Raw genomic sequence first — 115,343 nt, forward strand, 5'->3', positions numbered from 1 at the left:
CGCTCGCACGCGCATGGTCGGAAAGCCTCTCGAAGCACGATTTCGTCGCCGGACAAATTCTGCTGACGCTGTCCGACACGGAAGAGCGTCGCCGTTATCTCAACGCGCGCGCGACCATCAACCAGTTGCTGAAGATAGGCGCTATTCCGATCATCAACGAAAACGACACGGTTGCGACAACGGAAATCCGTTATGGCGACAATGACCGTCTCGCAGCACGCGTGGCCACCATGACGGGCGCAGACCTTCTGATACTGCTGTCTGATATCGATGGGCTTTACACCGCTCCGCCGCATCTCGATCCCGACGCGCAGTTTCTGGAAACCATTGCGGAGATTACCCCTGAGATCGAGGCCATGGCCGGTGGTGCAGCGTCGGAACTGTCGCGTGGCGGCATGCGCACCAAGATCGATGCGGGCAAGATTTCGACAGCAGCCGGTTGCGGCATGATCATCGCATCGGGCAAAACACTCAAGCCGCTGACGGCCATTGAACATGGCGCGCGCTCCTCGTGGTTTGCGCCGTCAGGCACGCCCGTCACCGCCCGCAAGACCTGGATTGCCGGGCAGCTTCAGCCTGCCGGTGAGTTGCATGTGGATGCAGGTGCCGAAAAGGCGCTTCACGCCGGGAAAAGCCTCTTACCCGCCGGTGTGACGCTGGTGAAAGGCAATTTCGGACGCGGTGATGCGGTTGCCATCATGGGCGCACAGGCGCGCGAAATTGCCCGTGGGCTTGCCGGTTACGACGCCGAAGAGGCAAGGCAGATCAACGGACACAAGTCGAACGAGATCGAGGCGATCCTCGGTTATGTCGGTCGCGCCGCGATGATCCATCGCGACGATCTCGTCATGACGGGCGTGTCCGTCAAAGTAAACAATACGAAGAAGGATGAGGTCGATGCCTGAACAGGCCGTGAAGCAGAGCCATGATTTGGAAACGCTGATGATGTCCATCGGCGCTCAGGCAAAGGCTGCTTCGCGACCGTTATCCATCGCTTCTGCCGACCAGAAGAACCGCGCCCTGCTGGCCATGGCCTCTGCCATCGAAGCGTCACGCGACCGTATTATGAATGCCAACGCCAAGGACGTGGCGGCAGCGACGGAAGCGGGTGTTGCGGCATCTTTCATCGATCGCCTTAAACTGGACGAGACGCGCATTGCAGGCATTGCAGAGGGCATCCGCTCCATCGCGGCGCTCGCCGATCCCGTGGGCGAAGTAATCGCCGCCTGGGATCGTCCCAATGGCCTGAAGATCGAACGTGTTCGCACCCCGCTTGGCGTCATCGGCGTGATCTATGAAAGCCGTCCGAACGTGACAGCGGATGCAGGTGCTTTGTGCCTCAAGGCAGGCAACGCCGTGATCCTGCGTGGCGGCTCCGATTCGCAATACTCATCGCGCGCTATCCATGCCTGCCTCGTGGAAGGTCTGAAGATTGCTGGACTTCCAGAGCATGCGATTCAACTCGTGCCGGTGACGGATCGCGCGGCAGTCGGCAGTCTTCTGGGCGGTCTGGGCGGCACGGTGGATGTGATCGTTCCACGCGGCGGCAAAAGCCTCGTCGCTCGCGTGCAGTCCGAAGCCCGCGTTCCCGTATTTGCGCATCTGGAAGGCATCTGCCACGTCTATGTCGATCAATCTGCTGATCTCGACATGGCCAAGCGCATCGTGCTGAACGCCAAGATGCGCCGCACCGGCGTTTGCGGTTCGGCAGAAACACTGCTGGTCGATACCGCTGCCGTATCGACGCATCTGGAACCATTGGTCAGCATTTTGCTCGATGCCGGATGCGAAGTGCGTGGCTCCGAGATCGTGCAGCAAGCCGTCGAAGGCGTGAAAGCGGCAACTGAAGAAGACTGGCGCACGGAATATCTAGACGCCATTATTTCGGTCAACGTCGTGGACGGCATTTCCGGCGCCATCGCACATATCGGTGCATACTCTTCCAACCATACGGAAGCTGTGATTGCCGAAGATGCCGAAGTCGTTGCGCGCTTCTTCAACGAGATCGACTCGGCAATTCTTCTGCACAATGCCTCGACACAGTTTGCCGATGGCGGCGAATTCGGCATGGGCGCAGAAATCGGTATCGCAACCGGCAAGATGCATGCGCGCGGCCCGGTGGGTGTCGAGCAGCTCACGTCCTTCAAGTACCGTGTGCATGGCACCGGCCAGACGCGAGCCTAATCATTGGAAGACAATGCCGGTCTGGACAAGCGCTATCTGACCATGCCGCACACGGAGCGCGGCATGGTGATCGGCCTGTTCGGCGGGTCGTTCAACCCGCCACATGCGGGCCACGCACTTGTTGCCGAAATCGCCCTACGGCGGCTTGGGCTCGACCAGCTCTGGTGGATGGTCACGCCCGGTAATCCATTGAAGAACAAGGCCGATCTCGCGCCGCTAAAGAACCGTATCGAAGCCTGTGAAACGCTGATCAGCGATCCGCGCGTCAAGGTCACGGGGTTCGAGCAATCTCTCGGCGTCAGCTATACCGCTCATACGCTGGCCAAGATCAAGGCGCGAAACCCGCATGTCCGCTTCATTTGGATCATGGGGGCAGACAATCTGCGCACATTCCATCGCTGGCAGAAGTGGCGCAAGATCGCTGAAACATTCCCCATCGCCGTGATCGACAGGCCCGGCGCCACCTTGGCCTACCTCTCATCCACCATGGCGCAGGCGTTCAGCCACGCCCGGATCGATGAAGACGACGCGGGCGTTTTATGGACGAAGACCGCGCCCGCCTGGGTTTTCATCCACGGCCCTCGCTCCACGTTGAGTTCCACGGCCCTGCGCAACGACAAAGTATGCAGCCTACAGTCCGATGCCACATCTTGAAAAGTTAAGACTTTGATGCCAACTTTAGTCTGTGGCGTAAAGAATCGCTGCACAGTATCTGGTTTGTCATTTTCGGAAGGGAAAAACACTGACAACAGTACACACCAAGGGAAGAGCTTTCAGCGTTCTCCCAAAAGGCCAGGAGAGTGGCGATTATGCCGCCCGCCGCGCCCTTGACACCGTTCTCGCCAGCGTCGAGGACTCCAAGGCAGAAGACATCGTTTCATTGAACATTGCCGGTAAGTCGGCGCTTGCAGATTACATGGTCGTAGTCTCCGGGCGGTCGAACAGGCATGTTTCCGCGATCTGCGAACACCTGATCTCCGACATGAAAGATGATGGTTTCGGCCATTCCCGTGTCGAAGGCCTTGAGGCCGGAGACTGGGTCGTGATCGACGCCGGCGATGTCATCATTCACGTGTTCCGTCCCGAGGTCAGAGCCTTCTACAACATCGAGAAGATGTGGGCTGCGCCTGATATCGAGGAAGAAACGCTTCACTGATACAGCTTCCAGGGCCGACACCATCTGTCGGCCACATGGAAATCTGTTACCTGTCCTGATAGAAGCGCGCCTGACAAGGTTAGCGATAGGGATGGATGTGTGAATGCGGATTTCAATCTTTGCTGTGGGACGACTCAAATCCGGCCCTGAGAAAGACCTTGCATCGCGTTATCTCGACCGTTTTGCAAAAACCGGCCCGGCCATCGGGCTGGAATTCTCACGTGTGATCGAAGTGGCCGAAAGCAGGGCCTCGAACGCAGAAACACGCAAACGCGAAGAAGCGGCGATGCTGGAAAAGCATTTGGCCGACGGTGCCGCTCTTATTCTGCTGGATGAGCGGGGCAAGGCATTGGACAGCCCAGGCTTTGCAGACCTTTTCGGAACGATGCGCGACAGCGGCAAGCGCGACCTCGTGATAGCCATAGGCGGAGCCGACGGGCTCGACCCATCCCTTTACGACAAGGCATCGGCGGTGCTGTGCCTTGGCAAACTCACTTGGCCGCATCAACTCGTGCGCATACTGATTGCCGAACAGATGTACCGTGCTGTCACGATTTTGTCGGGCCATCCGTATCATCGGGTATGACGGCCATCATCTCGACATGCTGAAAGTCCCTATTGGCGCAAATCGGCGAAGCAGCGTATGGTCGCCAATCCCGTCGATTGCGAAGACCCGGTTGCGATGATCCAGACATGCAGAAAATACAAATGGGCAGCTCTTTCGAGCCTGATCCTCACTGCATGCACGGTTGCTTTTCAGCCGTCCGTCACCTTGGCGCGCGACCCGGATGATCTCAGCGCTCCATCGGCCACACAGGAAAACCTGGCGCCAGACGAACTGGACGCGCTTGAAAAGCGCCGCGACCAGAACCGGCAGGATTTGCAGGAGCTGGTCGACAGCATCGGCCTTTCCGAGGACAAGACCCGCCAGTTGCAGGAAAGCATCGCCGCCCTTAATCAGGACACCGTCCGCATCAAGGATGAATTGATCGCGTCCGCGCAGCGTCGAAAAGACCTCGAAGACAAGATCAATGATGGCGAGGACCGTCTGGCCAAGCTGAACATCCGCGAGGATGGCGTGAAAGCATCCTTACGCGAACGGCGCGGCGTGCTGGCTGAAGTGCTGGCCGCGTTGCAACGCATGGGCCGCAACCCTCCCCCCGCTTTGCTCGTCTCGCCGGAAGATGCGTTGGCATCCGTGCGCAGCGCCATTCTTCTCGGCGCCGTCGTTCCGGGCATCCGGTCGGAGACCGAGAAGCTCGTCTCCGCTCTCAAAGAGTTGACCGACCTGCGACAGGCCATCGCCGGTGAGAAAGAACAGTTGACCACCACCATGACCGCGAGCCTTGAAGAGGAAAAAAGGCTCGATCTTTTGCGTCTGGAAAACGAGAAGCGCAACACCCAGACCGCAAGCGAACTGGAAGCAGAACGCAAGCGTTCTGAAGAACTTGCGAGCAAGGCGACCAGTCTGGAAGGGCTGGTGTCATCGCTTGAAAACGAGATATCCTCGGTGCGCGAAGCCAAGGAAAAGGAGCGTCTGGAACAGGAAAGACTAGCCGCCTTATCCCAGTCTGAACGCGATAAAGTGCAAGCCCAGACCGACGCCGGAATGCCCGATAAAAACCGCATTGCGCCCGCATATCCGTTTTCGACTCTGAAGGGTAAATTGGCTTTGCCGGTTTCTGGAGATGTGCTTCGACGGTTCGGCGATGCCGACGGTACGGGACACTTTTCAAAGGGAATGGTGGTGGCGACAGGCCCTGAAGCTCTGGTAACGGCGCCCGCGGACGGCTTCGTGGTTTTTGCCGGAGAGTTTCGCAGTTACGGCCGCATGATTATTCTCAATGCCGGTGACGGCTACCATTTGGTTCTGACGGGCATGGACAATGTGAGGACGAGGCAGGGCATGTTTGTGTTCTCTGGCGAACCCATCGCATCCATGGGCGCAAAAAGAGTGGCAAGTGCTGCTGCATTGGCGCTGGAAACTGACAGGCCGACGCTTTACATTGAATTCAGGAAAGACGGCGTACCGGTTGATTCTCAGCCATGGTGGACCGCAAAAAATACCGGAAGGGCGCGTAATGATTCGTAAGGCTTCACTTCTCCTCATCGGTGGACTTATGGGTGCCACAGCGATGAGCGTCATCTATTCGGCAAGCATGCCGGCACAGGCTGCCGGTCCTTCGACTTACAAGGAACTGTCGATTTTCGGTGACGTATTCGAGCGCGTTCGCGCCCAGTATGTGACGCCCCCGGACGATAAGAAGCTTGTCGAAAACGCCATCAATGGCATGTTGAGCTCGCTCGATCCGCATTCCAGCTTTTTGAACGCGCAGGACGCCAATGACATGCGCACCCAGACGAAGGGTGAATTCGGTGGTCTCGGCATCGAAGTCACCATGGAAAACGAGCTAGTCAAGGTCATCTCGCCAATGGATGACACGCCTGCTGCGAAAGCGGGCATTCTCGCTGGTGACTTCATTTCCGAAATCGACGGCCAGCCAGTCCGCGGGCTGAAGCTCGAAGAAGCCGTCGAAAAGATGCGCGGCGCGGTCAAGACACCGATCAAGCTGACGATCATTCGTCAGGGTGCCGACAAGCCGCTCGACATCAGCGTGATGCGCGAAATCATCGCTGTGCGCGCCGTCAAGTCGCGTGTCGAAGGCGGCGACGTCGGTTATCTGCGCGTCATTTCCTTTACGGAAAAGACCTATGACGATCTCGAAAAGGCGATCAAGAAGATCAAGGAAGACGTACCCGCCGACAAGCTCAAGGGCTACGTCCTCGATCTGCGTCTCAACCCGGGTGGTCTGCTCGATCAGGCGATCAACGTCTCCGACGCCTTCCTGGAACGTGGCGAGGTTGTCTCGACCCGCGGTCGTAACCCGGAAGAAACCCGCCGCTTCAACGCGACGGCTGGTGATCTGACCGATGGCAAGCCGGTGATCGTTCTCGTCAATGGTGGTTCGGCCTCTGCGTCCGAAATCGTGGCGGGTGCGCTCCAGGATCTTCGTCGTGCGACGGTTCTCGGAACGCGGTCCTTCGGCAAGGGCTCCGTGCAGACGATCATCCCGCTCGGTGATACCGGTGCGCTGCGTCTGACGACGGCGCTCTATTACACGCCATCGGGCAAGTCCATTCAGGGCACAGGCATTACGCCTGACATCAAGGTCGATCAGCCTCTGCCGGAAGAGCTTCAGGGCCGTGTTCGCGCCGAGGGCGAATCGAGCCTGCGCGGCCATATTCAGGGCCAGAGCGAAACGGACGAAGGTTCAGGTTCTGCAGCCTATGTGCCGCCGGAAGCCAAGGATGATATCCAGCTCAACTACGCGCTGGACCTCTTCCACGGCATGAAGACCGACCCTTCCTTCCCGCCGAACCCAGACAAGGCCGTGGTCAACAAGCAGTAAGGACAGGAGGCATGGAGAACGCTCCATGCCGTTCGCCCCGCGATAACGTCAGCCACGGATAGTTCATTGCCTTCAGACCTGCGCAAACCGCTTATGGGTCGACAGAGAAAGAAAAGCGCCGGATCGTTCTGGCGCTTTTCTGCGCTCAGTGCTTTAGTCGTGATCGCAATTGGTGGAATTGGCGCTTTGTCGGTCTATAGCGCGCTATCTCCCGGCAATCTCCAGAAAGCTTCGACCGCACCCGATGTCGCGCTGGACGGCGGTAAGACCGATACATCTGCCCAAGCCCAGCCCGACAAAGGCTCGGTGGACCCGCTTGCACCTCAAAGCGGGCAGTCTGGAGCGAATGTTCAAAGACAGACGATGCCTGACGGCAACGTGGTTTCGACGTTTTCACCACGGCAGCGTGAGGGCGACGGACCCGTTCTGATGACCGGACAGACCTATGGGCAAGACCCCAGACTTGCTGCGCAGCCCAACGAAGATTTATTGGAAGACACGGCTTTCGGCAGGCTGCCTAAGGTGAGCGCAGACGGTCTGCGTCCCATGGAGCAGTATGCAAGACCATGGTCCGGGGCCAGAGGAACGCGCATCGCTATCATCGTGGGTGGATTGGGTCTCAGCCAGACGGGAACCCAGAAGGCGATCCGCGATCTGCCGCCTGAAGTAACCCTCGGCTTTGCTGCGAGCGGAAACAGCCTGCAACGCTGGATGCAGGAAGGCCGCCGCGAAGGTCATGAAATTCTGCTTCAGGTGCCGTTTGAGCCCTTCGGCTATCCCGGCACCAATCCGGGACCCGATACGTTGCTCGTCGCCGGGCCAGCCAAGCTCAATCTGGAACGTCTGCACCGCGCCATGGGTAAGATCACCAATTACACCGGCATCATGAATTATCTCGGCGGGCGGTTCATGGCAGATGAAAAGGCTCTGGAACCTGTTATCAAAGACATCGGCCAACGGGGTCTCCTGTTCATTGACGATGGTTCTTCCGCGCAGTCGAAAAGCGGACCCGTGACCAAGGCGCTCTCCACTGCCGCTGGATTTGCCGACCTGCAACTTGACGACCAGGTCAACGAAAATGCCATCCTGCGCAAGCTCGATGATCTGGAGCGAATCGCTCGACGCAACGGCACCGCCATTGGCGTTGCCTCCGCCTTTGACGAAAGCATTGGTGCCATTTCGAAATGGTCAGTCGAGGCCGCAGCCCGAGGCATCGAAATCGTCGGCGTTTCCGCGCTTGTCTCAGAGAAGACCGAACAGTAAGTCTCTGACACTCTCAATCTCAGAAAAGGCCGATACGATGATCAAAGCAGACGATCTTCCCTACCGTCCCTGTGCCGGTATCATGGTGCTCAACGCGCAAGGTTTGGTCTGGGCCGGACGGCGTATTTCCCAAGGCAATTCAGAGTTCGATGGTTCTCCGCAACTGTGGCAGATGCCACAGGGTGGCATTGATGAAGGCGAGAAGCCTCTGCTCGCTGCCATCAGAGAACTCTATGAGGAAACGGGTATGAAGACCGTCTCGCTCCTCGCAGAAGCACGTGACTGGATTCATTACGACCTGCCACCGCAGCTGATCGGTGTTGGCCTTCGAGGAAAGTATCGCGGACAGGCACAGCGCTGGTTTGCGTTCCGCTTCGAGGGCGATGAAAGCGAAATTCAGATAAACCCACCACCGACAGGCCATGAGCCTGAATTCGATGCCTGGGCGTGGAAACCAATGGAAAGCCTGCCCGACCTGATCGTCCCCTTCAAACGCGGGGTCTATGAGCAGGTGGTGGCCGAGTTCAGACATCTCGCAGACTGATGATACAAAAAAGGCGGCTCGAATGCCGCCTTTTTCATTTTAACGATGACAGTCTTATTCGGATTCTGCAGCGTCGGCAGAGTCAGCGTTGAGCTGACCATACTTGCTCTCACCAATCTTGTTCAGGAGGTCGAGCTGTGTCTCGAGGAAGTCGATATGGCCTTCTTCATCGATGAGCAGCGTTTCGAAAAGCTTCATCGAAACATAATCACCCGCATCGTGACAGATATCGCGTGACTTCTTGTAGGCCGTGCGGGCGTCGTATTCGCCAGCGAGATCGGCTTCCAGCACTTCCTTCACATTCTGACCGATGCGCAGTGGCGCGACGGTCTGAAGGTTGGGATGGCCTTCGAGGAATATGATACGATCGATGATCTTGTCGGCGTGCTGCATCTCTTCGATGGATTCGGCACGCTCTTTCTTGGCGAGCTTTGTGTAGCCCCAATCGTTCAGCAGCCGGTAGTGCAGCCAGTACTGGTTGACTGCGCCGAGCTCGAGGAACAAAGCCTCGTTAAGCTGCTCGATGACTCTTGTGTCGCCTTTCAATGTCCGCTCTCCTGTTGTCTTCATGCAATTGTCTCAGGCGGGACATAAAATCAAAAACATCGGCTTCCGTCGAGTGGCGACGTGCATGATATTCTTCTGTGGTCTTGATAATTAGATCGACGACAGTGGGAAAGCAGCCGCAGCAACGGCCACGCTTGGCCATAGCGTGATACACTTTGGCGGGCACGATCAACTGCCAACAGTCCTCATCGAGCATCTCGTTGATGACGTCATGAATATCGTTATCGGTGATGTAATTGCAGCTGCAAACGAGCATGGATCATTGCCTGTGTGACGCAACACTTTGTTTTCACTCTTAAACCAAAACAGGACACTGAGTGTCAAGTAAAACCTCTAATATTAAGAAATACGATATATTAGACTCGTTCTAAACTTTACAAAAACCCTCTTATTTTCATTTATTTAGCTGTCATTGATCTGCAAAAAATCACGATCAAATTTATATGAGCTGATGCATACCAAGCCTTCGCGATCACGGAAAGTTTACTGGATCAAGCCTGTCGGCTGGCTACCTCATGCAAAATACTGCCCGCCATTGGCGGTGAGCGTCGACCCCGTAATGAAGCCCGCTTCGTCTGAAGCGAGAAACAGCACGCAGCGGGCAATCTCTTCCGGCTCACCCAACCGCCCAACCGGTATCTGCGGCAGAATGCGATCGTTCAGCACGTTCTCAGGGATGGCGCGCACCATTTCTGTTCCGATATAGCCGGGGCAGATCGCGTTGACGGTGATGTTGCGCGCTGCGCCTTCCTGCGCCAGAGCCTTCGTCAGGCCAATGTCTCCAGCCTTTGCCGCAGAGTAATTCGCCTGTCCCGCCTGCCCTTTTTGGCCGTTGATGGAGGATATGTTGACGATACGTCCAAAGCCACGCTCACGCATTCCGGGCCAGACAGGATGCGTCATATTGAATGCGCCGGTCAGGTTCGTGTCGATCACATCCCGCCACTGCTGCGGCGTGATCTTATGGAACATGGCATCGCGGGTTATACCGGCATTGTTCACCAGAACCTCCACAGGGCCAATATCGCTCTCGACCTTGGCAATGCCCGCCACGCAGGCATCGTAATCTCTAATATCCCAGCAATAGGCCGGAATGCCGGTATCGCGACGAAACTGCTCGGCGCGATCTTCAGTGAAAGCGTAGTTGACGGCAACCCTGTAGCCAGCGGCATGAAGTGCCTTCGCTATGGCTGCGCCAATGCCGCTGGTTCCGCCCGTTATCAATGCAACCCGGCTCATATTAAGGCCTCCTGTCATTCACTGTGTCAGCCTTTAGCGCATGTCGCCTCAAAACCTGTTGCTGTCTTGCGATAACGGCGTGCGTCACATTGGAGGCCATCATGGCATTTCGATGATCGGGGGCGCTCACATGCCCTCGATACACATCGCAACACCCATGCCGCCGCCGATGCAAAGGGTAACCAGCCCCTTCTTGGCACTGCGTCGCTTCATCTCGAACAGCAAGGTGTTGAGAACGCGCGCGCCGGATGCGCCGATGGGGTGACCGATGGCGATGGCCCCGCCATTGACGTTGACGATTTCGGGGTCAAGACCCAGATCACGCACGACGGCGCAGGACTGCGCCGCAAAAGCCTCGTTTGCCTCAATCAGATCAAGATCGGAAACAGACCAGCCAGCCTTGGCAAGCGCCTTGCGAGACGCAGGTATTGGACCCGTCCCCATGATTTGTGGGTCAACCCCGGCGGTGGCCCACGAGGCGATGCGACCCAAAGGCTGAAGACCACGCTTTTGCGCTTCGGCTTCGCTCATCAGAAGAACGGCGGCGGCGCCATCGTTGAGGCCTGATGCATTGCCAGCCGTAACCGTGCCTTCCTTGTCGAAAGCAGGCCGCAGTTTCGTCAGCGTATCGAGTGATGCACCCGCACGAATATATTCGTCTGCATCAATGGTAACGTCGCTTTTCCGACCCTTGATGATGAAGGGTACGATCTCGTCTGCAAACCGCCCGGCGGTCTGCGCCGCCTCCGCACGGTTCTGGGAGGTGACGGCGAACTGGTCCTGATCGTCTCTTGAAAGCTGCCACTGCCGGGCGATGTTTTCAGCCGTTATCCCCATGTGGTAGCCGTAGAAGGCATCGGTCAGGCCATCTTTCAGCATGGTATCGACCATTTTGAAATCGCCCATTTTGACGCCGCCGCGCAAATGCGCGCAGTGCGGCGCCATCGACATGGATTCCTGACCACCTGCTACAATGATCGACGCGTCACCGGTGGCGATCTGCTGCATACCAAGAGCAACCGCACGCAGACCGGAACCGCAGAGCTGGTTGATGCCGAATGCCGTCGCCTCCTGTGGCACGCCTGCCTTCATCGCCGCCTGACGGGCCGGGTTCTGGCCCTCGCCCGCCGCCAGCACCTGACCCAGAATGACCTCATCGACCTCGTTGGGTCCAACGCCTGCTCTTTCCAGCACCGACTGGATGACCGCGGCACCAAGCTCATGCGCAGGCGTGATGGCAAAGCTGCCGTTGAACGAGCCAACTGCCGTGCGTGCTGCACTGACAATGACGATTGAAGTCGAGGTCATAACTGTATCTCCCATTTTGCGCCGCGAGATTGGCAAAGCTTTGCACGCAAGTCAAACCGCCATGAATGTCCCTGTCGACCATACTTTCAGGGACCGTAGAACACGAATGCTGCGCAAAAAAAGTGACTGCTGCATCGCACAAACCGTTTGTCAGAACGGTTGATTTCAGCATAGTCTTAAAGATGGGAAGAGCAAAAACACCTGATAAAAAGAATATACCGGCATCGCGAGGAGGCGAGCATGGCAAAACACACTGGCGAGACCATCATCAAGAAATATGCCAACCGCCGACTCTATAACACCGGCACGAGCACCTATGTGACGCTGGAAGACCTGGCGAAGATGGTCAAACGCGGCGAAGAGTTCAAGGTTCAGGACGCCAAGACATCTGAGGACATCACCCATGCGGTGCTGACGCAGATCATCGTCGAGCAGGAAGGCAAGACCGGAAACACCCTGCTACCGACGGCTTTCCTGCGACAACTCATTTCCTATTACGGCGACCAGATGCAGATGGTCGTGCCGACCTTTCTCGAACATTCGATGAAGACATTTTCCGAGCAGCAAAGCCAGATGCAGGACCAGATGGCGAAAGCTTTCGGTGACACATCGGCGTCGAAAAACTTTGCGACACCCTTTGGCTTCATGGAAGAACAGGTCAAGCGCAACACGGAGCTCTTCCGACAGGCCATGCAGGTCTTCACGCCATTCCCGGTGCCGCCTGTGCCCAAGGAAACCAAGAAGCCTGATGCGTCCGAAATCGATGAACTGAAGTCCCAGTTGCGCACGCTCCAGACCAAGCTCGATCAACTCTGACGCGCCTCGGCCCTCTCTGGCACGCGAAGCAGAAGAAGAAAACCAGCGCCGAGAAAAATGGTGAGCATAGCCATGCCCAGATGGGCCGAGCCGGTGGCGTAGGTCACGATGGAGAAGGATAGCGTTGCCATGAAACTGGTTGCCCGACCGGAAAGCGCGTAGATTCCGAAGTAACGGCCCGCTTCCGCTATCGTCACGTTGCGGGCGAGATAAGAGCGCGACGATGCCTGCACGGGCCCGAAGGCAATGCCGATCAGCATGCCGTAGACCAGATAGGCTTTCTCCGCTCCGCTGGAAAACAGTCCTTCATGAGCGCCGACGGGAAGCGCCAGCAGCCCGAACAATGTGGAATCGGTCTGGGTGGAGACGATGCCGAGGGTCGCTGCCAGGAGCAGCGTCAGAGCGATCAGCACCGTGTTTCGCGAGCCGAGCCGCTGGTCCACACGGCCAGCGGCAAGGCAACTGCCGATAGCGACGATGTTGAGGATGATGCCATATATGCCGATTTCCATCGTGCCCCATCCAAACAGGCCAGCGGCAAAAGCACCACCAAGGATCAAAACGCCGTTGACGCCGTCTTGATACAGCATTCGGGCGATGAGAAACCGCATGATGGTTGGCCGTCCCTTGAGCTCCCTAACGGTCGCCTTCAGTTCCGTGAGGCCGGAATGAACGGCTTTTGCCAGAGGCAAACCCTTCTTCACATCTGGCGTGAAGAAAAACATGGGCAGGATAAAAACCAGATACCAGAGCGCAGAAATCGGGCCGGTGATGCGCGCATCTTCTCCTGCTGCGGGATCGAGCCCGAAGAGAGGCGGAATTCCAAGAATGGTCACGCCCGTGCCTGGAGACGCCGCCAGAAACAGCACGACAAAAATCAGCACCACCATACCGCCGAGATAACCAAGTCCCCAGGCCGTATTGGAAATGCGCCCGACATTTTGCGGTGTCGTCAGCCTCGGCATCATGGAATCGTTGAAAACGATCGAAAACTCCGCCGCAATCGACGCCAGTATCATGAACGTAACAGGCCAGATGATCGCAGAGCCGGGTGCGGCAAACCACAGCATCGACAGGCTGGCGATCTTGAAGGTCGCGAAGAATGCGATCCACGGCTTTCTCGAGCCGGACTGGTCGGCAATGGAACCGAGTATGGGAGAGAAAATGGCTATGACCACAGACGATATGGTCGCCATATTGCTCCAGGTCGTCTGCGCGGAAATTGGATCAGCCGTCAGCCGGGCAACGAAATAGGGCCCAAAAATGAAGGTAGTCACGACAGTGAAAAAGGGTTGGGCCGCCCAGTCGAAGAGCATCCAGCCCCAGATACCGCGTTTCGTCACGGTCTCTTCGGTCGCAGGGGAAGATGAGGCCATGCGTCACCCTTTCGGCCGCTTTGGTATTCGTAAAACTGCCCGGCATTTTCGCCGGGCAGCCAACGTCTGATATCAGACGTTTCGCGCCTGGACTATATCCGAAAGCAGACCGGCGGCAACAGTCAGACGTGCAAGGTTCGTGTCACCGCTGTCGCTCAAGGCCGCAAGCTCGGAGACGATGCGATTGACCCTGACACGGTCGGCTGCATACCAGGCCTGCACCGGGTTCTTCTCCTTGGCATGTTCCGTCAGCGCAGAGATGACGATGCGGCGACGTGATGCGGAAATCTGGTCCTGACTGCGCAGCAGAGCAAGACTTTCATAATGATCCGCCGGCGTGACGCGCTGACCGGCATCAAGAAGCCGTGCAACACGGAAGGTAACCGAAACAGCTCCATAGCTATCCGCCGCACGGGCAAGGGTCGTATTGGCCTGTTCGGCAATCAGCATGATCTCCGGCACGTAGACGAGAAGGGAAAGCGTTTCCAATTCCCGCACCAGTTCCGGTGCAACGCCATCAATCTGCGTAAAGCCAACCTCTTCCTTGTACTTGGCGGCACCGGGCGAGAGCGACTTTATCGCCGTCTTCAACTTGCCGATCTCATCTGTCATGGAGCCCGAAACGGTATTTGCCGTCTGCAAATAAAGCCGCGTCGCGTCCGTGTAGATGCGCGCAACCATGGCATAGAGCCCGTTCTGCACATCGCCGGATATCAGGCCGTCGAGCTGGTCGATCTCGCTCCAAAGCCGTTTGAGACCAAAACCATCCTCAACGATCATTGCCGCTTTGACGACGGCCGGGGCCAGCATGCCGCTGGCATCCACAAGCTTCTGTACGAAGCCCGGACCACCCCTGTTGACGACCTGGTTGGCCAGCGATGTCGCGACGATTTCCCGGTGCAGGCGATGGCTGGTGATGTCAGCCGCATAGGTCTTTTGCATCTTGCTCGGGAAATAATCCGTCAGCAGATGTTGCAGATAGGGCTCGTCCGGCAGCGAGCTCGCCACCAGCGTATCGAACAGCGTCAGCTTGGCATATGACAGGAGAACGCCGATCTCGGGCCGGGTCAGAGGCTTTGCCGCCGCGTAGCGTTCGGCAAACTCTGCATCATTTGGCAGCGTTTCCACCTTGCGGTTCAACTGACCGACCGCCTCTAAGGCGCTCATTAAGCGACCAAGCTCCTCGCGGTTTTCCGTTCCCCGGCGCTCCGTCAGCGATATCGCCAGCGACTGAAGGTAGTTGTTGCGCAGCACGAGCTGTGCGACCTCCGTCGTCATCGAGGACAGCAACTGGTTGCGCTTGGCCAGGGTCAGACGACCATCATTGACGGGCGATGCAAGGGCGATCTTGATATTGACCTCAACGTCAGAGGAATTCACGCCCGCCGAGTTGTCGATAGCGTCCGAATTGCATCGGCCACCGGCAAGCGCATAGGCAATGCGTGCCTTTTGCGTAATGCCCAGATTGGCCCCTTCACCAATGACCTTGGCGCGCACCTCGGTCGCATTGACACGGATCGGGTCGTTGGCGCGATCACCCACCTCGGCATTGGTTTCCACCGCAGCCTTGACGTAGGTGCCGATGCCGCCAAACCAGAGCAGGTCGACTGGTGCTTTGAGGATTGCCGTCATGATCTCGAACGGTGTTGCCACCAGCTTGTCAAGACCGATGGCACCAGCCGCTTCCTGCGTGAGCGTCACGGATTTTTCCGACCGGGAAATAATCATTGCGCCTTGAGACAGGGTCGAACGATCGTAATCCTGCCAGCTGGACCGGGGCAGATCGAACAGGCGCTTGCGCTCCGCAAAGGATTTGGCGGTGTCGGGTGTCGGATCGATGACGATATCGCGGTGGTCGAAGGCTGCAATCAGCTCGATTTTTTCAGACAGCAACATGCCATTGCCGAAAACGTCGCCAGACATGTCACCGACACCGACGACCTTGAACGGCGTCGTCTGGATATCGGTGTCCATCTCGCGGAAGTGCCGCTTCACGGTTTCCCAGGCACCACGCGCAGTAATGCCCATCTTCTTGTGGTCATAACCGGCAGATCCGCCGGATGCGAAAGCATCATCCAGCCAGAACCCTGCCTCCCGCGCCAGACCGTTGGCTGTATCCGAAAATGTCGCCGTTCCCTTATCTGCTGCGACGACGAAATAGGGATCGTCCCCATCCAGTCTCAGCGTGTCGGCAGGCGGCACGATATCATCGCCGACGATGTTGTCAGTGATCGACAGCAGCGTGCGAATGTAGGTCTGGTAGGCGTCCTTACCGGCAGTGAATATTTCATCACGGCTACCGCCAACCGGCAAGGTCTTCGGGAAAAAGCCGCCCTTTGCACCGACCGGCACGATCACGGCATTTTTTACCTGCTGCGCCTTGACCAGTCCCAGCACTTCCGTGCGGTAGTCCTGACCGCGATCCGACCAGCGAAGTCCGCCACGGGCAACCTTGCCGAAGCGCAGATGAACGCCTTCGACCTCTGTGCCGTAAACGAAGATTTCCCGGAACGGGCGCGGGTCCGGTAGGCCGTCCAGCAGCTTCGGATCGAATTTGAACGCCAGCATCGCCTTCGGCGACCCATCTGCATTGCGCTGGAAATAATTGGTGCGCAAGGTGGAGTCGACAGCGTTGACATAGCGGCGAAGCGTGCGGTCCTCATCGAGATTTGGCACGCCGGATAGCGCCGCTTCGATTGCCTTGTGCACATCGGACAGTTTGCGCAGACGTGGCTTTTCGCCCAGCTTGGGGTCGAAGCCATGGGAAAAGAGTTCGAATATCTGCGCGGCGATGGCGGGATATTTGAACAGGGTTTCGGAAATATGCTCCTGAGAATAGACGATCCCCGTCTGGCGCAGATAGCGGGCGTAGGCACGCAAGACAGAAATTTCGCGCACATCGAGACCGGCTGCGAGGATCAGGCGATTGAAGTTGTCATTATCGACGCGGCCATCGAATGCGGCGAGAAACGCCTCTTCCAGCCGTGGTCCATAGATCGCCAGATCGAGCTTGACGCCCGGCTGGGCCTTCAACTCCATATCGTGCAGTACGATGGTGCGCGTCTCATCGCCAGAGACGACACCCACATCGAAGGTACGCTCGCTGATGACACTGAAACCAAGATTTTCGAGCAGCGGCACACGCCGGGAAAGCGGCAGATGGCCATCCCGATGGAAAATCTTCAGGGACAGCACGCCATCTGCTTGGTCTTCACGGCGATAGAATTCGATATGAACGGGCTCGCCGCCAGCGGTGGCCAGGATATCGGCCATGTCACCGATGGCTTCATCTGGGGTGAAGGCTTCCTGATACGCCTGATCGACATCCAGCACCGGCGCACCGGCTGGCGAAAGTGCCACGAAGTGATCGATCCAGCGCGCCGCGATATCACCGACAGCATCCTCGAGCTTGTCCTGAGCGATCCGCGGCGTCTTGTCGTTGGTGCGCCCGACGATGAAATGCACGCGCGCGACTGCCCCTTCCGGGAAGGCCGGATAATAGGCCGAGATGTGGCCATCATAGACATCAGCCAGATACTCGCCGATCTTCTCGCGGACGTAGGAATTATATTCCTCACGCGGCACGAAGATGATGACCGAGACAAAGCGGTCGAAACGGTCGATACGCGGCAGGACGCGGACGCGTGGACGGTCGCTCAGCTCCATGATCTGCTCGATAAAGCGGATCAGGAGATCCGTGTCGATCTGGAAGAGGTCGTCACGTGGATAGGATTGCAGCGTGTTGTGCAGAATGCGGCCGGAGTGGCTGTTGGGGTCAAAGCCGAAATGGTGCTCCACCTCTGCGACCTTGGCACGCAGAAGCGGGATCTGGCGGACGGAGTGGGTATAGGCCGTCGCCGTGAAAAGACCCACGATGCGCAACTCGCCAACGACATTGCCATCCTCGTCGAACCGCTTGATGCCGATATAGTCCATATAGGCACGACGGTGGACGATGGATTTGACATTGGCCTTGGTGACGATCAGGAAATCGGGGCCATCGAGGAAAGCGAGGATTTCGGGCGTCGTGGTGACCGCATCCTTGCCAAGCCGCAACACGCGAACATTCGGGTCGGTTAGCGTGCCCAAGCCACTGCCTTCGCCGCGCTCGACGCGGGCATTCTTGCCGGTGCCGGAATAGCTGTAGTCGCGCATGCCGAGGAATGTGAAGTTATCGTTCCGCAACCACTCCAGAAAGGCGACGGCTTCGTTCCGCTCCGGCTTGCGGCGACTGGAGCCACGGGCTTTCAGTTCTTCAAGCGCTTCATCGAGTTTTGCCAGCATCGGCTTCCAGTCGCTGTAGGCCGACTGAACCTGCGACAAAACGAAGCGTATTTTTTCTTCGAGAATGTCGGCAGCCTGCGCGGTCGCAGGTGCAATGTGAAGCTGGATGACACTGATATTATCTTCTGGCGCATCCATCTCTGGGTCAGCCAGACGATATCCCCCCGGCGCCGAGGCATCGGAAACCATGATCGGATGGACTGCCAAATACAGGTTACGATAGCTGCTGGTGACTTCGCCCATGACGGAATCATACAGGAAGGGCATGTTGAGACCGATCACGGTCAGAACAGAAACCTGAACATCACGCGGATTGACGCCTTCTACTTGCGAAATTCCAATATAAGGCTCGTTCTTTTTCCAGTGCGCCAGTTGCGCTGCTGTATGCGCCGCTGCGGCTGCCAGCATCTCTGGGGAATAATATTGAATATCATCTCCACTTGCCCGACCGAAGACAACGGTCGGGTCGATGAAGGGCTTGCCGGATGCTTCCGCCAGTTTTCTGGATTTTTGGAGTTGTTTGTCGCGTTTTGGATTGTTCCGGTAGCCCATTTTACCTTTTTCCTCCCGAAGAGTGAGGGTTTATGAAAGAAAATCAAAAAATCCTGTCATTTCCATCAAATTCGAATCGGATATTGGCGCGGAATTATGAATAGTTTAAGTGGGCAGCAATGCTTTAAACGACATCTGCAAATTTTATTCGATTGAAAGAGTGGCTCACGGGCCGCGACTGCATTTCAAAAGTATCAATTGAGCATTTTCTGTTAATGTCCGGGCGACCCTATTGTGACGCCATAGTCACGGTTGAAGCAAATTATTGATTTCCACGTATTTTTGTGGTAGACCTATGAAACTGATCCACAGCGTGGCATTTGCGTGCCCAAAAACACCACGAAAGCAACTCATCACTTGCACGCGGTTTCCGTGACATATCGAACGTTTGTGTTGTCAACCTGCCGGTTGCAAGGTGATTTATTTTTGAGCGCACGTCTGTACCAGTACGAAGTCACCTGACGGTTTCCCCCGTCTCATCCGGGCCTGACCGACCCGACCCCCGGAAACACCGGGTGTATGTAACAGGGAGTTTTTAGAACGAATGACAATCCAGCAGAAAAAATCTCCAGCGCGTCACGGTTTCAAGACCGGCGAAGCGATCGTTTATCCCGCTCATGGTGTCGGTACTATCTCGACGATTGAAGAACAAGAAGTCGCGGGCATGAAGCTCGAACTTTTCGTCATCGATTTCGAAAAAGACAAGATGCGCCTGAAAGTTCCGGTGGCAAAGGCTGTCAGCATTGGCATGCGCAAGCTTTCCGAAGGGGATTTCGTCGAGCGCGCACTGAAGGTTGTTCAGGGCAAGGCTCGCGTCAAGCGTACCATGTGGTCGCGCCGCGCGCAGGAATATGATGCCAAGATCAATTCCGGCGATCTGATTGCCATCGCTGAAGTCGTTCGCGATCTCTATCGCGCCGAAAATCAGCCTGAGCAGTCTTACTCCGAGCGTCAGCTTTATGAAGCTGCTCTTGATCGTATGGCCCGTGAAATCGCGGCTGTGAACAAGATGTCTGAAACCGAGGCCGTTCGTCTCGTTGAAGTGAACCTCAACAAGGGTCCGAAGCGCGGCAAGACCGTGGAAGAAGACGACGCACAGGAAGAAGAAGCCGCGTAAGCGATTTCTATCCGCTCCATCAACCCGGCCTTTGAATTATCTCTCGTGGCGACCTCGCGAGACATAATTCAAAGGCCGGGTTTTTTTATTCTGAAATGATTTTGACCCGCTCACCCGGCTGAATGACCGATGTCGCACTCATCGCGTTCAACACACGGAAAAGCTCGACCTTGCGGTCTGTGCCCATCACTCGCGCCGCCAGTGAAGCAACGGTGTCCCCCGGCTTGGTGTTGACGACACGCACCCGCAGCGGTTTGAGGGCGGTTATCTCAGCCGGTGTCATCTTGCGGAAGCTGGTGCGCAGGACATTGGCCACGCTGTCGAGCTGCGCACTGCCTTTCGGCACTGCCGTCAGGAACCGGAATATCTGCTGGCCGACGCGAATGACCGTGACATCGAAATCCCATTTGTCCGCAGTCGCACGGGCGGTCGCGGCAGGAAGTCCGTTGATCTCCGTCTCGCGCACCGTTTCCGGCACCAGTCCGGCAACCCAGCCACTCGTCAGATAATTGGCAAGGCTCGTCTGCTTGGGATCGGCGACACCATCGAAACGGATGGCCATTTCGCCTGGTCCTGTCGCGAGAACGGCCTCGACCTTGTTGTCGATCTGAAAGCCTTCAGGCACATCGAACCGGATACCCAGAGTGCCGTGCAGGAACGTATTGCCGCGCACATAGCCTTCCTGCGGACTATCCCCGTAAAGAAGACCGTCGATACCATTGAGGAACCAGTCGCGTCCCTTGTCACCAACCTGCCCTTCCTGACCGAAGGCGCGCGCATGGCGTTTTGCAAGCTCGATGCGCTGCGGCGTGTTCGGGTGGCTGGACAGGAAGTCGAGGCTTTGGTCGCTGTCGGGGTCCGCGGATGTAAAGCGCGCATAGGCTGCCATGGAATCGAGGAAGCGCGGTGACGCATAGGGGTCGTAACCCGCTTCGCCGAGCATGCGTACGCCGATGACATCGGCTTGCAGCTCCTGCTGACGCGAGAAGGCGGCGAGACGCAGCTTGCCACGGGCCAAGGCCTGTTTTCCAGCCAGATCGCTCGAAAGCACCTCGGCAACGACGCGGCTGGCGATCACTTCGGCCTCTTCGCGACGCTGACGTTCGATGCCGTGATTGGCCGTGACGTGGCCCATTTCGTGAGACAGCACCGCCGCCACTTCCGACGCATCATTGGCAAGCGCCAGGAGACCGCGCGTGACGTAGAGATAACCACCGGGCAACGCAAAAGCGTTGATGGCAGGGGAGTTCAAAATCGTGATGCGATAGGACTGCTGCGGATTTTCCGATACCGCCGTCAGCGCGCCAGCAATGCGAGCGACCAGGCGTTCCGTCTTGTCGTCGTGATATTCGCCGCCGTAGCTGGCAACGATGCGGGGATGCTCGCGGGCACCCATTTGCGCGCGCGGATCGTTCTTCTGCACCTGCTCCACCGTCTGCGGATTATCCGACGGCTTGAGTGTGGATTGATAGGAAGGGCTGAAGAGAGACTGGCACGACGACAGGATAAGGCCAGCGGTTGCAAGCGCCAGAATGCGCTTCGCCATCTTGCCTTTATGCCACACATTCTGACCGGAGGTGTGGCTCTGTAGAGCCTTCACACACGTCATCATCCTGCTCGTCTGCTCCTAACGTTCCTGATCATCCGTTATCTGCAGACCAGTGTACCATATAACCCCTAGGGGCATGTGAATGCGCAAACAACGAAAACGATCCTTCACGCGGAAATATTTCGTATGGATCGATTGTTTGCATCGTTTTTCAAGCAGTTGTTAATAATGCGCAAGTGCAAAAATGACGGGTCGCCTGTGTGATTTCGCAGACTTGACAGCAGGCCGCGTCCAAATTGTGACGCGTACTGTCCCGCGCCCTCGTCGTGAACCCGTTACGCCGCCAGAAACGCCCTGATGTCATCCAGATGCGTTGCTGCGAAGAATGCCTCGGTGCTTCCTTCAAACAGGACGCGGCCCTGCGCGAGAAACACCACGGCATCTGCCAGACGACGGATATCGTCGGGGTGGTGCGTCACGACAAGAACGGTATTTTCCAGTTCTGCATGGAGGTCTTCCAGCAGCTTCGCCATGCCCACGCGCAAACCGGGATCGAGCGCCGCAAACGGCTCGTCCAGCAACATCACTGCGCGGCGGCGCACCAGCGCCCTTGCCAAAGCCGCTCTTTGCCGCTCACCGCCGGACATCGTGGATGGCAACCGCTTTTCAAAACCGCCCAGCCCCACGCGCTCAAGTGCGTGAGCGATGGTGACTTTGTCGTCTGCCGACAGTTTTAGCGATGGGCTGATACCGAGCCCGACATTGGTGATGATATCCAGATGCGCGAAGAGATTATTGTCCTGAAAGACAACGGAGACAGGCCGTTGCGATGGATCGAGCCCCCTCATATCACGCCCTTCGATCATCACTCGGCCAGCATCCGGCGCTTCGAAACCTGCGACCAGATTGAGAAGCGTGGACTTTCCAGACCCGGAGGGACCGACGACCGCCGTTACCTTGCCGCGCTGGAAGCTGCAATCCAGTGCAAAATCCTGCTGACCGAGTTTCAAAGTCACGTTCTCAAGGCTCAAGCCCTTATCCTGAGCGTTCATGTCATGGCTTTCGATGGCTGACGCGAAACGCCGCCTGCTGCAAGGAGAAGGCAGATAACGCCGAGAATGAAGGCGTAACCCGCTGCATCATTGGTTCTGTAACTGCCCATATTGCTATAGACCAACCACGGCAACGTCACGAAGCTTTCCGAGCCGAACAAAGCGACGGCACCAAGGTCACCTAGCGATGGTGCCATGGCAAAGGACAATGCCATCGCCACGGGCCGCCACAAAACCGGCCAGTCCACGAGACGAAGTCTGGAAAAGCCTGATATTCCGAGACTGGCCGAGAGGCGTCCGCTGCGGGCCTGATGGGTGATGAAGGCAGGCTCAAGCACGCGCATCACAAAGGGGAGAGCCATCAGCGTGTTGATGGCGCAGACAAGCGCCGGTGCAAATATCGACACGTCGCCGAAGGGTCGCAGCAGCAAAAACCAGCCGCTGCCCAGCACCACAGGCGGCACCAGCAAGACGAGTGACGAGCCTGCTCCCATGGCGGTAAACAGCGCCCGCAGTGTCAGCGATGCGTTTCTTCGCGCAGCAATGGCCTGACGGGCGCGGATGAGCGCAACCGACACCAGAATGGAGAGTGAGGCCGAGACGACGGCGATCAACAAGCTCGTCATCGCCGCTTTGTGAAACGTGGCTGCGGTCAGCAGGCGCGATAAATCCGCTGTCAGCCCCGATGATGCAACGGCAATCAGCGGAAGACCCACGAGCAACAGCATCAGCAAAATGACAAACCCGTCCCATAGCCGCGCGACACCGCCTTCGCCATCGAAACGGCGCACTCGCCTGCCCTCTGTCGATGCCTCAGCATTCGCAGATGGAAGGCTGGCCAGCAGTGCCAGAAGAATGCCGGTCATGGTGATCTGCATCAGCGAGAGCGCAATGGCGCGCGGTGGATCGAAATCGAAACGAAGCGCTTGATAGATCGCCACCTCGATCGTCGTTGCCGCAGGTCCTCCGCCCAAAAGCAGAACCAGCGTGAAGCTCGTGGCACAGAGCATGAAGATAAGCCCGGCGACACCGGGAATGAGCCTTGCCACCGCAGGCCATTCGATAAAGCGGAAGGTGGAGACGGGACCGAAATTGAGACTTGCGCCCATGCGCCAATATTCGCCCGGCACCCGTTCCAGACCCGCCAGAAAAAACCTGACAGCGAGCGGCAGATTGAAAAACACGTGGGCGATGAGAATGCCTGAAAGGCCGTAAATACTGAAAGGCTGCTCGGCGCCTGCCGCCAGAAAGATCGTGTTGACGATGCCCTGCCGTCCCCAGATGGCGATGATTCCCAGTGCTCCCACGATGACCGGAAGTCCCATCGGGACCGCCATCAAACGGATGATCCATATGCGACCAGGAAATTCCTGCTGGCGCGCAAGAGCGAGTGCCACCGGCAATCCAAGGCCCACGGAAAGGGCGGTAGAAAGGGTTGCCTGCCACAGCGTGAACCGCAAGATACGCAGGGTATAGGCGTCGAAGAGTGACCCGGAAGTTACGCCCGCGTCAAAGGACAGAAGTGCGGTGACAGCAAGCCCCATGAAGAGCAGAATGGCTGCACTTGCCATCACTCCGCCAACTATGAACCTGCTGATGTCGCGACGATCCATCACCAAGGGTAACGCCCGCCGTTACTTCACGCTCATGGCCGACAGCCATTCATCGATCCAGGCCTTACGATTCTTTGCCACCTCTTCCGGCGACATCAGGAATGTTTTTGTGGGCTGAACGAGCTTGGAAAACGCCTCCGGCAACGGTGTCGATGTCTGGGAAACAGGCATCATCCAGTTGTTTTCGGGGATGGCATCCTGAAAACCAGACGTCAGGGAAAATGCCAGAAATTGCTTTGCCAGTTCCTTCTCCGGTGCATTCTTCAGCACACCGGCAACCTCGATCTGGATATAATGTCCCTCTTCGAAGGCTGCCGCCTGATACCGTTCACTGTGTTCCGCAACCATGTGATAAGCGGGCGATGTCGTATAGGACAGCACCATCGGAACCTCACCCTTGGTAAAGAGCCCGTAGGATTCCGACCAGCCGGGCGTTACCGTCAGAACGCGGTTCTTCAACTTCGCCCATGCTTCCGGGGCCTTGTCACCGTAAACGGATTTCACCCACAAAAGCAGACCGAGACCCGGCGTTGATGTGCGAGGATCCTGAATGGCGATCTTTTGCGACGGATCACCCTCGACCAATTCCTTCAGGCTTTTCGGCGGGTTCTTGATTGTCTGGGTGTCATAGATGACGGCGAAATGACCGTAGTCATAGGGCACGAAGACATCGTCCTTGAAGCCACCCGGCACCTTCACCGCTGCGGTATCGATACCCGATGCTTCAAAAAGCCCTGTCTGTTTGGCTTCCGCAATCAGGTTGGTATCGAGACCGACGACGACATCGGCCTTCGAACTTGGTCCTTCCAGCTTCAACCGGTTGAGCAAGGCCACGCCATCTGCCACGCCCACGAAATTGACGACGCAGTTGCAGGTCTGCTCGAAGGCGGCCTTGACCTTGGGCCCCGGACCCCACTCGGAAACGAAGCTTTCATAGGTATAGACCGTCAGCGTCTTCTTATCCTGTGCGTGGGCAAGGCCCGGCAGAAGAAGGGACACGGCAATCAGAGCGCGGGTTAGGACATGACGATGCATCAGACGACCTCCTCGAATGGACAAACGGGAATAGGCGTCTGGATGGAAGCCGTCTAATCCCTCCGCCGGTGTTAACCGGATCAGGTTCTTCGGGTTGGCAAATGCCTCTCAGCCCTGTCCGTCAAGACAAAGCACCCCGTTAGAGCTGGCTAATGCTGTAATATGTCGTTGCCTGCTTGGCAAGGTGTCAGGCCGTCAAGCTTGCTCGGTCATATGAACCAGTTCCCAGACGTGACCATCCGGGTCCTGAAAGCTGCCGCCATACATGAAACCATGATCCTGCACCGGCTTCCATTCCCGACCGCCGGATGCGAGTGCCGTTGCCAGCATCTTGTCGATTTCTTCGCGGCTCCCGGCAGACAGGCAATTCAACACTTCCTTGGTGCTGGTCGCATCGGCGATATCGCCATTGATGAATTCGCGGAAGCGATCTTCCTGAAGCAACATCACGAAGATGTTCTTCTCAACGATCATGCACAAGGTGCGCTCGTCGGAATATTCCGGGTTGAAGCTGAAGCCCAGACCCGTGAAAAAGACCTTGGATGTCTCGATGTTCTTGACCGGCAGGTTGATGAAAATCATGCGCATATCTGAACTCCTCCATGGGCGGACAGGAGAACGCACTTTTGCTTCGCTGTCAAAGCGGCAGTCAAACGCGACTGCTCAGCTCTCCATTTCTTCGCGCAGCATTTCCAGCTCCAGCCATTCTTCTTCCATGGCTTCCAGCTTTTCGCGCAGCTTCGACATTTCATCTGCCAGCGTGTTGAAGGCCGTCGGGTTCTTGGCAAAAAGTTGCGGATCGGCCATGCGTTCTTCACGCTTGGCGATTTCGGCTTGAGCCTTTTCCATCTCCTTGGGCAGGTTCTCCAGAGCGAACTTCTGCTTGAAGGACAGCTTTACCTTACCCTTCGCGGGCTCCCCCCCGGATGACGTCGAGGTCTTCGCCTTGTCCTGCTTTTCCGCTCTCTTCTTTTCGTCGGACGCACCTTTGCGCTGCGCCATCATGTCGGAATAACCACCGGCATACTCGACCCAACGACCGTCAGGCGCATCCGGGTTTGCGGGCGCAATCGTCGATGTCACAGTGCGGTCGAGGAAGTCGCGGTCGTGGCTGACCAGAATGACGGTGCCAGAGAAGCCAGCGACGATCTCCTGCAACAGATCGAGCGTTTCGATGTCGAGATCGTTGGTCGGTTCGTCGAGGATCAGAAGATTGGTCGGCTTTGCCAGAATACGTGCCAGCATCAAGCGCGCGCGCTCGCCACCGGACAATTTGCGAATGGGCGTGCGGGCCTGCTCCGGCTGGAACAGGAAATCCTTCATGTAACCCGTGACATGCTTCACTTCGCCGTTGACGAGAAGGTTTTCGCCACGCCCGTCCGTCAAATAATGGGCGAGCGTGTCCTCGAGGTTCAGGTCTTCACGCTTCTGGTCGAGCGTTGCGATTTCCAGTTTGGTGCCGAGCTTGACCGTGCCGCTATCGGGCGCCAACTCGCCCGTCAGCATTTTCAGCAATGTCGTCTTGCCTGCACCGTTGGGACCTACGAAGCCGATGCAATCGCCCCGGTGGACCCGCAGCGAAAACGGCGCAACGATGGTCCGCTCGCCATAGGATTTGGTGATGGCCTCGGCCTCGATGACCAGCTTGCCGGATTCGCGCCCCTCGGCTGCCGTCGCCTGAACGGTGCCTTGCGGGCCGTTGTGACCACGGTAGGCAGCCCGCATATCGCGCAACTCACCCACACGGCGCATGTTGCGCTTGCGGCGGGCGGTGACACCATACCGCATCCAGTGTTCTTCGCGCTCGATGGCCTTGCCGAGCTTGTGCTGCTCCAGCTCTTCCTCTTCCAGCACCTTGTCGCGCCATTCCTCGAAATGGGCAAAGCCACGGCTGAGACGGCGCGACGTACCGCGATCGAGCCAGACGGTAGCGGTCGAGACTTTTTCGAGAAAACGACGGTCGTGCGAAATCAGAACCAGCGCGCTGCGTGTCTGCTGCAATTCTCCTTCCAGCCACTCAATGGTCGGCAGGTCGAGATGGTTGGTGGGCTCGTCGAGCATCAAAATATCGGGTTCGGGCGCCATGACGCGCACAAGCGCTGCCCGGCGCGCCTCTCCGCCCGAAAGGCTGGATGGATGCTCCTGCCCCGTCAGCCCCAGATGCTCAAGCAGATAGGTGACGCGATAAGCATCGTCGCCCGGTCCCAGACCCGCTTCCGCATAGGCTTGAACCGTCTCGAAACCGGCAAAATCCGGCGCCTGCTCCAGATACCGGATCGTCGCAGACGGATGGCGGAAAACCTCGCCCGATTGCGCTTCCACCAGACCGGCAGCAATTTTCATCAGCGTCGATTTGCCGGAACCATTGCGTCCGACAAGGCAGATGCGGTCGCCCGGTTCCACTTGCAGGTTTGCACCGTCGAGCAGCGGGGTCACGCCAAATGTCAGCTTGATGTCGTCGAGTTTCAGAATCGGGGGTGCCAAGGCATCAGGCTCCGGTCAAATCATAGGGACGGGCAAGGACGATGGCCTTGCCGCTTTTGAGGCGAAGGCGCAAAGGCCCTTCCGCCACGTTGGAAATAGTGCGCGACGAGCCAAAGGCAAGCGCAAATTCTGCAAGAGGGTATCGCGCATTTTCGATGTCGAGACCATCAAGAGCCGTGAAACCCGCAACGGAAAACAGCGATCCGACAGGCAGATCGAGCGCAAGCTCGGTAGCCAGAAGCGGATAGGCTTCTTCCGTGCCGGAGGTCAATACAACATCGAAACCGCGTTCCGCCAGCGAGACGGCGTAGAGCAGATGGAACAGGGCGTGATCGGATCTTTCGCCAGCCAAAGCGCCGACCAATGTCAGCCGCTTCGCACCACGCGACAGAGCTTCCGACACCGCAATTTCCCCATCCGTCACACCTTTTGCGGCTGGAAAGGGCTGTTGTGGCGTATCGGGCCATTGCGACATCAGGTCGGCATCCGAGGAGTCGAAGTCACCTACCCAAAGCTCAGGCGTCAGCCCCAGCACGGAGGCATGGCGCATGCCGCTATCGGCAGCGATCACACGCGTCCCAGCCACCGCCTTTTGCAGGCGATCCGTGACGGTAATGGTTCCGCCGAGCAAAATGGTGAAATGCGCCGAGGTCATGTCCTGCCATAGCCCGGAAAGGTACGACAAGGAAAGGCCGAAACGCAGCCAATGCGGCGATATTGATTTTCGCCGCAGACAGGATTATGACACCTGCCAGTGGTGATTTGCCGACCGGCTTGCAGCCACTTTAAAGAAGTTGCTAAATGGTCGAGGAAACAGGCAATTTCCGAGGACCGGCTGCGATTTCGCTGCCGGTTTTTTGTTTTCTGGGCCGGCGCTGCCAGGAAAGTGAGAGTTCGAGATGCCTATTAAGATACCCGATACGCTGCCTGCTTTCGAGACCCTCGTGAATGAGGGCGTGCGGGTCATGACGGAAACAGCGGCGATCCGGCAGGATATTCGCCCGCTGCAGATCGGGCTTCTCAATCTCATGCCCAACAAGATCAAAACCGAGATACAGATGGCCCGACTGGTCGGCGCATCGCCGCTTCAGGTGGAGCTGTCGCTGGTGCGCATCGGTGGTCACCGCGCCAAGAATACGCCGGAAGAACACCTTCTGTCCTTTTACGAAACCTGGGAAGAGGTGCGCCACCGCAAGTTCGATGGCTTCATCATCACCGGCGCACCGGTCGAAAAACTCACCTATGAAGACGTGACCTACTGGGACGAGATGCAGAAGATTTTCGACTGGACGCAGACCAACGTCCATTCGACGCTTAATGTCTGCTGGGGCGCGATGGCCGCGATCTACCATTTCCATGGCGTTCCCAAACACGAGTTGAAAGAGAAAGCGTTCGGCGTCTATCGCCACCGCAATCTTTCCCCGGCATCCATTTATCTCAACGGTTTCTCGGATGATTTTCAGGTGCCCGTTTCCCGCTGGACGGAGGTGCGCCGCGCCGACATCGAGAAGAACCCCGACCTCGAAATCCTGATGGAGTCAGAGGAGATGGGGGTTTGTCTCGTGCATGAGCGCATCGGCAAGCGGCTCTACATGTTCAACCATGTCGAATATGATTCCACATCGCTTTCCGAAGAATATTTCCGCGATGTGAAATCAGGCGTGCCGATCAAGGTGCCGCATGACTACTTCCCCCATAACGACCCGGACCTGACACCGTTGAACCGCTGGCGCAGCCACGCCCATCTCTTCTTCGGCAACTGGATCAACGAAATCTACCAGACAACGCCGTATGACCCACAGGACATCGGCAAGACCAAAGCCTAATTCAGCAATTGCGCGGGCGCGGAAAATAAAGCAACGTCCGGCCCTGTTTATTGATCGGGAGAGTGACACGATGAGCGAAGCTGGCGCACGGGAAAATTTCGGCATGACGTCAAATGGCGAAAAGGTGGAGCGTGTGACGATTTCCGCCGGTGGGCTGACGGCTCACGTCATCACCTGGGGTGCGGTCATTCAGGATCTCCGGCTCGAAGGACACCAGCCGCCGCTGGTTCTCGGCTTCGATAACTTCGATGATTACCCGAAATATTCGTCGTATTTCGGCGCGACACCCGGTCGTAACGCCAACCGCATTGGTGACGGCAAATTCAGCATCGATGGCAAAGCCTATCAGCTGGAACTGAACGAGAAGGGCGTCACGCATCTCCACGGCGGCAGCGACAATATCGGCAAACGCAACTGGATGATCATGGAACATGGCCCAAGCCATGTGGTGTTGCAGATCGTCGACCCGGATGGCCGCGCCGGTTATCCAGGAAATTGCACCGTACGAGCGACCTATACGATCCGCGAAGGCGGCGTGCTTTCCGTAGCCTATGAAACCACCACAGACGCGCAGACGATCGCCAACATCTGCCAGCACTCCTATTTCAATCTGGATGGCGCAGAAACGGCACTCGGTCATGAGATCGAAATTGCAGCCGACCATTATTTGCCAACAACCGAGCGGCAAATTCCGACCGGAGAAATTCGCCCCGTAGACGGCACCGTCTTCGACCTGCGCACATCCACCCCGATGCGGCGTGAAGAAAACGGCCAGCAGGTTTCCTACGACCACAATTTCTGCCTGTCGCCACAGCGCGTGGCAAAGCGCAAAGTGGCACGCGTCTATGCCCCCGCCTCAAACGTTACGCTAGAGGTCCACACCACCGAGCCGGGCGTGCAGTTCTACTCGGCCTTCAAGCTTAACGTAGCCGTACCGGGCCTCGATGGCCGCCACTACGGACCGTTCGCAGGCTTTTGCCTGGAAACGCAGATTTGGCCGGATGCCGTCAATCACGAAGGCTTTCCGGACGCCGTTCTACGACCCGATCAGACACTCCGTCAGGAAACGGATTACATCTTCAAGAAGGGCTGATTTTCAGTCCAGCACGCAACCGACATAGGCACCGGAACCGCGGGCTCGTCTTTCGATGAGCCCGGCCAGCCGCTGCATGCCGCGTCCGGGTTTGCTGGCGACACGGTCGATGGGGTTTGGGAGTGCTACGGCCAGAAGTGCCGCCTGCCTGGAACTCAGTTTCGAAGCCGGAATTTTGAAATGGTGCTGAGCAGCCGCCTCGATGCCGTAAATGCCCGGGCCCCATTCCGCGACGTTGAGATAGATTTCCATCATCCGTCTTTTCGACCAGATGAAATCGGAAACGACTGCGAGCGGCAATTCCAGACCCTTTCGCAGGAAAGAGCGTCCGTTCCATAAGAACAGGTTTTTTGCCGTCTGCATCGGAATGGTGCTGGCGCCGCGCGTGGATTCACCTTCCAACGCGCTGTTGACGACGGTTTGCATCTGGTTCCAGTCCACGCCGCCGTGCGAACAGAACTGTCCGTCCTCCGACATCATCACCGATTGCACGAGGCGTGGTGAGATGTTCTCCAGCGGCACCCAGCGGCGATCATAACCCTGAAACGTCACCAGATCGGCCAGCATCAGCGTGGAAACAGGGCGCATGAAAGGCAGCGCATAGACCGGTATCAGCAGATAGGGCAGGACAAGCAACGCAATGACGATCACTAAAGCGCGTTTCAGAAGACTTCTAACATCCACTTTGGGTCTGCTTTCCCCGCGAGCAAGCGCTTCGTCGTCCGTCTCGCTGTCCGGCATACTGCTCAAAAACCCTGTCCCCACTTGGCCACCGCTCAGAACCTTTCATATTCCGCGTGCGTCATCAAGGCGAGTCCTGATCATCAAGTTCCCCAACCGCTTCACAAAAACGATTGCCAGCCATTTTTCCCCATGCCAAACAGCCACAATATCGAGGAACTGGCGCTATGACATTCGAGACACGGCTGCGAGACAATGCGGCGCAAACCGAGGCCTTGCTGACTGAATTGCTGTCAGGCGAAAGCCGCGCCGATGAGATCACCCGCCCCCGCAATCTGCTGGACGCCATGCGACACGGCGTTTTGAATGGCGGCAAGCGGCTGCGGCCCTTTCTGGTCATCGAGTCAGCAGCGATTTTGGGCGGAGACGCAACGGCAGCCCTGAGAGTGGGTGCGGCGCTTGAGTGTCTGCACTGCTATTCGCTGGTGCATGACGACCTTCCCGCCATGGACGACGACGACCTGCGCAGGGGCCAACCCACCGTTCACAAAAAGTTCGATGAAGCGACCGCGATCCTCGCTGGCGACAGCCTGCTGACCCTGGCATTCGACATCATCGCCGCCCCGGAAACAGAACTGTCGGATGACCGCAAGGCCGCACTCGTCTTGGCATTGGCAAGGGCTGCGGGCATAGGCGGCATGGCTGGCGGGCAGGCCCTCGATCTGGCAGCCGAAAAGCATGCCCCGGACGAACCAGGCATCGTAACGCTACAGTCCATGAAAACAGGCGCGCTGATCCGCTTCGCCTGCGAAGCCGGAGCAATCATCGCCGGAAGCACGCCGTCGGAAAGGCAGCGCCTGCGTCAATTCGGAGAAAAAATCGGTCTCGCCTTCCAGCTCGCTGATGACCTTCTGGATCTCACATCCAACGCCGTTGCCATGGGCAAGGCAACCGGCAAGGACGCCGCACGCGGCAAGGGGACGCTGGTAGCCCTACGCGGACCGGATTGGGCAACCACCCGCCTGCGTGAACTGGTGAAGGAAGCCACCGATTTGCTGGCACCTTATGGTGACCGTGCGGATATTTTGATCCAGACGGCAAAGTTCGTCGCGGAGCGAAAAAACTAAAGTTAGCGTTAAACATCACGGTTTTTCATCGCGCGCAGTCATCCGTCCCTATCGAGAGTGCCCCTAATCGCTTTCTAAAATCCATCTATATCCGCTTGAGAAAATACCTTCGCCGGGTTATGCGTGTTTATGCACGATTATTCCGATTGATTCCCGATGTCCAAAACCGATCATTTTGTCAGCGAGCGCCAGGCTCTGATTTACGCGCAATTGCAACGGCATGGCCGTGTGCTTGCGCAGGAGCTTGCGCAGACGTTCGACGTATCCGAAGACACGGTGCGTCGGGATTTGCGGGACATGGCGGCGCGAGGGGAGTGTGAGCGCGTCTATGGCGGGGCGCTACTGGCATCTGGCACCACCGTTCCGCTGAAAACCCGCATGGGCGAAATGCCGGATCGCAAGGCTGTACTCGGGCAAGCCGCCGCTTCGCTCGTGCAGAATGGTATGATCGTTTTTCTCGATGCTGGCTCTACCAATCTGGCCATCGCAAAATATCTCGCCATTGGCTTGAAGCTCACCGTCGTCACCAATACGCCTGCGATCGCTGCAGAACTTGCCGGTAACGCAGACATCGAACTCATTCTCATCGGCGGCAGGGTCGATCCTTCCGTGGGTGCCGCCATCGATACGACCGCCATTCGCCAACTTGAGCAAATCCGGCCCGATCTCTGCATTGTCGGTGTCTGCGGCCTGACGCTAGATCGGGGTCTGAGCGCCGATATCTATGAGGACGCCGTGTTCAAGCGGTTGGCCTGCGAGACCAGCGTAAAAACACTGGCCGCCGTGACCTCCGAAAAGCTGGGTGCCGCTGCCGCGTTTCAGGTCGCATCGCTGTCTTCCCCGCTCACCCTCGTGCTGGAACAGGATGCCGACAACGATATGATCGGCAGTCTGGCGGACACCGGCGTCACTATTCATCAGGCCGGATCGTCGTCCGGCATCTCATCTCCCATGCACTTATCGAAGGACCAGTCCCGATGACCGGCACTGCCACGCCAACGACCGCCCGCCTACCTTATATGACGAGAACACGCCTCGGTGTGTCCCTGCTGTTCCTGATGAACGGCTTCATGATGGGCTCATGGGCACCGATGATCCCGGAATTCGCCAGACGCTTCGCGCTCAGCGAAAGCACGCTGGGTCTCGTCATCCTTGTCTACGGCCTCGGCTCGCTGTCCTTCATGCCCATTGCAGGCTCACAGATCGGCCGTCTCGGGTCGCGAACCGTGACGCTGACCGTCGCCCTCATCATGGTGCCGACGCTGCTGTTGATCACGCTTGCAAATTCGCTCTGGGCGGGCGTCATCGCCGTCTTTCTCTTCGGCGGACTGACGGGGGCCATGGATGTTGCCATGAATGCCAACGCCGTTGTGGTGGAGCGCAGCATGCGCCGCGCCATCATGTCGTCCTGCCACGCATTCTGGAGCCTGGGCGGCCTGCTCGGTGCGGGTCTTGGCGGTCTGTTGATCACCAAAACCGGCATCTACGGCCACGCCATCACGCTCACTATCCTCGCAGCCGTCATGCTTGCTGTGGCATGGCCACGGGTGCAGGTGGATCGCCCCCACCCGGAAGAACAACGTCCCAAGGGTGGCCTTCCCATGACACCGCTGCCTTGGATCATCGGCATCATGGCGCTGTTTTCGATGATCCCGGAAGGTGCCATTCTCGATTGGGGCGCGCTTTATCTGCGCAATGAACTCAGCGCATCCGTCACACTGTCCGGCTTCGGCTTTGCCGCCTTCTCGCTCACCATGGCCATCATGCGCTTTGCAGGCGATTTGGTGCGTGACCGTTTTGGGGCCGTCCGCACGCTGCAATTTTGTTCGACTATATCGATCATCGGCCTGCTGATTGCCGGTTTCGCGCCCAATGCCTTCATTGCCATCGCGGGCTTTGCGATTGCCGGCATCGGCATTTCCAACATGGTGCCGATCGCTTTTTCGGCGGCGGGCAATATGCCGGGCATGGCACCGGGCATCGCTCTGTCGGTGGTCACGACCATGGGTTATTCCGGCATTCTCGTTGCACCGTCCGCCATCGGCTTCATTGCCGAGCATACGGGTCTGGCCGCCGTGTTCATCGGCCTGCCGCTTCTGCATGTAGTGGTTCTCATGCTGTCGAAACTGGCACGCCATGCGGATGGCGCAAGCGGGCACTGATATCCCAATTTCGCAAAAGTGAGATGCCTGTCGCCGACAAGTCTCGAATTTCGCCATGATTGCGATAAAAGTGGAGTTGATCGCTTCGATGTTGACAAGGCGCGCGCCTTGTTCCACCTGAATGATCAGATTGACCGCAATTGCCAGAGAAAACCATGACGTCACACGCCGATTATGATCCCAAGCCGCGCCGGTCCTCGGTTGCTGTCGATGTCGGTGGCGTGATTGTCGGTGGTGGCGCGCCCGTCGTTGTGCAATCCATGACGAATACCGATACCGCCGATATCGACGCGACCGTCCAGCAGGTCGCAGCCCTGTTCCGCGCAGGCTCCGAGATCGTGCGCATCACCGTGGACCGCGACGAAAGCGCCGCTGCTGTTCCGAAGATTCGTGATCGTCTCTTGCGGCTTGGCCTCGATGTGCCGCTGGTGGGTGACTTCCATTATATCGGCCACAAACTTCTGGCGGACCACCCCGCTTGCGCCGAAGCGCTTGCGAAGTATCGCATCAATCCCGGCAATGTCGGCTTCAAGGACAAGAAGGACAAGCAGTTCGGCGATATCGTCGAAATGGCGATCCGTTATGATAAGCCGGTGCGCATCGGCGTCAACTGGGGTTCGCTGGATCAGGAATTGCTGACGACCCTGATGGACAAGAACAAGGATCAAGGCTTTCCGCTGTCGGCCCGTCAGGTCACCCGCGAAGCCATCGTCCAGTCCGCACTGATTTCTGCTGAGCTTGCCGAAGACATCGGCCTGCCCCGCAACCGCATCATCCTGTCGGCAAAAGTCAGCCAGGTGCAGGATTTGATCGCCGTCTATTCCATGCTGTCGGAACGCTCCAACCATGCGCTCCATCTGGGCCTCACCGAGGCAGGCATGGGCTCGAAGGGCATCGTCGCCTCATCCGCCGCCATGGGTTACGTCCTGCAACATGGCATCGGCGATACCATCCGCGTGTCGCTGACCCCTGAGCCGAATGGTGATCGCACCCGCGAAGTGCAGGTGGCGCAGGAAATCCTCCAGGTCATGGGCTTTCGCCAGTTCATTCCCGTGGTTGCCGCCTGTCCCGGCTGCGGGCGCACCACCTCCACGGTGTTTCAGGAACTGGCACAAAACATCCAGAACGACCTTCGCAAGAACATGCCGGTCTGGCGCGACAAATATCCGGGCGTGGAAGCGCTGAACGTCGCGGTCATGGGCTGCATCGTCAATGGCCCGGGTGAAAGCAAGCATGCCGATATCGGCATCTCGCTGCCCGGCACCGGCGAAAACCCGGCTGCTCCCGTCTTCATCGATGGCGAGAAAGCCCTGACGCTGCGCGGCCCCGATATCGCCAAGGATTTCGAGGCACTGGTCATCGACTATATCGAAAAGCGTTTTGGCCAAAAGGATGCGGCGGAGTAGGTTTCGACCGTGAAAATGCCGAAATTCACCTGTCTTACCTTACGTGAACTCACGGAGCACTGGAATTCATGATCAAGAAGTTTATCGTTCTTGCGCTTGCCGCAACCTATCTTTCCGCCTGCACGACCACCGACCCCTACACAGGTGAGCAGAAGGTTTCCAATATGGCTGGCGGCGCCGGTATCGGTGCTCTCGCAGGTGCTGTCGGTGGTCTCGCCATCGGTGGCGGCAACAAGGGCCGCAACGCCTTGATCGGTGCTGGTATCGGCGCGCTGGCCGGTGGCGCTATCGGCGGATACATGGACAATCAGGAATCCGAGCTTCGCCAGCAGCTTCAGGGGACGGGCGTGTCCGTCACGCGTCGCGGCGACAGCATCGTTCTCAACATGCCGTCCAACGTCACATTCGCAACGGATCAGGATCAGGTCATTCCACCATTCTACCCGACGCTGAATTCGGTCGCCATCGTGCTCAACAAGTTCAACAAGACCTATATCGACATTAACGGCCACACAGACTCCACTGGCAGCCTTGCCCACAATCAGGGCCTATCGGAACGTCGTGCAGCATCCGTTGCAAACTATCTCGGTGATCGTGGCGGCGTCGACCAGCGACGCATCTCGACCATGGGCTTTGGCCCATCGCAGCCGATCGCCTCCAACGCAACGGCAGACGGCCGCGCCCAGAACCGCCGTGTCGAGGTGCTGATCTCGCCGCTGACACAGAATTGATCTGCGGCTTTCAAAGGAACTGTCATCCAGCAAAAAGCCCACCTTGCGGTGGGCTTTTTCGTCTGTGCAGTAATGCAGCTTACTCGCCGTAGGCAATCAGCAAATCCTTGGCGTCGATCTGGTCGCCCGGGCGCACCAGAACCTCGGCCACCTTGCCGTCGCGTTCCGCATGGAGCGCCGTCTCCATCTTCATGGCTTCGATGGAAACCAGCACGTCGCCTGCCTTCACATCCTGCCCCTGATTGACGAAGACGCGGGAGATGACGCCCGGCATCGGCGCGCCGACATGGGCGGCATTGCCCGGCTCGGCCTTACGGCGCACCGCAGAACCCGTCGCGCCATGGGCGCGGTCCGGTACCTTGATGCGGCGCGGCTGGCCATTGATCTCGAAGAACACCGTGACCATGCCCTTGTCATCAATGCCGGATGAGGCCTGATTGACGATGACAAGCGTCTTGCCGCGCTCGATATCGGCAAACAGTTCTTCGCCATCCTGCATGCCGTAGAAATAGGCGGGTGTCGGTAGAACGGAGACAGGGCCATAGGTTTCAGACGCCAGCGCAAAGTCGGTGAAGACCTTCGGATACATCAGGTAGGAGGCGAATTCGAAATCATTGACCGGACGCTCCAGCTTGGTTTCGATCTCCTTACGCTCCGCATCCAGATCGGCGTCCTCCAGAAGCGAACCGGGACGAACCGTATAGGGCTGCTCGCCCTTCAACGCCTTTTTCTGGATAGCCTGTGGCCAACCGCCCGGCGACTGACCCAGATCGCCCTTGAGCATCGAGACGACCGAATCGGGGAAGGAGACTTCCTTGTCCGGGTTTTCGACGTCCGCCACCGTCAGGTCCTGGGACACCATCATCAGCGCCATATCACCCACCACCTTGGAAGATGGTGTGACCTTGACGATATCGCCGAACATCTGGTTGACGTCGGCATAGGTCTGCGCGACCTCGTGCCAACGGCTTTCGAGACCCAGCGAGCGGGCCTGTTCCTTGAGGTTGGTAAACTGACCACCCGGCATTTCGTGGAGATAGACTTCTGAGGCCGGACCCTTGAGATCGCTCTCAAAGGCCGCATATTGGCCGCGTACCGCTTCCCAATAGAAGGAAATGCGGCGAATCCATTCCGTGTCGAGACCCGTATCGCGCTCGGTGCCTTTCAGCGCCTCCACGATAGAACCAAGGCATGGCTGCGAGGTGTTGCCCGAGAGCGCATCCATCGCCGCATCCACGGCATCCACACCCGCTTCCACTGCCGCAAGCACCGTGGCTGCGGAAATACCGGACGTATCATGCGTATGGAAATGGATCGGCAAACTGGTCGCTTCACGCAGAGCCTTGAAAAGGATCCGTGCGGCGGCTGGCTTCAGCAGACCCGCCATGTCCTTGACGGCGATGATATGCGCGCCCGCCTTTTCGAGTTCGGCAGCAAGAGTGGTGTAATATTTGAGGTCGTATTTCGGGCGAGCGGAGTTCAGGAGATCGCCCGTGTAGCAGATGGTTGCTTCGCAGAGCTTGTTCTCTTCCGCGATCGCATCCATCGACACGCGCATATTCTCCACCCAGTTCAGGCAGTCGAACACGCGGAACAGATCGACGCCGCCCTTGGCCGCCTGACGGACGAAATATTTGACGACATTGTCTGGGTAGTTCTTGTAGCCGACGCCGTTGGCGCCGCGCAGCAGCATTTGCAGCAGCAGGTTTGGCGCACCTTCGCGCACCAGCGCCAGACGCTCCCACGGGTCTTCGGTCAGGAAGCGCATGGACACGTCAAAGGTCGCGCCGCCCCAGCATTCTAGCGACAGAAGCTGCGGCAAGGCCTTGGCGTAGACGCTGGAAACGCGAGCGATATCATGGGTGCGGACGCGGGTTGCCAGCAGTGACTGGTGGCCGTCGCGCATGGTCGTATCCGTTACCAGCACACGCTTTTCATTGCGCATCCACTCGGCAAAGCCCTTCGGACCCAGCTTGTCGAGCAACTGCTTGGTGCCATCAGGCGTCGGCTGGTCGATGTAAGGCACGATGGGTGCCGGTGCATTGGCGGCAGGCTTCACGCGGCCCTTTGTTTCGGGATGGCCGTTGACGGTGACATCGGCCAGATAGGTCAAAAGCTTTGTCGCACGGTCCTGACGCTTGACCTGTTCGAACAACTCCGGCGTCGAATCGATGAAGCGAGTCGTGTAGGTGTTTCCGACAAAGCTCGGATGGCTGATGATCGCTTCGAGAAAGGTCAGGTTCGTTGCAACGCCGCGAATACGGAATTCGCGCAACGCACGGTGCATGCGGGCAATGGCTTCGTCCGGCTGCGGTGCCCAGGCCGTGACCTTGACCAGCAGCGGATCGTAATAACGGGTGATGATCGCGCCCGAATAGGACGTGCCGCCATCCAGACGAATGCCGAAACCGGATGCCGAGCGGTAGGCGGTGATGCGGCCATAATCGGGAATGAAATTATGTTCCGGGTCCTCAGTGGTGATGCGGCACTGAAGTGCGTGGCCGTTGAGACGAATGTCCTTCTGCGCAGGCACACCCGATTCCGGCGTGCCGATGGTTTCGCCTTCGAGGATGTGGATTTGCGCCTTGACGATATCGATGCCGGTGACGACTTCGGTGACCGTATGCTCCACCTGAATACGCGGATTGACTTCGATGAAATAGAATTTGCCGGTATCGGCATCCATCAGATACTCGACCGTGCCAGCACCGACGTAGTTGGTGGCACCGGCAATCTTCAGCGAGTAATTGGCCAGTTCCTGACGGCGCTCTTCCGACAGGTAAGGGGCAGGCGCACGCTCCACCACTTTCTGGTTGCGACGCTGAATGGAGCAGTCACGCTCGAACAGATGCACGACATTGCCATGGGTATCGCCGAGAATCTGGCTTTCAACGTGGCGCGCGCGCTCCACCAGCTTTTCCAGATAGACTTCGTCCTTGCCGAAGGCAGCCTTTGCCTCGCGCTTGGCTTCTGTCACCTCACGGGCAAGGTCTTCCTTCTTTCTGATAGCGCGCATGCCGCGACCGCCGCCGCCCCAGGATGCCTTGAGCATCACCGGATAGCCGATCTCCTCGGCCATGCGCTCGACCTCCGCCATATCGTCGGGCAGAGGCTCGGTCGCAGGAACGACCGGAACGCCAACCGAAATGGCGAGATTACGTGCGGCCACCTTGTTGCCGAGGCGGCGCATCGTATCGGCGGTCGGGCCGATGAAGATCAGACCCGCCTCGTTGCAGGCCTCCACAAATTCAGGGCTTTCCGACAACAGGCCGTAACCGGGGTGGATCGCATCGGCACCCGAAAGCTTGGCGACACGGATGACTTCCTCGATCGAAAGATAGCTTTCGATTGGTCCCATATCCTTTGCCAGATGCGGGCCGCGACCCACTTGATAACTTTCATCCGCCTTGAACCGATGCAGCGAAAGCTTGTCCTCTTCAGCCCAGATCGCGACCGTTTTTATGCCAAGCTCGTTGGCCGCACGGAACACACGGATCGCAATCTCCGAACGATTGGCGACAAGGATTTTCGATATTTTCAAGACGGCCTCCCAAACCTCGCGAGCACACATATATGCTGCACCGCGAAATTAAGCAGTAAATCTCACCGTTGGAAAGGGCGTTTTTGGCGATGGCCGTACTGTGTCACCCACCGGAAACGTTTCAGGCGATAAAGCCGTTACGAAGTGCGATGGCCACCACGTGCTGGCGATTTCTGGCCCCGAGCTTGCGCTGAATGCCGTTGATGTACCAATCCACCGTATGGCTGGAAATCGAGAGACTCTTGCCGATCTCAGGTGACGTGAAGCCCTGAGTCAGCAGGGTCAGCACGTCCAGCTCCCGTTTCGTGAACTGTGTACCGGCCAGATCGGGCATGGAGAGGACCTCTTCGGACTGGCCCGAAAAGTCTAGAAGACGCCAGAATGCCACGCGCATGGCCGTATCGATGATGAACAGTTCCGATGTCGATAACAGCCTGCCATCGCCGAAAATGAAAACGCCACCCAACAGTCCGCTGCGACCATGAATCGGGAACGCATAGCCTTCCCGCAGGCCGAACCGTGCCGCATCCTGAAACAGCTTGGCGGCGCGTTTGCGCTGCGTCGCCTGCGGCAGCATCGCCACCACGTCGCGACAGCGAAATGGCTGATGCAGCAAACCCAGCGTCCGCTTGACGGGATCGATGGCACCGTATTTCTTGGCGTGGTAAACTTCTTTCCAGCCGCTGGGCAGATGCTCCGCCAGAACGGTTCCGGTAAATGTCAAATCTTCCGCATCACGCTGCATGATGCGATAAAAATTGAAACCAAGACGACGTATCAGCTCATGGAATGAGGAAAGAAAATCGTCCTCGGTTTTTGCCTCGTAACACTGAGTCAAAAACTGAAAAACATTGTGCATAGAAGCGATTACCCTGCAAAAAATGAAACATGTGCCGACTTTTGCTGAAAGACGTTCCTCAAACCGGGAACGCGAACTGCCTGGATGAATCGCCTGCGTTAAATTCTACCTTATAAGGTAATCAATCCTTAAAACCATACCGCGAAATCTTGCATGGTCGTCATGGGTCGAATTTTCAACCAACTGGTCTTTTTTTGCATCAGCCGTCACGGAGCACCCTGCCGTTAAGCGCGCATTCATGTAGAAAGAGCGATAAAACAACAGCTTGCATAGTCGCTTACGCTTATATGCACCCACCTGACGCCTTGACCGGCGCTGCTTGACGGACATGAAGACGGGATTTGGGAATTGACACTGTTTCAGGTTTATACTCGCGCCCTGCGCTACCTCGCCAACAACAAGTGGCGTGTCACCATCGTCGTTGTCGCAAACATCATTCTTGCCGCGATCACCATTGCGGAACCGGTGCTGTTCGGCCGTATCATTGATGGGCTTTCATCGGGCTCCATCCCGGTCAACATCCTCATCATCTGGGGAGCTTTTGCGCTGTTCAACACGGTTGCCTATGTTGCCGTCGCGCGTGAGGCGGACCGGTTGGCGCATGGGCGCCGTGCGTCCTTGCTGACGGAAGCCTTCGGGCGGATCATCTCCATGCCGCTTTCATGGCACCACCAGCGTGGTACATCCAACGCACTGCATACGCTTTTGCGCGCCAGCGAAACGCTGTTCGGCCTGTGGCTGGAATTCATGCGGACCCACCTTGCGACATTCGTTGCGCTGATTCTTCTCATCCCGACAGCCATCTCCATGGACCTGCGCCTCAGTCTGGTTCTTATGGCGCTGGGCATCGTCTACTGGTTTATCGGCAAGTGGGTTATGGAGCGCACCAAGGAAGGTCAGGCATCCGTCGAAGAGCATTACCACACGGTCTTCGCCCACGTCAGCGATTCGATCAGCAACGTATCGGTCTTGCACAGCTACAACCGCATCGAAGCGGAAACAAAAGCTTTGAAGTCGTTTACTGAGCGGCTTCTCAGCGCGCAGTATCCGGTTCTGGACTGGTGGGCCTTTGCAAGTGCGTTGAACCGAACCGCCTCTTCGGTTTCGATGATGATCATTCTCATCGTCGGCGCGATCCTGGTGAAGAACGGCGAATTGCGGGTTGGTGACATCATCGCCTTTATCGGCTTTGCGAACCTGCTGATCGGCCGCCTGGATCAAGTGCGCGCTTTCGCCACCCAGATTTTCGAGGCACGCGCCAAGCTCGTCGACTTCTTCAAGCTCGAAGATTCCGTGCAGGAGCGTGAAGAGCCGACAGGCGCCATCGAACTCGGTCAGGTCTCGGGCAAGGTCGAATTCCGCAACGTCAATTTCGGCTTTGCCAACACCAAGCAGGGCGTTCACGACGTGTCGTTCACGGCCAATGCGGGTGAGACGATCGCTATCGTCGGCCCGACAGGTGCCGGTAAAACGACGCTGATCAACCTGCTGCAACGGGTCTATGATCCCAATGGCGGTCAGATTCTGGTCGACGGCACCGATATTTCGACGGTCACCCGTCAGTCTCTGCGCCATTCCATTGCCACCGTTTTCCAGGACGCCGGTCTTCTCAACCGCTCGATCCGCGATAACATCCGCCTTGGTCGAGATACGGCGACGGACGATGAAGTTGCGCAGGCAGCAGCGGCAGCGGCAGCCACTGACTTTATCGACAGCAGGCTGAACGGTTATATGACGCAGGTCGGTGAACGCGGAAACCGTCTCTCCGGCGGTGAGCGTCAGCGTATCGCCATCGCCCGCGCCGTCCTGAAAAACGCGCCGATCCTTGTCCTCGACGAAGCGACCAGCGCGCTCGACGTGGAAACGGAAGCACGCGTGAAAGATGCTGTCGATGCGCTGCGCAAGGACAGAACCACCTTCATCATCGCCCACCGCCTGTCCACCGTGCGCGATGCCGATCTGGTGCTGTTCATGGACAATGGACGCATCGTTGAAAAGGGCACGTTCGATGAGCTCAGCATGCGCGGCGGTCGCTTCTCGTCACTGCTGCGCGCCAGCGGCCTGCTGAACGACGACGAAAAGACCGGTGCGCCGGTGCTGTCCCTGCCTGCAAAGTCGGCCTGATCGCTGACCTCGTTAGCGGCATCAGCTCAAACAAAAGCCCCGGTCGATGCCGGGGCTTTTTCGTATCTCGATAAAGATTTAGATCAGTAGTTGTCTTCTTCCTCGTCGTCCTTGCGGGTCGACTTGAGCGAGCTGAGCTTGGCGAAAACGGCGTTTGCGTCGATTTCTTTTTCTTCTTCGCGCTCATAGTTGAAGCCGAGGCCTTCGGTCGCAGCGGCTGGCTGCAACGTTGCGTCCAGCTCTTCCTGCGTTGGCAGCGGACGACCGCGCGATGCGCGCTCGACTTCAAGGTCGAGATCGATCTGGCTGCAAAGGCCAAGTGTAACAGGGTCCATCGGTGTCAGGTTGGCAGAGTTCCAGTGTGTGCGGTCGCGAATCTGTTCGATGGTGGACTTGGTCGTGCCGACGAGGCGCGAAATCTGCGCGTCCTTCAGTTCGGCATGGTTACGCACCAGCCACAAAATGGCGTTCGGGCGATCCTGACGCTTGGAAACCGGCGTATAACGCGGGCCACGACGCTTGGATTCAGGCACGCGAACCTTTGGCTCGGACAGCTTAATCTTGTGGGCAGGGTTGGCTTCAGCCTTGGCGATCTCGTCGCGGGAAAGCTGGCCGGTGGAGATAGGGTCCAGACCCTTAATGCCCTGTGCAGCTTCGCCATCGGCGATTGCCTTGACTTCTAGCGGATGCAGCTTGCAAAACGTTGCGATCTGTTCGAACGACAGCGCAGTGTTGTCCACCAGCCAGACGGCCGTTGCTTTCGGCATAAGCAGTGTTTGAGCCATAGATACAGTCCTTCTGTCCGTCCGCTCCGGGGGCGCGGGCCGTGGAGGTTAACCACTAATTTCCGGGATATGAGCGGTCTATAGCCGCATTGCATCAGAATTGCAATTCTTTGCGAAACAAATGACCTTTGTCTAATTGCCTGAGGTCACTGAACTGCTATGAATCTGGCACATGACTGGAGATGAGGAGTCTCTGGTTCTTATAAAGACGCAAGCGGCCTTGAGGAGGAATTCATGTCTGCCAAAATCTATCCGGTTCTGAAATCTGCAAAAACACGCACGCTGATCGACAATGACCGCTACCTGAAATGGTACGAGCAGAGCGTGGAAGACCCCGATGCGTTCTGGGGCAAACACGGCAAACGGATAGACTGGTTCAAGCCTTACACCAAGGTCAAGAACACCTCTTTCAAGGGCAAGGTGCCGATCAAGTGGTTCGAGGACGGCCTGACGAACGTCTCCTACAACTGTATCGACCGCCATCTTAAAACCCATGGAGAGCGCACCGCGATCATCTGGGAAGGCGACAATCCCTATATCGACAAGAAGATCACCTATAACCAGCTCTATGACGCCGTTTGCCGCCTTGCCAATGTGATGAAGAAGCACGGCGTCAAGAAGGGCGACCGCGTCACCATCTATATGCCGATGATCCCCGAGGCGACCTATGCCATGCTGGCCTGCGCCCGCATCGGCGCGGTCCATTCGGTCGTGTTCGGTGGTTTCTCCCCGGATGCGCTGGCAGGCCGCATCGTCGATTGCGAATCGACCTTCGTCATCACCTGCGATGAGGGCGTGCGCGGCGGAAAGCCCATTCCGCTGAAGGAAAACACCGACAAGGCAATCCACATCGCTGCCAAACAGCACGTCATCGTCAACAAGGTTCTGGTGGTGCGCCGCACCGGCGGCAAGACGAACTGGGCGCCCGGTCGCGACCTCTGGTACCATCAGGAAGTCGCCAGCGTAAAACCCCATTGCGAGCCCGCCAAGATGAAGGCGGAAGACCCGCTCTTCATTCTCTACACCTCGGGCTCAACAGGCAAACCGAAGGGCGTGCTGCACACCACTGGCGGCTATCTGGTCTACGTCTCGATGACGCATGAATATGTGTTCGACTATCAGGATGGTGAAATCTACTGGTGCACCGCCGATGTCGGCTGGGTCACGGGTCACTCCTATATCGTCTACGGACCTCTCGCCAATGGTGCAACGACACTGATGTTCGAGGGCGTACCGAATTTTCCCGATCAGGGTCGCTTCTGGGAAGTCATCGACAAACATCAGGTCAATATCTTCTACACGGCACCGACCGCATTGCGCTCGCTGATGGGTGCAGGCGACGAATTCGTCAAACGCTCTTCGCGCTCCAGCCTGCGACTGCTGGGCACTGTGGGTGAGCCGATCAACCCCGAAGCATGGGAGTGGTATTACCATGTCGTCGGCGAGGATAAGAGCCCTATCGTCGATACATGGTGGCAGACGGAAACAGGCGGCATTCTGATTACGCCGCTTCCGGGCGCGACTGACTTGAAACCCGGTTCCGCAACCCGCCCCTTCTTCGGGGTCCAGCCGCAACTGGTCGATGCGGAAGGCAATGTTCTCGACGGTGCCGCAGATGGCAATCTGTGCATCGTCGATAGCTGGCCCGGCCAGTCCCGCACTGTCTATGGCGATCATCAGCGCTTCATCGAAACCTATTTCTCCACCTATAAGGGGAAATATTTCACCGGCGATGGCTGCCGTCGCGATGAGGATGGCTATTACTGGATCACCGGTCGCGTCGATGACGTATTGAACGTCTCGGGCCACCGACTGGGAACGGCTGAAGTGGAATCGGCGCTCGTATCTCACAATCTGGTCTCGGAGGCCGCCGTGGTAGGATATCCGCATTCCATCAAGGGTCAGGGCATCTATTGCTATGTCACCCTGATGGCGGGCCATGACGGGGACGATGCCCTTCGCAACGAGCTGATCAAGCATGTGCGCAACGAAATCGGCCCGGTGGCGACGCCGGACAAGATCCAGTTCTCTCCCGGCCTGCCGAAAACCCGCTCCGGCAAGATCATGCGTCGCATCCTGCGCAAGATCGCCGAAGACGATTTCGGCGCGCTCGGCGATACATCGACCCTTGCCGATCCAGCCGTTGTCGATGACCTCATCGAAAACAGACAGAACAAAGCTGCGTAAATCGCATTTTGATGTCTAGATAGTCACCCGGTCGTCTCGCGATGACCGGGTTTTTCTATCCATGCATGTCGCTTCGATTGCTGTTCGCAACACGACAGACCGGTTATGCCCTTATGCGCTCTTTCAGCGGCACCTGAAATGTGCACAGTGCGGCAACGGGAGGAAACCGACATGAATACAAAAGATCACAACATTTCTTTTATCGGCACCGGCCTGATGGGTGGTCCCATGGCGCGCAATCTGATGATGGCAGGCTTTGGTGTCCGCGTCTGGAACCGCAGCGTCGAAAAGGCGCAAGCCCTCGTCGCCGATGGCGCTGTCCTGGCAGCGTCACCGGCAGAAGCGGCAACGGGCGCCGATATCGTCATCACCATGCTCAGCGATGGCGCAGCCGTTGGCGACGTTCTGTTCGACCGGGGCGTTGCCCATGCGCTTGGAAAAGGCGCCGTGGTGATCGACAGCAGCTCCATCGCGCCGCCCATTGCCCGTGAGCACGCTGCGAAACTTGAAGCACTTGGCGTCCATCACATCGACGCCCCGGTTTCGGGCGGAGTCGTCGGGGCAAAAGCCGGAACTCTCGCCATCATGGCCGGTGGCGATGAAGCATTGATATCAAGCCTCTCCGAAGTCTTCGCAGCCATGGGCAGGCTGACCTATGTCGGCCCCTCCGGTGCAGGACAACTCTGCAAGCTCGCCAACCAGCAGATCGTCGCCATCACCATCGGCGCAGTGGCCGAAGCGATGATGCTGGTGGAAGCAGGTGGCGCCTCGCGTGAAGGCTTCCGCAACGCCATTCGCGGCGGCTTCGCCGAAAGCCGCATTCTGGAATTGCACGGAGAGCGCATGGTCAAGCGGGACTTCGAGCCCGGCGGCCCATCCAAATTCCAGCTAAAGGACCTGAACGGCGTTCTGGCGACGGCAAAGGACCTTTCCCTGACCCTGCCGCTCACGCAAAACATCACGCAGGCATTCGATGATTTCGTCAACGATGGCGGTGCCGATGTCGACCACAGCGGAATTCTTCTATATCTGGAAAAACTGAACAACCGCGAAAGATAGGCCGTCCACGCGGCAATCTCATCACCTGCATATTCGCGGTCTTATTTATTTGCCAATCTTGTCATATGGTGACTTTTATCAAGTTATATTATGACATATGGTCGCCGCCAGCTTCGAGGCACCTACCCGTGCCGCATCATCAATGACCTCTCGGTCGTCTCATAAACAGTGGGGTGGCGTGTTTAACGGCCCGTCCCAGCATCAAGGAGCAAATCAATGACCATCCATCAGAACCTTATCAACGGCGAGTGGATCGGCGCCGATACGTCGAAAAACATCAATCCATCCGATACCAACGAGGTCGTGGGCCTTTATGCGCAAGCGGGTGCCGAAGAGGCCAAGCAGGCCATTGATGCCGCCAAGGCCGCATTTCCGGCATGGTCGCGCTCCGGCATTCTCGAGCGTCACGCGATCCTGAAGAAGACTGCGGACGAAATTCTGGCCCGCAAGGAAGAGCTTGGTGCACTGCTGGCGCGTGAAGAAGGCAAGGTTCTGGCAGAAGGCATCGGCGAAACCATCCGTGCCGCCCAGATTTTCGACTTCTTCGCTGGCGAAGCCCTGCGTTTGGCCGGTGAAGTTATTCCTTCGGCACGCCCGAACATCGGCGTCGAAGTGACACGCGAACCGCTCGGCGTCATCGGCATCATCACGCCGTGGAACTTCCCGATTGCCATTCCGGCCTGGAAGATCGCACCGGCGCTCTGCTACGGCAACACCATCGTCTTCAAGCCCGCCGATCTCGTTCCCGGCTGCGCATGGGCCATCGTCGATATTCTCCACCGCGCCGGTCTGCCCAAGGGCGTTCTCAACCTCGTCATGGGTCGCGGTTCCGTCGTTGGTCAGGCCATGCTCGACAGCCCGCATCTGTCCGGCATCACATTCACGGGATCGACAGGCACGGGCCAGCGCGTCGCTGCATCCTCGCTGCCTTTCAACCGCAAATTCCAGCTGGAAATGGGCGGCAAAAACCCGTTCGTCGTGCTGGATGATGCCGATCTCGACGTGGCCGTAGAGGCAGCCGCCAATTCCGGCTTCTACTCAACCGGACAGCGCTGCACCGCATCGTCGCGCATCATCGTCACCGAAGGCATTCACGACAGGTTCGTGGCCGCCATGACCGAGCGCCTTGCCAAGATCAATGTCGGCAATGCCATGGACAAGAGCACCCATGTCGGTCCGGTGGTCGATGAAAAGCAGCTGAAGCAGGACACCGATTACATCGAAATCGGCAAGCAGGAAGGCGCGAAAGTCGCTTTCGGCGGCGAAATCGTCAAGCGCGACACGCCCGGCTTCTTTCTTCAGCCAACGCTTTTCACCGAAGCCACCAACAGCATGCGGATTTCGCAGGAGGAAATCTTTGGGCCTGTGGCCGCTGTCATCCGCGTCAAGAACTACGACGAAGCGCTGGCCACAGCAAACGACACGCCGTTTGGCCTCTCCTCCGGCATCGCCACCACCAGCCTCAAGCATGCGACGCACTTCAAGCGCAATGCAGAAGCGGGCATGGTCATGGTCAATCTGCCGACGGCAGGCGTGGATTTCCACGTGCCCTTCGGCGGTCGAAAGGCATCCTCCTTCGGCCCGCGTGAGCAGGGCCGATATGCCAGCGAGTTCTTCACCACAGTGAAGACGGCCTACACACTGGCCTGACCTAAGCTGTGCTTCCACGAAATCCCCGGCATCGTCCGGGGATTTTTTTTGCCCCTTTCCCAGCCTCGATTTTTGCCTATGGTGACGCCGACGAAATATCATCTGCGGGAAGAGCATGACAGACATCACGATGATTGAAGCGGCACGCCAGCGCATCGGTTCGCAGGCAATCCGCACACCACTCTTGTCATCGCATTTTCTGGATGAAATCGCAGGGCGCAGGATTTTCGTGAAAGCGGAATGCCTGCAACGTACGGGCTCCTTCAAGTTCCGTGGCGGCTGGTCGGCGGTATCGGGGCTGGAACCGGCAGTGCGTCAACGCGGGGTTATCGCCTTTTCATCCGGCAATCATGCCCAGGGCGTCGCACTCGCTGCGGCATTGCATGGCGTTCCCTCCGTCATCATCATGCCCCACGACGCGCCAAAAATTAAAATCGAGAACACCAAAGCCTATGGCGCGGAGGTCGTGCTGTTCGACCGCGCAAGGGATGATCGTGACGCAATCGGTGCCAGACTGTCACAGGAACGGGGTCTGACGCTGATCAAGCCTTTCGATGAACCCCTCGTCATCGCCGGTCAGGGAACGGTCGGTCTGGAAATTGCCGAGCAGGGACAGGAACTGGGAATAGAGACAGCCGATGTTCTCGTGCCCTGCGGCGGCGGCGGCCTGACATCGGGTATAGCGCTGGCGCTGGAAGCTAGGGCACCGCAATATAGGGTGAGAACGTGCGAGCCCGAAAAATTCGATGATGTCGCACGCTCTCTGGCATCCGGCAAAATCGAGCGGAACGACGCGCTGTCCGGTTCCGTTTGCGACGCCATCATTACACCTCAACCCGGCAACATTACCTTCCCGCTGATGGTGGAGCATTGCGGCAGAGGCATTGCGGTGACTGAAGATGAAGCGCTCCGCGCCATGGTGCTGGCCTTCCTGCGGCTGAAAGTGGTGGTCGAACCCGGTGGTGCGGTAGCCCTTGCTGCTGCGCTTTTTCATGGCAGGGACTTTAACACCGATACCGTGATAGCCGTGGCGTCGGGCGGCAATGTCGACCCAGACGTCATGGCGGTGGCACTGGAACGCTTCGCTGCCTAGCATGATCACGGCATCGCTATTTAAACGTTACTCTGGTGTTAACATTTGTGTTGAACCAGAGGCGGTGCTGCGCGTTACTTCCTCGAAATCGGGGAGATCGATGCGGGTTGGGAGGCTTTCAACGATCCATATTTTTCCCGATTGGCCCAACATATGGAAAATCATCTCTACAGAAATAGTCGGAAATAGCGATATTCTAGCATCCATAGTCGCAACGCCGTTCAATCGGCCAAGGTCAACGAGGGAGGGTTCGATGTCTTATTCCAAAGCCGGAAAAATCAGAGATTTCACGCCATCGTCTGCACCAACAAAGGGCTGGCAGGCGATCGTCCATACCGCCCTCATCGGCGTGTGCTTTGCCTTCGTTGGCGCTGTCATACTCGGCTTAGTGCCCTGAGCGTTCAATAATTTGAGACAAAACGGCTGGTTCTATGACCAGCCTTTTTTACGTTTCACGCCTTCAAATAATCTTCAGCAAGCTCGACCCAAAACTCCGTGCCGATAGGCAGAATGTCGTCGTTGAAATCGAATTTGGGGTGGTGCAGCGGCGGATCATTCTCCGTTCTCTGGGTGCCGAGGAAAAAGTACGCGCCGGGACGTTCCTCAAGCATATAGGCGAAATCTTCTGCACCCATGGTAGGGCGCGGCATTTCCATGACCTTGTCGGCTCCGGCAAAGCGGGTTGCCAGATCGACGATGTAGTCCGTCTCGGCCTTATGGTTGATCGTCGGGTTGTAACCGCGTTGGTAATCGAGCGTCACACTCATGCCATAGCTTGCCGCCTGTCCTTCGGCGATCTGGCGAATGCGCTTTTCAAGTTCATCTCGAGCAGCAGCATCGAAAGAGCGGATCGTCAGCAACATTTCCGCCGTTTCGGGAATGACATTGCTCGCCACCCCTGCATGAAAGGCCCCTACCGTCACGACCGTCGGCGTCAACGGATGGATATTGCGCGACACGATGGTTTGCAGCGCCATGATGATGCTGGCGCCAGCGACGATGGGATCGAGCGCGCTTTGCGGTTCAGCGCCATGCCCGCCGTAACCGTTGACCGTGACTTTGCATTCGTCCACTGCCGCCATGATAGGACCATCGCGCAACACGAAATGACCAAAGGGCAGACCGGGCTCATTGTGGAGCGCAAACACCGCATCACACGGAAAGCGCTCGAACAGCCCGTCCTCGATCATCATGCGCGCACCACCGAAATTTTCTTCGGCAGGCTGGAAGATCAGATGCAATGTGCCATCGAAATTGCGGCGCTCGGCGATGATCTTGGCGGCGCCCAGCAGCATGGCCGTATGTCCGTCATGCCCGCAGGCATGCATGACGCCCGGAGTTTGACTGGCGTAATCCGCACCTGTTTCCTCATGGATGGGGAGTGCATCCATATCGGCGCGAATGCCGACCGACCGATGACTACTGCCGTTGCGCAAAGTCGCGACCACACCGGTGCCAGCCAACCCACGCGTCACGGAATAGCCCATGGCCTCCAGCTTCGATGCTACGAAATCCGAGGTCTTGAATTCGGAAAGACCGATTTCCGGGTTGCGATGCAGGTGCTGGCGGATTTCAACGACACCAGGCATGTGATTGGCAATAGCTGCGGTGTGTTCTGGCTGTGTCGTCATTTCTGCATCCGGCATGTTTCGGCAAGGGTAAATTTTAACGATCTCTGCCTAGCAGTATTACCACCTCCTGATAAGACCGAAGGAGGGCTTGCAGCCACCAAACCGACTTTGACGATGTCAGCACATTTGTGAAAGCGGCAGCGGTTGCATGGAACCGAAATTGCCTGAAGTCATTCCTTGCGTAGGCCAGCCAATTGCCGTTCAGAAAGGCTGGACATCCGGGGGATTTCATGACGAGATGGGACAAAGCCAGCATGGGGTGTTTTCGCGTTTGGGGAGTGTGCGAAAATGGTTCATGAAGCGGCGGTGCGAGTGCGCGCCACACCACATCCAACTTCCCAAATGATTGATTTTCTTGGAGACGAAGTTGCCTCATGCAGAAAAATGCCATGATAGTTGGTAACAGACGTCATGCAATCATCGCTCGCTGGTTCGCGATGGTTCAGCAAAGGTTCAGGATCAGCACGAAATAAAGCGTCCAAAGTTGTTTCAATTTCCAAAAGCAATCTGAAACAAGTTCCGGTTACATAGACCAGACCCTCACAGAGTGCAGAATACGAGCCGATGTCATTTCATATTACGCCGACCGCCGCCGCCCGTGATTCAGAAGCAAAGCAGATCGATCACAATGATTCGATACGCTCCGTCTACTTCACCATTGAGGAGTTGAGGGATTGCGGAGCCGAACTGTCCAAATCCGGGGCCGATGGCCTGCCGGGTTTCATGGAGTTCGATTTCTTCGCGCGCCATCGTGAAAACGAAAAGGAAATCCTGCGCGTTTATCGCACAACGGCGGTCGATGCCGAAAATGGCGCGACGATCACGCCTGCTGCGGAATGGCTGCTCGACAATCACTATGTGATAGAAGAGGCCATTCAGGAGGTCCGCCGCGACTTCCCGCGCAAATTCTATCGCCAGTTGCCGACCGTGAAGATCGGCAATGTCGAGATACCGCGCGTGATGGCACTGGCATGGCTCTATGTTGCCCACACACACAGCACGATTTCACGCGAAAGCATGACGGCGCTGGTCGAGGGTTACCAGACATCGCAGACGCTCCAGATTGGTGAACTCTGGGCCCTGCCCTCAATCCTTCGCTTCGTTCTCATCGAAAATCTGCGCCGGATTTCTATTCGCGTCGAGCGCTCGCGCCGCATGCGTCAGCGGGCAAACGAGGTCGTTGATGAGATCATCCGCCTCAACGATGCAGAGGCGTCTGCGAGCGTCTTGAAGCAGATCGACCAGTTGGTGGATGACCCCACCTTCTCGACCCAGTTCCTCTATCGCCTCAGAAACGGTTCGCAGACCTCCGGTTTTGCCCTGAACTGGCTGGAAGAGCGCCTTCGCAGCGCCGGCACAGATGCCGAAAACATCATGATGGCGGAGCATAACCGCCTCGCCTCTGGCAATGTGACGATGGGCAATATCGTCAGAAGCCTGCGCGAAATCGACGATACCGAATGGTCCGTCTGGTTCGAGGAAGTCAGCCATATCGACAAGGTTCTGCGCGAGCAGACCGATTACGATACGCTCGACTTCGGATCGCGCAATACCTATCGCAACACCATCGAGCTGCTGGCTCGCCGTTCCCCGAAGACGGAAATCGAAGTGGCGCAGACCGCGACCGATATGGTCGCAGAAACCGCCAGTTCCGATCAAAAATATCCGCACGCACCCAATGTTGGCAGCTTCCTCATCGGTCAGCGCCGCAAGGAGCTGGAAGAGCGGATCGGTTATAATCCATTGTTTGCCCAGCGCGTCGTGCGCTTTATGCGCCGCTTCAACTGGATGTCCGTCGCTGTGCCCGTCATTGCGCTCACGGCACTGGCCATGGCCATCGTCGGCTGGTTCCTCGCAGATGCGGGTATGCCGTGGTATGTGGTCACCGCGTTCCTGCTGATGTTCGCGCTTCCCGCCTCCGAAGGTGCAACCGGCCTTTTCAACACGGTCGTGACATTCTTCGTCAAGCCGTTCCGTCTGGTTGGATACGAGTTCAAGGAAGGCATTCCGCAGGATGCGCGCACCCTTCTTGCCGTTCCCTGCATGATCACCAGCCGCGACAGCGTGGACGAAATGGTCCGCAATATCGAGGTTCACTACCTCGCCAATCCGCATGGAGACATCTCCTTCGCGCTGATCAGCGACTGGCGCGATGCGCCGTATGAGCAATCGGCTGAGGACGTCGAGATTCTGGAATATGCCAAGCGCGAAGTCGCGGCCCTTTCCGCCCGCTATGCGTTCGACGGCAAGACGCGGTTCTTCCTGCTTCACCGCCGTCGCCTCTACAACCCCGCAGAAGATTGCTGGATGGGTTGGGAGCGCAAGCGCGGCAAGCTGCATGAACTCAACATGCTGCTGCGTGGCGACAAGGATACGACCTTCCTCAACGGTGCCAACATGGTGCCCGAGAACGTCAAATACGTCATGACGCTGGATGCCGACACGCGCCTGATGCGCGACGCCGTCACCAAACTCGTCGGCAAGATGCACCACCCGATCAACCGCCCGGTCCACGATCCCGAAACAGGCCGCGTGATCCATGGTTACGGCCTGCTTCAGCCCCGCGTGACGCCTTCGCTCACGACGGGTAAGGACGCGTCCGTCTTCCAGCGCGTCTTCTCCATCAACCGCGGTATCGACCCCTATGTCTTTACCGTGTCTGACGTCTATCAGGACCTGACATCCGAAGGCACCTTCACCGGCAAGGGCCTCTATGACGTAGACGCCTTCGAAACCGCGCTGAAGGGCCGGATCGATGAGAACGCGGTTCTCTCCCACGACCTTCTTGAAGGCTCGTTTGCGCGTTGCGCGCTGGTGACGGACGTCGAGCTCGTCGAGGACTTCCCGACCCGCTACGAAGTCGAAGTCTCGCGTCAGCACCGCTGGGCGCGTGGCGACTGGCAACTTCTGCCTTACATCATGGATATGAAGCGCGGCGTGACCGCCATTGGCCGCTGGAAGATGATCGACAATCTGCGTCGTTCGCTGACACCGCTTGCCTGGTTCGTCGCCTCCGTTCTCGGCTGGTACTTCATGGGCCCGCTCGGCGCGCTGATCTGGCAGATCCTGCTGATCTTCTCGCTGTTCGTCGCACCGACCCTGTCGCTCCTGTCTGGTCTCGTTCCACGCTCCACCGATATCGTGCCACAGGCGCATTTCCACACGCTGTGGTCAGAAGTCCGCGCCACCAACGCGCAAGTCGCACTCCGCATCGTCTTTATTGCCGACAGCGCCTGCATGATGGCGGATGCCATTGGCCGCTCTCTCTACCGCCTGTTCGTCAGCGGCAAGCTGATGCTGGAATGGCGCACCGCCGCCTCCATTCAGTCGAGCGCGCAGGGCACCATCTTCGATTATTACCGTCAGATGTGGCATGCCCCCGTGGTTGCACTTCTGGGCCTGATGTTTGCCTCGCTGCCCGGTGACAACGCGTTTCTGGTCGGCCTTCCCTTCGCGCTTCTGTGGGTCTTTTCGCCTGCCGTTGCATGGTATGTCAGCCAGTCTGCGGAAACCGAAGATCGGCTGTTCGTGTCCCAACACGTCTCCGGCGAGTTGCGCAAGATCGCGCGGCGCACATGGCGTTATTACGAGGCTTTCGTCACCGCAGGCGAAAACTATCTGCCGCCTGACAACTATCAGGAAACACCAGAGCCCATCGTCGCCAGCCGTACCTCGCCAACCAATATCGGCGTCTACCTGCTGTCGGTCATCTCGGCGCGCCAGTTCGGCTGGATCAGCTTCTCGGAAACCGTCGAGCGGATGGAAAAGACCATCGAGACGGTCGAGAAGATGGAGAAGCATCGCGGCCACCTCTATAACTGGTACCACACGGATACGCTCCAGACACTTGGACCTCGCTACGTCTCTGCGGTCGACAGCGGCAACCTTGCCGGTCACCTGATCGCGATCTCGTCGGCGTGCCGCCAGTGGGCCGAAGCACCGTCCGCCCACCTTCAGGGCAATCTCGATGGTATCGGCGACGTTGCCGGTATTCTGCGCGAGACGTTGAAGGAACTGCCGGACGACCGCAAGAACCTGCGTCCCCTGCATCGCCGTCTGGAAGAGCGCATTATCGGCTTCTCCAACGCTCTTGCCTCCGTCAAGCGCGAGCACGAGTTTGCCTCGATCCGCGTCATCAATCTGGCCGTGCTGGCCCGTGACATCCAGAAGCTGGCCTCCAATCTCAATCTCGAAGTCAAATCGGAACAGAGCGCCGAAGTCACCCGCTGGGCGCAATCGCTGGTCGATTGCTGCGAAGCGCACATTTCCGATAGCGCCTTCGATCTCTCCACGATCGATCCGTTGCGTGACCGGCTCAACTCGCTTCGCGATCGCAGCCGTAATCTCGCCTTCTCAATGGATTTCGGCTTCCTGTACCGCAAGGACCGCCGTCTGCTGTCCATCGGTTACCGCGTGGACAGTCAGGAACTGGACGAAGCCTGCTACGACCTTCTGGCGTCCGAATGCCGCCTGACCAGCCTGTTTGCCATCGCCAAGGGCGATCTGCCGACGGAACACTGGTATCGTCTGGGCCGTCAGGTCGTGCCGATCGGTGCGCAGGGCGCGTTGGTCTCCTGGTCCGGCTCCATGTTCGAATATTTGATGCCACCGCTCGTCATGCAGGAGCGTCACGGCGGCATCTTGAACCAGACGAACAATCTGATCGTCAAGGAACAGATCAGCCATGGCCGCCGTCTCGGCACGCCATGGGGTATTTCGGAAGCGGCCTTCAACGCTCGCGACCACAATATGAACTACCAGTACACCAACTTCGGTGTGCCGACGCTGGGTCTGAAGCGCGGCCTTGGCCAGAACGCCGTCATCGCACCTTATGCTTCGATCCTTGCATCGCAATATGATCCCGAAGGTGCACTGGAAAATCTCGACAAACTGCGCAAGCTGGGCGCGCTCGGTCAATTCGGTTTCCATGATGCCGTGGACTTCACGCCGACCCGCGTGCCGGATGGCAAGGTCTGCGCCGTCGTCTACAACTACTATGCCCACCACCATGGCATGTCGATTGCGGCTGTCGCCAACGTGGTCATGGACGGCATTTTGCGTGAACTCTTCCATGCAGATCCGGTGATCGAAGCCGCCGAACTGCTGCTTCAGGAAAAGGCTCCACGCGAAGTACCCGTCGTAAGCTCCAAGTACGAACCGGAAACTCCCGGCAAGGAACAGGCAGACCTTCTGCGGGCCGAAGTGCGCAGCATTGCAGATCCCGCCGTGCGCGACCGTGAAGTCGTGTTCCTCTCCAACGGCCATTATTCCACCATGCTTACCTCAACGGGGGCGGGCTATTCCAAGTGGAATGGTCTGGCGATTTCCCGTTGGAAGGCCGATCCGACCGAAGATCGCTGGGGTACGTTCCTGTTCCTGCGCGATACCGTCTCTGGTGACTGGTGGAGTGCGACCGCTGAGCCACGCGTAGCTGCGGGCGAAAAGACCAAGACCGTTTTCACCGACGACAAGGCAGAATTCCACAAGACCGTTGGCGATCTGCAAAGCGTGGTCGAATGTATCGTTGCGACCGAGCACGATGCAGAAGGCCGTCGCGTCACGCTGCTCAATGTCGGCTCGGAAGATCGCTACATCGAAGTGACCTCCTATATGGAGCCCGTCATCGCCAATGAGGATGACGACAACGCCCATCCGCTGTTCTCGCGCATGTTCGTGCAGACGGAAATCGGCAAGCGTGGCGACGTCATTCGTGCCTGGCGCAACAAACGCAGCCCCGGCGAGCCGTCAACGGTCATCGCACATCTGGCCGCCGATAATGCTGGTCCAGCCCGTCCGACGGAGTTCGAAACGGATCGTGCCAAGTTCATCGGTCGTGGCCGTGCACTGAGCGAAGCGGCAGCCTTCGATGCTGGGGCAACGCTATCAGGCACGGACGGCTTCACGCTTGATCCTATCCTGTCCCTGCGACGCGTTGTGCGCGTTCCCGCAGGCAAGAAAGTCAGCGTCATCTTCTGGACCATTGCGGCACCGAGCCGTGAGGATGTGGACAAAGCGATCGATCGCTACCGCCACCCGGATGCGTTTGCCCACGAACTCGTCCATGCCTGGACGCGAACACAGGTGCAGATGCGCCATGTGGGCGTAACCTCACAGCAGGCAGCGGCCTTCCAGCATCTGGCCCGCTATCTCGTCTATCCAGACATGCATCTGCGTGCGGATGCCGATACGCTGAAAACCGGTCTTGGTTCGCAGCGGTCGCTGTGGCCGCTGGCGATTTCGGGCGACTTCCCGATCTTCAGCCTGCGTATCAACGATGACATGGATATGGACATCGCCAAGGAGGCCTTGAGTGCGCATGAATATCTGCGCGCCCGCGGCGTCATCTTCGATCTCGTGATCGTCAATGAACGCGCTGCTTCCTACGCGCAGGACATGCAGCACGCTCTCGACTTCATTTCCGAAGCACAGCGCCGTATCAATCCGGCAGATGGTGGCAGACCACATGTCTTCTCCGTTCGTCGCGATTTGATGGATGAGGAGACATGGTCTGCCCTGTTGGCTGCATCGCGAGTCGTTCTTCACGTGCGTAACGGCAAGATCGTGGATCAGGTCAACCGTGCCGTCTCGCTGTTTGCCGCCCATCGCGGGCCGGAAGGCAGTGAATCGGCTCAGGCTCGCCTGCCCGCTCCGGCTTTCCCGCAGGGCGAACCGGTGGAGGACGCCAACGATCTCGATTTCTGGAACGGTTTTGGCGGTTTCACCAAGAGCGGCGACGAATATGTCGTGCGCCTGCACGGCGGTCAGTCTACGCCGCAGCCATGGATCAACGTCATCTCCAACGAGAAATTCGGCTTCCACATCTCCGCCGAGGGCGCTGGTTTTACCTGGAGCCGCAACTCGCGCGACTATCAACTGACACCGTGGAGCAACGATCCTGTCACGAACCGTCCCGGTGAAGCGATCTACGTCGCCGATGTTGAAAGCGGCAAGATCCACTCGCCGTTTGCCGGGTTGTCGCGCAATCCCGAAGCGGTGTTCGAAGCCCGTCATGGCCTCGGTTACTCTGTCTTCCGTAGTGTCGATGAGGGCCTCGACATCGAGGTTACCCAGACGGTAGACCGTGAACGACCCGTCAAGCTGTCGCGCCTGACCATTCGCAACGTCGGTACAGAAAACCGCCGCTTGAAAACCTACGGCTATGTCGAATGGGTGCTGGGCAACAACACCCAGAAATCGGCGCCGTTCATTCTCAGCGCCCATGACGAGGCAACGGGAGCGCTGTTCGCCTCCAATCCCTACAGCATCGATTACAATGCACGCACGGCCTTCCTTGCGCTGGATGAGCCGGCTGGCAGCTTTACCACCAGCAAGCGTGAGTTCATCGGTCGCTATGGCTCCATCCAGGCACCGCAGGCCATCGTATCGGGTGCTGCCCTATCCGGCAGCGTCGAACTGGACGGTGCTCCCTGCGCCGCAGTGATGCAGGAAATTCACCTCAAGCCCGGCGAAGAACGGCGTATTCTGTTCTATATGGGCGATACCGACACGGTCGAAGACGCCCGTGCGCTGGTAAAGGACATCCGCACCGCAGATTTCGATGCGGTGCTGACCGAGAACAAGACTTTCTGGAACGGCTTTACCGGACAGTTGCAGGTGTCCACCCCGGACGCAGGCTTCAACCACATGGTCAACAGCTGGCTGCCCTATCAGGCACTGGCCTGCCGCATCCTCGCCCGCACGGCGTTCTACCAGTCGAGCGGCGCGTTCGGTTTCCGTGACCAGTTGCAGGATACGCTGGCCTTCCTGCTCTACCAGCCGGAGCTTGCTCGCGAGCAGATCCTGCGTGCGGCCGGACGGCAGTTCGCCGAAGGCGATGTTCAGCACTGGTGGTTGCCACTAACGGGCGCTGGTGTACGCACGACGATTTCCGATGACGTCGTCTGGCTTGCTCACGCCACCCATCAGTACATCGCTGCCACCGGCGACAAGGCAATCCTTGATCAGTCCATCCCGTTCCTCAAAGGCCCCTCGCTGACACCCGGCCAGCACGACGCGTTCTTCCAGCCGGAAACCAGCGAGACATCGGTCAGCCTTTACGAACATGCCGCACTTGCACTGGATCTTGCCATCCACCGCACCGGCGAAAACGGTCTGCCGCTCATTCTGGGTGGCGACTGGAACGATGGCATGAACCGCGTCGGCGTCGCCGGTAAGGGCACCAGCGTCTGGCTCGGCTGGTTCCTCGCAGGCACCCTGCGTGATTTCATTGAAATCGCGCAGGAGCGTCGCGATCTCGACCGCGTCGAAAAGTGGAAGACGCATCGCGACAAACTGCGCGCTGCCCTGGAAACGGCTGGCTGGGACGGTGACTATTACCGTCGTGGCTACTTCGACGACGGCACCCCGCTCGGCTCCATCACCAGCGAAGAATGCCGCATCGATTCTCTCGGTCAGAGCTGGAGCGTTCTCTCAGGCGAAGGCGAAGAGCAGCGCTCGGGCCAGGCCATGGATGCCGTGATGAAGGAACTTGTCGATGAGGAGACGGGCATCATCCGCCTCTTCACACCTCCCTTCTCTCGCTCGCCACAGGACCCGGGCTATATCAAGGCCTATCCGCCCGGCGTGCGTGAAAACGGCGGCCAATACACCCATGCCGCAACCTGGGTGGTTCTGGCGCTGGCGAAAATGGGTCGCAACGAGGATGCATGGAAGTGCTTCTCGATGCTCAATCCGGTCAACCACGCGCTCGACCGTCCGTCGTCTGAGACTTACCGTGTCGAACCCTATGTGGTGACGGCGGATGTCTATGGCGCAGGCGCCTATTCGGGTCGCGGTGGCTGGAGCTGGTACACCGGTTCTGCCGGCTGGCTCTACCGCGCCGCCGTCGAAGGTATTCTCGGCATCACCCGCGTCGATGGCAAGCTGCACATCGCCCCATCGCTGCCGCAGGCCTGGGATGGCTTCTCGGCCAAGATCACGCTGGAGGGCAAAGTCCGCGAGGTCGCTGTGAAGCGCAATGAGGGCTCCACGGATGTCGAGGTTTCGATCGACGGCAAGCCGGTCACCGGAACCGATAAGGCCATCGCCTTCGATTGATATCAAAAGGGGCTTAGGCCTCGACCACGCAACAAAAAGCCACGGCACCGAAAGACGCCGTGGCTTTTCTGTTTGCTAACCTGCGTCCGGACGCAACATGCAACTGCAGTAACGGTGGCTCGTGACGTGAAGCCACACATTCCGCCCTCATGCTGAGGTGGGAGCGAAGCGACCCTCGAAGCATCCGCTGCGCACTCTGTCCCAAGCCCGCAACCCTCGCCCTTCGAGGCTCCTGCGGGACACCTCTCCTTCGATAAGCTCAGGATGATGGATGAAGATTGCTTGTTTTGCCTTGACCCAAAAACCCTCAGCGCGTGCCAAAAATTGCCGACCCGACGCGCACGCTGGTCGCGCCGAATTCAATCGCCGTCTCGAAATCACCCGACATGCCCATCGACAGTTTTTCCAGACCGCATTCCTTGGCCAGCTTCGCCAGAAGCGCAAAATGCGGCCCCGGATATTCCTCTGCGGGCGGAATGCACATCAGCCCTTCCACATTCAGCTTCAATTCTTCGCGGCACATGGCGACGAAAGCCACTGTCTCGCGTGGATCGATGCCTGCCTTTTGCGGCTCCATGCCCGTATTGACCTGCACGTAAAAACGAAGTGCCCGGCCCTGTTTGGTGCATTCATCGGCAAGGGCACGGGCAATCTTTTCACGATCGACCGTTTCGATCACATCGAACAGCGCCACCGCATCCGCCGCCTTGTTGGATTGCAGGGGGCCGATCAGATGTAGTTCGATGCCATCTGTCTTTTCCTTCAGCGCTGGCCACTTGCCCTGCGCCTCCTGCACCCGGTTTTCACCGAAAATGCGCTGGCCGCAATCGATCACCGGCTGGATCGTGTCGCCATCGAAGGTTTTCGAGACGGCAACGAGATTGACGGTGCCCGGTTTACGACCGGCTTTTTCCGCAACCGCTGCAATCCGCTGCGTGACATCTTCAAGACGCGCTTCGATTTCCATGTCAAACCTTCATTTTATCAAGGGATAAGGGTTTCAGTAGCCGCCGCCTGCCTTGATGCCAAGCACCATTGTCACCATTTGGACGCTGTCGACCAAGATTGCGTCCATCGCAAGCCCTGCCAAACTTGACGCATAGGCCGTTTCGTGGTGAAGGTCAGCGCGAATTTTCCCCTTGATACCCGGATTTCAGAAGTATGGCCATCGAACGTTATAATCCTCGCGACGCCGAGCCGCGCTGGCAGCAAAAATGGAACGAAGACAATGTCTTCGTGACCGACAACAGCGACGCCCGCGAGAAATATTACGTTCTCGAGATGTTTCCATACCCCTCTGGTCGCATCCACATGGGCCATGTGCGCAACTATGCAATGGGTGATGTCGTCGCACGCTACAAGCGCGCGCGCGGTTACAACGTGCTGCACCCCATGGGTTGGGACGCCTTCGGCATGCCTGCGGAAAATGCCGCCATGCAGAACAACGTCCACCCCAAGGACTGGACCTACCAGAACATCGCCACCATGCGCGGCCAGCTGAAATCCATGGGTCTGTCTCTGGACTGGACCCGTGAATTTGCCACATGCGACGTGGAATATTACAGCAAGCAGCAGGCCCTGTTCATCGACTTCATGGAAAAGGGTCTGGTTTACCGCAAGCAGTCCAAGGTCAACTGGGATCCTGTCGACCATACGGTTCTGGCTAACGAACAGGTTATCGATGGCCGCGGCTGGCGCTCCGGTGCACTGGTGGAACAGCGCGAATTGACGCAATGGTTCTTCCGTATCACCGATTTCAGCCAGGATTTGCTGGACGAGCTGGATGTTCTGGACCAATGGCCGGAAAAAGTCCGACTGATGCAGAAGAACTGGATTGGCAAGTCGGAAGGCCTGTCGCTGCGCTGGCAGACGGTGGCTTCGACGGCTACTGCGGGTTTCGATGACGTAACCGTCTACACGACGCGGCCCGACACGCTGTTCGGCGCATCCTTCCTCGCCATTGCTGCCGATCACCCGCTGGCCCGCAAGCTGTCCGAAGCCAACACTGAGATTGCCGAGTTCTGCGACGAATGCCGTCGTCAGGGCACCTCGCTGGCTGCTTTGGAAACGGCAGAAAAGCGCGGCCTCGACACCGGCGTGAAGGTCAAGCATCCGCTCGACCCATCCTGGGAACTGCCCGTCTACATCGCCAATTTCGTGCTGATGGATTACGGCACCGGCGCCATCTTCGGCTGCCCGTCCGGCGATCAGCGCGATCTGGATTTCGCCCGCAAATACGATCTGCCGGTCGTCGCCGTCGTCATGCCGGAAGGCGAGAACGCCGAGACCTTCTCCATTGGCGACACCGCCTTTGTCGATGATGGCGTGATGATCAACTCGCAGTTCCTCAACGGCATGACGACGACGGATGCCTTCGAGGCTGTCGTGTCGAAACTGTCGGCGCAGACGCTGGGCAGCGAGCCACAGGCCGAGCGCAAGGTGAATTTCCGCCTGCGCGACTGGGGTATTTCCCGCCAGCGTTACTGGGGTTGCCCGATCCCGGTCATCCATTGCGAAGTCTGCGGCGTTGTGCCGGTTCCGAAGAAGGACTTGCCGGTCAAGCTGCCGGACGATGTGACCTTCGACGTACCCGGCAATCCGCTGGATCGTCACCCCACATGGCGTCACGTGTCCTGCCCGCAATGCGGCCACGCCGCGCGTCGCGAAACCGACACGATGGACACCTTCGTCGATTCGAGCTGGTACTTCACCCGCTTCACAGCGCCGTGGGAAGAACAGCCGACCGACCCGAAGGTCGCCAATCGCTGGCTGCCCGTGGACCAGTATATCGGTGGCATCGAGCACGCGATCCTGCATCTGCTTTACTCGCGCTTCTTCACCCGCGCGATGAAGGCCACCGGCCATGTCGATGTGAAGGAGCCCTTCAAGGGCCTGTTCACGCAGGGCATGGTCGTGCACGAAACCTACCGTCTCGGCGAAGGCCAGAACGGCCAATGGGTCGTGCCTGCCGATATTCGCATCGAGGAAGTCGATGGCAAACGCCGCGCCTTCCTGCTGTCGGACGGCGAAGAAGTGCAAATCGGCTCCATCGAAAAGATGTCGAAGTCGAAGAAGAACGTGGTCGACCCGGACGATATCATCGCCTCCTACGGCGCCGATACGGCCCGCTTCTTCGTTCTGTCGGATAGCCCGCCAGACCGCGACGTCATCTGGTCGGAAGCCGGTGTCGAAGGCGCGCATCGCTTCGTGCAGCGCGTCTGGCGCATCATCGGTGAAGCTGCCGAGGAGCTGAAGTCGGTCAAGCCTGCGCCTGCAAGCGAAGGCGAAGGCCTTGCCATCTCCAAGGCAGCCCACAAGACGCTGAAGGCCGTTCAGGACGATCTCGATAAGCTCGCCTTCAACAAGGCCATTGCCCGCATCTACGAACTCGTCAACACGCTGGCCGGACCTTTTGCCGAGGTCGCCAGTGGCGGCAAGTCAGACGACATGAAGGCGGCGGCCCGTGATGCTGCGGAAATTCTCGTGCGCCTGATTGCACCGATGACGCCGCATTTGGCCGAGGAATGCTGGACGGCGCTGGGCAATGAAGGTCTTGTCGCCCAAAGCGCATGGCCCAGTTTCGTACCTGCCCTCATCGAAGAAAACGATGTGGTGATGCCCATCCAGATCAACGGCAAGAAGCGTGGCGAATTGACAATCGCGCGCGATGCGGATCAAGATGCCGTGCGCGCGGCGGTGCTGGACCTGGACGCCGTCAAGGCGGCACTTGGCGGTGCCGCGCCGAAGAAAATCATTGTGGTTCCACAAAGGATTGTGAACATTGTTGTCTGATGCCTATTCCAAATGGGGCCGCATAGCAGCCGCAATTTCCGTTGTCCTGTTCGCAGGCTTGCTGGCAGGCTGCCAGGTTCGTCCGCTCTATAGCGAGGCTTCCGGTACGCGTCAGAAGCTGCTGACGGTCAACTTCGATTCCGCTGGCGACCGCGTCACGCAAGAGGTCCGCAACCACCTGATCTTCCTGGCTTACGGCGGTGCTGGCGCACCTACGACCAAGGAATACGAGGTCAAGATCGTCGTCAAATCCAGCGCGACCTCCACGGAAGTGACCGACGACACCAGCCTTTCAGTATCGAAAAGCAACTATGACGGCCCCTTCCCGGGTCGTGTCAGCATGACTGGTAACTATGTGCTTACCCGTATTTCCGATGGTCAGGTTCTGCGTTCCGCAAGACGCACCGTGACTGCCATGCTCGATCTGCCACAGCAGGAATTCGCGAAAATCCGCGCCATACGCGACGGTGAAAACCGTGCAGCACGAGAGCTTGCCGAGATCATCCAAACGGATATCGCGTCCACGCTCAACCGTTGAGAGCGAGATGACGGAAATCAAGTCGCACGAATTCGAACGCTTCGCCGAAAAACCGGCGGAGCGTTTTCGCGTATTCGTGCTCTACGGTCCCGACCGTGGCCTCGTCTCGGAACGGGCCACGCTCATCGCATCGAAAACCGGCATCGATCCGAACGATGCCTTCGCATCCCTAAAACTCACAGCCGGCGATCTCCAGGGCGATCCCGGCCGACTGCTCGATGAGATCAACTCCATCGGTCTGTTCGGTGGCGAAAAGCTGGTCTGGGTCAAGGGTGCCGCCAATGAAAAGGCGCTGGTGGATGCGCTTCAGGTTCTGTCCGACAATCCGCCCGAAGCGAGCTTCCTAATCGTTGAGGCGGGCGATTTGAAGAAAGGCACGGGCCTTCGCAAGATCGCAGAACCATCCCGCGCCATTGCGGCCATCCCCTGTTATGCCGACGACGCACGGGCACTGAATGCGCTGATCGATCAGGAATTGGCAACCGAAAACCTGCGCATCGCCCCCGCCGCCCGCCAGCGTCTCACAGAATCGCTCGGCGGTGATCGCATCGCCTCGCGCAACGAAGTCCGCAAGCTCGCGCTCTATTGCCGAGGTCACGACGTCATCGAGGAAGACGACGTGATGGCGATCATCGGTGATGCCAGCACCGTTTCCGCCGACGATGCAGTGGACGCGATCCTGAAGGGTGATCGCAATGCCTTCTTCCACGCCACCCAGAAAATCATCGCCTCCAAGACGCCGATCTTTCTGGTGCTGCAAGGCTGCCTGCGCCAATTTCAATTGCTGGACCAGATGCGCGCCGAAATGGACGACAAGAAGCAGCAAGCCGGTCAGGTCATGCTGACACTGGGCCGCGGCATCCATTTCCGCCGCAAACCCGTGATCGAAAGAGCGCTGCGCACATGGCAGCCAGCGGCAATTGCACGCGAAATGAACCGACTGCAAGCCGCCATCCTGCAAAGCCGCCAGCGGCAAAGCCTGGAGCAAAGCGTGGCACTGCTGACGCTGTTGTCCACGACATTGCAGTCGGGGCGAAACGGTTAGCCGCCTCTTCACCTCATTCCTGTGCTTGTCACAGGAATCCAGCCCACGCGCGTTTGCGCGGCGAAAGGACCCTTCTCAGCCCAAGGACTTGGGCTGACTAGATTCCTGTGACAAGCACAGGAATGAGGGGTGTAACAGTGATGCCTCGATCACTATCTCTATATTTAAGGAATTTGATAAACAGCCCTTCCCGACCAAATGCTGGGAAGGCCACTAACTTCACGTCGATTAACTCTATCAGTCGCCCTTGCCGGGCTCCGCCGAGAAGTAAAGATCGAGCTTGCCTGAAACGCCGTCCATCTCCTTGGCTCCCGGCATCGGGTCGCGTTTGACGGTGATATTGGGCCAGATGGCCGCATATTCGGCGTTGAGTGTCAGCCACTTGTCCAGACCTGGCTCCGTGTCTGGCTTGATGGCTTCCGCTGGACATTCCGGTTCGCACACACCGCAATCGATGCACTCATCCGGATTGATCGCCAGAAAATTCTCGCCCTCATAGAAGCAGTCGACAGGGCAGACTTCAACACAGTCGGTGTATTTGCAGCGTATGCAATTATCGGTCACGACATACGTCATGATGGACTCCAGAATATGCGGGCCGGGTCACTGGGCTCTCGAACACAAGCCATTGCCCGGCATTAAGACGGGGCACTTTGGCAAGTGAGGTAATGCCTTTGTACCGAGATAGCAAGGATAAACGATCCTGAAAAACACCCGGTTTCTAGTCGATTATTCCATCGATGCTTGGCCAAGTATGCAAGAGTTTTGACTATGACCTTCAGAAACATCCGTCGCTCGCCGAAGACAATCCTTCGAAGGCCGCTCAGGTGTCTCATTCTTCGTCGCTGTCTGTCATGAAACGATCGAGCGCACGGCGCTCCTTTTTCGTCGGGCGGCCACTGCCGGGCTCTCGCACCGCCTGTTCGAGCAGCGTCAGGCGCTCGCCGGGCGGACGTGGCGGCGTCTTGTCATCATAGAGAACTCTGGCTTCGTCATAGGGACCGCGACGTTCACCGGCAGCTTTGACCACCAAGACGCGGTCCATGCGCTCGAAACTGATGTCGAGCCTGTCGCCAACTTTCACCATGTGGCTCGGTTGGCGCACCGGCGTGTCGTTGACGCGCACCTTGCCCGACTGGATGTAGGTCTGGGCAAGCGAGCGCGATTTGACCATACGGGCGAAAAACAGCCACTTGTCGAGGCGCTGTCGGCCTGAGTCATGTGGCTGTTGTTTCTCGTCCATCGGTTACTTCTTCAACTGCTCCTTGAGCGCAGCGAGCTTGGCGAAAGGCGAATCCGGATCCATAGGCTTTTCCTTGCGCGGTGGCTTGGCTTCAAAACGCTGCTGACCCTGCGGCTTGCCGCCACGGTCGTTGCGCTCTGGCCGATCCTTGCGCTCGCCACGGTCAGGACGCTCGTTGCGGTTGCCGTTGTTACCGGGACGACCACCTTCACGCTTGCGCTCGCCATCACGCTTACGATCACCGTCTCGGTTGGCATTGCCACGCGGCTGACCCGGGCGCTCTTCGCCACCTTCGGTGCGACGCTCGCCCCGGTTTTCACCGCCACGATTGCCCGGACGGCGATTGTCGGTGCGCTGGTTGTCATTGCGACCACCGGGACGCCACAGAAGAACCGGCTTGGGCTCCGCGACTTCGGCAGGCGCTGCCTCAGCCGCAGGTTCCACTGCCGTCTCTGCCGGAGCATCTTCGGCCTTTACCTCTGCTGGCGCTTCGGCAACGGCGTCGGAAGCAGCAGGCGTCTCGGTCGCAACCTCGGCATCGGCGTCATCATGCGAAGCGGTCTCTTCGGCAGGTGCAGCCTCGGTCGTCGCTTCAACCTTCGAAGCATCGCCGCTCTGGCCAAGGAAAGCCGCAGCCTCTTCGGCGCTCACCTGATCGGCGCGGTAGCCAAGGCCCTTGAGGATCTCTTCCATGTCGTCGAGCGTCGCACCGAGAATGGAGAGCATCGCGGTCGTCGTGGTGAAGCGACGGCCATCATAGGCACCTTCCGGGCGCGGCTGCGTGCCGGGCTTCCACTGCAACAGCGGGCGAATAAGATCGGCCAGACGCTCGAGAATGTCGATACGCACGGCACGCTTGCCGAGGAAGCGGAAGCCTGCGAGCTTGTAGAACATGCGCTCATAGCTGCTGTCGGTGACAACGGATGTACGACCGGCGGCCAGAACCGGAATGAGATCGCCGTAACCTGGCTTTCCGAGACCATCGTTCTTTAGCGCCCAGAGCAGCGTTACAAGCTCTGCCGGAGCAGGCTTGAGCAGCGCTGGCAGGAACACGTGATAGGCGCCGAAGCGAATGCCATAGCGGCGCATGGAGGCGCGCGCATCCTGATCAAGCGTCTTGACCTCTTCGGTCACGTCGCGACGGAAGAGAACACCGAGATTTTCAACGAGCTGGAACGCCAAGCCCTTCGCCAAACCCTGAAGATCTTCGGCGCGGGAAATATCGTCCAGAGGCTTCAGCACGGTTGCGATCTGGTGGTTTACGAATCGCTCGACGCGGGCAACGGCGTGATCGCGGGCATTGCCGCTCAACAGTTCGTCGGCCAGCATGATGACACGCGGCTTCATGATGTTATCGCCAGACGAAAGACGCGCGACAGGGTCGCCTAGCCAACGCACCGTCCCATCGGAGCCCAAGGCAAGGTCGCCATTGCCGCTGGCGTGCAGACGCGCAGCACGCGCCTCATATTCCAGCGCAAGCGCCTTCTGCGCTGCTCCTTGCACAGCCTTGGCATCTGGCCCCTCGGCTCCGGCTACCGGTGTAAACCGGAAACCCGCCAACTGGCCGACATGATGTCCTTCAACAAAGACATCACCATTCACACTGATTTCAGCTTCAAGCATCGCATTCTCTCTTAGGCGCCTCATGAGCACAGATGTCCTGCGATCAACAAAGCGTTTCGTCAACCTTTCATGTAGAGCATCGGACAATCGATCTTCGATTTCCCGAGTCTTTTCTTGCCAGTGTGTCGGATCGGCAAGCCATCCTGGGCGGTTTGATACATACGTCCATGTTCTGATCTGCGCAATCCTTGCAGAAAGCGTATCGATCTCACCGTCGGTGCGGTCCGCCCGCCGCACCTGTTCGGCCATGAAGTCCTCGTTGACGGCCCCGTGTTTGACGAGGTCGAAATAGAGCGTCGAAATCAGGTCGGCATGCTGGGCGGGCGCGATGCGGCGAAAATCCGGCAAAGCGCAGGCCTCCCACAGCTTTTCGACCCGCTCGGCGTTAGAGGTAATGTCGACAATTTCGGGATAACGCGACAGATGTTCCAGCGCCTGCTGGTCGATAGCCGGCAGCGCGCGCGCCAGACCCTGAATGGTCGGGGCGGCATCCAGACTTCCACGCAAATTGGCGATGGAGGAGAAATCGAAGTTCTTGGTGCGCCATTGCAGCACTTTGACCGAATCGAACTGGTGCGATTCGACCCGCTCGACAAGTTCGTCATCGAGAGGATCGACCTGACCGGTCACACCAAACGTGCCGTCGCGCAAATGACGTCCGGCACGGCCCGCAATCTGGCCCATCTCACCGGGGTTGAGATTGCGGAACTGATAGCCGTCGAACTTTCGATCCTGCGCAAAAGCAACGTGATCGACATCGAGGTTGAGCCCCATGCCGATGGCATCAGTTGCGATCAGATATTCGACATCGCCATTTTGATAGAGACCGACCTGCGCATTGCGTGTGCGCGGTGAAAGCGCACCGAGTACGACAGCGGCACCACCGCGCTGACGGCGCACCAGTTCGGCAATCGCATAGACCTCGTCGGCGGAAAAGGCGACGATGGCCGTGCGTCGCGGCAGGCGGGTGATCTTCTTTTGTCCCGCATAAAACAGCTGCGACAGTCTTGGCCGCTCGACCACGACGATGCCGGGAAGCAGCTTTTCCAGAATGGGCCGCATGGTGCCCGCACCCAGCAGCAGCGTTTCTTCCCGCCCGCGCAGATTCAAGATGCGGTCGGTGAAGATATGGCCGCGCTCCAGATCGCCCGCCAACTGCACCTCATCGATGGCAACGAAGGCCGCAGTCGTTTCGCGCGGCATCGCTTCCACGGTACAGACGGAATATTTGGCCTTGGGAGGGGAAATCTTTTCTTCGCCGGTAATCAGCGCCACGTTCGGCGCACCCACCTTTTCCACCAGCCTCGTATAGACCTCACGGGCCAGCAGACGAAGCGGCAGGCCGATGACACCGTTGCCATGCGCGACCATCCGTTCGATGGCATAATGCGTCTTGCCGGTATTGGTGGGTCCAAGAACGGCCGTAACACCGCGGCCGCTCAAGAGCATGGGGCGAAAATTCAACGTACTATCCGTGAAATCGACTAACTGACTGTTTTACAACGCACTCGAAACATATCCGCCCGCGTCTTCCACCACACATGGCAATCGCAAAGGTCAAAGGCAAGGAAGGATTGGATAAAACCTGAAATTGCGCCGATTTTTGCGTCATAAACACTGACGAGAGCGATTCGGAACAGGCTGCGAACGAATCAGCGACGAATCGCTGACTCCGTATGATTCAGCTTTTGTTCACGGCTATATCTGGGCAGCAGCAACTCTCCGCTCTACAAGATCGTGAATCGTGTCGTTCCGGGCTTTTGTCACATTAGAGCGGTTGGCCAGCCAGCAATCGCGGCCCGTCCTTATCCGCCGTTCCCGCCGCTTGGCCGATGAAATAGGACTTGAGGCCGGGAATCCGGTCCACGAGCCCCAGGCCGAAATCGCGGGCGATCCTGATCGGCCCGACATCGTTGGAGAACAGCCGGTTCAGCACATCGGTGGTGATGCCCATCCGCACCGTGTCGAACCGCCGCCAAGACTGGTAGCGCTCCAGCACGTTCAGCGAACCGATGTCGAGGCCGAGGCGATCCGCGTCGACGATGGTTTCGGCAAGCGCTGCCACATCCTTGAAACCGAGATTGAGCCCCTGGCCCGAAATCGGGTGAATACCGTGCGCCGCATCGCCTGCGAGCGCCAGACGCGGCGCCACGAAGGCTCGGGCAAGCGTTAGGCCCAGCGGAAAGGCCCGCCGTGGACCGACAGGCTTCACGGTTCCCAACTTGTGGCCAAAACGGCGTTCCAGCTCCTCCTCGAATACCAGATCGTCGGACGCCACCAGACGGTCGGCATCCGCGGTTCGCTCCGTCCAGACGAGCGAGGAGCGATTGCCTTTCAGCGGCAAGATGGCAAAGGGGCCGGACGGTAGGAAATGCTCTTCGGCGCAGCCATTGTGTGGACGCTCATGCTCCACCGTCGTCACGATGCCCGACTGGTCGTAAGCCCAGTGCACGGTCTTGATACCGGCCATGTCGCGCAGCGCCGAACGCACACCGTCACACGCCACCAGCAGAGGCGTCTCAAGGGATGAACCGTCAGAGAGAGCAATGAGATTGCTCTGTGGACCGGGCTCGAAACCCGATACGCTCAAACCATGGCGAATCTCGATACCCAGCCGTTCGCAGACGCCACGCAACGCACCCACCATAGCGACATTGGGAATCATATGGGCAAAGGGCTGGCCCTCCGCCACATCCCCGTCGAAGGTCAGAAACACCGGGCGCACGGGATCGGATGTTTTCGAATCGGTCACGATCATCTTGTTGATCGGCTGCGCCTCTGGCAGCAGTTCCTGCCATATGCCGAAGACATCAAGCATCCGCGTCGCTGCCGCGATGATGGCGGAGGCGCGCATATCCTTCTTCCAGACGTGTTCCGGTGCGGCTTCGATCACCTGCACAGCCAGATGGGGCGCAGCCTGCTTGATGGCCACGGCAACGCTCAGGCCCACATATCCGCCGCCTGCAACAACAACATCCAGCATCACGACCACTCCCGCATTCTTGTGAATCTCACGTCTGCACTATAGACCATCCATTTAGGTCTTCCTACAGCCGGAGCATGTCGAAAATGTCGCGCCCTCTCGAAAATACAGCTCCGCTGCAAAACCTCATTTCCACGCTCGATCTGGAAAAGCTTGAGGAAAACCTGTTTCGGGGCACCAGTCCGCAGGTCGGCTGGCAGCGCGTGTTCGGGGGTCAGGTCATCGCGCAGGCCTTGATGGCGGCGCAGCGCACGGTGGGGGAGGACCGCTTCGTCCACTCCCTACACGCCTATTTCATGCGGCCCGGCGACCCCAAGGTGCCGATCATCTATCAGGTCGACCGCATCCGCGACGGCGCAAGCTTTGCCACACGCCGCATCGTCGCCATTCAGCACGGCCACGCTATTTTCTCCATGTCGGCATCATTCCAGATCGACGAAGGCGGCTTCGACCATCAGGCGCAAATTCCAGACGTGCCGCAGCCGGAGCAGTTGATGAGCGAAGAGCAGATGCGCGATGCCTTCCTCGCCAAGGCACCGCCTGCCATCAGGAAATATTGGGAAAACAAACGCCCGATCGAGATCAGGCCCGTCTCGCTCACCCATTACATTTCCAAGGAAAAGCTCGAGCCCCATCAAAACGTATGGGTGCGTGCGGTCGGCGACGTGCCCGCCGACCGGCATTACCAGGCCGCCGTTCTGGCCTATCTCTCCGATATGACCCTGCTGGACACCTCACTCTACGCCCACGGCACCACGATCTTCGACCCTGCCGTTCAGGCTGCCAGCCTCGATCACGCCATGTGGTTTCATCGCCCCTGCAAACTGGATGACTGGCTGCTGTACACACAGGATAGCCCCAGCGCGTCAGGAGCTCGCGGGCTCACGCGCGGCAACCTGTTTACGCGCGATGGCATTCTGGTCGCGTCCATGGCGCAGGAAGGCCTGATCCGCAAATTGGCAAATGATTAAATAATAGTCATTTTTATTTTTTTGCCCGCTTCTTGAGCGCGGCTTGCATATTTGTGTGCCTATTTTACAGACTTATTTATTAAATCCATTATTTTTCAATAGCTTATCAAAACACCATCAAACTGGCACGCGCCTTGAATGTACAGGTGCAGTCGCTGTTGTTGATCTGCCAGCGTCGGGACATGTCGGCTCTGCGCCGAGGCAAACAAAGGATGGGAAACCAGATGAAAATTGTGATGGCCATTATCAAGCCGTTCAAGCTGGACGAAGTGCGCGAAGCACTGACAGCTGTCGGCATCCAGGGCCTGACCGTGACCGAGGTGAAGGGTTACGGACGCCAGAAGGGACATACCGAAATTTATCGCGGCACCGAATACGCGGTCAGCTTTCTTCCCAAGTTGAAGATCGAGATCGCCGTCGCTTCGGATCTCGTGGAAAAGGCCGTCGAGGCCATCGCATCCTCCGCCAAGACGGGCCAGATCGGTGATGGCAAGATTTTCGTCTACTCGATCGAACAGGCCGTGCGCATCCGTACCGGCGAAACAAACACAGAAGCGCTTTAAGCACGCCTGACAGGGGAGTTTTCAAACCATGCAATTCAACAAGATTTCCACACTCAGCGCGCTCGGCGCCAGTGCGGCGGCCCTTCTGGCCCCGATTGCAGCCTTCGCGCAGGACGCCGCTGCCCCGGTTGCCGCTGCTGCTGCCGCAGCCCCGGTTCCTGAAAAGGCCGACACCGCATTCATGTTCCTCGCCACCATCCTGGTGCTGTTCATGATCATCCCGGGTCTCGGACTGTTTTATGGTGGTCTGGTTCGCAGCAAGAACATGCTGTCCGTCCTGATGCAGTGCACGGTCATCGCCGCGTCTGTCATGATCATCTGGGTCATCTATGGTTATTCCTTCGCCTTCGGCGGTTCCGAAAGCCCGTTCTTCGGTGGCTTCGCCAAGATGTTCCTGTCCGGCGTCACCAAGGACAGCACGGCTGCGACCTTCTCGCAGGGCGTCGTCATTCCTGAATTCATCTTCGTGATGTTCCAGATGACCTTTGCCGCCATCACACCGGCACTGATCATCGGTGCCTTTGCCGAGCGTATCAAGTTCTCCGCCTCCATCCTGTTCTGCATCCTCTGGGTGACGTTCGTCTACTTCCCGATCGCTCACATGGTCTGGGACGCAAAGGGCTACCTCTTCGGTCTCGGCGCTCTCGACTTCGCTGGCGGCACGGTCGTTCACATCAACGCCGGTGTTGCCGGTCTTATCGGCGCGATCATGGTTGGCAAGCGTACCGGCTTCGGCAAGGACATGATGGCCCCTCACTCCATGACGCTAACCTATGTCGGTGCAGCCATGCTCTGGGTTGGCTGGTTCGGCTTCAACGCCGGTTCCAACCTCGAAGCCTCCAGCGGCGCGATGCTTGCAACCGTCAACACCTTCGTTGCGACGGCAGCAGCCATCCTGTCGTGGTGCCTGGTCGAGACTTTCACACGCGGCAAGGCTTCCATGCTGGGCGCAGCATCCGGCATGATCGCCGGTCTGGTTGCCATCACACCGGCAGCCGGTATCGTTGGCCCCATGGGCGCCATCGTCATGGGCGCGATCGTATCGCCACTTTGCTACTTCTTCGTCTCCGTGGTGAAGAACAAGTTCGGCTATGACGACACGGCAGACGTCTTCGGCGTTCACGGCGTGGGCGGCATCTTCGGCGCGCTCGCAACCGGCATCTTCGCAAGCGCATCGCTCGGCGGCATTGGTTACGCAGGCGAACAGACGATGAGCGGCCAGTTCCTGGTTCAGGTTCAGGCTGTCGTCGTCACCCTGCTGTGGACCGGTATCGGCTCTGCGATCCTCTACAAGGTCGTCGATCTCATCGTCGGTCTGCGTGTTCCCGTCGAAGCCGAACGCGAAGGTCTCGATCTGGCATCGCACGGCGAAGCAGCCTACCACTCTTAAGAACTGTCGGATGGGGGCGATTGTCTCGCCCCCTCCTCAAACGAAAAAAGCCCGGTCTCGCGCCGGGCTTTTTTCGTTTTCGCATCCTAAGTCATGTCTGAATCTGCATGGTTAATGCCATATTAACCTCCCTCCCGCTATTTTGCCCTGTCATCCCGTCTGCGCCACGTTTGGTCAGACTTCGGAAGCAACGAAAAAACGACAGGTTCAGCATATGGACAGAGTGACGTCTCCGACTTTCAATGGTCGTGATAACCGCTTCGTACTGACGGCATTCGTCGTGCGCCAGTTGATGGCGTTGTGCGGTTTCGCGGTCTTGGCCGTATTGGCGCTGGGCATCACGGCACTGGCCACATGGAATGTCGCCGATCCGAGCCTGTCCTACGCCACGGGCAGCGAGCCGACGAACCTGCTGGGCCGCAGTGGTGCGATCTTTGCCGACATCATGATGCAGTTTCTGGGCCTGTCGGCACTGATCGCCATGCTGCCCATGCTTGCCTGGGCCTTCATGCTGATTTCCGGTCGCCGTTTCAATCGCATTCCTGCCCGCCTCGTTGCATGGCTCGCCGGTGCCTTCATCGCCTCCGCCTCCCTCGGCTGCTTTCCCGCCCCTTTGACATGGCCGCTTCCCAACGGCATCGGCGGCGTAATCGGCGATATGATCCTGCGCTTTCCAGCGCTCTTCATCGGTGCCTATCCGACAGGCACCTTCGCTACCGTTCTCGGCGCCATCTTCGCGGTGCCTGCAGCCTGGCTGATGCTGTTTGCCTCCGGCCTGCTGGGTGCGGCTGAGGACGACGATGAGATAATCGTGTCCCAGGCTTCCGCGCCAAGCAAAGCCCGCAAGGTGCAGGAGCTGGACGAAGACGAAGACGAAGGCGATGGCTTCTTCGGCAGCCTGCTGGCCTTCGGTGCCCTTGCCCATTACTGGTACATCACGCAGGCCCGCTTCCGCCGTCTGTTCGGTCTGAAGCCCAAATCCATGCGCAACGATTTCGAGCAGCCCTACGACTTCAACGATTACGAATTCGGAACGCTGAACGAACCATCGCGCCTGAAAACCGCCATCAACCGGCTGGACCAGCGTGCAGAACCTTCTTTCGAAGAGCGCGCGGAAGCCCGCGCCCGCCGCGAAGTCTCCCCGCCACCCATCTCGATGGACGATGATGACGGCTTCAGCGAGGACGATGCCCTGCCGGACGGCGTTCTCTCCGGTGACACCAAGTTTTCTCCGCGCCCGGCACCGGGCCAGACACGCATCACGGCCCCGCCTGCCCGCCCGAAGCCAAGCGACCGCGTCGCCCGCGATGCGCAAGGGTCTTTCATCGCTCCCGATGGTTTCCAACTGCCGTCCATCCACCTTCTGGCCGAACCGAAAAGCGTCGTTCGGGACGCCACGCTGAACGCAGAAGTGCTGGAACAGAATGCCCGCAGGCTTGAGGGCGTGCTGGAAGACTTCGGCGTCAAGGGTGAAATCATCCACGTTCGCCCCGGCCCGGTCGTCACGCTCTATGAACTGGAGCCAGCACCCGGCATCAAGTCGTCGCGCGTCATCGGCCTTGCCGACGATATCGCCCGTTCCATGAGCGCCGTCGCCGCCCGCGTGGCGGTCGTGCCCGGTCGCAACGCCATCGGCATCGAACTGCCGAACCGCACCCGCGAAACCGTTTATCTGCGTGAACTGATCGGCTCGCGCGATTTCGAAAACACCAAGGCCAAGCTGCCCATGTCGCTGGGCAAGACAATTGGTGGCGAAGCCGTGATCGCAGACCTTGCGAAGATGCCGCATCTGCTGGTCGCAGGTACCACCGGCTCCGGTAAGTCTGTCGCCATCAACACAATGATCCTGTCGCTGCTGTACCACATGACACCGGAACAGTGCCGCCTGATCATGATCGACCCGAAGATGCTGGAACTGTCGATCTACGATGGCATCCCCCATCTTCTGTCGCCCGTAGTCACCGATCCGAAGAAGGCCGTCGTTGCGCTGAAATGGACCGTGCGCGAGATGGAAGAGCGCTACAAGAAGATGTCCAAGATCGGTGTGCGCAACATCGATGGCTTCAACACCCGTGTCCAGCAGGCGCTCGACAAGGGCGAGGTACTGACCCGCACCGTGCAAACGGGCTTTGACCGCCAGACCGGCGAGGCCATGTACGAGACCGAAGAATTCGACCTGAAGCCCCTGCCCTACATCGTCGTCATCATCGACGAAATGGCCGACCTGATGATGGTTGCCGGCAAGGACATCGAAGGCGCGGTCCAGCGTCTAGCACAGATGGCGCGTGCGGCTGGCATCCACGTCATCATGGCCACCCAGCGCCCGTCGGTGGACGTCATCACCGGTACCATCAAGGCCAACTTCCCGACCCGTATATCCTTCCAGGTCACCTCAAAGATCGACAGCCGCACTATTCTGGGCGAGCAGGGCGCCGAGCAGCTTCTGGGCATGGGCGACATGCTCTATATGGCTGGCGGCGGACGCATCCAACGCGTTCACGGTCCTTTCGTTGCCGACAACGAAGTCGAGGAAATCGTCTCCTACCTTAAGACGCAAGGCTCGCCCGAGTACCTTGAGGCCGTGACCGAAGAAGATGACGAGGAAGATGGCGGCGGCCCCGCAGGAACGGGCAATATGGCCGATTCGGAAGACCCCTATGATCAGGCGGTCGCCGTCGTGCTTCGGGATGGAAAGGCCTCTACCTCCTACGTACAGCGCCGTCTCGGCATCGGTTACAACCGTGCCGCATCACTGATCGAGCGCATGGAGCAGGAGGGCATCATCGGCCCGGCCAACCACGCGGGCAAACGGGAAATCCTGGTGCCGACCGAGAGTGACTGATAGCGCGACAGGGTTCGGACAAACGTCGCGAAGCCGGTTTCTGAATACCGCATTGCCTCACGCAAATATCAGCAACCAAGGTGTGATTTTGGCGTTATAGCAGACGCGAAGCGAAGTCATGAAGCCGCCGCGTTTTTTTGGCAAACGGATGCGATGAAGGAGAAAAGAATGAAGAAGAATACCCCGGTCGTATCAGCCCAGTCAAATGGCCTTGAAAGCCAGATGACCCGACGTGGCGTCATGACCCTGTTTTCTGCAACGGCAGCTTTTGCAGCGCTTCAGCCCATGTCTGCGTTCGCGCAGGCGGATGCCACCGCGCAGAAAATCGCCAACCATTTTTCCTCCGTCAAAACCATGATGGGCGAGTTCGTGCAGTTCGGCCCGCGCGGTGAGCAGACCGGTGGAAAATTCTACATCGCCCGCCCCGGCAAGCTTCGCTTCAACTACGAAGACCCGTCGCCGATGCGTGTCATTTCCGACGGCAGAAACGTCGTCATCGGCAACAACAAGCTGAAGACCTGGGATCTGTACCCGCTGTCCAAGACGCCACTCAGCCTGCTTCTGGCCGACAAGATCGACCTTGGAAACCGCAAGGTTCGCGACGTGAAGGAAGAGTCTGATCTCACCACCATCGTTCTGGGTGATAAAAGCGTCTTCGGCGATTCCACCATCACGCTGATGTTCGACCCAAAAACCTTTGATCTGCGCCAGTGGACGACCACAGATGCACAGAACAAGGACACGACGGTCATGATTTTCAACGTCCAGACCGGCGTGGCCCTCGACGACAAGGTTTTCGCGATCAATTACGAGGAAGTCCGCAGCCGGGGCTGATCTCCGGGGTTCGACACCAGAAAACGATTCCCGTTTCTGCAGCGATGTTATAAGCCTGCCTCACCTTTCCAAAGGATGAGCGGAGCCGGACAGCATGACATTCTCGATAACCACCTGGAACATCAATTCGGTGCGCCTGCGCATGCCGATCGTGGAGCAGTTTCTGGTGCGTTACCAACCGGATGTCCTTTGCCTGCAGGAAACCAAATGCCCGAATGGTGAGTTTCCACTAAAGCCTCTTAAGGCCCTCGGATATGAGCACATCATTATTCACGGCCAGAAGGGCTATCACGGCGTTGCCATTGCATCGAAGCTCCCTCTAATCGAAGATCATCGGCAGGATTATTGCGGCATTGGAGATGCCCGTCACATTTCCGGCATCGTCCAGGTTGGCAACAGGCGCATTCGGCTTCACAATTTCTATGTTCCGGCAGGCGGCGACGAACCGGATCGCTCGATCAATCCCAAGTTCGGCCACAAGCTCGATTTCATCGAGGAAATGAAGGCTCTCAGCGCAGACAGCGTGCCGGGCACGTCGTCCATCCTCGTCGGTGACCTCAACATCGCTCCGCTCGAAAACGACGTCTGGTCGCACAAGCAGCTTCTGAAAATCGTCAGCCACACGCCAGTCGAGACGGAAGGTCTGCTGGACATCATGAAGAAGGGCAACTGGCTCGACCTGATGCGCCTGAACGTTCCCGACACCGAGAAAATCTACACCTGGTGGAGCTACCGCGCCAAGGACTGGGAAGCCGCCGATCGTGGTCGCCGCCTCGACCACATCTGGTCCTCTCAAGACCTCGGCCCATCGCTGGACCGCATCGACATCCTGCGCGAAGCCCGAGGCTGGAACCGACCGTCAGACCATGTCCCCGTGACGGCGCATTTCAAGTTCTAGGTCCGCAACTAGGAAGGAGACGATGCTATCTCATGCTTCGCGGCACGCGCAAGAAAGCCGGAACGTGTAAGGCCGTGGGCCTGCGCATAAGTATCGATCTCTTTCAATACATCTTCGGGAAGCGTGATATTCAATCGGATCGCCTTCTTGCTCTCGATTTTGACAGACACAAGAATGGCAACGGCGTCCCGATTGTCGGGATCCGCCATGATAGCATCCAGACTTGATGGTTCGGGAATAGCCTCTCCATCCTCCACCATTCCTTCAACATGAAGGGTAAGCGCCTCTTCGGCCATCTGCCTCGCGTCATCAAGATCGGAGCCGGCAGTCACGACACCGGCAAAATCCGGAAAGGAAACGCCGAAGTCACTGTCATCGTCCTTATGGATCAGTCCAATGTAGTTGCGCATGATGATTACCTCAGTTTCAAACCCGACTGCTTCTCGATGCTTTTGAGAGTGCCGACCGGTAAATCTCGTTTAGGATGAGGGACAGTCACGCGACCCGGCAGACTGGTATGCTTGAACTGGACGTGGCTACCCTTGGTGGCCACTTCATACCAACCCGCCGCTCTCAATGCAGATATCACGTCGCCACTTCGCATGTGTATAAATACACACAAATTTATCTTGATGTCAATTATCTTGGGGTCAGCCGCTGGAAATCCGCTCTACGAAAACCGCCCCTGCATGGCCGTCGCACCTGAAGACAGTGCTGCGATATTGTCTCTGATACGGGTCATGACGACGTCGGCCACGTCAGGGAATTCTTCGATCATGCGGTGGAAAAGAATACGGGTGATGCGGATGACTTCGGAATCCTCTGTCGCCACTGCTGTGTACTTGCGTTCGCACAGGGTGAAGAGCGCGAGTTCCGAAAGCAGGGTGCCAGCCGTGGTTTTCGCCTGGAGTTCTGCCTTGCTGCCGCGCCCGGTGGCGTAGAGATCGAAGCCGCCGCGGGCAATGACGAAGGCGCATTCGGCGGGCGAATGTTCTCTGAAAAGCGCTTGCCCCTCGGCAATCTTGCGGCGCTCGGCCCCGAATGCAATCAGCCGCAGCTGGTCATCGTTGAACCCCTGAAACAGAGGCACCTTGGCCAGAAGCTGGATGTCGTCGTTGAGTGCCATCGCGTTCGAAACCCTGAAATCGTGTCGCAGAAACGGTTTTCGAACAATGGCGCGGCCAAGACAAGGGCCGCACCACCAGATTTTCCGTTACGGCACAATCTTGTAGCCGCCATTCTCCGTCACGAGCAACTCGGCATTGGATGGATCGCGCTCGATTTTCTGGCGAAGGCGGTACACATGGGTCTCAAGCGTGTGGGTGGTGACACCGGAATTATAGCCCCAGACCTCTTCTAGCAGCACGTCGCGCGTCACGACCGCGCTTCCGGCGCGGTAGAGATAGCGGATAATTGCCGCTTCCTTTTCCGTCAGACGGATTTTCTTGCCGTCCTCGGTGGTCAGAAGCTTCTGGCTCGGCTTGAACTGATATGGCCCGACCGTGAACACGGCGTCTTCGCTCTGTTCGTACTGGCGCAACTGCGCACGGATCCGCGCCAGAAGAACCGCGAAGCGGAACGGCTTCGTCACATAATCATTCGCGCCAGCTTCCAAACCGAGAATCGTGTCGGAATCGGTGTCGTGCCCCGTCAGCATGATGATCGGCGATTTGAAGCCGTTCTTGCGCATCAGCTTCACGGCCTCGCGCCCATCCATGTCGGGTAGACCGACATCCATGATCAGCAAATCGACCTGCGTCGATTTTGCGGTCTGGATTGCAGCATTGGCGTTGGCTCCTGTCAGAAGCGAGAATTCGTCGTAGGGGGACAGTTGCTCGGCAAGTGTTTCACGCAGGTCGTCGTCGTCATCCACCAGAAGAAGTGTGCGGGCCGTCATGGGATATCTCAGCCTTTCCTTTTGTCGAGACACGTCGCGCAAATGTGTTTGCCGGTTAGAGCGGCGACATGCCTTTCGCTTTCATGAACCAATTCAGCGGTTTGACATCGCTACGTCAACCCTTGGTCATCACATAACGCGGTGCTATGACGTCACGTGGCACACCTGCAAAGCAAAATCTCGTGAGAACGATGCCAAAGAACGTGAAAAAAGCGCAGAATTCCCTGCCAAAAATCGTGGTTCGCCCCGCGCCGCGCCTCAAAAGCCGCGCGCTTGTGCAACTCGGTCATCTGGTTTTTCCGGCGGCAATCGGTCGCAATGGTCGCACGGCAATCAAACGCGAGAGCGACGGGAAGACCCCGATCACGACGATGAACCTGCTCTACGGTTTTCACCGTGGCGAGCGGACAGGCGCCATCAATACACCGCTTACGATGCATCGCATACGAAGAACCCTGCTATGGTGCGATGCCGCCTCTGACCCCAATTACAACAAGCTGGTGAAAGCGCCTTTCAAACCCAGCCATGAAGAACTACAACGGCAGGATGGGCTCTACGATGTCTGTCTGGTGCTGGATTGGAACATCACGTCGCGGCGGCGCAATCGGGGGTCGGCCATTTTCATGCACATGATCCGCCCCGGCTATGAACCGACCGCCGGATGCGTGGCGCTCCACCCCAGAGACATGCGCCGTATCCTGCCCTTTTTGCAAAAAGGCAGAAAGATCGAAGTTCGCTGACCGTATCAAACGTCAATAAAAGGCCGAAACGCGAGACGGGCTCCGGCCTTTCACATCAGCAATACACCTACGCCCAGTCGCGCACGTCAACGAAGTGGCCCGCAATGGCAGCGGCTGCAGCCATCGCCGGGGACACGAGATGCGTCCGGCCCTTGTGGCCCTGACGGCCCTCGAAGTTGCGGTTGGAAGTCGAAGCGCAGCGTTCGCCCGGACCCAGCCGATCATCGTTCATCGCCAGACACATGGAACAGCCCGGCTCGCGCCATTCGAAGCCTGCGTCGAGGAAAATCCTGTCGAGACCTTCCTTTTCCGCCTGCTCCTTCACCAGCCCGGAGCCGGGAACGATCATGGCCGATACGGTTGGCGCGACTTTGCGGCCTTCGACAACCTTCGCCGCCGCCCGCAAATCCTCGATGCGCCCATTGGTGCAGGAGCCGATAAACACGCGGTCGATGGCGATATCCGTGATCTTGGTGCCCGGCTTCAGGCCCATGTAATCAAGTGCGCGATACTTGGATGTACGCTTGTTTTCATCGGCAATCCCTTCCGGGTCGGGAACGATACCCTGTACGGAAACGACATCTTCCGGCGAAGAGCCCCAGGACACGATCGGCGGCAGATTGGCAGCGTCCAGCACCACAACCTTGTCGTAATGTGCTCCCTCGTCCGATTTCAGCGTCTTCCAGTAGGCGATGGCCTGCTCCAGTGTTTCGCCGGTCGGCGAACGTGGCTTGCCCTTGATATATTCAAAGGTCGTTTCGTCAGGCGCGATAAGGCCAGCGCGCGCACCGCCCTCGATGGTCATGTTGCAGACCGTCATGCGGCCTTCCATGGAGAGCGAGCGGATCGCCTCACCGGCAAATTCGATGACATGGCCCGTACCGCCAGCCGTGCCGATCTCGCCGATGATCGCCAGAATGACATCCTTGGCCGTCACACCGTTCGGTACCTTGCCATCCACACGCACCAGCATGTTCTTGGCCTTTTTCTGGATCAACGTCTGCGTTGCAAGAACATGCTCCACCTCGGACGTGCCGATGCCGTGCGCCAAGGCGCCGAAGGCACCGTGGGTCGACGTATGGCTGTCACCGCAAACGATAGTCATGCCGGGCAGCGTAAAGCCCTGCTCCGGCCCGACAATGTGGACGATGCCCTGCCGCTTGTCGCGCTCGGAATAATACTCGACGCCGAATTCCGCAGCATTGTGGGCAAGCGCTTCCACCTGAATGCGGCTTTCCTCGTTCTTGATCCCTTCAACACGGTCAGCCGTGGTCGGCACATTGTGGTCGACAACCGCCAGCGTGCGGGTTGGCGAGTGCACGGGACGACCGGCCATGCGCAAACCTTCAAAGGCCTGCGGGCTCGTCACCTCATGCACCAGGTGACGGTCGATGTAGAGAAGACAGGTTCCGTCGGGATCGCGGTTGATGACGTGGTCGTCCCAAATTTTATCATAGAGTGTGCGAGGATTGCTCATGGCGATATCCATTGAATGTGAAAGGAAAAGAAACGGGTTCGCAAAAAGGCTGACAGCCTGTGCGGGAAGCTGTCAGGCGAACGTAAGTCGACTGTTCAGCGCGCCGGAAATATGCGCGAAGAAGCGTGCCGGCAGACGCTTGTGATCCTGCAGCACGAAAACATTTTGCGCGAGACATCCGAATTTCGATCCCATGCCTCTCTCATAGCAGATCGGTTTTTTGTCGGCAATATCGTCTTCAGCCCGGAAATGGTCTCGAACAGGGCCCGAACTGCAAAGAGAAGGACGGCAAAATCAAGCCGAGGGATAAAATCACCGTTTCATGCGTTAGCACTTGCGCAATGCCCAGTTCACGGCGCAATAACGCATGCGTGAACGGCTTGGGGGTCTTCATCGTACAGCGGCTGCATGTCATTGCGGCTGAAGGGAGGATACATCTTGGTATCTGAAAAAGCACTCATTTCGAAAATCACGTGGCGGCTTATGCCGTTTCTCGGGCTTCTTTACCTCATTGCCTATATCGATCGCCAGAACGTCAGCTTCGCGAAGTTGCAGATGGTGGGCGATCTGGGTCTCAGCGAATATGCCTATGGCCTCGGCGCATCGCTGTTCTTCATCGGCTACTTCATCTTCGAAGTGCCCAGCAACCTGCTGCTCACGCGGTTCGGAGCCAGCCGCTGGTTTGCGCGCATCATCATTTCCTGGGGTCTGGTGACGATTGCGCTGGCCTATACCAGCAGCCAGACGATGTTCTACATTCTGCGCTTTCTGTTGGGTGCCTGCGAAGCAGGGTTCTTTCCCGGCGTTCTCTATCTGCTGACCCTTTGGTTCCCGCGCGATTATCGCGGACGGATGGTCGGGCTGTTCATGATCTTCAGCGCACTGGCCAATGCCGTAGGCGCTCCGCTGGGCGGCATGCTTCTCGATCTCGACGGTCTGTTCGGTTACGCGGGCTGGGAATGGGTGTTTCTCGCCACAGGCGTTCCGGCTGTCATCGCTGGTATCTTCACGATCTTCTATCTAGACGACACGCCTGAAAAGGCGACGTTCCTGAACCAGGAGGAAAAGGACTGGTTGAAGAACCGGATCGCCTCCGAAAACTCCGACATGGAAGAACATGCCGAAAACGGTTTTCGAGCGCTGATCAATCCGCAAGTCTTGTTCATGTCTCTGTGCTTCGTCGGCTTTCCGCTGGCCGCCTATGGCCTCAGCTACTGGCTACCGACCATCGTCAAGGGGTTCGGCGTTTCCAACACCACCAACGGCTTCATCAACATCATTCCATGGATCGTGGTCGCCGTTGCGCTCTACGTCATCCCAGCAGCTGCCGACCGTGCTGAAAACAAGACGCCTTACATTGTCGGTCCGGCTTTCATCGGCGCGTTCTGCCTGCTGATGTCGGCGCTGGTGACGATGCCAGTTCTGCAATTTGCATTCCTGTGCATTGCCGCGGCCGGTATTTTTGCGGGTCAGCCGGTGTTCTGGAGCCTGCCGGGCCGCTTCCTGAAGGGTGCCGGTGCCGCCGCTGGCCTTGCCGCCATCAACTCGGTCGGCAATCTCGGTGGCTTCGTTGCCCAGAACGTCGTTCCCTGGATCAAGGACCAGACGGGAAGCACCATCGCACCGATGTTCTTCCTCGCCGCCTGCCTCGCCGTCGCGGGCGTTCTGGTCATCATCGCCGGGCGCATGATTGCGGCACAAGCGGCCAAACAGGCTTCGATTCGGGCTTGAGATCAAAATCGAGGCCGGGACAATCCCGGCCTCTGTTCCTAGCCGATGTGCCTGTTGCGCATGGCTTTCTCGACACGCCGCAGGATCAGCGAAAGCCCTAACGTCAGAATCAGATAGATATAGGCGACGATGGAATAGGTTTCGAAAAACCGGAACGAACCGGCAGCATAGACTTTGCCCAGTTGCGTTATGTCCATCACGCCCAGAACCGATACCAGCGAACTGTCCTTCACCATCGATACGAAATCATTGGACAGCGGCGGGAACATCGTGCGGATCGCCTGCGGAAAAACGACGAGCCGGAACCGCTGGACCCGATTGAGACCAAGCGCCTTGGCCGCTTCCACTTGCCCCTGATCGACGGACTCGATCCCTGCCCGAAAAATCTCGGCTATGAAAGCGGCGTAGCAGATGGTCAGCGCCAGAATGGCACGCCATGTCAGCGAAAAATCGCGGACCAGCAGCGGCTCCACCCACCCGGCCTGCACCAGTGGTGACAACGCCCAGTTGAACAGGCTGACGATGGCCGGAGCGCCCACGAAAGCGATATAGAACAGCACCACGAGAATGGGTATACCGCGCACCGTCTCAACGTAGAAGCGGGCGAATTGGCGAAGGACGATGCTATCCGCCATGCCCATCAGCGCTATCGACAATCCCCACAGAGACGCCAGCGCGAAAGCCGCAAGGGTCACGAACACCGTCATGCCGACGCCGTTGATAACAGTGGTAAACACCTGCGCATAAACGCCGTTGACCGCAATGACGACCGCCAGGATGACACCGAGCGCGCCCAGCGCAACCAGCCACCACGGAAAATCCTCGGTCGCCGGGTGGCGATGGCGCGGGCTCATGGTCGCCACCGTTGAGAGGTGGAATTGGCTGGCTTACTGACCAAGCTTGTAGTCCAGAAACCACTTCTTATCGAGCCCAGCAAATGTGCCGTCAGCCTTCAGGGCCGCGATCGCTGCGTTTACAGGTGCGATCAGGTCGGAGCCCTTTTGAAAGATGAAGCCGAAATCGTCACCGCCCAGCGGACCACCGATCAGCTTCAACGTGCCGCCGGATGCATCGACATAGCCCTTGCCTGCAACGCCGTCGGTCAGCACCAGATCGACATCCCCTGCTTTCAACGCCTGCACCGTGGCACCGAATGTCTCCATCAGCTTCACACGCGGGTTCTGCTCGTTGCCATCGAGGATGTCATAGATCGCGGTGTAGAACGGGCTGGTGCCCGCCTGTGCACCGACAAGCCCTTTGTCGAAAGCCGCAAAGGTCTTTGCATCGGTGAAGCGGGTTTCGTCGGCACGAACCAGCATGAACATCTCAGAGCGCATGTAGGGATCGGAGAAGTCGACCTTTTCCTTACGGTCTTCCTTGATGCTGATACCCGTCATTCCCAGATCGTATTGCCCGGTAGACACGGCAGGGATCATCGCATCCCAGGACGCATTCTGGTACGAAACCTTGAAATTCAGCCGCTTGGCGATCTCGTTCATCGCATCATATTCCCAGCCGATGGCATTGCCCGATTTGGGATCGATGAATTGCAGCGGAGGATAGGCGTTCTCGGTGACTACGACCACCTCACGCCCCTTGAGGTCAGGCAGATCGGCTGCCGATGCAAGCATCGGTGACAGCAGCGTGGCGGCAATGGCGGTGATGAACGAACGTCTGAACAAGGAACTTCTCCTGCTGGCAACGCGGTGAAAATGGCACGGTTTTACAAGGCGAAGCAAGGCACGAGACTCGAAAGAAAACGACCCTGCCCTTCCATGTAAGGCCCCGGACAGACTGGGACCGCGGCTGATCAACCGATCAGCAACTCATCGTCATCGAGCTTCTGGCCGCGTATATTGCGGAACATCTCGATCAGGTCTTCCACCTGCAAGCCCTTGCGGCTTTCGCCCGACACATCGAGCACGATTTCGCCCGCATGCAGCATGATGGTCCGGTCGCCGTAGTCCAGCGCCTGTCGCATGGAGTGGGTCACCATCAAGGTCGTCAGCTTGCGCTCCTCGACGTTCTTGCGGGTCAGTTCCATCACGAACTCCGCCATACCAGGGTCCAGCGCTGCCGTATGCTCGTCCAGCAGCAGCACGTCCGAACCGGCAAGCGTCGCCATCACAAGCGAGACGGCCTGACGCTGGCCGCCCGACAGCAGGTCCATGCGGTCCTTCAGTCGGTTTTCAAGACCAAGGCCAAGCGAGGCGATCCGCTCCTTGAAGAAGGCACGGCGTCCACCACCCAGCGCTGGCAGCAGACCGCGCATCTTGCCGCGCGCGGCTGCCAGTGCCAGATTTTCCTCGATGCTGAGCGCGCCACAGCTTCCGGCAAGCGGGTCCTGAAACACGCGTGCGACCTGTCCGGCCCGGTTTGCCGTCGGCTTGCGGGTCACGTCCACGCCACCGATGGTTACCTTGCCTGCGGTCGGCAAAACATCGCCCGCGAGAACACCGAGAAGTGTCGATTTGCCCGCACCGTTGGAACCGATCACTGTGACGAAGGAGCCGTCCTCGATGGTAAGATCGATCTTGGCCAAGGCCTGCTTTTGCAACGGCGTGCCGCGACCGAAGATGACCTGAATATCGGACAGTGAAATCATGACGTGGCTCCTCCCCGGCGCAGGCGCGGCAGAATGAGTGCAACGGCGACCAGCACGGCGGTCACGAAATTGAGGTCGGATGCCTTGAGGCCCAGCGAATCGCTGGAAAGCGCCAACTGAATGGCAAGGCGATAGGCGATGGAGCCGAGAACGCAGCCGATCAGCGCGATCAGAATGCCGCGCGATCCGAACAGGGTCTCACCTATGATCACGGCGGCCAGTCCCACGACAATGGTACCGACACCGGATGTCACGTCGGCAAAGCCGTTCGTCTGGGCAAACAAAGCGCCACCCAGCGCCACCAGCGCATTGGAAATCGCCATGCCCAAATAGATCTGGTTGCCGGTCTTCACACCCTGCGCACGGGCCATGCGCGCATTCGCACCGGTGGCGCGCATGGCAAGGCCTGCATCGCTCTCCAGAAAACGCCAGACGAGAATGACGGCGACGACAACGAGAATACCGACAAACAGAGGCCGCAACAGATAGTCAGAGATGCCCAGTCCATAGAAAGGCTCAATCACCGTTTCCTGGTTTAGCAGCGCGACATTCGGCTTTCCCATCACCCGAAGGTTCACGGAAAACAGCGCGATCATCGTCAGAATCGAGGCGAGAAGATTGAGAATTTTAAAGCGGACATTCAACACCGCCGTCACCAGGCCTGCGCAAGCACCCGCAACCATGGCAATGCCCGTCGCAAGCCAGGGATTGAAGCCCGCCACGATCAACACCGCCGCCACGGCAGCACCCAGCGGAAACGACCCATCGACCGTCAGATCGGGAAAGTCGAGCACGCGAAATGCCAGATAAACGCCGATGGCGACAAAGGCAAAAACCAGCCCCAACTCGACGGCACCCCAGAAGGCGATTTGGCTCACGATAGAATTCCTTGGTTTGCCCTCCGATGTTAGGTGGGCTGCGATTGAAACAGTCATAGACTGCCAGTCGTGCCGCCAACCTCTCTTCCGTCATGCTCGGGCTTGTGTGGAGGACGGAAGAGAGTGAGGCGAACTTAGTCGATAACCTTCGTCGCGCGCTTCGTCACGCCCTCAGGGAACGTCACGCCGGCCTTTTCAGCAGCCTTCTTGTTCAAGACGAGATCGGTACCAACGGCAACGGTCGCAGGAATATCGCCCGGCTTTTCACCTTTAAGAATACGAACAACAACCGCGCCTGTTTGCTTGCCCACGTCGAAATAGTTGAAGCCCAGCGCTGCAACAGCGCCACGCGCAACGGAATCAGTATCGGCAGCAAACAGTGGAATCTTGGCTTCAGAGGCGACGCCAGCGGCAGCTTCGAAGGCGGACACGATGGTGTTGTCGGTCGGTACGTAAATCACATCGGCCTTGCCCACCAGTGCGCGGGTCGCGCCCTGCACTTCGGCAGACTTGGTGGCAACGGATTCGACGACCTTGAGACCGGCCTTCTCGGCCTCGACCTTCAAAAGCTCCAGCGTCGAGACGGAATTGGCTTCAGCGGAGTTGTAGATGTAGCCGATGGTCTTGGCGTTGGGCGTGATTTCCTTGATGAGCGCCAGATGCTCATTGACCGGTAGCGCATCCGAAAGACCCGTGACGTTGCGGCCCGGCTTTTCCATGGACTTGATCAGCTGCGCGCCGACCGGGTCCGAGACTGCAGTGAAGACGATAGGAATGTCGCGGGTCGCAGCAACGACGGCCTGCGCGGAGGGTGTCGAGATCGGCACGATGACATTAGGTGCGTCACCGACGAACTGGCGAGCGATCTGCGAGGCGGTGCCGGGATTGCCCTGCGCGGACTGATAGACGAATTTCAGGTTCTCGCCTTCCTTGTATCCAGCCTCGGCAAGCGCCGCCTTGACGCCATCGCGGGCGGCATCGAGGGCGGGATGTTCGACGATGGCGGTAACGGCCACCGTCACGTCTTGCGCCTTTGCGGGCAAAGCCAGGGCAGATGCGGCGGCGAGCGCCAGAACGAGTGCGCGCATGGGTAATTCCTCCGATTGTTTCGCTTTTCTGCCCCTCTTTAAGAAAGCGTCAAAACGAAATCAATCGCGCAAGGCTGAAGTCAACGATCAATTCTTGTTCTGAATCAGTCGTCAGCGCCGTGATTGGCAATCATCATGGCTTCGAAAGCCATACGCTCGGTCTTACGCATGCGTTCCGATTCCGACTTCAACTGGCCACAGGCGGCCAGAATATCACGCCCGCGCGGCGTGCGGATCGGCGAAGCATAACCCGCATGATTGATAAAATCTGCAAACTTCTCGATCTGCGCCCAGTCGGAGCATTGGTAATTGGTGCCCGGCCACGGGTTGAACGGAATGAGATTGATCTTGGCCGGAACGCCCTTCAAAAGCTGCGTCAGCATCTTGGCGTCTTCCAGACTGTCATTGACGTCCTTCAGCATCACATATTCGAAGGTGATGCGCCGCGCATTCGACACGCCCGGATAGTTGCGGCAGGCTTCGATCAGCTCTTTCAGCGGATATTTCTTGTTGATCGGCACCAGCATGTCGCGCAGCTCGTCGCGCACCGCATGCAAGGAGATCGCCAGCATCACGCCGATTTCATCGCCCGTGCGGAAAATTTCCGGCACCACGCCCGATGTGGACAGCGTCACGCGGCGCTTGGAGAGCGACAGGCCGTCACCATCCGTCGCAATCAGCAACGCGGTTTTCACATGCTCAAAATTATAAAGCGGCTCACCCATGCCCATCATGACGATGTTAGAGACCTTGCGGCCCTCGGCTGGCATGATCGTGCCCTGTGGTGCTTCGCGATCGGGAAAATCACCCAATCGATCCCGCGCGACCAGAAGTTGAGCCAGAATTTCCTCTGCCGTGAGGTTGCGCACCAGCCGTTGGGTGCCGGTGTGACAGAACGAACAGGTCAGCGAACAGCCGACCTGGCTTGAAATGCACAGCGTGCCGCGGCCTTCTTCGGGAATATAGACCGTTTCGATCTCGACCGGACGACCTGCACCGCGCGGCGGAAAGCGCATCAGCCACTTGCGCGTGCCATCGTTCGAGACCTGTTCTTCGACGATCTCGGGACGGGCGATAGTGAAATGGCTTTTCAGCTTTTCGCGCAGGTCCTTGGCCACATTGGTCATGTGGTCGAAATCGGAGACGCCACGCACATAGAGCCAGTTCCACAACTGGCTGACGCGCATCTTGGCCTGCTTCTGCGGCACGCCGACATCCAGCAGCGCATCGGCCATCTCTTCCCGCGTCAGGCCAATCAGCGATGGCTTGTCGGTCATCAGGTCTTTATTGGCCACCATCGGTGTCTTGATCGCCAGACCGGCAGTCGCTTCCAGTACGGACATCGTCTTATCCCATCAGCCATTGCAGAGCGAAACCGGCCCGAAAAGCGAGGCGGAACATCATCTGCATGTTGAGAAAAAATCAAAGGCGAGGCGCTTTTGCGCATACACCTGTTTTTGTTGCCGCGCCTTTAGCATCAAAACCGCCAAAACGCAAATGGCCGGTCCAAGACCGGCCATCCGTCAATCCCGTGGAAATGGATTACTTGCAGCGCTCGATCTGCTTCAGCGCCGCTGAAATACCCGAAAGCGAATAGGAGTAGGATGTTGCCGTACCACGACCCGATGTCGCCTTGACGGTCATGGACTTGCCAACCTTCATCGCCGCTACGAGTGCAGGCTCTTCCGCCGCGTTCTCGACCCAGGCCGCCTTGTCCTTCGTGAACATTACGAAGTTTTTGTTGTCGATGGTCACGTTGACCTTGGAGCCCTCGCGAAGGGAATATCCCACCATGGCCTGTGGCTCGTAGGAAATATTCTGGCCTGGGCGCTGCGAGACGATGAAGAAGATATCGCCGTGATCAACGCTAGCCGGCTCCTTCGCCGTCGGAATCGAAAGAACATAGCAAACGGTGCTGTTACCCGATTTGTACGAATAGGCACCCCATGCGTTGAACTGCTGGATGCGCGTGGGCGACTGTGCAGAGGCTACATTGATGCTGGCCAGCAAAATGGCGACTGCGGTTGCTACACTTCTTACAAACATAGAATTTCCTGCCGGGTTATTGTCTTCCAGTTGGCCGAACGGCTACGCCGGGCCTGTGCTAGGTGAAGTCCGTCATCTTGATATTGGCTAAAGATCGGTTACCAAACCGTCAACACCAACGCTAAAATTCGAAATTTGCGTCGGAGTGTAACAGATAGGCGTCTCCCAGCGCCAGCGAAGCAAGCGTCAAACGCGCTTGCGCCATCAGCACTGACACAAGAATTCAGGCAAGAATTTGTCGGCACCCGCAAGGGTCGCAAAGGTGCCATCACAGAGCCGTTACTCGGCCTTCAACGCTTCCAAAGCGGCATCGGCCGCGTCGTAGTGTTCCATGGTAATATGGGCTCGCACCATGGCGAGCGCCGCGGTCAGAACGGCAATGTCGTCGGTAAAGCCGATGACGGCAAACACGTCGGGTACGACATCCATGGGCATGATGAAATAGCCCAGGGCTGCGAATAGCACACCCTTGGCACGAAACGGTGTTTTCGGGTCGGTCGCGCAATAATAGGCCGCGACAGCATCGCGTGCGAACGGCACCTTGCTCATCACCCGCTTCATCTTCGGCCAGAATTTGGCGCGGACCTGATCTTCACGCTCCTCCTGCCTGTCGGGCTCGCCCGGCAACAGGATTTCACCAATTTTCACGTCATCCATGGTCGTGTGTCCTTTGGTCATGGACATGTATATAAGCGCAGAGTTCGCCCGTTCAATCGCTTCGCCCCGCAGCCGCCTTCTGCATGGCGCTCGCCAGCAGGAAATCCCGCTCGGTAATTCCTTGCGAATCATGCGTCGTGAGACACACCTTGACGCGCGAATAGACATTCGACCATTCGGGATGATGGTTCAGCTTCTCCGCAGCCAGCGCCGATTCCGCCATGAAACCAAACGCCTCCCCAAAGCTTGCAAATTTGAATGCTCTGATGATCGCAAGCCCGTCTTCGCGCAAGGACCAGCCTTCGAGCTTGGCCAGTTCACTGTCGATGGCATCTCTGTCGAGTTTCGGATATTTCATGGATGTCATCCTTTTCATTGGCTATGGTTTTCATGAAACGCACAGCGGTCCTTTTTGTTTGCATGGGAAATATCTGCCGGTCGCCATTGGCGCAGGGCATCTTCTCCCATCTGCTTCAGCAGCGAAACCTAGAGCAGCATTTCCGTGTTGATTCGGCGGGAACGGATGGCTGGCACGCAGGTGCTCCACCTGATCCACGCTCCGTCGCCATAGCCGGGCACCACGGCATCGACATATCAGGACAAAAAGCCCGCCAGTTCCAAATCGATGACGCCGAGACATTCGACATCATCCTCGCCATGGACGAGGACAATCTGGCGAAGCTTAGGGCGCGCTGCCCTCAACACCACCTGTACAAGCTGCACCTGTTTTCCGATTTCGCCCACGGTCGCCGCCACAACGTCCCCGACCCCTATTACGGAGGTGAAGAGGGTTTCGGGACTGTTTACACCATGCTCTTGGCAGGCTGCATGTCCATGCTGGAGAAATTGGACACCGGCCAAGCCTCGCTCAACGGGAATGCCTCTTCGACGATATAGGGACCGCCACCGACCGATTCCTTCGACGACATCAGCACGAAACGACCGATCGTGAAGGGCGACGTGCGAAAGTCACCGCGTCCTGAAAGGTAGTGCACCACATCATCCAGCCGTGAGTTCCGCAGCCGCGCCAAGGTAACATGCGGCGTGAATTTGCGCGGGTCCGGCGGCAGGCCCAGCCGCTGGCAGATGCGCTCGACTTCGCCCTGCAACGCCGTCATCTCAGCAGATGGAGAGACACCTGCCCAGATGGAGTGCGGTTTCTTGGACCCGAACGATCCGATCCCGGTAAGGTTGACCTGAAATTCAGGTCTGTCGATCCGGTCGAGCCTGTTGACGACTTCGTCAGCGGTCCGGTTATCGATGTCGCCGATAAAACGCAGGGTGATGTGATAATTCTCCACATCGATCCACCGGGCACCCGGCAGACCACCGCGCAACAATGAGAGGCTCATCGCCGCATTGCGCGGAATTTCGAGGGCGGTAAACAGTCTCGGCATGGCGAGCTCCCCGAATCTTTTGGCAGAACAAGTGTAGCGAATCATGCAACGCTGCCGGGCGCAAGCGCTTATTTTTTTTGCGCACCGATAGTCTTAACAAAGGCTTCGACCGTGGGCAGGGATTTCTCCACCATCACGGCTATGCCCTTTGTATTGGGATGCATTCTGTCTTCCAGTTGCAGGGCCTGATCCAGAACGACCCCATCCAAAAAGAAGGGGTAGAGCGGCAAGCCATGCTTTTGCGCAAGGCGGGGATAAATCCCGTTGAAGCGTTCGGCGAAATCACCACCCATATTGGGCGGCGCCATGATGCCGATCAGCAGAATCGGGATATTGCGTTTTTGCAGACCGGTGATGATCGCCTCGAGGTTCTTCTCCGTCTCATCGGGCGAGGTGCCGCGCAGCGCATCGTTGGCACCCAGCTCCAGAATGACGCCATTGGTTCCGTCAGGCACGGACCATTCCGCCCGCGCCAGCCCTCCAGCGCTCGTATCGCCAGAAACACCTGCGTTGGTAATGGCGACGTTGACGCCCTTGGCCTTCAACGCCGTCTCCAGTTGCGCGGTATAGCTGTCGGTTGGCGGCAGCTGATAACCGGCCATCAGGCTGTCACCCAGACCCACCAGTTGCACGGGCTTGTCCTGCGCCTGCGCGGCGGTCACGCCAAGAGCGGTGGCGCAGATGACGATGATTTGAGCGACGACGGCTTTAAAATGCATGACGGCCTTCCTAATTTGACAGGCAGTGACAGGACTTTCAAATTTTCCAGACTGCCCTTCTTCTTCATATAGGAACGCGAATTGTGACGAAAAGCATCATTGAGCTGAATAAGGCCGATCTCACTCTGGGCAGTGCCGCCGCTTCCGTTCACGTTCTTAAAAAAATCGACCTGATGGTCAGCGAAGGCGAAGCTGTCGGCATTGTTGGGCCTTCAGGCTCCGGAAAATCCACGCTTTTGATGGTTCTGGCCGGTTTGGAGCGGCTGGATAGTGGCGAGATCACAATTGCGGGAACAGGGCTTCATAAGCTCGGCGAAGACGCGCTTGCGGAATTTCGCGGCAAGAATATCGGTATCGTCTTTCAGTCCTTCCACCTGATCGCGAATATGACTGCGCTCGAAAACGTCGCCGTTCCCCTGGAGCTCGCCAACACCCCCAACGCCTTCGACATTGCCAAGAAAGAGTTGGTTGCGGTCGGGCTGGGAGAGCGGCTGAACCATTATCCCGGTCAACTCTCAGGCGGCGAACAGCAGCGGGTGGCCATTGCGCGCGCCCTTGCGCCAGCACCCGCCGTGCTGATCGCCGACGAACCCACCGGCAATCTCGATACCGATACTGGCAAGCAGATCGCCGATCTGTTGTTTGCCAAACAGGCCGAGCGCGGCATGACCATGATCCTCGTCACCCACGATATCTCACTCGCTGCCCGCTGCTCGCGCCAGATCAAGGTCCGCTCCGGCACGATCGAGGGCGATAGCGCAGCACGGGTCGAAAAGCAGGCGGTTTCAGCATGATCGGCGCCCTACCCTCGGCGCTCAACATCCGCAATGCCCTGCGCCTGGCTCGACGGGAAATTCGGGGCGGGCTTGGCGGATTCTACATCTTTCTTGCCTGCATCGCACTCGGCACCGGTGCTATCGCGGCGGTCAATTCCGTCTCGCGTGCAGTGACCAGCTCCATCGCCACGCAGGGCCAATCCATTCTGGCGGGCGATGTCCGTTTCGAATTGCGAAACCGCGAAGCCTCTGCCGATGAGCGCGCCTATATGGACGGGCTCGGTCAGGTCGCCGTTTCTACCGGGCTACGCTCCATGGCACGCCTTGCCGATGGGTCGCAGCAGACGCTTGCCGAGGTCAAGGCCGTCGATGGCGACTATCCGCTCTACGGCACATTCGAGGCGGAACCTGCAGAACCTCTCCAGCAACTGCTAGCCAAACAGGGCGAAGCCTATGGCGCGGTCGCGGCACCGCTGCTTCTGGAAAGGCTGGGCATCAAGATCGGCGACGAACTGCTTCTCGGCAATGTCCGCCTCAAGCTCTCCGGCACCGTCGTGACCGAGCCGGATGCGCTTTCCGATGGCTTCGGCTTTGCCCCGCGCCTGATGATCAGCCGCGACGCGCTTTTCGCCTCCGGCCTCGTTCAGACCGGCAGCCTCGTCGAGCACGCCTACAAGATCCGCCTCAACGACCCGTCGAAACGGTCAACGATCACCGCAGATACCAATGAGGAACTGCCCAACGCCGGATGGTCTATCCGCACCAGCGACCGCGCCGCGCCGTCGCTGACGGAAAACGTCAACCGCTTCTCGCAGTTCCTGACCCTCGTCGGCCTGACAGCCCTGATCGTCGGTGGTGTCGGCGTCGCCAATGCGGTGCGCGCCTTTCTGGATTCCAAGCGTACGACCATTGCCTCTCTCAAATGCCTCGGCGCGCCCGCAAGCGTCGTCACCATGACCTATCTGTTTCAGATCGCCTTCATTGCCTGCATCGGCATTATCGTCGGGCTGACGCTTGGTGCCATCGCGCCCTTGGTTGCCATGCGCTTCCTTGAAGGTGTGCTTCCCGTGCCGGACGAGCTTGCCTTTTATCCCGGCGCGCTTGGCCTTGCCGCCATCTTCGGCCTGTTGACAACGCTGGCCTTCGCCGTTCTGCCGCTTGGGCAGGCGCGCGAAGTGCCCGCGACGGCACTCTTCCGCGAACAGGGGTTTGAAGAAAGCCGCCTGCCGTCCTGGCCCTATCTTCTCACCACAGCGCTGCTGCTGGCGGCACTTGCCGGTCTGGCGATCTTCTCCGCCGAGGAACGCTTCATTGCCTCCGTCTTCCTCGGGGCTGTCGCGTTCGCCTTCGTTGTGCTCAGGCTCGTGGCCTGGGGCATCAAGGCGCTGGCGAAGCGAAGCCCGCGGGTTCATTCAGCGGCCCTGCGTCTTGCCATCGGCAACATCCACCGCCCCGGCGCTCTCACCCCATCCGTCGTCCTGTCGCTGGGTCTCGGCCTCACCCTGCTCGTCACTCTGACGCTGATCGATGGAAATCTGCGTCGCGAGTTGACCGGCAGTCTACCGGAACGCGCGCCGAATTTCTTCTTCGTGGACATTCAAAGCGCAGACCGCGACGGTTTTCGCAGCTTGGTCGCCGAGCAGGCACCGGAAGGTGTGCTGACGGAGGTGCCAATGCTGCGTGGCCGCATTCTGGCGCTCAACGGGCAGGATGTGACGAAAATGGAGGTGCCCGCCGCAGGTCGCTGGGTGCTGCGCGGAGATCGTGGCATCACCTATTCGCAGGATCAGCCCGAAAACGCCAAACTCTCGCAGGGCACCTGGTGGGACAAGGATTACAGCGGCGAACCGCTTGTGTCCTTCGCCAGCCGCGAGGCGGGCGAACTGGGCCTGAAGATCGGCGACAGCGTCACCATCAACGTGCTGGGCCGTAACATCACGGCAAAGATCGCCAACCTGCGCGATGTGCAATGGGAATCGCTATCGCTCAATTTCGTCATGGTGTTTTCACCCAACACCTTCCGGGGCGCGCCGCATGCCTGGCTGGCAACGCTCTCGGATCCATCCGCCACACCCGCCAAGGAAGGCGAAATCCTGCGCAGCGTGACCAACGCCTACCCGACGATCACGACTGTGCGGGTCAAGGATGCACTGGATGTGGTCAACCGCCTCGTCGGCCAGCTCGCTACCGCCATTCGCGCCGCCGCAGCCGTCGCGCTCATCGCATCCGTTCTCGTGCTCGCTGGTGCTTTGGCTGCGGGAAATCGCGCGCGCACCCACGACGCCGTTATTCTCAAGACCCTCGGCGGCACCCGCGCCATGCTCATCCGGGCCTTTTCCTATGAGTATATGATGCTGGGTCTGGCAACGGCGATCTTTGCGCTTCTCGCAGGCGGAGCTTCGGCATGGTTCGTTATCGCCCGCATCATGAAACTTCCGTCGAGCTTCCTGCCGGATGTAGCGATTGCGACCATCGTCATCGCACTTGTCATGACCGTCGGCATCGGCCTCATCGGAACATGGCGCATTCTGGGACAGAAAGCTGCACCCGTTCTTCGGCAGGCGGACGAGTGATCTGAAAAGTTGTGCGCCACTTAACTTTAACGTTTAATCGCAAACAACGATCTCTAAAATGTTATCGCTTTTCGCGCATATGGTGTTTTTTCGTTTTTTGAAGCTCTTGTAACTGAAACGGGATACCCTCATATTCTTCGTTAGGCTTGCTGTAGCTCCGCAGCGGCGCCTGGGATATAGTCGCATCGACGGTCATATCCCGACACCGTAGAAATTTCGGAGCTCAAAAGAGGAAACAATGGCTGACTTCAACAACTACCAGAACCGCGTGGCTCAAGGTCGTGCCCAGTCTGGTGCAATGATCGATGAAGGTCTTCGCACCTATATGGTCAAGGTTTATAACCTGATGGCCGTTGGTCTCGCGATTACAGGTTTCGCAGCATTTTTCACATCGATGCTCGCAACCACGAATGATCCTGCGGCAGCGGTCGCGACGATGGGTAACGGCACGATGCTCACCAGCATTGGTGCAGCACTGTACGGCTCGCCTCTGCGCTGGGTTGTCATGCTGGCTCCGCTGGGACTGGTGTTCTTCCTTAGCTTCCGCATTCAGAAGATGAGCGTTCCGGCGGCACAGGCGACCTTCTGGGGTTACGCCGCGCTGATGGGTCTCTCCCTGTCGTCGATCTTCCTGGTCTATACCGGCCAGAGCATCGTGCAGACGTTCTTCATCACCGCCGCCTCCTTCGGTGCGCTGTCGCTTTACGGCTACACGACGAAGAAGGACCTGTCGGGCATGGGTTCGTTCCTGATCATGGGTCTGTTCGGCCTGATCATCGCGTCCGTGGTCAACATCTTCCTGCAGTCGTCCGCAATGGGCTTCGCGATCTCCGCCATCGGCGTGCTGATCTTCGCTGGCCTGACCGCCTACGACACGCAGAAGATCAAGGAAATGTACTTCGACGGTGATGACGTGGCCACGGCTGGTCGTAAGGCCATCATGGGTGCGCTGACACTCTACCTCGACTTCATCAACCTCTTCATGTTCCTGTTGCAGTTCCTTGGTAACCGCGACAAGTAACATCGATCAGGTTCGAATAGAAAAAGGCGGCTCACAGGCCGCCTTTTTTATTATCTGTGATTTTCAGAAGCTCGCGCCAATCAGTCGATCAGCTTCAGCGCCTTGTCGAACACTTTCAGCACCTGCGGCAATTCATGCCCGCGCTTGAGAATACGTCCATCCACATTGATAACGCTGAAAGCGCCCTGCTTGGCGGCCAGCTTCGGGTTCTTTTCGATCCGATACAAAGGCATTTCGCCAGAGCGTTTAAACACGGAAAAGACCGCCTTGTCCTTCAGGTGGTCGATGGCATAGTCCCGCCACTCCCCCTCGCCCACCATGCGTCCATAGATGCGCAGAATGGCATCAAGCTCGCGGCGGTGAAATGTGATGGGAAGAGCATCCTTGCTCTGTTTGTACTCTCTGAGATCAACGACAGATGAGCTGTCTCTATGAGATGAACCTGCACGCTGCAAATCCGGCTGATCGGTCATCAGGCAACCTCGCTCAACTGCAAATGACATTTCCAAGACAGTCTGCCGCCGCCCATCAAAAATTGCAAGCCTCGCATTCCCACAGCTATCGACCCTATCGGAAGCACAGCACTGTCACGGAAAAACGCGCGCAGCGGTAATCATTTGGGCAGAGCATACATCTGAAATTGCCCTATTTCGGTCAAACCATGGCCCGAATTGGATGGAATATTGCTGAAGTCAATTGATGCCTAGGCACCAAGATGACCCGGTCCGGTGCATTGACCCTTTACCCCCAGCCCCCAATGCCCGGATCGGATCTCCGCTTTTTCAAGCCGAGCCCCTATTCTCCCGAAGTCAGAAGAACGCTCGCGCCGATAATGGCAGCTGGATTTCCCTGTCCATCCGTGGTCTGCAACAGCACCGCGCATCCGCCGTCCTTGGACTTACTCATAATGCTGGCGGGAAGTTTGACCGTCATGGATTTCCCATCCCACATGCCCACGGTCTGCACGTCATAGACGCTGTGCCAGTAGGAAATCTTCTTTCCCTGATTATCGCCCTTCTGAACATCGACGATCTGTTCACGCTTGAAATAGGCGACGACCACGTCGGCCTTGCCTTTGCCCTCACCGATATCGATGGCGATTTCATCGCCAACATGCTGCGTTTTGACCGGTACGCTCAGACCTTCACCCGCCTGCTTGAACGCATCCAGGCGACTGTAGATCGCCTGCATGTCGGCGCCCTTGACGTGGTCGCGGCCATTGACCACAGCCTGTGGGGTATAGACGTTGTTGCGACCCAGGGCGCGCGCATAGCCATATTGCCGCTCGGTATTTTCTTTCGATGCCAGCGAGTCTGCCCAGCCCAGATAGTTCCAGTAATCGACGTGATAGGAGAGACCGACGACGTCACCCTTCTGGATCAGCTTGCGCAGTGCCTCGTCCGCAGGCGGGCAGGATGCGCAGCCTTGCGAGGTAAACAGCTCGACCACGCCTTTCAACTGCTCCTGCGCCTGCGCGGATACCGCAGCAAGAGCGCCGAAGACGCACAGCGAAAGACCGAATGTGAGTGGCCCGTGTTTCAGAGACATTGCAAGAACCTTTGTCTGGACGCCTATCCAGACCATTGATGCTATCAACACTTGTCGGGACGCAGGCGGAAAATAACGCCATAGCCCCTTCAATAGAAAGTAACGATGGGGTGAGTGCCGATCAAGTCGCATCCGCACTCTGATACCTCATGCCGGAACGCCTTGATGAAGGCGAAACAACCGGACACACAAAAACGCCGGGATCACTCCCGGCGTTCTCGTTTTCAATCATTGCAAAGGCTTATGACGCCAGATCGCGAAGAACGGTCTGGAGAATGCCGCCATTGTTCATGTAGATCACTTCGTCCAGCGTATCGATGCGGCAAAGCAGAGGAACGTCCTTCACCGTGCCGTCGGCATAGGTGATCTTCGCAATCTTCGTTTCGCGCGGCTTGATATCGCCTTCGAGGCCTTCGATGGTCACGGTCTCGTCACCCTTCAGGTCGAGGCTTGCCCATGTCGTGCCTTCAGCAAGCGTGAACGGAACGACGCCCATGCCCACCAGGTTGGAGCGGTGGATACGCTCGAAGGACTGCGCAACGACAGCCTTTACGCCGAGCAGGTTCGTGCCCTTTGCAGCCCAGTCACGGGAAGAGCCGTTACCATATTCGACGCCAGCGAAGATCACGAGCGGAACGCCCTCGGCCTTGTACTGCATGGCCGCATCGTAAATCGACATCTCATTCTTGGACGGATAATGGATGGTGAAGCCACCTTCCTTGCCGTTTGGCCCAAGCATGTGGTTGCGAATACGGATGTTGGCGAACGTGCCGCGCATCATCACTTCGTGGTTACCACGACGCGTGCCGTACTGGTTGAAGTCGGCAACCGCCACGCCATTTTCGGTGAGGTATGCACCGGCAGGGGAAGCAGCCTTGATCGAACCAGCCGGAGAAATGTGGTCGGTGGTGATCTTGTCGCCGAAGAGACCGAGAACGCGCGCGCCCTTGATGTTCTTCAGGCCCGTGCCGGTCTTGCCCATGCCCACGAAGTAAGGTGGGTTCTGAACGTAGGTCGACTTGTCGTCCCAGGCATAGGTCTGGCCCGGCGGAACCTGAACGGCCTGCCAGTTTTCATCGCCCTTGAACACGTCGGCATATTTGGACTCGTAGAGTTCGCGCGTCACGTATTTCAGGATGAATTCCTGGATTTCGGCAGATGTCGGCCAGATGTCCTTGAGGTAGACAGGGTTACCGTCCTGATCTTCGCCGAGAGGCTCGGTGGTGAGGTCCTTCTGAACCGTACCGGCCAGCGCGTAAGCGACGACGAGCGGCGGGGAGGCAAGGTAGTTCGCCTGAACGTCGGGCGAGATACGGCCTTCGAAGTTACGGTTGCCGGAGAGAACGCCAGCTGTGATCAGACCCTTGTCGTTGATGGTCTTGGAAATCGGCGCAGGCAGCGGACCGGAGTTGCCGATGCAGGTCGTGCAGCCGAAGCCGACGAGGTTGAAGCCGATGGCATCCAAATCCTTCTGAAGACCGGACTTTTCCAGATATTCTCCAACGACCTGAGATCCCGGTGCCAGCGATGTCTTGACCCAGGGCTTGGATGTCAGACCCTTGGCCACTGCATTGCGGGCCAGAAGTCCGGCAGCAATCAGAACCGATGGGTTGGACGTGTTGGTGCACGACGTGATCGCAGCAATCGCGACGTCGCCATGGCCCAGATCGAAGTCCGTGCCTTCGACAGGATAGCGGTTGTCGAGCTGGCCTGGCTTCTTGTAGTCGCCTTCGAGCGCAGTTGCAAAGCCGGAGGCGATGCCTTCCAGCGAGATGCGGCCTTCTGGACGCTTTGGACCGGCCATGGATGGCACGACGTCGCCGAGGTCGAGTTCCAGCGTGTCGGTGAAGACGAGTTCGGCGCCGTCGCCGGTGCGCCACATGTCCTGTGCCTTGGAATAGGCTTCGACCAGCGCGATGCGGTCCTTGGTGCGGCCAGACATGGTGAGATAGTTGATGGTTTCGCCGTCAACCGGGAAGAAGCCGCAGGTCGCGCCGTATTCCGGGCCCATATTGCCGATGGTGGCGCGGTCGGCCAGCGTCATCGAATCAAGGCCGGGGCCGAAGAACTCGACGAACTTGGAAACAACGCCCTTCTTGCGCAGCATCTGCACGACTGTGAGCACGAGGTCGGTGGCTGTCACGCCTTCCTTGACCTTGCCCGTCAGCTTGAAGCCGATGACTTCAGGCAGAAGCATGGAGACCGGCTGGCCGAGCATGGCCGCTTCGGCCTCGATACCGCCCACGCCCCAGCCCAGAACGCCCAGACCGTTGATCATGGTCGTGTGGCTGTCGGTGCCGACGCATGTATCCGGGTAAGCGATGGTTTCGCCGTCTTCTTCCTTGGTCCAGACAGTCTGGCCAAGATATTCGAGGTTCACCTGGTGACAGATACCTGTGCCGGGTGGAACGACGCGGAAGTTCTGGAACGCCTGCTGGCCCCACTTCAGGAAGCGATAACGCTCGCCATTGCGCTGATATTCCAGCTCGACGTTGCGGGCAAAGGCGTTCGGCGTGCCGAATTCGTCGACAATGACGGAGTGGTCGATGACGAGATCGACAGGAACCAGCGGGTTGATCTTTTCAGGATCGCCACCCAGAGCCACCATCGCATCGCGCATGGCAGCAAGGTCGACCACGGCTGGAACGCCGGTAAAGTCCTGCATCAGAACGCGGGCAGGGCGGTAGGCGATTTCGTTTTCGACGCGGCCCTTGTTGTTGAGCCAGTCGGCAACAGCCGTGATGTGCTCCTTGGTAACGGTCTGGCCGTCTTCAAAGCGTAGCAGGTTCTCAAGCAGAACCTTCATCGAGTATGGAAGCTTGGAAACGCCTGTCAGGCCATTGGCTTCCGCCTTTGGCAGGCTGAAATAAACATAGTCCTTACCGTCAACGGTAAGAACGGAACGACAATTGAAACTGTCTAGAGATTTAGCCACGGATAAAACCCCGCTTCCTCTGATAGCCAACACGCGCGTGCGGACACCAATGCACTGAAGCACATCAGGATGCGGGTACGGTCATTTCCGCTGTCCGCACGAGAAGCTGCTTTCGCAACCTTCAGGTCCGGCGCTGTATGATGATCACGCCGACCGCTGGCGTGGTTGACACCCATATAGATAATTTCTCAGAAACGTGCCAGACCGGAAAAAGACCTAAATCGATTTTTTTCCCATTGAGATGATTAAAATCTTAAACGAGATGAACCCATGCTGCTGACAGCAGAAAATCTATCCGCCCGCCGCGGTGAAGATTTCATATTCATGAACGTTTCCCTCAAGTTAACGAGCGGTCAGGCATTGGTGCTGACGGGACCGAACGGCTCTGGAAAATCCACGCTGTTGCGCGTGCTTTCAGGGCTGCTACGACCCGAAACGGGAACCGTAAAGATAGCCGGCGAAGGGATAGAGTCCGGCACCGGCGCGCCGGAAGCCAGCCACTATCTTGGTCACCGCAACGCCATGAAGCAGGAACTGACGGTTTTCGAAAATCTTCGTTTCTGGAAAGACTTTCTCGGCGATTTCACTGGCGGCACCTCGCTGCTCATCGAAGACGCCGCCGAAACGGTCGGTCTCTCCGGAATCACCCACCTGCCCTTCGGTTATCTTTCCGCCGGACAGCAACGGCGATTCGCCATGGCCAAGTTGCTGGTTGCATGGCGACCGATCTGGATACTGGACGAGCCGACGGCGGCGCTGGATGCCAGCGCGGATGTGATGTTCACGGGGCTGGTGGAGGCGCATTTGACGAAGGGCGGCATTGTGATTGCTGCGACCCATCAATCGCTTGGGTTGGAGGGTGCGCAGGAGTTGCGGATGACGGGGTTTGCTGGAGTGGAGGCGGTTTGGTGATTGTCGAGTTTGCTGCTACCCCCCTCTGCCCTGCCGGGCATCTCCCCCACAGGTGGGGAGATCGACTCGTTGCTTCCTTTCGGCCATCTCTCGCGTCGAGAGTGAAGTTGCGTCAGAGCGCCCAGCCGATCTCCCTCCTTGTGGGGGAGATGCCCGGCAGGGCAGAGGGGGGTAGCGACATACTCGACGCCGAGCCTTTATCTCTTCGTCAGGGCGCTTCAATACGAGGGAATACCACCCCATGACCGCCCTCTTCCTCCGCGACCTCAAACTTTCCATCCGCGCCGGCGGCGGTGCGCTCATCGGTGTCCTCTTCTTCATGACCGTCGTTGCCGTCATTCCCTTCGGCGTAGGTCCCGACCTCAATCTGCTGTCGCGGATCGGCCCCGCCATCGTCTGGATCGGGGCACTTCTCGCCGCTCTCCTCGGCCTCGATCGTCTGTTTCAGGCCGAACGCGACGATGGCTCGCTCGATCTCATCCTGATGCAAGAGAACCCGCTCGTTCTCACCGTTCTGGTCAAATGCCTGGCGCACTGGACCGCCACCAGCCTGCCGCTGGTCATCGCATCGCCATTGCTGGGCCTGTTCATGAATATGAGCGAGGTGGCCATCGGTGCCGTTATGCTGACCTTGCTGGTCGGATCACCAGCGCTGACCTTCATCGGCGCAGTTGGAGCAGCAGTCGCGGTGGCGCTTCCGCGTGGTGGATTGCTGGTGTCCATCCTCGTTCTGCCGCTGTGCATTCCGGTGCTGATCTTCGGCGTCAGCGCATCCTATGCTGCCGTTCAAGACCCCGCTCCTTTCATGCCGCCGTTTCTCATTCTCATTGCGATCACGCTCTTTTCATCAGTGGTCGGACCGTTCTTCGCGGCTTTGGCATTACGCAGTTCCGTGGATTGATAAGGATCAATTGCAGCCGTGCTGCTCTGCCTGTAGAAAGACGCCATGACCAATACGAGCCTTGCCATGACCAAGTTCAGTGATCTTGCCAACCCGACGCGGTTTCTGGCATTGGCCGCGCGGCTTTTGCCCTGGTTGGCGGCTCTTTCGGCGCTCTGTCTTGCCGTTGGCCTCTATCTCGCCTTTACCACCGATAGCGATTACCAGCAGGGCAACACGGTGCGCATCATGTATGTGCATGTGCCAGCCGCCTGGCTGTCGATGATGTGTTATACGGTGATGGCAGCGTCCGCCATCGGCACGCTGGTCTGGCGTCACCCGCTAGCCGATGTCGCCCACCGGTCCGCCGCTCCAATCGGTGCAGCCTTCACACTGATCGCGCTCGTTACTGGCTCCCTCTGGGGCAAGCCGATGTGGGGCACGTGGTGGGTGTGGGATGCGCGATTGACCTCCGTTTTCATTCTGTTTCTGATGTATCTGGGCCTCATCGCCTTCAACAAGGCGATGGACGATCCGTCCAAGGCGGCCCGGGTCAGCGCGGTTCTGATCCTCGTCGGCTTCGTCAATATTCCCATCATCAAATTCTCGGTCGAATGGTGGAATACGCTGCATCAGCCTGCGAGCGTTTTGCGCCTGAGCGGCCCGGCGATTGCGCCCGAATTCCTGTGGCCGCTGCTGATCATGGCCCTAGGTTTCACTCTCCTGTTTTTCACCCTGCACATCGCCGCCATCCGCAATGAAATCTGGCGCAGACGCGTTGCGGCGCAGCGCCGTTTGGCTGCGCGCATGGCAGGCAAGGATCGCGCAAAGCCATGAGTCACGCTTTCTATATCGGTATGTCCTACGGCCTGACCGGCCTGATCGTTGCTGCCCTCATCGCTTGGGTCTGGCTGGATGGCCGTGCCCGCAAGCGTGAAATGGCCGAGCTCGAAGCCTCCGGCATCCGCCGCCGGTCTCGGCCCGCACCGGTCAATGGAGCCTCGTCATGACCAAGGATATGCGTAGCGGCACCGCTTCGTCGGGCAAAAAGACGCGCTCTTTTCTGGCGCTTCTGCCCCTGCTGGCCTTCGCCGGTTTTGCCGCCATTGCCGCCAAGATGCTATACGAGCAGGATGTGAATGGCCTCGATGTCAGCGCCATTCCCTCAGCTCTCATCAATACCAAGGCACCATCGCTGGCACTGCCGCCCTTGGAGGGCTCAGGCCTTCCGGCTCTCACCGATGCTGCCATCAAAGGCAAGGTGACGCTGGTCAATGTCTTTGCGTCGTGGTGCGTGCCGTGTCGGCAGGAACATCCGATGTTGAAGGAAATGTCGAAGGACGAGCGGCTGAATGTCGTCGGCATCAATTACAAGGACAAGTCCGAAAACGCCCTGAAGTTTCTGGGAGAACTGGGCAATCCCTACGACGCCATCGGCATCGATCCGAACGGCAAGGCCGCCATCGACTGGGGTGTCTATGGCATTCCCGAGACGTATCTGGTCGGCAAGGACGGCACCATCGTCTACAAGAAGGTCGGCCCGATCGACGCGGCGGCCTATGAGCGCGACATCATACCGGCCATCGAAAGAGCCATCGCAGGCGACTGAGCCACAGGCTGATTTTCACGAAGCAGGAAGGGCGTTCTGCCATTCCTTGATAGCGTCGATCGGCGCAACCAGCATCAGCACATTCAGCGTCAGATTATCGCGGATCAGCCAGCCGGTGAAAATCTCGAAGACGATGGCGACGAGAATGGTCAGCCAGATCGGTACGCGGGCGGCGAAGAAGAAGCCGACCACCATGAACACAGTGTCCATCGCCGAATTCAAGATGCTGTCGCCGCTATAGCCGAGTGCCATGGTGGCGGTGCGGTAGCGGTCGATGATGATGGGCGAATTTTCGAGCAGTTCCCACGCAGCCTCGATCAGAACCGCGAATGACAGGCGCATTCCGATGGTCTGCTTGCGAAACAGCAGCCATGCCAGGCCGTAGAACAGGAAGCCGTGGATGATGTGCGACGGTGTGTACCAGTCGGCCAGATGCTGCGAATTGCCAGGCGTGTTCACGCCCGGTTCGAACAGCTTCACATAACCGCATTCGCAGATGGGCACGCGTCCCATGAAATACAGAATGACGATTTGCGCGAGTAGCAAAGCCGCCGCGATACCGAACCATTTGTAGGAAGACGAACGCGACGCAGACATTTCACCAAGGGTCATTTCTTGTCTTTCGTCAGCGGCTCGATGGAGTGGCGCATGATCAGCGGCATCTGGGCCATGGTGAAAATGACGGTGATCGGCATAGTGCCCCAGACCTTGAAGGCGACCCAGGTATCGGTCGAGAAGCCGCGCCAGACGACTTCGTTGAGGACGGCGAGGAACAGGAAGAAGAAGCCCCAGCGGAATGTCAGCTTGCGCCAGCCCTCGTCATTCAGCTTGAAGGCCGAGTTGAAGACGTAGCCAAGCAGCGATTGGCCGAACAGCAGGCCACCCAGCAGGATCACGCCGAAAAGAGTGTTGACGATGGTCGGCTTCATCTTGATGAAGGTATCGTTCTGGAGATAGAGCGTCAGCGCGCCGAAGACGAGCACGACGATACCCGAGATCAGCGGCATCATCGGCAGGGTGCGCGTCAAAATCCACGAGACGGTCAAGGCCAGTATCGTCGCGATCATGAAGAGGCCGGTGGCGATGAAGATCGGACCGCCGAATTCGGTCAGAACAGGCAGCTTCTGAGCCAGCCATTCACCTCTGGAATTGGCGAAGAAGAAGACCAGCAAGGGGCCCAGCTCCAGCACGAATTTCAGCAGCGGGCTGATCTCGCGCACCATTTTCTCGCTTTCGCGCTGATTGCTTTCCACGTCCATACTCAAACTCCTGCAATCGCTTTCGCGAAATCTTCCGCCTCGAACGGCTCCAGATCGTCGACACCTTCGCCGACGCCGATGAAATAGACCGGCAGTTTGTGCTTGGCAGCGATAGCAACGAGAATACCGCCGCGCGCCGTGCCATCCAATTTTGTCATTATGAGGCCTGAGACACCCGCGACGTTGCGGAAAATCTCGACCTGATTGAGCGCATTCTGTCCGGTCGTCGCATCCAGCGTCTGCAAGACGGTGTGCGGCGCATCGGGATCGAGCTTAGCCAGCACGCGCACGATCTTCTCGAGTTCGGCCATCAACTCGGTCTTGTTCTGCAAACGGCCAGCCGTATCGATGATCAGCACATCGCTTTTCTTCGCCCGCGCCTGCTCATAGGCATCGTAAGCGAGACCCGCCGCATCGGCACCCAGCTTGGTGCCGATGAATTCCGAGGCGGTGCGGTCGGCCCAAATCTTCAGCTGCTCAATGGCCGCAGCGCGGAACGTATCTCCCGCCGCCAGCATGACCTTGAGGCCGGAACCGGACAGCTTTGCCGCCAGCTTGCCGATGGTTGTCGTCTTGCCGGTGCCATTGACGCCGACGACGAGGATGACATGCGGCTTGTGCGACAGATCGAGCTCCAGCGGCTTGGCAACCGGGGCCAGAACCTTGGTGATCTCACCCGCCATGATGCGGGCCACGTCCTCGCCGCTGACATCCTTGCCGTAGCGTTCCGATGACAAAGCGCCGGTGATGCGCATGGCGGTTTCCAGACCGAGATCCGATTGGATCAGCAGATCTTCCAGCTCATCCAGCGTGTCTTCATCCAGCTTGCGCTTGGTGAAGAGGGCCGAAATCTGGCTGGTCAGTTGCGATGAGGTCCGCGAGAGACCGGCGCGCAGGCGCTGGAACCATGTCAGCTTGACCTCAGGCGTGGGCTCCACGGGCAGGACCCGGTCGCTTGCCGATGAAAAGCCCTTGGGGAGAGCACCGGATGGGGCGGTGGCGGCAGGCTCTTCGACACCGGCGGCTTCCGCCTGCGCCAGAATATCATCCATGGCATCGACATCGAGCGGCGCGTCGGCGGCAACGCCCTCCACGGTAACAAGCGGCTGTTCGTCGGCTTCTGCCTCTGCTTGTAGCAACGACAGCGGCACCATTCCGATATCGCCGACCTGCTCCGGGCCCGGCAGAAGCGGCGCTTCCTCGTCCGGCTCATCATCCGCTGCGACCGCATCATCAACTACGTCATCCGGGGCCGGTCCGCCTGCGGTTTCCATCTCGATATCGGAGACCGGATCGTCGGCGACAGGCGCATGCGCTTCGGCCTCACTCAACACCTCTTCGAAGGTGGTGGGATGCTCGATGCCGGTGCGATTGATCTCGTCAGCGTTCGGCTGGTCCGTTTCGGCCTTGTCCTTGCCGAACGAAAACACTTTTTTGATGAAGCCGAGGGCCATGACTGTTCCGTATCCTTGACGTCAGGCGGCTTGCGCCGACAGACATTGCATATGCAGGTGTTTTCCGTTGTGACCGGTAATCAGCACCTGCGCAAGTGTGCGGGCCTCAAGATCAGGTGTGGCAACGAGAGTGAAATTGTCGGTGTGGGCAAAGCCATTGTTCTCGACCAGGATCGTCTGCGTGGTGCCGACCATGCCGGTGAGATGCGCATCCCGCAAGGCTTCGCCGCGCTGGCGCAGTCGTGCCGCCCGCTGCTTGATCAGCCCACGGTCCAGTTGCGGCATACGCGCGGCGGGCGTGCCGGGGCGCGGGCTGTAAGGGAAAACGTGCAGGTTGGAAATGCCGCATTCTTCCGCAAGGGTCGCGGCGTTTTCAAACATCTCCTCGGTTTCCGTTGGGAAACCGGCGATCATATCCGCACCAAAAGCGATTTCAGGTCGCAGGCGTCTGACCACGTCGCAGAAGGCAATGGCATCGGCGCGCATGTGGCGGCGCTTCATGCGCTTGAGGATCATGTCATCGCCATGCTGGAGCGACAGATGCAGATGCGGCATGAAGCGCGGCTCATCGGCAATGAGATCGAGCAGGTGCCGGTCCACTTCGATACTGTCGATGGAGGAGAGCCGCAGCCGCAGGATATCCGGCACCTGTTTCAGCAGGGTCTTGGCGAGATAGCCCAGAGATGGCTCGCCCGGCAGATCGGCCCCGTAGCTGGTGGCATCGACACCCGTCAGCACGATTTCGCGGTAGCCGTTTTCCGTCAGCTTGCGGGCTTGTTCGACCACGGCCCCCATGGGCACGGAGCGGGAATTGCCGCGTCCATAGGGAATGACGCAGAAGGTGCAGCGGTGATCGCAACCGTTCTGCACCTGAATGAAGGCGCGAACGTGCCCATCAATGTGCTTGATCATCTGCGGCGCGGTGGCGCGCACGCTCATGATATCGTTGACGCGCAGCTTTTCTTCCGCCGATACGCCGAAATCCGGGAGCGAGCGGTAAGAGGCGCTTTTGAGCTTTTCCTCATTGCCCAGAACGGCATCGACTTCCGGCATTTCGGCAAAAGTCTGCTTTTCCGTCTGCGCGGCGCAGCCGGTGACGATGATGCGGGCGTGGGGATTTTCCCGTCGGGCGCGGCGAATGGCGGACCGCGCCTGACGCACGGCCTCGCCCGTGACGGCGCAGGTGTTGACCAGCACGGCATTGTTTAGCCCCGCCTTTTCGGCCTCAGCCCGCATCACTTCCGATTCGTAGGTGTTGAGGCGGCAGCCGAAGGTTATGACCTCGACGCCACTCATACGGCCGCCTGTTCCGGCGCCGTATCGCGGGTCCATGTGCCGGTGACGGGATCGACGGTGCCAGCCCATTCCCATTCGGCAGGGCCGGTCATGACGACGTGATTGTCTTTGCGCCATTCGATGGTCAGCGGAATGCGAACCGGGCTGGAAGCGACGTCGATCTCGACGCTGCGTCCCGTTCTGCCGGTGCGGGCAGCGGACACGGCAGCGGCACAAGCGGCGGAACCGCATGCCAGCGTCAGGCCTGCACCACGCTCGAAGGTGCGGGTGCGCAACCTGCTATCGGAGATGACCTGCGCCAGCGTGATATTTGCCTTTTCGGGAAACATCGGGTGGTTTTCCAGCAGCGGACCGAAGCGCTCCAGATCGAACTCCATCGGGTCGCTATTGACCCAGAACACCGCGTGCGGATTGCCCATCGACATGACGGCGGGCGAATGCAGCACGGGGTTGTCGATCGGCCCGATCTGAAGCTCGATGCGGCTGGTATCGTGGAATTCTTCCGACAGCGGAATGTCGTTCCAGGCGAAGCGCGGCATGCCCATATCGACCGATATCATGCCGTCTTCGTGTTCGCTGGCGTTCAAAATGCCCGCCACGGTCTGGAAGGTGAAGGTCTTCTTGCCGGTCTCGGATGCCAGCGCCTGCACCACGCAGCGTGTACCATTGCCGCAGGCCTGCGCCTTGGTGCCATCGCAATTGAGGATGTCGATATAGGCATCGGTGCCGTGGGCGCGCGGATCGTGGATGGCCATGATCTGGTCGAAAGCGGTCTGCGCATCCGCATTCAGCGCAATCGCCGCCTGCGGGGTCACCATGTCCTTGCGGCCGCGCATATCGACAACCAGGATCTTGTTGCCAAGCCCGTTCATCTTCGCGAATTCGACCGTGTTTGTCATGGTGTGGGACCTGCATAATCGTTTTGGGGCACACTGTGCCCGGTTTTGCCTTTATATGGCGGAATTGAGAGAGAATTACCAGTGTGGGGGCGGTTTTGGGTTGGCGTGTTTTGGTGGGATCACTGGGTGTGGCTTACTCTGCGCTCTCAATAAGGTAGGGCTGCCTCACCCACCGCCCTCATGCTGAGGTGCTTTGGCCGAAGGACAAAGCCTCGAAGCATCCGCCGCATACTCCTGCCCAAGCCCGCAATCCTCGTCCTTCGAGGCCCCTGCGGGGCGCCTCAGGATGAGGGTTGCTACCGGTGTGCCCTTTACGTGGCAACTTCTTCGGCAATCATGAGGGTGAGGGTTGCTGCGTTGCGGCCTGCATCATCGCCAGAGCATTCCTCATAACTGCTCGCATCCCGCGTTGGTCCGGTATTGGAGAGGGAAGCCACACCCACCGCCCTCATGCTGAGGTGCTTTGGCCGAAGGGCAAAGCCTCGAAGCATCCGCCGCATTCTGTAACTAAGCCCGCAACCCTCGCCCTTCGAGGCCCCTGCGGGGCACCTCAGGATGAGGGTTGCTGCGTTGCGGCCCTTTGCGTGGCACCTCCTTCGGCTCTCATGGTGGTGAGGGTTGCTGCCTGCGGCCTGCATCATCGCCAAGCATTCCTCCTACATGGTCGCATTCCGCGTTGGTCCGGTATTGGAGAGGGCAACCTCACCCACCGCCCTCATGCTGAGGTGCTTTGGCCGAAGGGCAAAGCCTCGAAGCATCCGCCGCATACTCCTGCCCTAAGCCCGCAACCCCCGTCCTTCGAGGCCCCTGCGGGGCACCTCAGGATGAGGGTTGCTCCTCACCAAACCCATCGCTATCAAAAACCCCGGCCACCACCCAAACAAGCTTCGCCGTTCACGCGGCAGCACCTGCCCGTGGCTTGACCTTCAATCAGTGTCCATAACCATTCGCGGCCATGGGTATTTCGGACGGGGCGCTGTAAGTTGCCTCGTTGGGTAGTCTAAGAATGGCACCTCGCAGCGCCCCGTTCAGCTCTTTTGGCCAAACAGCGATCCTCTTGCCATGGCTGGCATATCCCGCAGGGCAAGGGGAACCTTGCCGTTGGAACGGTCGGACAAATCAAGGTCCGGCCCTTACCCACCCGGGTGACGGCGGCTTCGTTGCCGAAGTCGTCGCCTGCCAGTTCGGCCACATCTGCCTTCGAGGATGAGAGCGTTCATTCTGACGAAGCGCCCGCAGCCATCGATCCGTTCTCCGCAAGGTGCCACCGGGCGCATTCGCCGATGGCAACCTTGCGGTCCGTCCGCACCCTGTTGCCGGGGTGCGGGGCAGATGCAGCGTGTTCCTGTGTACCGCCTGACTTTCGCTTCAAGCCCCTGCGGTCGCGTTCGACCCGGTGCCGATGAGCTGTCGGTACACCCGGTGGCTGGCGAACCGGACCGCCATGACCCACCCGCAAAACCCGAAACGGTGTTTTGCGGCTAAGAACATGCCGGGCCGATCAGGACATTGGAAAGGCTGCGACAGCCGGTCCGAAACCGCCGCCACCTTTCTCCCGTCCCACCGGGGAGATCGCTGCTCGACCCCGATGGCAAAGAGGATGCGTAACCTCCTTGCCACCAGCGCCGGTCCCGCCTCGCCGCAACGCCTTGCGGTGTATCCGAGGGCGGAACGAGGAGATTGTGCGGGTGATTCGCGCGTCATTGAGAAAGTTGCGGGAGGAATTTTGATGTTTTTTTCGGGATTTGTTTTAAGCTGTTGATTTAGCTTGGAAGTATTTTCGTTGAGGTTTTTTGGGGAGTGCATCGTGAGGTCGGAGGGTGGGGCTTACCCCCCTTGTAACTTCCCTTCACCGTCATTTGGGTGTGTACTGCCCGGTGCGGTGGCGGATGTGAGACCGAAGCCCCTTAGGGACACTAAGCCCGTGGCAGAGCCCGGTCGTGCATCCGCCGTTCCATCGAACCCGAACAGTCGCCAGGGCCGCTTGCGCACGCAAAGCCCGCTTAGGCAAGGATGGGATAAGATGGATATAATCGTTGGTATAGATGTCTCCAAGGATAGCCTCGACGTTGCGGTTTCACCCTCAGGTACAAGCTTTTTCGTCGGGAACGACCATGACGGCATCGAAGAGCTGGTGAAGCGCCTCAAGGCGGAAAAGGTTGATCTCGTGGCCGTGGAGGCGACGGGCGGCTTCGAAACGCTGGCGGTGGCAAAGCTTGCGGCGTGCGACATCTGCGTGATCGTCGTCAACCCGGCGCAGGTCCGGGCCTATGCCAACGCCATCGGTCGGCGTGCCAAGACCGATGCGATCGATGCAGCCCTGATTGCCGCTTTCGTCGTGGCGACGAAACCGCAGATCCGGTCGCTGCCCGATGCGCAAACCCAGGCGTTATCGGCCCTTGTCGATCGCAGACGGCAGATCGTTCAGATGATCGTGGCCGAAGAGAACCGGTTGCGGATGGCGTTGGACAAGACCACCCACAAAAGCATCAAACGGTTGTTGGCTGCGCTCAACCGCGAGAAGGACAGCATTGACACGGATATGGATGAGCATATCCGCAAGTCCCCCTTGTGGCGTGTGCGCGAAGCACTGCTGACCTCGGTTCCAGGTGTCGGGCGGGCCACGGCACGCACGCTTCTGGCCGAAATGCCGGAACTTGGCAGCCTCAACCGCCGACAGATCGCATCCCTTGCGGGACTGGCACCATGGACGCGGCAATCGGGCAAGTGGAAAGGCAAGAGCTTCATCGGTGGCGGGCGCTCCAAGGTGCGGGCGGTGCTGTTCATGGCAGCACTGGTCGCATCTCGCCACAACCCGTTGCTCAAGGAATTCCGCGATCGTCTCGTGGCATCCGGCAAGCCCAAGATCGTCGCCATCGTGGCCACCATGCGCAAGCTACTCACCATCCTCAACGCCATCATCCGGGAGAATAAACCATGGCAAAACGCTTGACTGCCAAGACAGTCGCTCTGCCCTGCCGGGCATCTCCCCCTCAAGGGGGGAGATCAGCAAGACGAATGCTCGCCACTCTTCCCGCAGCGTTCGAGATGGCCGGGCGCCATCCGCGAGTCGATCTCCCCACCTGAGGGGGAGATGCCCGGCAGGGCAGAGGGGGGTAAGCCACACCCACCACCATCAACAAAAAACATACATCCAAAAAACAAAAGGCGGCCCGAAGACCGCCTTTATCCAAATTCCCGAAACCAGGAAAAGCTTATTCAGCTGCGCCTTCGGCAGGCTTTGCAGCCTCTTCAGCGGCCTTTGCCGCTGCGGCTTCTTCGGCTGCCTTGGCTTCAGCAGCTTCTGCTGCGGCCTTTTCAGCGGCCAGAGCCTGTGCTGCTGCAACCTTTTCAGCTTCGATGCGTGCCTTTTCTTCGGCAGCGGCCTGACGCTCGCCGTCGTTGAGCTTGCGGGCGCGAACGCCGGTGTCTTCAACGATACGGGCAGACTTGCCGCGACGGTCGCGCAGGTAGTAGAGCTTGGCGCGACGGACCTTACCGCGACGAACGATTTCAACGCCTTCGACCAGCGGAGAGTAAACCGGGAATACGCGCTCGACGCCTTCGCCATAGGAAATCTTGCGAACGGTGAAGCTCTCGTTGATGCCGCCGCCGGAACGGGCGATCACGACGCCTTCGTAAGCCTGTACACGGGTACGTGTA

94 protein-coding genes and 2 riboswitches (2 of these 96 running past the window's edge) are annotated in these 115,343 nt (G+C 58.4%); of the genes, 46 read left to right on the forward strand and 48 right to left on the reverse strand.

Annotation, left to right across the window (positions count from 1 at the left end; all coding sequences use genetic code 11):
- The 9 genes from proB to HRR99_RS13760 all read left to right on the forward strand — a co-directional run.
- Positions 1–905 carry the 3' portion of a glutamate 5-kinase gene (gene proB / locus HRR99_RS13720; RefSeq protein ID WP_233122119.1) on the forward strand. The gene continues 265 nt to the left of window position 1, outside the view, so 905 of the gene's 1,170 nt are visible here — the last part of the coding sequence; its start codon lies off the left edge, out of view; it ends in the stop codon at positions 903–905.
- The gene (locus HRR99_RS13725; RefSeq protein ID WP_233122120.1) at positions 898–2,184 is read left to right on the forward strand and encodes a glutamate-5-semialdehyde dehydrogenase; all 1,287 of its coding nucleotides are present in this window, start codon (positions 898–900) and stop codon (positions 2,182–2,184) included. Before proB ends, HRR99_RS13725 begins: the two co-directional genes overlap by 8 nt.
- A gap of 42 nt (positions 2,185–2,226) precedes the next feature.
- The gene (locus tag HRR99_RS13730) at positions 2,227–2,838 is read left to right on the forward strand and encodes a nicotinate-nucleotide adenylyltransferase (RefSeq protein ID WP_233123508.1); all 612 of its coding nucleotides are present in this window, start codon (positions 2,227–2,229) and stop codon (positions 2,836–2,838) included.
- Positions 2,839–2,896: 58 nt separating this feature from the next.
- Positions 2,897–3,340: a ribosome silencing factor gene (gene rsfS, locus HRR99_RS13735; protein WP_233123509.1), complete on the forward strand. Its 444-nt coding sequence runs from the start codon at positions 2,897–2,899 to the stop codon at positions 3,338–3,340.
- Between the two features lie 103 nt (positions 3,341–3,443).
- Positions 3,444–3,926, forward strand: a complete 483-nt coding sequence (gene rlmH / locus HRR99_RS13740) for a 23S rRNA (pseudouridine(1915)-N(3))-methyltransferase RlmH (protein ID WP_233122121.1) — start codon at positions 3,444–3,446, stop codon at positions 3,924–3,926.
- Positions 3,927–3,983: 57 nt separating this feature from the next.
- A complete protein-coding gene (locus HRR99_RS13745) occupies positions 3,984–5,432 on the forward strand; it encodes a murein hydrolase activator EnvC family protein (RefSeq protein ID WP_233122122.1) in 1,449 nt (482 codons plus the stop codon).
- Complete coding sequence (locus HRR99_RS13750) at positions 5,422–6,750, forward strand: S41 family peptidase (protein WP_233122123.1); 1,329 nt, start codon at positions 5,422–5,424, stop codon at positions 6,748–6,750. Before HRR99_RS13745 ends, HRR99_RS13750 begins: the two co-directional genes overlap by 11 nt.
- A 66-nt stretch (positions 6,751–6,816) precedes the next feature.
- Complete coding sequence (locus tag HRR99_RS13755; protein ID WP_233122124.1) at positions 6,817–8,013, forward strand: divergent polysaccharide deacetylase family protein; 1,197 nt, start codon at positions 6,817–6,819, stop codon at positions 8,011–8,013.
- Positions 8,014–8,050: 37 nt separating this feature from the next.
- On the forward strand, positions 8,051–8,557 hold the full coding sequence (locus HRR99_RS13760) for an RNA pyrophosphohydrolase (RefSeq protein WP_233122125.1): 507 nt from the start codon (positions 8,051–8,053) through the stop codon (positions 8,555–8,557).
- Between the two features lie 54 nt (positions 8,558–8,611).
- Here HRR99_RS13760 and bfr read toward each other — a convergent pair whose 3' ends face one another.
- From bfr to HRR99_RS13780, 4 genes are all read right to left on the reverse strand, one after another.
- Entirely contained in the window at positions 8,612–9,103 is a 492-nt protein-coding gene (gene bfr / locus HRR99_RS13765) for a bacterioferritin (RefSeq protein ID WP_162694605.1), read from the reverse strand.
- Complete coding sequence (locus HRR99_RS13770; protein ID WP_233122126.1) at positions 9,069–9,380, reverse strand: (2Fe-2S)-binding protein; 312 nt, start codon at positions 9,378–9,380, stop codon at positions 9,069–9,071. The genes bfr and HRR99_RS13770 overlap by 35 nt, the downstream gene beginning before the upstream one ends.
- Positions 9,381–9,637: 257 nt before the next feature.
- On the reverse strand, positions 9,638–10,363 hold the full coding sequence (gene phbB / locus HRR99_RS13775) for an acetoacetyl-CoA reductase (RefSeq protein ID WP_233122127.1): 726 nt from the start codon (positions 10,361–10,363) through the stop codon (positions 9,638–9,640).
- Between the two features lie 126 nt (positions 10,364–10,489).
- A complete protein-coding gene (locus HRR99_RS13780; protein WP_233122128.1) occupies positions 10,490–11,671 on the reverse strand; it encodes an acetyl-CoA C-acetyltransferase in 1,182 nt (393 codons plus the stop codon).
- 240 nt (positions 11,672–11,911) lie between these two features.
- Here HRR99_RS13780 and phaR point away from each other — a divergent pair, with 240 nt between their 5' ends.
- A complete protein-coding gene (phaR, locus tag HRR99_RS13785) occupies positions 11,912–12,487 on the forward strand; it encodes a polyhydroxyalkanoate synthesis repressor PhaR (RefSeq protein WP_233122129.1) in 576 nt (191 codons plus the stop codon).
- Here the strand turns inward: phaR and HRR99_RS13790 are convergent.
- Both HRR99_RS13790 and HRR99_RS13795 read right to left on the reverse strand, forming a co-directional pair.
- The gene (locus tag HRR99_RS13790; RefSeq protein ID WP_112499037.1) at positions 12,478–13,863 is read right to left on the reverse strand and encodes an MFS transporter; all 1,386 of its coding nucleotides are present in this window, start codon (positions 13,861–13,863) and stop codon (positions 12,478–12,480) included. The genes phaR and HRR99_RS13790 overlap by 10 nt on opposite strands.
- Positions 13,864–13,935: 72 nt before the next feature.
- A complete protein-coding gene (locus HRR99_RS13795; RefSeq protein ID WP_233122130.1) occupies positions 13,936–18,699 on the reverse strand; it encodes an NAD-glutamate dehydrogenase in 4,764 nt (1,587 codons plus the stop codon).
- A 544-nt stretch (positions 18,700–19,243) separates the two neighbouring features.
- Between HRR99_RS13795 and HRR99_RS13800 the strand changes: the two genes are divergently transcribed.
- Positions 19,244–19,816, forward strand: a complete 573-nt coding sequence (locus HRR99_RS13800) for a CarD family transcriptional regulator (RefSeq protein WP_111840459.1) — start codon at positions 19,244–19,246, stop codon at positions 19,814–19,816.
- An 85-nt stretch (positions 19,817–19,901) separates the two neighbouring features.
- On the opposite strand, the gene HRR99_RS13805 is transcribed toward HRR99_RS13800, so the two are convergent.
- The 7 genes from HRR99_RS13805 to HRR99_RS13835 form a co-directional block, all read right to left on the reverse strand.
- Positions 19,902–21,362: a M48 family metalloprotease gene (locus HRR99_RS13805; protein WP_233123510.1), complete on the reverse strand. Its 1,461-nt coding sequence runs from the start codon at positions 21,360–21,362 to the stop codon at positions 19,902–19,904.
- Between the two features lie 338 nt (positions 21,363–21,700).
- Positions 21,701–22,417: a thiamine ABC transporter ATP-binding protein gene (locus tag HRR99_RS13810; RefSeq protein WP_233122131.1), complete on the reverse strand. Its 717-nt coding sequence runs from the start codon at positions 22,415–22,417 to the stop codon at positions 21,701–21,703.
- Positions 22,414–24,033, reverse strand: a complete 1,620-nt coding sequence (thiP, locus tag HRR99_RS13815) for a thiamine/thiamine pyrophosphate ABC transporter permease ThiP (RefSeq protein WP_233123511.1) — start codon at positions 24,031–24,033, stop codon at positions 22,414–22,416. The genes HRR99_RS13810 and thiP overlap by 4 nt, the downstream gene beginning before the upstream one ends.
- Positions 24,034–24,051: 18 nt before the next feature.
- Positions 24,052–25,065, reverse strand: a complete 1,014-nt coding sequence (gene thiB / locus HRR99_RS13820; protein ID WP_112499034.1) for a thiamine ABC transporter substrate binding subunit — start codon at positions 25,063–25,065, stop codon at positions 24,052–24,054.
- A gap of 40 nt (positions 25,066–25,105) precedes the next feature.
- Positions 25,106–25,214: riboswitch (TPP riboswitch) on the reverse strand.
- Positions 25,215–25,260: 46 nt separating this feature from the next.
- On the reverse strand, positions 25,261–25,653 hold the full coding sequence (locus tag HRR99_RS13825) for a VOC family protein (RefSeq protein ID WP_112499033.1): 393 nt from the start codon (positions 25,651–25,653) through the stop codon (positions 25,261–25,263).
- 75 nt (positions 25,654–25,728) lie between these two features.
- The gene (locus HRR99_RS13830) at positions 25,729–27,549 is read right to left on the reverse strand and encodes an ABC-F family ATP-binding cassette domain-containing protein (protein WP_233122132.1); all 1,821 of its coding nucleotides are present in this window, start codon (positions 27,547–27,549) and stop codon (positions 25,729–25,731) included.
- Between the two features lie 4 nt (positions 27,550–27,553).
- Positions 27,554–28,204: a thiamine diphosphokinase gene (locus HRR99_RS13835; RefSeq protein ID WP_111840464.1), complete on the reverse strand. Its 651-nt coding sequence runs from the start codon at positions 28,202–28,204 to the stop codon at positions 27,554–27,556.
- 89 nt (positions 28,205–28,293) lie between these two features.
- A riboswitch (SAM riboswitch) is annotated at positions 28,294–28,370 on the forward strand.
- A gap of 78 nt (positions 28,371–28,448) precedes the next feature.
- Between HRR99_RS13835 and metA the strand changes: the two genes are divergently transcribed.
- Both metA and HRR99_RS13845 read left to right on the forward strand, forming a co-directional pair.
- Positions 28,449–29,375, forward strand: coding sequence for a homoserine O-acetyltransferase MetA (gene metA, locus HRR99_RS13840; RefSeq protein WP_233122133.1), 927 nt, complete (start codon positions 28,449–28,451; stop codon positions 29,373–29,375).
- Positions 29,376–29,445: 70 nt separating this feature from the next.
- A complete protein-coding gene (locus tag HRR99_RS13845) occupies positions 29,446–30,468 on the forward strand; it encodes an aldose epimerase family protein (RefSeq protein ID WP_233122134.1) in 1,023 nt (340 codons plus the stop codon).
- 3 nt (positions 30,469–30,471) lie between these two features.
- Here the strand turns inward: HRR99_RS13845 and mtgA are convergent, their stop codons facing one another.
- Positions 30,472–31,209, reverse strand: a complete 738-nt coding sequence (gene mtgA, locus HRR99_RS13850; protein WP_233123512.1) for a monofunctional biosynthetic peptidoglycan transglycosylase — start codon at positions 31,207–31,209, stop codon at positions 30,472–30,474.
- A gap of 167 nt (positions 31,210–31,376) precedes the next feature.
- On the opposite strand from mtgA, the gene HRR99_RS13855 reads away from it, so the two are divergent.
- From HRR99_RS13855 to HRR99_RS13875, 5 genes are all read left to right on the forward strand, one after another.
- Positions 31,377–32,276, forward strand: a complete 900-nt coding sequence (locus tag HRR99_RS13855) for a polyprenyl synthetase family protein (protein WP_233122135.1) — start codon at positions 31,377–31,379, stop codon at positions 32,274–32,276.
- A gap of 156 nt (positions 32,277–32,432) precedes the next feature.
- A complete protein-coding gene (locus HRR99_RS13860) occupies positions 32,433–33,257 on the forward strand; it encodes a DeoR/GlpR family DNA-binding transcription regulator (RefSeq protein ID WP_233122136.1) in 825 nt (274 codons plus the stop codon).
- The gene (locus HRR99_RS13865; protein ID WP_233122137.1) at positions 33,254–34,438 is read left to right on the forward strand and encodes an MFS transporter; all 1,185 of its coding nucleotides are present in this window, start codon (positions 33,254–33,256) and stop codon (positions 34,436–34,438) included. Before HRR99_RS13860 ends, HRR99_RS13865 begins: the two co-directional genes overlap by 4 nt.
- A gap of 155 nt (positions 34,439–34,593) precedes the next feature.
- Positions 34,594–35,844, forward strand: coding sequence for a flavodoxin-dependent (E)-4-hydroxy-3-methylbut-2-enyl-diphosphate synthase (gene ispG, locus HRR99_RS13870; RefSeq protein WP_233122138.1), 1,251 nt, complete (start codon positions 34,594–34,596; stop codon positions 35,842–35,844).
- A 68-nt stretch (positions 35,845–35,912) separates the two neighbouring features.
- On the forward strand, positions 35,913–36,575 hold the full coding sequence (locus HRR99_RS13875; RefSeq protein ID WP_233122139.1) for a YiaD family glycine zipper/OmpA-like lipoprotein: 663 nt from the start codon (positions 35,913–35,915) through the stop codon (positions 36,573–36,575).
- 79 nt (positions 36,576–36,654) lie between these two features.
- Here HRR99_RS13875 and pyc read toward each other — a convergent pair whose 3' ends face one another.
- Positions 36,655–40,116 (reverse strand): pyruvate carboxylase, encoded by a 3,462-nt coding sequence (pyc, locus tag HRR99_RS13880; protein WP_233122140.1) that lies wholly within the window; start codon positions 40,114–40,116, stop codon positions 36,655–36,657.
- Positions 40,117–40,237: 121 nt separating this feature from the next.
- Positions 40,238–40,975, reverse strand: a complete 738-nt coding sequence (locus HRR99_RS13885; protein ID WP_233122141.1) for a helix-turn-helix transcriptional regulator — start codon at positions 40,973–40,975, stop codon at positions 40,238–40,240.
- A 348-nt stretch (positions 40,976–41,323) separates the two neighbouring features.
- On the opposite strand from HRR99_RS13885, the gene HRR99_RS13890 reads away from it, so the two are divergent.
- Positions 41,324–43,099: a glucan ABC transporter ATP-binding protein/ permease gene (locus HRR99_RS13890; protein ID WP_111840475.1), complete on the forward strand. Its 1,776-nt coding sequence runs from the start codon at positions 41,324–41,326 to the stop codon at positions 43,097–43,099.
- An 83-nt stretch (positions 43,100–43,182) separates the two neighbouring features.
- On the opposite strand, the gene HRR99_RS13895 is transcribed toward HRR99_RS13890, so the two are convergent.
- Positions 43,183–43,884: a DUF1013 domain-containing protein gene (locus tag HRR99_RS13895; protein ID WP_162694607.1), complete on the reverse strand. Its 702-nt coding sequence runs from the start codon at positions 43,882–43,884 to the stop codon at positions 43,183–43,185.
- 234 nt (positions 43,885–44,118) lie between these two features.
- Here HRR99_RS13895 and acs point away from each other — a divergent pair, with 234 nt between their 5' ends.
- The 5 genes from acs to HRR99_RS13920 all read left to right on the forward strand — a co-directional run bounded on the left by acs (position 44,119) and on the right by HRR99_RS13920 (position 50,270).
- Entirely contained in the window at positions 44,119–46,071 is a 1,953-nt protein-coding gene (gene acs, locus HRR99_RS13900; RefSeq protein ID WP_233122142.1) for an acetate--CoA ligase, read from the forward strand.
- Between the two features lie 171 nt (positions 46,072–46,242).
- A complete protein-coding gene (locus HRR99_RS13905) occupies positions 46,243–47,130 on the forward strand; it encodes an NAD(P)-dependent oxidoreductase (protein WP_233122143.1) in 888 nt (295 codons plus the stop codon).
- A gap of 216 nt (positions 47,131–47,346) precedes the next feature.
- Positions 47,347–48,780, forward strand: coding sequence for an aldehyde dehydrogenase family protein (locus tag HRR99_RS13910; protein WP_233122144.1), 1,434 nt, complete (start codon positions 47,347–47,349; stop codon positions 48,778–48,780).
- Positions 48,781–48,895: 115 nt separating this feature from the next.
- Positions 48,896–49,873, forward strand: coding sequence for a threonine ammonia-lyase (locus HRR99_RS13915; protein ID WP_233122145.1), 978 nt, complete (start codon positions 48,896–48,898; stop codon positions 49,871–49,873).
- A 253-nt stretch (positions 49,874–50,126) separates the two neighbouring features.
- Positions 50,127–50,270, forward strand: coding sequence for a hypothetical protein (locus HRR99_RS13920; protein ID WP_233122146.1), 144 nt, complete (start codon positions 50,127–50,129; stop codon positions 50,268–50,270).
- A 55-nt stretch (positions 50,271–50,325) separates the two neighbouring features.
- Here HRR99_RS13920 and HRR99_RS13925 read toward each other — a convergent pair whose 3' ends face one another.
- Positions 50,326–51,462, reverse strand: coding sequence for a M20 aminoacylase family protein (locus tag HRR99_RS13925; protein ID WP_422387318.1), 1,137 nt, complete (start codon positions 51,460–51,462; stop codon positions 50,326–50,328).
- A gap of 606 nt (positions 51,463–52,068) precedes the next feature.
- Here HRR99_RS13925 and HRR99_RS13930 point away from each other — a divergent pair.
- Positions 52,069–60,561 (forward strand): glycoside hydrolase family 94 protein, encoded by an 8,493-nt coding sequence (locus HRR99_RS13930; protein ID WP_233122148.1) that lies wholly within the window; start codon positions 52,069–52,071, stop codon positions 60,559–60,561.
- A 307-nt stretch (positions 60,562–60,868) separates the two neighbouring features.
- On the opposite strand, the gene HRR99_RS13935 is transcribed toward HRR99_RS13930, so the two are convergent.
- Positions 60,869–61,528 (reverse strand): YggS family pyridoxal phosphate-dependent enzyme, encoded by a 660-nt coding sequence (locus tag HRR99_RS13935; RefSeq protein ID WP_233122149.1) that lies wholly within the window; start codon positions 61,526–61,528, stop codon positions 60,869–60,871.
- A 194-nt stretch (positions 61,529–61,722) separates the two neighbouring features.
- On the opposite strand from HRR99_RS13935, the gene leuS reads away from it, so the two are divergent.
- Genes leuS through holA form a run of 3 tightly spaced genes read left to right on the forward strand, consistent with a single transcriptional unit; the run spans position 61,723 to position 65,936 of the window.
- Positions 61,723–64,353 carry a leucine--tRNA ligase gene (leuS, locus tag HRR99_RS13940; RefSeq protein WP_233122150.1) on the forward strand — a complete coding sequence of 877 codons (2,631 nt, stop codon included), beginning with the start codon at positions 61,723–61,725 and terminating at the stop codon, positions 64,351–64,353.
- Entirely contained in the window at positions 64,346–64,891 is a 546-nt protein-coding gene (locus HRR99_RS13945) for a hypothetical protein (protein ID WP_162694611.1), read from the forward strand. Before leuS ends, HRR99_RS13945 begins: the two co-directional genes overlap by 8 nt.
- A 7-nt stretch (positions 64,892–64,898) precedes the next feature.
- The gene (gene holA, locus HRR99_RS13950) at positions 64,899–65,936 is read left to right on the forward strand and encodes a DNA polymerase III subunit delta (RefSeq protein WP_233122151.1); all 1,038 of its coding nucleotides are present in this window, start codon (positions 64,899–64,901) and stop codon (positions 65,934–65,936) included.
- A gap of 237 nt (positions 65,937–66,173) precedes the next feature.
- Here holA and fdxA read toward each other — a convergent pair whose 3' ends face one another.
- The 4 genes from fdxA to HRR99_RS13970 all read right to left on the reverse strand — a co-directional run bounded on the left by fdxA (position 66,174) and on the right by HRR99_RS13970 (position 71,785).
- Positions 66,174–66,512 carry a ferredoxin FdxA gene (gene fdxA / locus HRR99_RS13955; protein ID WP_233122152.1) on the reverse strand — a complete coding sequence of 113 codons (339 nt, stop codon included), beginning with the start codon at positions 66,510–66,512 and terminating at the stop codon, positions 66,174–66,176.
- 256 nt (positions 66,513–66,768) lie between these two features.
- Positions 66,769–67,179, reverse strand: coding sequence for an RNA-binding S4 domain-containing protein (locus tag HRR99_RS13960; protein WP_233122153.1), 411 nt, complete (start codon positions 67,177–67,179; stop codon positions 66,769–66,771).
- A 3-nt stretch (positions 67,180–67,182) separates the two neighbouring features.
- Positions 67,183–70,251, reverse strand: coding sequence for a helicase-related protein (locus tag HRR99_RS13965; protein ID WP_233122154.1), 3,069 nt, complete (start codon positions 70,249–70,251; stop codon positions 67,183–67,185).
- Positions 70,252–70,570: 319 nt separating this feature from the next.
- Positions 70,571–71,785, reverse strand: a complete 1,215-nt coding sequence (locus HRR99_RS13970; RefSeq protein WP_233122155.1) for a ubiquinone biosynthesis hydroxylase — start codon at positions 71,783–71,785, stop codon at positions 70,571–70,573.
- A gap of 86 nt (positions 71,786–71,871) precedes the next feature.
- Here HRR99_RS13970 and tesB point away from each other — a divergent pair, with 86 nt between their 5' ends.
- The 6 genes from tesB to HRR99_RS14000 all read left to right on the forward strand — a co-directional run bounded on the left by tesB (position 71,872) and on the right by HRR99_RS14000 (position 79,283).
- On the forward strand, positions 71,872–72,756 hold the full coding sequence (gene tesB, locus HRR99_RS13975) for an acyl-CoA thioesterase II (protein WP_233122156.1): 885 nt from the start codon (positions 71,872–71,874) through the stop codon (positions 72,754–72,756).
- Positions 72,757–72,968: 212 nt separating this feature from the next.
- A complete protein-coding gene (locus tag HRR99_RS13980) occupies positions 72,969–73,319 on the forward strand; it encodes a P-II family nitrogen regulator (protein ID WP_045230924.1) in 351 nt (116 codons plus the stop codon).
- Between the two features lie 28 nt (positions 73,320–73,347).
- Positions 73,348–74,709, forward strand: coding sequence for an ammonium transporter (locus HRR99_RS13985; protein WP_112499007.1), 1,362 nt, complete (start codon positions 73,348–73,350; stop codon positions 74,707–74,709).
- 214 nt (positions 74,710–74,923) lie between these two features.
- On the forward strand, positions 74,924–77,551 hold the full coding sequence (locus tag HRR99_RS13990) for a DNA translocase FtsK (RefSeq protein ID WP_233122157.1): 2,628 nt from the start codon (positions 74,924–74,926) through the stop codon (positions 77,549–77,551).
- Positions 77,552–77,719: 168 nt separating this feature from the next.
- Positions 77,720–78,385: an outer membrane lipoprotein carrier protein LolA gene (locus HRR99_RS13995; RefSeq protein WP_233122158.1), complete on the forward strand. Its 666-nt coding sequence runs from the start codon at positions 77,720–77,722 to the stop codon at positions 78,383–78,385.
- Positions 78,386–78,479: 94 nt separating this feature from the next.
- On the forward strand, positions 78,480–79,283 hold the full coding sequence (locus HRR99_RS14000; RefSeq protein ID WP_233122159.1) for an exodeoxyribonuclease III: 804 nt from the start codon (positions 78,480–78,482) through the stop codon (positions 79,281–79,283).
- A gap of 8 nt (positions 79,284–79,291) precedes the next feature.
- On the opposite strand, the gene HRR99_RS14005 is transcribed toward HRR99_RS14000, so the two are convergent.
- From HRR99_RS14005 to HRR99_RS14020, 4 genes are all read right to left on the reverse strand, one after another.
- Positions 79,292–79,693: a type II toxin-antitoxin system HicB family antitoxin gene (locus HRR99_RS14005; protein ID WP_233122160.1), complete on the reverse strand. Its 402-nt coding sequence runs from the start codon at positions 79,691–79,693 to the stop codon at positions 79,292–79,294.
- 5 nt (positions 79,694–79,698) lie between these two features.
- The gene (locus HRR99_RS14010) at positions 79,699–79,887 is read right to left on the reverse strand and encodes a type II toxin-antitoxin system HicA family toxin (protein ID WP_111840494.1); all 189 of its coding nucleotides are present in this window, start codon (positions 79,885–79,887) and stop codon (positions 79,699–79,701) included.
- A gap of 66 nt (positions 79,888–79,953) precedes the next feature.
- Positions 79,954–80,409 carry a cyclic nucleotide-binding domain-containing protein gene (locus HRR99_RS14015; RefSeq protein WP_233122161.1) on the reverse strand — a complete coding sequence of 152 codons (456 nt, stop codon included), beginning with the start codon at positions 80,407–80,409 and terminating at the stop codon, positions 79,954–79,956.
- An 87-nt stretch (positions 80,410–80,496) separates the two neighbouring features.
- A complete protein-coding gene (locus HRR99_RS14020) occupies positions 80,497–81,180 on the reverse strand; it encodes a response regulator transcription factor (RefSeq protein WP_112499003.1) in 684 nt (227 codons plus the stop codon).
- A gap of 191 nt (positions 81,181–81,371) precedes the next feature.
- Here HRR99_RS14020 and HRR99_RS14025 point away from each other — a divergent pair, with 191 nt between their 5' ends.
- Complete coding sequence (locus HRR99_RS14025) at positions 81,372–81,920, forward strand: L,D-transpeptidase family protein (RefSeq protein ID WP_233122162.1); 549 nt, start codon at positions 81,372–81,374, stop codon at positions 81,918–81,920.
- A 67-nt stretch (positions 81,921–81,987) separates the two neighbouring features.
- Here HRR99_RS14025 and leuC read toward each other — a convergent pair whose 3' ends face one another.
- The gene (leuC, locus tag HRR99_RS14030) at positions 81,988–83,397 is read right to left on the reverse strand and encodes a 3-isopropylmalate dehydratase large subunit (RefSeq protein ID WP_233122163.1); all 1,410 of its coding nucleotides are present in this window, start codon (positions 83,395–83,397) and stop codon (positions 81,988–81,990) included.
- 438 nt (positions 83,398–83,835) lie between these two features.
- Between leuC and HRR99_RS14035 the strand changes: the two genes are divergently transcribed.
- Positions 83,836–85,128, forward strand: coding sequence for an MFS transporter (locus tag HRR99_RS14035; protein ID WP_233122164.1), 1,293 nt, complete (start codon positions 83,836–83,838; stop codon positions 85,126–85,128).
- A gap of 38 nt (positions 85,129–85,166) precedes the next feature.
- On the opposite strand, the gene HRR99_RS14040 is transcribed toward HRR99_RS14035, so the two are convergent.
- From HRR99_RS14040 to HRR99_RS14080, 9 genes are all read right to left on the reverse strand, one after another.
- Positions 85,167–85,982, reverse strand: coding sequence for an amino acid ABC transporter permease (locus HRR99_RS14040; protein ID WP_233122165.1), 816 nt, complete (start codon positions 85,980–85,982; stop codon positions 85,167–85,169).
- Positions 85,983–86,015: 33 nt separating this feature from the next.
- Positions 86,016–86,759, reverse strand: a complete 744-nt coding sequence (locus HRR99_RS14045; RefSeq protein WP_233123513.1) for a transporter substrate-binding domain-containing protein — start codon at positions 86,757–86,759, stop codon at positions 86,016–86,018.
- 179 nt (positions 86,760–86,938) lie between these two features.
- Positions 86,939–87,733, reverse strand: a complete 795-nt coding sequence (locus HRR99_RS14050; RefSeq protein ID WP_233122166.1) for an ABC transporter ATP-binding protein — start codon at positions 87,731–87,733, stop codon at positions 86,939–86,941.
- Entirely contained in the window at positions 87,730–88,611 is an 882-nt protein-coding gene (locus HRR99_RS14055; protein WP_233122167.1) for an ABC transporter permease, read from the reverse strand. The genes HRR99_RS14050 and HRR99_RS14055 overlap by 4 nt, the downstream gene beginning before the upstream one ends.
- Before the next feature lie 134 nt (positions 88,612–88,745).
- Entirely contained in the window at positions 88,746–89,699 is a 954-nt protein-coding gene (locus HRR99_RS14060; protein ID WP_233122168.1) for an ABC transporter substrate-binding protein, read from the reverse strand.
- 104 nt (positions 89,700–89,803) lie between these two features.
- A complete protein-coding gene (gene rlmN, locus HRR99_RS14065) occupies positions 89,804–90,997 on the reverse strand; it encodes a dual-specificity RNA methyltransferase RlmN (protein ID WP_233123514.1) in 1,194 nt (397 codons plus the stop codon).
- Between the two features lie 244 nt (positions 90,998–91,241).
- Positions 91,242–91,745 carry an invasion associated locus B family protein gene (locus HRR99_RS14070; protein WP_111840504.1) on the reverse strand — a complete coding sequence of 168 codons (504 nt, stop codon included), beginning with the start codon at positions 91,743–91,745 and terminating at the stop codon, positions 91,242–91,244.
- A gap of 279 nt (positions 91,746–92,024) precedes the next feature.
- Positions 92,025–92,402, reverse strand: a complete 378-nt coding sequence (locus tag HRR99_RS14075) for a YkvA family protein (protein WP_111840545.1) — start codon at positions 92,400–92,402, stop codon at positions 92,025–92,027.
- 52 nt (positions 92,403–92,454) lie between these two features.
- Positions 92,455–92,760: a 4a-hydroxytetrahydrobiopterin dehydratase gene (locus tag HRR99_RS14080; RefSeq protein WP_111840505.1), complete on the reverse strand. Its 306-nt coding sequence runs from the start codon at positions 92,758–92,760 to the stop codon at positions 92,455–92,457.
- Positions 92,761–92,792: 32 nt separating this feature from the next.
- Here HRR99_RS14080 and HRR99_RS14085 point away from each other — a divergent pair, with 32 nt between their 5' ends.
- Complete coding sequence (locus tag HRR99_RS14085; RefSeq protein ID WP_233122169.1) at positions 92,793–93,299, forward strand: low molecular weight protein-tyrosine-phosphatase; 507 nt, start codon at positions 92,793–92,795, stop codon at positions 93,297–93,299.
- Here the strand turns inward: HRR99_RS14085 and thpR are convergent.
- Positions 93,206–93,799: an RNA 2',3'-cyclic phosphodiesterase gene (gene thpR, locus HRR99_RS14090; RefSeq protein ID WP_233122170.1), complete on the reverse strand. Its 594-nt coding sequence runs from the start codon at positions 93,797–93,799 to the stop codon at positions 93,206–93,208. The genes HRR99_RS14085 and thpR overlap by 94 nt on opposite strands.
- A gap of 68 nt (positions 93,800–93,867) precedes the next feature.
- Complete coding sequence (locus HRR99_RS14095) at positions 93,868–94,518, reverse strand: arylesterase (protein WP_233122171.1); 651 nt, start codon at positions 94,516–94,518, stop codon at positions 93,868–93,870.
- Between the two features lie 83 nt (positions 94,519–94,601).
- Between HRR99_RS14095 and HRR99_RS14100 the strand changes: the two genes are divergently transcribed.
- The 3 genes from HRR99_RS14100 (at position 94,602) to HRR99_RS14110 (ending at position 98,888) form a co-directional block, all read left to right on the forward strand.
- The gene (locus HRR99_RS14100) at positions 94,602–95,312 is read left to right on the forward strand and encodes an ABC transporter ATP-binding protein (protein WP_233122172.1); all 711 of its coding nucleotides are present in this window, start codon (positions 94,602–94,604) and stop codon (positions 95,310–95,312) included.
- Positions 95,309–97,867, forward strand: a complete 2,559-nt coding sequence (locus HRR99_RS14105) for an ABC transporter permease (protein WP_233122173.1) — start codon at positions 95,309–95,311, stop codon at positions 97,865–97,867. Before HRR99_RS14100 ends, HRR99_RS14105 begins: the two co-directional genes overlap by 4 nt.
- 238 nt (positions 97,868–98,105) lie before the next feature.
- On the forward strand, positions 98,106–98,888 hold the full coding sequence (locus HRR99_RS14110) for a Bax inhibitor-1/YccA family protein (protein WP_111840510.1): 783 nt from the start codon (positions 98,106–98,108) through the stop codon (positions 98,886–98,888).
- 80 nt (positions 98,889–98,968) lie between these two features.
- Here the strand turns inward: HRR99_RS14110 and HRR99_RS14115 are convergent, their stop codons facing one another.
- From HRR99_RS14115 to acnA, 3 genes are all read right to left on the reverse strand, one after another.
- Positions 98,969–99,361 (reverse strand): DUF2794 domain-containing protein, encoded by a 393-nt coding sequence (locus HRR99_RS14115; protein ID WP_233122174.1) that lies wholly within the window; start codon positions 99,359–99,361, stop codon positions 98,969–98,971.
- 322 nt (positions 99,362–99,683) lie between these two features.
- Entirely contained in the window at positions 99,684–100,436 is a 753-nt protein-coding gene (locus HRR99_RS14120; RefSeq protein ID WP_111840546.1) for a DUF1223 domain-containing protein, read from the reverse strand.
- A 241-nt stretch (positions 100,437–100,677) separates the two neighbouring features.
- Positions 100,678–103,371, reverse strand: a complete 2,694-nt coding sequence (gene acnA / locus HRR99_RS14125; protein WP_233122175.1) for an aconitate hydratase AcnA — start codon at positions 103,369–103,371, stop codon at positions 100,678–100,680.
- Between the two features lie 270 nt (positions 103,372–103,641).
- Between acnA and ccmA the strand changes: the two genes are divergently transcribed.
- The 5 genes from ccmA to HRR99_RS14150 all read left to right on the forward strand — a co-directional run bounded on the left by ccmA (position 103,642) and on the right by HRR99_RS14150 (position 106,772).
- Entirely contained in the window at positions 103,642–104,283 is a 642-nt protein-coding gene (ccmA, locus tag HRR99_RS14130) for a heme ABC exporter ATP-binding protein CcmA (protein WP_233122176.1), read from the forward strand.
- A 241-nt stretch (positions 104,284–104,524) separates the two neighbouring features.
- On the forward strand, positions 104,525–105,184 hold the full coding sequence (gene ccmB, locus HRR99_RS14135) for a heme exporter protein CcmB (protein ID WP_112498991.1): 660 nt from the start codon (positions 104,525–104,527) through the stop codon (positions 105,182–105,184).
- 45 nt (positions 105,185–105,229) lie between these two features.
- On the forward strand, positions 105,230–106,000 hold the full coding sequence (locus HRR99_RS14140) for a heme ABC transporter permease (RefSeq protein ID WP_233122177.1): 771 nt from the start codon (positions 105,230–105,232) through the stop codon (positions 105,998–106,000).
- A complete protein-coding gene (ccmD, locus tag HRR99_RS14145) occupies positions 105,997–106,173 on the forward strand; it encodes a heme exporter protein CcmD (RefSeq protein WP_233122178.1) in 177 nt (58 codons plus the stop codon). Before HRR99_RS14140 ends, ccmD begins: the two co-directional genes overlap by 4 nt.
- Positions 106,170–106,772, forward strand: coding sequence for a DsbE family thiol:disulfide interchange protein (locus HRR99_RS14150; RefSeq protein WP_233122179.1), 603 nt, complete (start codon positions 106,170–106,172; stop codon positions 106,770–106,772). The genes ccmD and HRR99_RS14150 overlap by 4 nt, the downstream gene beginning before the upstream one ends.
- A 15-nt stretch (positions 106,773–106,787) precedes the next feature.
- On the opposite strand, the gene HRR99_RS14155 is transcribed toward HRR99_RS14150, so the two are convergent.
- Genes HRR99_RS14155 through dapF form a run of 5 tightly spaced genes read right to left on the reverse strand, consistent with a single transcriptional unit; the run spans position 106,788 to position 111,680 of the window.
- Positions 106,788–107,384, reverse strand: coding sequence for a DUF2585 domain-containing protein (locus HRR99_RS14155; protein ID WP_422387274.1), 597 nt, complete (start codon positions 107,382–107,384; stop codon positions 106,788–106,790).
- The gene (locus tag HRR99_RS14160) at positions 107,381–108,031 is read right to left on the reverse strand and encodes a septation protein A (protein ID WP_111840519.1); all 651 of its coding nucleotides are present in this window, start codon (positions 108,029–108,031) and stop codon (positions 107,381–107,383) included. Before HRR99_RS14160 ends, HRR99_RS14155 begins: the two co-directional genes overlap by 4 nt.
- A gap of 2 nt (positions 108,032–108,033) precedes the next feature.
- Positions 108,034–109,485 (reverse strand): signal recognition particle-docking protein FtsY, encoded by a 1,452-nt coding sequence (gene ftsY / locus HRR99_RS14165; protein ID WP_233122180.1) that lies wholly within the window; start codon positions 109,483–109,485, stop codon positions 108,034–108,036.
- A 21-nt stretch (positions 109,486–109,506) separates the two neighbouring features.
- Positions 109,507–110,781 carry a tRNA (N(6)-L-threonylcarbamoyladenosine(37)-C(2))-methylthiotransferase MtaB gene (gene mtaB / locus HRR99_RS14170; RefSeq protein WP_233122181.1) on the reverse strand — a complete coding sequence of 425 codons (1,275 nt, stop codon included), beginning with the start codon at positions 110,779–110,781 and terminating at the stop codon, positions 109,507–109,509.
- On the reverse strand, positions 110,778–111,680 hold the full coding sequence (gene dapF / locus HRR99_RS14175; protein WP_233122182.1) for a diaminopimelate epimerase: 903 nt from the start codon (positions 111,678–111,680) through the stop codon (positions 110,778–110,780). The genes mtaB and dapF overlap by 4 nt, the downstream gene beginning before the upstream one ends.
- 2,023 nt (positions 111,681–113,703) lie before the next feature.
- Between dapF and HRR99_RS14180 the strand changes: the two genes are divergently transcribed.
- Complete coding sequence (locus HRR99_RS14180) at positions 113,704–114,633, forward strand: IS110 family RNA-guided transposase (protein ID WP_233122183.1); 930 nt, start codon at positions 113,704–113,706, stop codon at positions 114,631–114,633.
- A gap of 262 nt (positions 114,634–114,895) precedes the next feature.
- Here HRR99_RS14180 and rplS read toward each other — a convergent pair whose 3' ends face one another.
- On the reverse strand, positions 114,896–115,343 hold the 3' portion of the coding sequence (gene rplS, locus HRR99_RS14185; protein ID WP_045230967.1) for a 50S ribosomal protein L19. It continues 119 nt past the right edge of the window; the window shows 448 of its 567 coding nt (coding positions 120–567); the start codon falls outside the window, past its right edge — the gene reads right to left on this strand; the stop codon is at positions 114,896–114,898.

It is taken from the genome of Agrobacterium vaccinii (genome assembly GCF_021310995.1).
GTDB lineage: Bacteria > Pseudomonadota > Alphaproteobacteria > Rhizobiales > Rhizobiaceae > Agrobacterium > Agrobacterium vaccinii.

Coding starts and splice junctions, on each gene's coding strand:
- dapF (WP_233122182.1), bottom strand. CDS start 111,680: ATGACAAACACGGTCGAATTCGCGAAGATGAACGGGCTTGGCAACAAG.
- HRR99_RS13825 (WP_112499033.1), bottom strand. CDS start 25,653: ATGCGCATGATTTTCATCAACCTGCCGGTCAAGAACATCGAGACATCC.
- mtgA (WP_233123512.1), bottom strand. CDS start 31,209: ATGCCGGACAGCGAGACGGACGACGAAGCGCTTGCTCGCGGGGAAAGC.
- HRR99_RS13960 (WP_233122153.1), bottom strand. CDS start 67,179: ATGGACGAGAAACAACAGCCACATGACTCAGGCCGACAGCGCCTCGAC.
- HRR99_RS13800 (WP_111840459.1), top strand. CDS start 19,244: ATGACAATCCAGCAGAAAAAATCTCCAGCGCGTCACGGTTTCAAGACC.
- rlmN (WP_233123514.1), bottom strand. CDS start 90,997: ATGGTGGCCAATAAAGACCTGATGACCGACAAGCCATCGCTGATTGGC.
- HRR99_RS13860 (WP_233122136.1), top strand. CDS start 32,433: ATGTCCAAAACCGATCATTTTGTCAGCGAGCGCCAGGCTCTGATTTAC.
- tesB (WP_233122156.1), top strand. CDS start 71,872: ATGTCGCGCCCTCTCGAAAATACAGCTCCGCTGCAAAACCTCATTTCC.
- HRR99_RS13745 (WP_233122122.1), top strand. CDS start 3,984: ATGGTCGCCAATCCCGTCGATTGCGAAGACCCGGTTGCGATGATCCAG.
- HRR99_RS14140 (WP_233122177.1), top strand. CDS start 105,230: ATGACCAATACGAGCCTTGCCATGACCAAGTTCAGTGATCTTGCCAAC.
- HRR99_RS13925 (WP_422387318.1), bottom strand. CDS start 51,462: ATGCCTGGTGTCGTTGAAATCCGCCAGCACCTGCATCGCAACCCGGAA.
- HRR99_RS13915 (WP_233122145.1), top strand. CDS start 48,896: ATGACAGACATCACGATGATTGAAGCGGCACGCCAGCGCATCGGTTCG.
- HRR99_RS14000 (WP_233122159.1), top strand. CDS start 78,480: ATGACATTCTCGATAACCACCTGGAACATCAATTCGGTGCGCCTGCGC.
- HRR99_RS14045 (WP_233123513.1), bottom strand. CDS start 86,759: ATGCTTGCATCGGCAGCCGATCTGCCTGACCTCAAGGGGCGTGAGGTG.
- HRR99_RS14110 (WP_111840510.1), top strand. CDS start 98,106: ATGGCTGACTTCAACAACTACCAGAACCGCGTGGCTCAAGGTCGTGCC.
- ftsY (WP_233122180.1), bottom strand. CDS start 109,485: ATGGCCCTCGGCTTCATCAAAAAAGTGTTTTCGTTCGGCAAGGACAAG.
- HRR99_RS13845 (WP_233122134.1), top strand. CDS start 29,446: ATGAGCGAAGCTGGCGCACGGGAAAATTTCGGCATGACGTCAAATGGC.
- HRR99_RS13725 (WP_233122120.1), top strand. CDS start 898: ATGCCTGAACAGGCCGTGAAGCAGAGCCATGATTTGGAAACGCTGATG.
- HRR99_RS14060 (WP_233122168.1), bottom strand. CDS start 89,699: ATGCGCGCACTCGTTCTGGCGCTCGCCGCCGCATCTGCCCTGGCTTTG.
- rlmH (WP_233122121.1), top strand. CDS start 3,444: ATGCGGATTTCAATCTTTGCTGTGGGACGACTCAAATCCGGCCCTGAG.
- HRR99_RS13780 (WP_233122128.1), bottom strand. CDS start 11,671: ATGACCTCGACTTCAATCGTCATTGTCAGTGCAGCACGCACGGCAGTT.
- HRR99_RS13855 (WP_233122135.1), top strand. CDS start 31,377: ATGACATTCGAGACACGGCTGCGAGACAATGCGGCGCAAACCGAGGCC.
- HRR99_RS13750 (WP_233122123.1), top strand. CDS start 5,422: ATGATTCGTAAGGCTTCACTTCTCCTCATCGGTGGACTTATGGGTGCC.
- HRR99_RS13930 (WP_233122148.1), top strand. CDS start 52,069: ATGTCATTTCATATTACGCCGACCGCCGCCGCCCGTGATTCAGAAGCA.
- HRR99_RS14155 (WP_422387274.1), bottom strand. CDS start 107,384: ATGACCCTTGGTGAAATGTCTGCGTCGCGTTCGTCTTCCTACAAATGG.
- HRR99_RS13895 (WP_162694607.1), bottom strand. CDS start 43,884: ATGGCTCAAACACTGCTTATGCCGAAAGCAACGGCCGTCTGGCTGGTG.
- HRR99_RS14040 (WP_233122165.1), bottom strand. CDS start 85,982: ATGAGCCCGCGCCATCGCCACCCGGCGACCGAGGATTTTCCGTGGTGG.
- leuC (WP_233122163.1), bottom strand. CDS start 83,397: ATGAGCAATCCTCGCACACTCTATGATAAAATTTGGGACGACCACGTC.
- HRR99_RS13805 (WP_233123510.1), bottom strand. CDS start 21,362: ATGGCGAAGCGCATTCTGGCGCTTGCAACCGCTGGCCTTATCCTGTCG.
- HRR99_RS13885 (WP_233122141.1), bottom strand. CDS start 40,975: ATGCACAATGTTTTTCAGTTTTTGACTCAGTGTTACGAGGCAAAAACC.
- HRR99_RS14120 (WP_111840546.1), bottom strand. CDS start 100,436: ATGTCTCTGAAACACGGGCCACTCACATTCGGTCTTTCGCTGTGCGTC.
- metA (WP_233122133.1), top strand. CDS start 28,449: ATGCCTATTAAGATACCCGATACGCTGCCTGCTTTCGAGACCCTCGTG.
- HRR99_RS13865 (WP_233122137.1), top strand. CDS start 33,254: ATGACCGGCACTGCCACGCCAACGACCGCCCGCCTACCTTATATGACG.
- HRR99_RS13810 (WP_233122131.1), bottom strand. CDS start 22,417: ATGAACGCTCAGGATAAGGGCTTGAGCCTTGAGAACGTGACTTTGAAA.
- ccmD (WP_233122178.1), top strand. CDS start 105,997: ATGAGTCACGCTTTCTATATCGGTATGTCCTACGGCCTGACCGGCCTG.
- HRR99_RS13990 (WP_233122157.1), top strand. CDS start 74,924: ATGGACAGAGTGACGTCTCCGACTTTCAATGGTCGTGATAACCGCTTC.
- HRR99_RS13760 (WP_233122125.1), top strand. CDS start 8,051: ATGATCAAAGCAGACGATCTTCCCTACCGTCCCTGTGCCGGTATCATG.
- HRR99_RS13935 (WP_233122149.1), bottom strand. CDS start 61,528: ATGGAAATCGAAGCGCGTCTTGAAGATGTCACGCAGCGGATTGCAGCG.
- HRR99_RS13980 (WP_045230924.1), top strand. CDS start 72,969: ATGGGAAACCAGATGAAAATTGTGATGGCCATTATCAAGCCGTTCAAG.
- HRR99_RS13910 (WP_233122144.1), top strand. CDS start 47,347: ATGACCATCCATCAGAACCTTATCAACGGCGAGTGGATCGGCGCCGAT.
- HRR99_RS14075 (WP_111840545.1), bottom strand. CDS start 92,402: ATGGATGACGTGAAAATTGGTGAAATCCTGTTGCCGGGCGAGCCCGAC.
- HRR99_RS14095 (WP_233122171.1), bottom strand. CDS start 94,518: ATGCATTTTAAAGCCGTCGTCGCTCAAATCATCGTCATCTGCGCCACC.
- HRR99_RS13835 (WP_111840464.1), bottom strand. CDS start 28,204: ATGACCTCGGCGCATTTCACCATTTTGCTCGGCGGAACCATTACCGTC.
- HRR99_RS14105 (WP_233122173.1), top strand. CDS start 95,309: ATGATCGGCGCCCTACCCTCGGCGCTCAACATCCGCAATGCCCTGCGC.
- fdxA (WP_233122152.1), bottom strand. CDS start 66,512: ATGACGTATGTCGTGACCGATAATTGCATACGCTGCAAATACACCGAC.
- HRR99_RS14015 (WP_233122161.1), bottom strand. CDS start 80,409: ATGGCACTCAACGACGACATCCAGCTTCTGGCCAAGGTGCCTCTGTTT.
- HRR99_RS14025 (WP_233122162.1), top strand. CDS start 81,372: ATGCCAAAGAACGTGAAAAAAGCGCAGAATTCCCTGCCAAAAATCGTG.
- HRR99_RS14050 (WP_233122166.1), bottom strand. CDS start 87,733: ATGATTTCACTGTCCGATATTCAGGTCATCTTCGGTCGCGGCACGCCG.
- HRR99_RS13795 (WP_233122130.1), bottom strand. CDS start 18,699: ATGGGCTACCGGAACAATCCAAAACGCGACAAACAACTCCAAAAATCC.
- HRR99_RS13920 (WP_233122146.1), top strand. CDS start 50,127: ATGTCTTATTCCAAAGCCGGAAAAATCAGAGATTTCACGCCATCGTCT.
- leuS (WP_233122150.1), top strand. CDS start 61,723: ATGGCCATCGAACGTTATAATCCTCGCGACGCCGAGCCGCGCTGGCAG.
- HRR99_RS14085 (WP_233122169.1), top strand. CDS start 92,793: ATGAAACGCACAGCGGTCCTTTTTGTTTGCATGGGAAATATCTGCCGG.
- HRR99_RS14115 (WP_233122174.1), bottom strand. CDS start 99,361: ATGACCGATCAGCCGGATTTGCAGCGTGCAGGTTCATCTCATAGAGAC.
- HRR99_RS14080 (WP_111840505.1), bottom strand. CDS start 92,760: ATGAAATATCCGAAACTCGACAGAGATGCCATCGACAGTGAACTGGCC.
- phbB (WP_233122127.1), bottom strand. CDS start 10,363: ATGAGCCGGGTTGCATTGATAACGGGCGGAACCAGCGGCATTGGCGCA.
- ispG (WP_233122138.1), top strand. CDS start 34,594: ATGACGTCACACGCCGATTATGATCCCAAGCCGCGCCGGTCCTCGGTT.
- phaR (WP_233122129.1), top strand. CDS start 11,912: ATGGCAAAACACACTGGCGAGACCATCATCAAGAAATATGCCAACCGC.
- HRR99_RS13770 (WP_233122126.1), bottom strand. CDS start 9,380: ATGCTCGTTTGCAGCTGCAATTACATCACCGATAACGATATTCATGAC.
- thpR (WP_233122170.1), bottom strand. CDS start 93,799: ATGCCGAGACTGTTTACCGCCCTCGAAATTCCGCGCAATGCGGCGATG.
- HRR99_RS14005 (WP_233122160.1), bottom strand. CDS start 79,693: ATGCGCAACTACATTGGACTGATCCATAAGGACGATGACAGTGACTTC.
- HRR99_RS13875 (WP_233122139.1), top strand. CDS start 35,913: ATGATCAAGAAGTTTATCGTTCTTGCGCTTGCCGCAACCTATCTTTCC.
- HRR99_RS13970 (WP_233122155.1), bottom strand. CDS start 71,785: ATGCTGGATGTTGTTGTTGCAGGCGGCGGATATGTGGGCCTGAGCGTT.
- HRR99_RS13965 (WP_233122154.1), bottom strand. CDS start 70,251: ATGCTCTTGAGCGGCCGCGGTGTTACGGCCGTTCTTGGACCCACCAAT.
- HRR99_RS13995 (WP_233122158.1), top strand. CDS start 77,720: ATGAAGAAGAATACCCCGGTCGTATCAGCCCAGTCAAATGGCCTTGAA.
- HRR99_RS14020 (WP_112499003.1), bottom strand. CDS start 81,180: ATGACGGCCCGCACACTTCTTCTGGTGGATGACGACGACGACCTGCGT.
- HRR99_RS13730 (WP_233123508.1), top strand. CDS start 2,227: ATGCCGCACACGGAGCGCGGCATGGTGATCGGCCTGTTCGGCGGGTCG.
- holA (WP_233122151.1), top strand. CDS start 64,899: ATGACGGAAATCAAGTCGCACGAATTCGAACGCTTCGCCGAAAAACCG.
- acs (WP_233122142.1), top strand. CDS start 44,119: ATGTCTGCCAAAATCTATCCGGTTCTGAAATCTGCAAAAACACGCACG.
- mtaB (WP_233122181.1), bottom strand. CDS start 110,781: ATGAGTGGCGTCGAGGTCATAACCTTCGGCTGCCGCCTCAACACCTAC.
- HRR99_RS13985 (WP_112499007.1), top strand. CDS start 73,348: ATGCAATTCAACAAGATTTCCACACTCAGCGCGCTCGGCGCCAGTGCG.
- thiB (WP_112499034.1), bottom strand. CDS start 25,065: ATGCATCGTCATGTCCTAACCCGCGCTCTGATTGCCGTGTCCCTTCTT.
- ccmB (WP_112498991.1), top strand. CDS start 104,525: ATGACCGCCCTCTTCCTCCGCGACCTCAAACTTTCCATCCGCGCCGGC.
- HRR99_RS14070 (WP_111840504.1), bottom strand. CDS start 91,745: ATGTTTGTAAGAAGTGTAGCAACCGCAGTCGCCATTTTGCTGGCCAGC.
- HRR99_RS13905 (WP_233122143.1), top strand. CDS start 46,243: ATGAATACAAAAGATCACAACATTTCTTTTATCGGCACCGGCCTGATG.
- ccmA (WP_233122176.1), top strand. CDS start 103,642: ATGCTGCTGACAGCAGAAAATCTATCCGCCCGCCGCGGTGAAGATTTC.
- HRR99_RS14160 (WP_111840519.1), bottom strand. CDS start 108,031: ATGGACGTGGAAAGCAATCAGCGCGAAAGCGAGAAAATGGTGCGCGAG.
- HRR99_RS14180 (WP_233122183.1), top strand. CDS start 113,704: ATGGATATAATCGTTGGTATAGATGTCTCCAAGGATAGCCTCGACGTT.
- HRR99_RS13790 (WP_112499037.1), bottom strand. CDS start 13,863: ATGGCCTCATCTTCCCCTGCGACCGAAGAGACCGTGACGAAACGCGGT.
- HRR99_RS14010 (WP_111840494.1), bottom strand. CDS start 79,887: ATGCGAAGTGGCGACGTGATATCTGCATTGAGAGCGGCGGGTTGGTAT.
- HRR99_RS14150 (WP_233122179.1), top strand. CDS start 106,170: ATGACCAAGGATATGCGTAGCGGCACCGCTTCGTCGGGCAAAAAGACG.